Source organism: Pseudomonas syringae, assembly GCF_023278085.1.
In the GTDB taxonomy this organism is placed as follows: Bacteria; Pseudomonadota; Gammaproteobacteria; order Pseudomonadales; family Pseudomonadaceae; genus Aquipseudomonas; species Aquipseudomonas syringae_Q.
Genome location: NZ_CP066265.1, coordinates 1,344,370 through 1,459,712, shown reverse-complemented (window position 1 = coordinate 1,459,712; position 115,343 = coordinate 1,344,370). Strand labels below are relative to the sequence as shown.

Below are 115,343 nucleotides of genomic sequence, written 5' to 3'. Positions count from 1 at the left end.
GCGTGCACATATCTCATCTAGCAGACTCGACAGACTAACATCATCGCCCTTGGCCTTCAACTGCAAGTAACGACGGCGCGCACGCTCCTCGGCACTGGCGGTGAGGAATATCTTCAGCGGCGCGTCCGGAAACACGACCGTTCCCATGTCGCGACCATCCGCCACCAGGCCCGGTTCTTCCTGGAAGGCACGCTGGCGCAACAGCAGGGCATCACGCACCGCAGGCAGAGACGCCACTTGCGACGCACCGCTGCCGATCTGCTCATTGCGGATCGCCTGCGTTACATCTTCGCCCTCAAGAATAATGCGCTGGCCCTGCCCTTCTTTCGTCGCTTCGAACTGAACATCCAGATGAGCGGCAAGCAGTTTGAGCGCTTCTTCATTGGTCAGGTCGACACCATGATTGCGCGCAGCGAAGGCCAGCAGGCGATAAAGCGCGCCGGAATCAAGCAGGCACCAGCCAAGCCTCCTGGCCAGCAATCCTGCAACCGTGCCTTTTCCGGAACCGCTCGGTCCGTCGATGGTAATAACGGGGGGTTTGATTTTCACTTTTTGTCCTCTTGCGCTACACGCATACCGACTTGAGCGCACAGCGCCAGAAAATGGGGAAATACTGTGACGGCATCCGCGCAATCGTGAATACGGATGGGCGCCGAAGCCCGTAATGATGCAACGCGAAACGCCATGACAATACGCTGATCGCCGCGAGCATCGATCTCGCCACCACCCGGCATACCGCCTTCAATAATGATGCCATCCAGCACCGGCTCGACGTCGATGCCAAGGGCCAGCAGACCGTCGGCCATCAGTTTGACGCACTCGGCCTCAGCGGCCTGCAACGCTTGCGCGCCGCGCAGAATGGTACGCCCTTCTGCGAAGGCTGCGGCAACCAGCAGCACGGGAAATCTGTCCAGGGCGATCGGCACGAGCGCTTCGGGAATGTCAGCGCCTTTCAGGCGGGCCGAACGCACGTGTACATCGGCCAGTGATTCGCCCGCCAGTTCGCGAACATTCTGCAGCACGATATCCGCCCCCATGAGGCGCAGGATATCGATGGCGCCGGCACATGCCGGGCTGACATCGACCTCTTCGAGAAGCAGGTCACAGCCCTCGCTGATCGATACGGCAACCATGAAGAGCACTGCCGAAGCCACATCGACCTGCCCCTTGATGGCATGACTGACTCCATCACCGGAACGAACCCGGGCAACAGGGTCTTCAACGGCGGCGGTTTCGACACGGGCGCGGCTGGCGAGTATCCGGCCAAAATGTTCGCGGGCCGCCCTGGCACGGGTGAATACATCCAGCAACTGCGGACCATCACCTGCGTCCACAGCGTTGCGCAAGGCGTCCAGGTCGCTGCGGAACGTGTCCAGCGTACGTAACACTGCTTCGCGATTAGCCATGAAGATGTCGTGCCACATGGTCGGATCGCTGCCTGCGATCCGCGTAAAATCACGAAAACCGCCAGCGGCATACCTGAATATTTCCAGGTTTTCGTTACGCTTGGCCAGCGAGTCCACCAGACCGAAGGCCAGCAAATGAGGCAGATGGCTGGTGGCAGCCAGTACTTCATCATGGCGCTCGACCTGCATGTGCTCGACATCGGCCCCCAACGCAGCCCACAGCTGATGAACAAGGGCGACGGCGTGCGGATCGGTCTCGGGCAGCGGTGTCAAAATCACTTTATGGCGCCGGAACAACGCGGCATTGGACGCCTCCACTCCGCTCTGCTCGGAACCGGCAATCGGATGCCCCGGCACGAAACGCGGCGGTACTTCGCCGAACGCCTGACGCGCCGCCCGGACCACATTGCCTTTGGCACTGCCGACATCGGTCAGAATGGCATTGCCAAGCTTCATGGACGCGAGCAACGCGAGCAGTTTTTCCATCGCCAGTATCGGAACCGCAAGCTGAATGACGTCGGCACCGCAACACGCGGTAGCGAGATCCACCTCACAGCGATCCACAACGCCCAGCTCCACCGCCAGCGCGCGTGATTGCGGATCAAGATCGACGCCGACCACTTCACGGCACAGGCCACTCTCGCGAACGCCCTTGGCAAAAGACCCGCCAATCAGCCCGAGCCCTACCACCACCAGACGGCCGATAACAGGCCGGGCCGATCGCCCTGAAATCACGTCAACCACACGCACACACCTGATAAACCTGCAGCGCAGAAAACAAATCGCTCATGAACTGCCTCCTCAAAGGACTGCTTTGGGGTAGGAACCCAGCACCTTCAAGGCTACGGCTTCACTGCTGATTTTCTCCAGCACCGCCTTGACCAGCGGGTCCTGGTGATGCCCGACGAAGTCGATGAAGAAGACATAGGTCCATTTACCGCTACGCGACGGACGCGTCTCGATACGCGTCAGGTCCAGGCCACTCTCGTGGAACGGCACCAGCAATTCATGCAGAGCGCCCGGTTTGTTGCTCATCGAGACAATGATCGACGTCTTGTCGTCGCCGGTAGGCGGAACTTCCTGATTACCGATGATGAGAAAGCGCGTCGAGTTATCCGGGCGGTCTTCGATCTTTTCCGCCAGACGGGTCAGGCCGTAGAGACCGGCTGCCATGTCACCGGCGATGGCCGCCGAGTTCCACTCACCCTTGACCCGCTTGGCCGCCTCGGCATTGCTGGCAACGGCGACACGCTCGACATTCGGATAATGCGCGTCCAGCCACTTGCGGCACTGGGCCAGCGACTGAGCATGGGAGTAGATACGCGAGATGCTTTGCGTCTTGGTGCTTTCACCCACCAGCAAGTGGTGGTGAATACGCAGCTCGACTTCGCCGCAGATCACCATGTCGTGCTCAAGAAAACTGTCGAGCGTGTGATTGACCGCGCCTTCGGTGGAGTTCTCCACCGGGACCACGCCAAAATTCACCGCACCGGCAACCACTTCGCGAAACACTTCGTCGATGGCCGCCATCGGCAGGCTGATCACCGCATGCCCGAAATGCTTCATGGCAGCAGCCTGGGTAAACGTACCCTCAGGACCGAGATAGGCGACTTTGAGCGGCTGTTCAAGGGCGAGGCAGGAAGACATGATCTCGCGGAACAGCCGGGCCATCTCTTCATTGCTCAACGGACCACGGTTACGATCCATGACCCGCCGAAGCACGGCAGCTTCGCGCTCCGGACGATAGAACACCGGCACTTCACCCTCAGCCAGCGAGGACATTTTCACGCGAGCCACTTCCTGAGCGCAGCGGGCACGCTCGCTGATCAGCTCCAGAACCTTTTCATCGAGGCTGTCGATACGGACGCGAAGCGCCTTGAGTTCTTGCTCGGACATCAGCCGTGCTCCTTCTCGAAGTCTTTCATGTAGGTGACCAACGCGTTGACCGCATTGAGATCGACCGCATTATAGATGGACGCGCGCATGCCACCGACCGAGCGATGACCCTTGAGGTTGAGCAAGCCGTTGGCATCAGCACCTGCCAGAAACGGCTTGTCGAGGCGGTCGTCGGCCAGACGGAACGGGACGTTCATCCACGAGCGGTCGGGCTTGTTGATCGGGTTGCTGTACAACCCGCTGGCATCGATGAAGTCGTACAGCGTGCGCTGTTTGATGTCATTCAGCTTGCCAATCGCCTCGACACCGCCCTGCTCTTTCAGCCACTCGAAGACCAGCCCCGACAGATACCAGGCCAGCGTCGGCGGAGTGTTGTACATCGAGCCGTTGTCGGCAGCGACCTTGTAGTTGAGCATGGTCGGGCACAGTGAACGTGCGTGACCCAGCAAGTCTTCGCGAATGATCACCACCACGATACCGCTCGGGCCGATATTCTTCTGCGCACCGGCGTAGATCATACCGAAACGCGAGATATCCACCGGACGCGAGAGAATGTCAGAGGACATATCGGCAACCAGCGGCACGTCGCCGGTTTCCGGGATCCAGTTGAATTCAAGGCCGCCAATGGTCTCGTTCGGCGCGTAATGAACGTAGGCCGCATCTTGGGACAGTTTCCACTCGTTCTGACCGGGGATGGCAAAGTAATCGTAGGCCTTGGCGCTGGCTGCGACGTTGACCGTGCCGTAACGCGATGCTTCCTCGATTGCCTTTTGCGACCAGATGCCGGTGTCGATGTAATCGGCTTTACCGCCTTCGGGCAACAGGTTCAGCGCGATCTGCGCGAACTGCTGGCTGGCGCCGCCTTGCAGGAACAGTACTTTGTAATTTGAGGGAATGGACAGCAGGTCGCGAAAATCCTGCTCGGCTTTGGTCGCGATGGAGACGAACTCGTCGCTGCGGTGGCTCATTTCCATGACGGAAAGGCCCTTGCCGTGCCAGTCGAGGAGCTCCGCCTGGGCACGCAGCAGAACAGCTTCAGGAAGCGCAGCAGGACCTGCGCAGAAGTTAAAGGCTCGCTTGCTCATATCCACTCTCGTCAAATACGTTGGGTCTGTACGTGCTTGTTTCTGGATGCTGCATCACGAGCAGGCAGCCGCCAAAGCGGTCGGCAGCTCGTGACGGGAATGCTGATCCGGCTCAGGCGGGCCGAATGCCGCAAGGGCTGGACTTGCCTGTGATGCAGTTGCAATCACAGACGAGCCAGCCCTTACCTGATTTACGTTACAACTCAGTTCTGCGGTTCGTCTTCGTCCGCTGCCGCATCCGCCTGCAGGTCTTCACCTGCATCATCAGCGTCGCCGTCGACGACGTCGGCAATCACACCGTCAACAAGCTCTTCACCCTCAAGCTCTTCGCCTTCGACTTCCGACGGCTCCTGAACGCGCTCCAGACCGACCAGCTTCTCGTCGCTGGCCAGCTTGATCAGGGTCACACCCTGAGTGTTACGGCCCAGACTGGAAACCTCGCCGACACGCGTACGAACCAGGGTGCCCTGGTCAGAAATCAGCATGATTTCCTCGCCATCGAGCACCTGAACCGCACCCACCAGACGACCGTTACGCTCGTTGCTGACCATGGCGATCACACCCTGGCCGCCACGCTTGTACTCAGGGAACTCGGAAATGGCAGTGCGCTTGCCGAAACCACGTTCGGAGGCGGTAAGAATCTGGCTGCCTTCTTCCGGGATCAGCATCGAAATCAGCTTCTGGCCTTCCGGCAGACGCATACCGCGCACGCCGCGAGCGGTACGGCCCATGGCGCGTACGTCGGATTCCTTGAAGCGGGTTACCTTGCCGCCGTCGGAGAACAGCATGATTTCCTGTTCGCCGTCGGTGATGGCCGCAGAAATCAGGATGTCGCCTTCGTCCAGCTCAAGGGCGATCAGACCGACGCTACGCTGACGGCTGAAGGCCACCAGCGGGGTCTTCTTGACGGTGCCGTTGGCCGTGGACATGAAGATGAACGGAGCCTTCTTCTTGTCGGCAGCCTTGATGCGGGCCTTGCGCTCTTCTTCGGTCTCGCTGCTGTTTTCTGCGTCGTCCAGCTCGCCTTCGAGGGCTTCGCCTTCTTCGTCGGCACGCTTGCGCATGGCTTCGAGGTCGACTGGCAGCATGGTGGTGATGTATTCACCTTCGCTCAACGGCAACAGGTTGACCAACGGACGACCACGGGCAGCGCGGGACGCTTCCGGAATCTCGTAGGTCTTGAGCCAGTACACCTTGCCCTTGCTGGAGAACATCAGCAGCGTGGTATGGCTGTTGGCGACCAGCAGGTGAGCGATGTAATCCTCATCCTTGATGCCGGTGGCCGACTTGCCCTTGCCGCCGCGACGCTGCGCCTGATAGACCGCCAGTGGCTGAGTCTTGGCATAGCCGCCATGGGAAATGGTAACGACGCGCTCTTCTTCGGTGATCAGGTCGCCCAGGGTCAGGTCAAGGCGTGCATCGAGAATCTCGGTGCGGCGCGCATCGCCATATTCGGAGCGGATCAGTTCCAGCTCTTCGCGGATCACTTCCATCAGGCGCGTGGCGCTGTTCAGGATGCGGATCAGTTCGCCGATCTGGTTCAGGATTTCCTGATATTCGCCGAGCAGCTTTTCGTGCTCCAGGCCGGTCAGACGGTGCAGGCGCAATTCCAGAATGGCCTGAGCCTGCTCCGGCGACAGGAAATACTTGCCTTCACGCAGACCGTATTGCGGATCTAGGTTCTCGGGGCGGCACGAATCGGCACCGGCACGCTCGACCATCTCGACCACTGCGCTCGATTCCCAAGGCGTCTTGATCAGCGCTTCCTTGGCTTCGGCAGGTGTCGGCGAAGCCTTGATCAATGCGATGACCGGATCGATGTTGGACAGCGCAACGGCCTGACCTTCAAGGATGTGGCCACGTTCACGCGCCTTGCGCAGCTCGAATACGGTACGACGGGTCACCACTTCGCGACGGTGACGGACGAACGCTTCCAGCAGATCTTTGAGGTTCAGGATGCGTGGACGACCGTCGATCAGGGCAACGATGTTGATACCGAAAACGCTTTGCAGCTGGGTCTGGGCGTAGAGGTTGTTGAGCACAACCTCAGGCACTTCGCCACGACGCAGCTCGATGACCACGCGCATGCCGTCCTTGTCGGACTCGTCGCGCAGCTCGGTGATGCCTTCGAGTTTCTTTTCCTTGACCAGCTCGGCGATCTTCTCGATCAGACGCGCCTTGTTCAGCTGGTAAGGCAGCTCGGTAATGACGATCTGCTGGCGACCGCCCACCTTGTCGATGTCTTCAACGATGGAGCGGGCCCGCATGTAAATGCGTCCACGACCCGTGCGATAGGCTTCGATGATGCCCGCGCGACCGTTGATGATCGCCGCCGTCGGAAAGTCCGGGCCGGGGATGTACTGCATCAATTCGTCAATCGTCAACTCGGGGTTGTCGATCAGCGCCAGACAGCCGTCGATGACTTCACCGAGGTTGTGCGGCGGGATGTTGGTCGCCATGCCCACGGCGATACCGCTGGAGCCGTTGACCAGCAGGTTGGGAATACGGGTCGGCATGACCGCAGGGATCATTTCGGTGCCGTCGTAGTTCGGCACCCAGTCCACGGTTTCTTTATGCAGGTCGGCCAGCAGCTCGTGAGCCAGCTTGGTCATGCGCACTTCGGTGTATCGCATGGCCGCCGCGTTGTCGCCGTCGACCGAACCGAAGTTGCCCTGGCCGTCTACCAGCAGGTAGCGCAGCGAGAATGGCTGAGCCATACGAACGATGGTGTCGTACACGGCAGTGTCGCCGTGCGGGTGATACTTACCGATTACGTCACCAACCACACGGGCGGATTTCTTGTACGGCTTGTTCCAGTCGTTACCCAGCTCGCTCATTGCGAACAACACGCGCCGGTGCACGGGCTTCAAGCCGTCGCGCGCATCGGGCAGTGCTCGACCGACGATCACGCTCATTGCGTAGTCGAGGTAGGACTGCTTCAGCTCGTCTTCGATATTGACCGGGAGGATTTCTTTGGCCAGTTCGCCCATGAGAAGCCTGATTCCTTTTTCTGGTGAAACCTCATAAACCCATTCGGGATTTACGAAGCTCGCCGCTGCCAGCATTTGCAAGCAGCGACTTACGACAAATCAACGAGTTATGCCATGCATCTACGCAGTAGGGGCGACCACTGTCAGTACCCCCGGAAACCGCCGGATGTTACCACAATCGCGGAGGCGCTCACATCCTTTGCAGGCGCTGAAAACGAGCCACCCACGCACAAGTCGCCTGAGAGACGCTTACAGGCCCGCGCAGCCGCTTCACTCAAGCGGCAACGAACGGGCCATGCAGATCAATGCAGGTGTTTGCGGCTCATCAATTGGGCCATTCGCGCCGTGTCGGGACGCTCGACAATGCCTTTCTCGGTCACGATGGCATCGATCAGGTCTGCCGGCGTCACGTCGAACACCGGATTGAAGGCTTCGACATTCGCCCCGACCCGCTGCCCACCGACCTCAAGCAGCTCACGACCGTCGCGCTCTTCGATAACGATGTCATCGCCACTGGCCATGTCCATGTCAATGGTCGAGCTGGGCGCCACTACCATGAAGCGCACGCCGTGGTGCATCGCAGCGACTGCAAGTTGGTAAGTGCCGATCTTGTTCGCCACGTCACCATTGGCGGTGATGCGGTCCGCGCCCACGATCACCCAGGTGATGCCTTTGGTGCGCATCAGGTGCGCGGCGGCGGAATCTGCGTTGAGCGTGACCGGGATACCTTCGTTGGCCAGCTCCCAGGCGGTCAGCCTCGAGCCCTGCAGCCACGGCCGGGTTTCATCGGCGTAGACGCGCTCGATCATGCCTTCCAGGTGCGCCGCGCGAATCACGCCCAGCGCCGTGCCGAAACCGCCGGTGGCGAGCGCACCGGTATTGCAGTGGGTCAGAACGGTCTGCAGATTGCCCTGATGCCTGCGGATCAGGTCAGCACCCAACTGCGCCATGGTCAGATTGGCTTCGCGGTCACTCAAATGGATCGCCACCGCTTCAGCTTCCAGCGCGACCAGCGGGTCGTCTCCGTCCTTTACCCGCAGCAGACGGTCGCGCATGCGGTTCAACGCCCAGACCAGGTTGACTGCGGTAGGACGCGAATCGGTCAGCATCAGGAAATCCTCTTCCAGTGCTGCGTACCAGTCTCCACCTTCGGCAATCCGTGCACGGGCACTGAGAAACGCGCCATAGGCGGCACTGATGCCAATGGCCGGCGCACCACGCACCACCATTGTGCGAATGGCTTCGGCAACCCCCTGCGCAGTGGTATAGGGGTGCCAGATTTCCTCGAACGGCAATACCCGCTGATCCAGCAGGTAGAGAGTGTTGTCTCGCCAATCGATGGCCTTTACTTTCTCCGCAGCCAACAGTCGATCGCGCATCGCCAACTCCATCTTGAACATCCGAAACTCAGCATCAAAAGCGGCTGATTATAGCGAGCCGTCTGCGAAGACGCTCGGGTATACTTCGCCATCAACGTAATAAGCTCTGGAAACCTTCTCATGCCGAACGCCACGCCACCGCTCGACCTTTTGCTCCTGCCCTCCTGGCTGGTGCCGGTCGAGCCCGCAGGCGTGGTGCTCAAGGACCACGGCATCGGCGTTCGCGACGGTTGTATCGTGTATATCGGTCCGCGGGCCGAGGCCTTGCGGCAGAACGCCGCACAGGTCCGGGAGCTGCCCGGAATGCTGCTCAGCCCCGGCCTGATCAACGCCCACGGCCATGCGGCGATGACCCTGTTTCGCGGCCTGGCCGACGACCTGCCACTGATGACCTGGCTGCAAGACCATATCTGGCCCGCCGAGAGCAAATGGGTCGATGAAGATTTCGTGCGGGACGGCACCGATCTGGCCATTGCCGAACAGCTCAAGGGCGGTATCACCTGTTTCTCGGACATGTATTTCTACCCCAAAGTGGCTGCCGAACGGGTTCACGCCAGCGGCATGCGCGCGCAAATCACCGTGCCGGTGCTGGACTTCCCGATTCCGGGGGCCCGCACCACCGACGAAGCCCTGCACAACGGCATAGAGCTGTTCAACGACCTCGCCCATCACCCGCGTATCAAGATTGCCTTTGGCCCGCATGCGCCTTATACCGTCGGTGACGAAAATCTGGAAAAGGTCCGGGTCATTGCCGACGAACTCGACGCCATGATCCAGATGCACGTGCACGAGACCGCGTTCGAAGTCGAGCAGGCAGTCGAGCAGCGCCAGGAGCGCCCTCTCGCCCGCCTGCACCGCCTGGGCATGCTCGGTCCGCGTTTCCAGGCCGTACACATGACGCAGATCAGCGACGACGATCTGGAACTGTTGGTGGAAAGCAACTCCAGCGTGATCCATTGCCCCGAGTCCAACCTCAAGCTGGCCAGTGGTTTCTGTCCGGTGGAGCGACTATGGCAGGCCGGTGTGAACGTTGCAGTGGGCACCGACGGCGCAGCCAGCAACAACGATCTGGATCTGCTTGGCGAAACCCGCACTGCGGCCCTGCTCGCCAAGGCCGTCGCCGGTTCGGCCACTGCGCTGGATGCCCACCGGGCCTTGCGCATGGCCACCCTGAACGGCGCGCGTGCGCTGGGCCTGCAGGACGAAACCGGCTCGCTGGAACTCGGCAAGGCTGCGGACATGGTCGCTTTCGACCTGTCGAGGCTGGCCCAGCAACCGGTCTATGATCCGGTATCCCAGCTTATCTATGCCACCGGCCGCGATTGCGTGAGCCACGTCTGGGTAGCGGGAAAACAGCTGCTCGACGGCGGCCGCCTGACCCGAATGGACGAGCAGGCGCTGTGCGAGACGGCCATTGCCTGGGGCAGGCGCATTGCCGGCAAGTCCGAATAACACAGCCGGATCGAACACATGACGGTCAGGCTTATCTATAGCCTGACTGGTGAAAACGAATTTTGAGTTCAAGAGGGATACCCATGAGCAACGTCGACCGCGCAGAAATCGCCAAATTCGAGGCCCTGGCCCACCGCTGGTGGGACCGTGAAAGCGAATTCAAGCCGCTGCATGACATCAACCCGCTGCGCGTCAACTGGATCGACGAGCGCGTCAATCTGGCGGGCAAAAAGGTTCTGGACGTCGGCTGCGGCGGCGGCATTCTCAGCGAAGCAATGGCGCTGCGCGGCGCGACCGTGACCGGTATCGACATGGGCGAGGCCCCACTGGCCGTCGCGCAACTGCACCAGCTGGAGTCAGGCGTCAGCGTCGAGTACCGGCAGATCACCGCCGAGGACATGGCCGAAGAAATGCCCGAGCAGTTCGATGTGGTGACGTGCCTGGAAATGCTTGAGCACGTGCCTGACCCGTCCTCGGTGATCCGCGCCTGCTACCGCATGGTCAAGCCGGGCGGTCAGGTGTTCTTCTCGACCATCAACCGCAACCCCAAGGCTTATCTGTTTGCCGTGATCGGCGCGGAATACATTCTGGGTCTGCTGCCCCGTGGCACCCATGACTTCAAGAAATTCATCCGTCCGTCGGAACTGGGCGCCTGGAGCCGCGATGCGGGCCTTGAGGTCAAAGACATCATCGGCCTGACCTACAACCCGCTGACCAAGCATTACAAACTGGCTTCCGACGTTAGCGTCAACTACATGATCCAGACTCTGCGGGAGGCATAAGCCATGCGCTTGAGAGCTGTCTTATTCGACATGGACGGCACGTTGCTCGATACCGCGCCGGACTTCATCGCCATTGCGCAGGCGATGCTGGCTGACCGCGGCCTTCCGGCAGTACCGGACAAACTGATTCGCGACGAGGTATCGGGGGGCGCCAAGGCCATGGTCGCCGCGACCTTTGCGATGTCTCCCGATGCGCCAGCGTTCGAGGCGTTGCGCCTGGAGTTTCTGGAGCGCTACCAGCGCGATTGCGCCGTTCACAGCACGCTGTTCGACGGCATGCCCGAGCTGCTGGCCGACATCGAAAAGGCCGGGCTGATCTGGGGCGTCGTGACCAACAAGCCGGTGCGTTTCGCCCAGCCGATCATGGAGCGGCTAAACCTGTCCGAGCGTTCGGCCGTGTTGATCTGCCCGGATCACGTCACGCACAGCAAACCGCACCCTGAACCGATGATTCTGGCCTGCAAGATGCTCGACCTGGACCCGGCCAGCGTCCTGTTCGTGGGCGATGACCTGCGCGACATCGAATCCGGGCGAGATGCAGGCACCCGAACCGCTGCGGTGCGCTACGGCTACATCCACCCCGAGGACAACCCGGATCACTGGGGTGCCGACGTCGTCGTCGATCATCCGCTGGAACTGCGCAAGGTGCTGGACAACGCGCTGTGCAGTTGCTGAACAGCACACCAACACGTGAGGCCTTACATGTTTGACTATTCCGCCCGCCCCGGACTCCTGCAAGACCGGATCATTCTGGTGACCGGAGCCGGTCGTGGCATCGGTGCCGCCGCTGCCCGGCACTACGCAGCCCTTGGTGCAACCGTCTTGCTGCTGGGCAAGACTGAAGCCAATCTTGCCCAGGTCGGCGAGCAGATCAAAGCCGCCGGCCAGCCACAGCCAATGGTCATTACGTTCGATCTGGAAAGCGCCGGGCCGACCCGGTATCGCGATCTGGCGATGATGATCGAAAACGAATTCGGCCGCCTCGACGGCCTGCTGCACAACGCGTCAATCATTGGCCCGCGCACCCCGCTGGAGCAATACCCCGGCGACGACTTCATGCAGGTCATGCATATCAACGTCAATGCCACGTTCATGCTGACCCAGGCACTGCTGCCCTTGCTCAAACGCTCGGCCGATGCCTCGATAGCCTTCACTTCCAGCAGTGTCGGCCGCAAGGGACGCGCGCAATGGGGCGCCTATGGCGTATCGAAGTTCGCCACTGAAGGCCTGATGCAGACCCTGGCGGACGAACTGCACGGCGTCACCACGGTTCGTGCCAACAGCATCAACCCCGGCGCGACCCGCACTGACATGCGCGCATTGGCCTACCCGGACGAGAACCCGCTGAACAATCCGACACCCGACGAGATCATGCCGGTTTACCTGTACCTGATGGGGCCGGACAGCAAAGGCATCAACGGGCAGGCGCTGAACGCTCAGTAGCCTGAATGCAACACGCATGGCAGCCGTGCTCGATCGCAGATCGAACCGGGTCAGAAAACTGGCGCTGTCAGACAGTCAGAGTTTGCCAAGCCATTGATTTTTAATATCCCCGCATAACTGAACCGAACGGCCGGAGTGTCGCTCTAACCCAGCCAAGCACAGCGATATGTGCTGAGGAGCGATGAGATGAGTTGTCCTGACCAGACCCATGCGATCGATTTCGATACGGCTGAATTGCAGCGACTCGGCTTTCGAAATCGGCCCAATGCCGTACTGCCACCCCCGTCACTCCCCGAGCTGGTCCACCAGCTTGGGCGTCAATTGCAGACCAGCCTGGAAGCAGAGCGCATACTCACGCTGTTCTTTCAGGGCGTGCAGCGGCTTTTGCCCCTGAGCGGCCTGGTCTATCGTCACGTTGAAAGCGACTTGCACCTGCGCTTGGGCGAAAACTCGTCCCACAGGGCCAATTTCCGCCTGCGTCACGAAGGCGAGTGCATTGGCGAAGTGGAATTTCAAAGCGCACAGCCTTTTGAAAGCCGCCAGTTGAGTGATCTGGAATCACTGCTGGTCTGCCTGCTGTACCCGCTGCTCAACGCGCTTTTGTACCGCATTGCCACTCAGAGCGCACTTCGCGATCCGCTGACCAATGCGGGCAATCGTATTGCGATGGATCAGAGCCTGGCCCGGGAAATCGAAATATCGCGCCGTCACAAGCAGCCGTTGTCGTTACTGATGCTGGATATCGATCATTTCAAGCGCGTGAACGACGATTACGGTCATTACACGGGCGATGATGTATTGAAAACGGTCGCGCACAGCCTGAAAGCGCAGCTACGCAATATCGACCGGGTATTCCGCTATGGCGGGGAAGAGTTTGTGGTCATTCTGTCGAACACCAGCGCCGCCGCGGCGCAGATGGTGGGCGAACGCCTGCGCCGGGCTGTTCGCAGCCTTGAGTTTCGCGAGCTCGATCCGGCCCTGAACATGACGGTCAGCCTTGGCTGCTCGACACTGCTGCCGACGGAAGCCGCCGACAGCCTGTTACGGCGTGCCGACAATGCGCTGTACGTCGCCAAGCGTCAGGGTCGCAATCGTCTCGCCATGGCCAGCTAGCAACACCCCTCTGTCTTGCCTGCCCTTATACTTCCAGCGCGGCAACACGCCCGCGTGGGGACCTGGCCTTTTCCAGCTGCATGCAGCGCTCCAGAAACAGATACATGTAGTCATAGCTCTTGGTGGTCGCCTGACGCAGTTCGGCCTGCAACTGTGTACTTGGCTTGTTGCCCACCAGTGTGCAGATGATTTCCAGCGCTTCCCAAGGGTGCGCATCATCGTATTGGGCATGCATCTTGAGCCATTTCATGGCTTTCTTGCGGGTCTCCTCGGGAAACGCCTCCGCGTAGACGCCCGTTGAACACACCACCGCCGACCACTCGCCAGTTGCGCCTTCAATCGCGTAGTTGGTGGCTGCCATGGCAACCGCCAGCGAATCCGAAGAGCTGGTCTGCCAGCACCAGTGGCTCAGGGCGTGCAGTTCGGGAGCCACCCGCTGATCGTGCAGATCTTCAAGGGTTACACCATGGGCTGCGCACCAGTTTACCCAGTAGTCGGCATGATTGAGTTCGACGCGAATATTACGCATCAGCCAACGCCGCGCCATGTCTTCACCGGGGTGACGACCAAAGCGGGTCTTGGTGAGATTCTTGGCCATGTACACCGCAAACTGCTCGACCACTGGCCATCCACCAATCAGATACTGGCGCATGATCGCAGGACTGAGCGTTGCGTCACGCATCTGCTGATACAGCTCGTGCTCGACCACGCGCGCCTTGGCAGCGCTGCAATCCTTGATCAGTTGCTGCGCCCAGGCCGGATAACTACTGGCTTCCATGAGCGGACCGGTTCTCTCGAAAGTGTCGATCACTGTGTAGCTCCTTATAAAAGGTTGCGACTGATTTAACGTAGCGTTCCTGGCGCGCCGAATATCAAGGGGTCAGGGCGTACGGGCTCAATGTACAGACTTTCACACGTAAACAGCTCGGGGCGTCCGATCAGATAGCCTTGTGCAAAATCCACGCCCATTTCCTGCAATGCAGATTCGATCTGCGGCGTTTCAACAAATTCGGCAATCGTGAGCTTGCCCATGACGTGGCCGATGTTATTGATGACTTCAACCATGGCCCGATTGATCGGGTTGTCGAGCATATCCTTTACGAAACTGCCATCAATTTTCAAAAAGTCCACTGGAAGATGCTTCAGGTACGCAAAAGAAGACATGCCGGAGCAGAAATCATCCAAAGAAAACAGACAGCCCAGTGCTTTCAACTCGTTGATGAAGCGGATGGCACTTCCCAGGTCGGCAATGGCACTGGTCTCAGTGATTTCAAAGCAGATCATGTCAGGCGCAACGCCATATGTAACGAATTGCAGTTTCAGGTATTCGAGAAAGGTATCGTCGCCGATACTTGAACCGGACAGGTTGATGGCGCACAGCGCCTGCGGTGTCCGGTGCCGGTCATCACTCATGCATTCGGCGATGATCTTGAACACATTGCGCACCACCCAGCGATCCAGCGTGCTCATCAGGCCGTAACGCTCCGCCGCCGGAATAAAACTGTCCGGAGCGACCATTCTCCCCGACTCGTCACGCAGTCGCAGGAGGATTTCGATATGCCGGACTCCGTCGCCGGATTCCTTGATCGATGCAATTTCCTGCGCGTAAAGACAGAAGCGATTTTCATCGATCGCCACGCGTAAACGCTGTATCCAGGCCATCTCGCCAAAGCGCACCGACAGCGTCAGATCGTCGACACTGTAGATCTGGACACGGTTGCGGCCCTTCTCCTTGGCCATGTAGCAGGCCATGTCGGCAGCCGACAACGAGGCTTCCAGCGTGGCGGAATCTTCATCCAGGTGGACCAGACCGATACTGACAGTAGTCGTGAATGGCCGACCTTTCCACATAAACTGCAGACTTTGCACAATCTGGCGCAGAACTTCGGCGATTTCGTGAGCAGTGGCCGGAGGGCAATCGACCAGCAGCACGCCAAACTCATCACCGCCCAGACGTGCCAACGTATCACCCTCACGCAACCCTTGCGGGAGCGCCTTGCACAGCTTGCGCAGCAGTTCGTCGCCTGCCGCATGACCACCGGTATCGTTGACCAGCTTGAACTGATCGAGGTCGAGAAACATCAGGCAATGGCTGCCTGTGCCGATATCATCGAGGACGCGTTGCAGCCGGTTTTCGAACTCACTGCGGCTGACCAGGCCGGTCAGCGGGTCATGTGCAGCCTGCCAGGAAAGGTCAGCAATGTACTGATGCTCCTGCGTCATGTCATGCAACACCAGTACTGCGCCACTGACCAGGCCATCCGCGTAGATCGGCGTTCCGACCAGCGCGACCGAAACTGTGCTGCCATCGAGTCGCTGGATCAGCTTGCTGTTGGCACTGCCCCCCTTGAGTTTGCCGGACAGTATCTGGTCGATCAGCGTCGCACTGTCCCGCTGATCGTTCTCGTCCAGCAAGTTGAACAATGCAGCCAGCGGCAACCCGCACGCCTGGGCGCTTTGCCAATTGGTAAGCCCCTCTGCCGCCGGATTCATGTACACGATGACACCGGTCATATCGGTGCTGATTACACCGTCGCCAATTGACTCAAGCGTGATCTGTGCCCGTTCCTTTTCCAGCACCAGAGCGTCGGCAAACAATCTTCGCTGGGCAATGAGTCGACGCACCCGCAGCAACGCCAGCAGAATCAGCAGCACGGCGGTGATCAGATTGACCGCCACCAGCAATTTCAGAATAAATCGCGAGCCCTCGCCCAGCGCATCACTGAAGGCGCGGGCGGCAGGCGTCACACTTTCGTTGATGTCGTTGATCTCCGCGCGCCAGTTGGCGATCTCGGCAGGGCTGACATTGCCTTGACTGACACGGGCGTGAATCTGCCGGGCCAGGTCATCGAGCTGCAGGAGGTAGCCATCGCCCACTGCCCAGAAGTAGATAGCCCGTTTCATGAAGCTGAACTCGTGAAAATTCAGGTACATCCAGATAATGCCATTCACGTCATCCGGGTGATTGCCACCCTGAAGGATCCCCTCCCGCGCATCGGCCAGTGATGGCGTTGGCCGGTCCAGTGCCTCACGCAGGGCGTGGCCACCCTGCGGTACGGCAAATGCGCGCTGATACTTCAGATAATCACGCTCATCGTGCCAGTTGGCGTACAGGCTGAGGTAATGAATGGCGTCTTTCTGGCCCTTGGACCAAAGACTTTCTCCCACGACGTAACTGCGCACGGCTGACATCGTGTAAAGGCTGACACATCCCAGTAACGCCTGAAACAGGGCGACTGCAATGAAAGGCCATACGATGCCCAATAGACGGGGCTTGGAGAAGGTCCATGTTTGCTTCATGGGTTTCAAGTCAACATGCCTGGATAAACGTCTAGCCCAGAGACTAGGCTAAATTCGGCAATGATGGCAGTTGATTCTCCCGGAATTGAGGGCGAGCGCACGACTCTAAAGGCTTCAAGCATCAGATTTGTTGCAAATGCCCATACAGTTTTGCGTACAGACCTCCATCGGCAATCAGCTGTTGATGGTCACCGTCTTCGACGATCCGCCCGCCGTCGAAGACCAGCACGCGGTCAGCCTGCTTAACGGCGGACAGACGATGGGCAATGATCAGCGTCGTGCGGCTGCGCAAAAACCTCGCCAGCGCCTGATGCAGGTTGTATTCGGTCGCTGCGTCCAGCGCCGAGGTCGCCTCATCGAGAATCACCACCTTCGGATCGGCCAACACCATGCGTGCGATCGCCAGGCGCTGGCGCTGACCGCCCGAGAGGCGCACACCGGAACGCCCCAACACGCTGTCCAGGCCCTTGGGCATTTCGCGAATGGTTGATTCCAGTTGCGCGACGTCGAGCGCTCGCCAACATGCCTCGTCAGTGCAGTCACGGCCCATGGTCAGGTTGGCACGCACGGTATCGTTGAATAACGCCGGATGCTGCAGCACCACCGCAACGTTCTCCCGCACGGTTTCAAGGCCGATATCCTGCTGACTGACCCCGCCAAAGCGAATGACCCCGGTGCGGGCGGTGTACAGCCCCAGCAGCAATTGCACCAGCGTGCTTTTGCCGCCACCGCTGGCGCCGACGATCGCGACCTTTTCGCCCGGTGCGATGTTCAGGTGCAGCTGGTCAAGCACCAGGTCTTCGCCGTAGCCGAAGCTCAGACCGCGCACTTCAATACCCACCGTCGCCTGCCCTTCGAACGGGTCAGTACCGCCCGCATACTCCGGCTCATCGGCCCGGGCCAGCAGCTCGTTGATACGCGTCAGCGCCCCTCCCGCCGCGTAATAGGCGTACTGCAGGTTCAGCAACTGCTCAACCGGGGTCATCATGAACCACAGGTAACTGAACACCGCCAGCATCTGGCCGATGGACAGGTCCGAGAACAGCACGGTAAGCATCGCCGCCGCGCGAAAGATATCGATGCCGAACTGAAACAGCAGCCCGCTGGCGCGTCCGGACGCATCGCTTTTCCACTGTGAATTGATTGCGTAATCGCGTACTTCCTGAGCACGCAACCCCAGGCGACCGAGGAAAAAGCCCTGACGGTTGCCTGCCCGCACTTCCTGAATGGCATCCAGTGTTTCACTCAGTGCCTGGGTGAAACGCGAGGTGCTGTCGTTCTCCAGCTTTTTGAGGTGCTTGACCCGCTTGCCCAGCTTCACGGTGAGCAGAATCACCAGCGGGTTGAACAGCATGATCAGCAGCGCCAGCTTCCAGTGCATCCACATCAGAATGCCAGCCGTACCCGCCAGAGTGAGTGTGGCGACCAGCAGGCGGCTGAGGGTTTCGCCGACAAACTTGTCCAGCGTGTCGAGATCAGTGACCAGGTGCGTCGTCACCGTCCCGCTGCCCAGGCTTTCATATTCACGCAAGGAGATACGTTTGAGCCGTTCGATCAGGCGCAGGCGGATACGATAGACAATGTCCTTGGCCAGGCCCGCGAACAAACGGGCCTGCAACACATTGAACACCAGCGCCCCGGCGCGCAGCAGCAAGGTCAGCAGCAGCATCAGGCCGATGTAACCCACGGCTTTTTGCAGGCTGTCGGGCAGCAGATGATCCATGACTTTCAACGCCGCGTCGCCGCGTCCCAGCAGAACCTCGTCGACCAGCAACGGCAGCAGCAACGGGATAGGAACGCTACACAGCGTGGCCAGAACCGCCACACCATTGGCAAGCCACAGGGATTTTCTGTGGCGCAGTGCGAGGCGACGGATTTCGGCCCAGCTCAGTGAATCGATGCGACTGGCCGACGACGCCTCAGGCACATGCTCACTCACTGGCAGCACGCTCGAGCCAGCGCCCCAGCAGCGGTGAAAGGTCGCCGAGCGGTTGATAGCCGTTGGTCAGCAGTGCCAGTTGACCATTGCGCTCGGCAAGCAGGGTCGGAAACCCGGCGATGCCCAGGTCCTGCGCCCAGGTAAAATCAGCCGCCGTTGCCGACTGCTGCTCACGACTTTCGAACGCATCGGCAAACGCCTGGCGTGACAGACCGGTCTGCTCGGCCAGTTCAGCCAGCACCGAGGGAAGCGTCACGTCACGCCCTTCTGTGTAGAACGCCTGCTGGATCAGCCCGACCAGCGCCCAGGCCCGATCCGGGTTGAGAGAGCGTGCGGCGGTCACCGCCAGACAGGCCGGGGTCGTGTCGTAGATGAACCCTTCAGGCAAGGCGCCTTCGTGTTGAAAAGCCTGGCCGGTCGCTGCCTCGACAGCCCGCCAGTGCTCAAGAATGTAACGGCGCTTGGCCGGCTCCAGCGCCACAGTGCCGGAGCGCAACCCGCCCATCACCAGATGCAGCGGCACACCCGCCGCCCGAGCCTGCTGCACCAGCGCATCGGCAACCGGAGCGAAGCCCCAGCACCACGAGCACATAGGGTCCATCACATAGATCAGGCGGGCGGACATGGCTCAGGCCTCGGATGGCAGACGGTAGTTTCGACCGATTGGATGAGGCTGGTTACGCGCCTTGGCCAGTTCGATCTGCTTTTGGCGATCGATCGCGCTGCGGCGGGTCTTCTCGCTCAGCGAGTCCCAGCAGTACGGGCAACTGATGCCTGGCGAATAATGCTCGCTGGCGCGGTCTTCGGCGCTGATCGGTGTGCGGCACGCGTGACACTGATCGTAGTCGCCTTCGGTCAGGTCATGGCGCACGGTAACCCGATTGTCGAACACGAAACACTCGCCGCGCCACTGGCTTTCCTGCTCAGGCACCTCTTCGAGGTACTTGAGAATCCCGCCCTTGAGGTGATAGACCTCTTCGAAGCCCTCGCCCAGCATGTAGCTCGATGCTTTCTCGCAGCGAATGCCACCGGTGCAGAACATGGCGACTTTCTTGTGCACGGCTGGGTCGAAATGCGCCTTGATGTAGTCCGGAAACTCACGGAACGACGTGGTCTTGGGGTCGATAGCGCCTTCGAAGGTGCCGATGGATACCTCGTAATCGTTACGGGTATCGATCAGCAGCACTTCAGGGTCGGTGATCAGGTCATTCCAGTCTTTCGGCTCGACGTAGGTGCCCACGTTCTTGTTGGGGTCGACGCCTTCGACGCCCAGGGTCACGATCTCTTTCTTGAGCTTGACCTTGGTGCGGTAGAACGGCTGCTCGTCGCAGTACGACTCCTTGTGATCGATGTCAACCATGCGCGGGTCGTTCTTCAGCCAGGCCATCAGGCCATCGATGCCCTCGCGGCTGCCGGACACCGTACCGTTGATGCCTTCTTCGGCGATCAACAGCGTGCCTTTGATGCCATTGTCGACCATCGCCTGCAACAGCGGCTCGCGCAGGGCAACGTAATCACTGAGGGTGACGAACTTGTATAGCGCCGCTACGACGATCGGCTGAGTCATCGGCTCTTGAGTCATGTATCTCTCCAGTGGCGACCCTCGCAAAGGGCCTACCGGGCAAAATTCCGGACAAAAAAAACGCACCGGCCAGGCGGCGCGGTGCGGATTCTAGCAAAAACCGAAGGGATGCAGGCAGGTCAGTGCAGCGAATGCCCCGGCAAAGGGGCAGGACCACGCCATGCCCCGTCAGTGACCACCGGCACAGGTGGGTGAAGCTGGCGCTGCGCCAGTCTTCGCCCATTCTTCCGGCGTGTAAGTGTGCAGTGCCAGAGCATGAAATTCGCCCATCAGACCGCCCAGCGTGGCATAGACCTTCTGGTGTCGCTTGACCGAATTGAGGCCCTGAAACTGGTCACTGACCAGAATCGCCTTGTAGTGCGTCTGCTCGCCACGACTGTGCATGTGGCTCTCGTCGAGCACTTGCAGATGGTGCGGTTGCAGCAGCGCGAGCGCCGACTCGATTCGTTTTTGCATGGTCATGGTATAACTCGCCGATCAGGGCTTCTTGGCCGGAGCAGCAGCAGGTGCGGCAGCTTTGGCAGGTTCCAGCTCGGCAGTCATGTCGGCCAGCAACTTGTTGACCACCGGCACGGCGCTTTCCAGCTTGCTCTGGGTCAGCTGGGCAGATTGCTGAGCCAGCTCAGGCATCTTGGTCATCACTTTCTTGCCCAGTGGAGACTGGTAGAACGCAACCAGATCCTTCAGCTCGCTTTCGGTGAAGTTGGCGGTGTACAGCTTGACCATTTCAGGCTTGAGCTTGTTCCAGCCGATGGCTTGATCCAGAGCCGTGTTGGCTTTGGCCTGATAGGTTTCAAGCAACGCTTTTTTCGATGCAGGTGCCTTGGTTTCAGCAAAACGCTGAGCAAACATCTGCTGAACCTGTGCATAGACCGGAGCGCCCAGGCGATCGGCGTTGGCGAGCTTCAGGAACGTTTCGGCGCTCGCGTTGTGACTGGCGGTGTCGGCAAAGACCTGACCGCTGGCACAGACCAGGGCTACCGCGGTACAGATGGCACGAAGACGGGTCATCGAGTTTCCTTATCTAGCAAACGAGGCTTTACCCCAGGGCCGACCATTCTGCGCTTATCTGGGCTTTTGGCTCAACCCCCGGTTCGCCGAGCGGTTAAAAAGCACGGCTCGGGAACCCTGCCTGCATATAGCGACCTAACCCTGCAACGTACTTAAAGGAGTAAGACCAGTGAGCCGCACCGAAACCGACAGCATCGGCCCGATCGAAGTCCCCGAAGACGCTTACTGGGGCGCGCAGACCCAGCGCTCACTGATCAACTTTGCGATTGGCGACCAGCGTATGCCGCTGCCAGTCCTGCACGCGCTGACCCTGATCAAGAAGGCCGCCGCCCGGGTCAATAACCGCAACGGCGACCTGCCTGCCGACATCGCCCGCCTGATCGAACAGGCCGCCGACGAAGTGCTCGACGGCCAGCACGACGCGCAGTTCCCGCTGGTCGTCTGGCAGACCGGCAGCGGCACGCAGAGCAATATGAACGTCAACGAAGTGATTGCCGGTCGCGCCAACGAACTGGCCGGTCAGGGCCGTGGCGGCAAGTCGCCGGTCCACCCGAACGATCACGTCAATCGCTCGCAAAGCTCCAACGACTGCTTCCCGACTGCCATGCACATTGCCACGGCCCAGGCCGTCAAGAGCAGCCTGCTGCCTGCGATTGCCGAGCTGTCCAGCGGACTGGCCGAGCAAGCCGCCCGGCACATGAAACTGGTCAAGACCGGGCGCACGCACATGATGGACGCGACCCCGATCACCTTTGGTCAGGAGCTTTCCGGGTTCGTTGCCCAACTGGATTATGCAGAAAAGGCCATCCGTGCCGCCCTGCCCGCCGTTTATGAACTGGCACAAGGCGGCACTGCGGTCGGCACCGGGCTCAATTCACCAAAAGGCTTTGCCGAGGCCATCGCGGCAGAACTGGCCGCGCTGTCCGGGCTGCCCTTCATCACGGCACCCAATAAATTTGCCGCGCTGGCCGGACATGAACCGCTTGCTGCGCTCTCGGGCGCACTGAAAACCCTGGCCGGGACGCTGATGAAAATCGCCAACGACCTACGCCTGCTGGGCTCCGGTCCGCGTGCCGGTCTGGCAGAAGTGCGCTTGCCAGCCAACGAACCGGGCAGCTCGATCATGCCCGGCAAGGTCAACCCAACCCAGTGCGAAGCGCTGTCGATGCTCGCCTGCCAGGTCATGGGCAACGACGTGACCATCGGTTTCGCGGCCAGTCAGGGTCATTTGCAGTTGAACGTGTACAAGCCGGTGATCATTCACAACATCCTGCAATCGATCCGCCTGCTCGCCGACGGTTGCAGTAATTTCAACGAGCACTGCATTGCCGGCATGGAGCCGGACGCCGAGAAAATGGCCGAGCACCTTGAACGTGGCCTGATGCTGGTGACGGCACTCAATCCCCACATCGGTTATGACAAGTCCGCGCAGATTGCCAAAAAGGCCTACACCGAAGGCCTGACCCTGCGCGAAGCCTCGCTGGCGCTGGGCTACCTGACTGACGAAGAGTTCGACGCCTGGGTCCGTCCGGAAAAAATGCTTGAGGCTGGCAGCAATGGCTGACGCCAAAAGCGGCGCAACGCCACTGGAAGGCAATGGCAAACGAATCCTGATGGTTTACGGCACGCCGAAAGCCATCAGTTTTTGTCACGCCCTGGGTGACGCCTACGCGCAGGCTGCGCGGGGCGAAGGCCATGTGGTGCGGATTATCAGACTGGGTGAACTGGAGTTCGATCCGATTCTGCACCACGGCTACGACCAGACGCAGACGCTGGAAGCCGATCTGCTCGACGCTCAGCGCCAGATTCACTGGGCCGAGCATCTGGTGTTCGTCTACCCGGTCTGGTGGGGTGGGCTGCCCGCCCTGCTGACAGGCTTCTTCGACCGGGTGCTGATGCCCGGTTTTGCGTTCAAGTCCCACGGCCGCAAACACTCATCCAATGAACTGCTCAGGGGTCGTAGCGCTGAATTACTGGTCGCCATGGACACGCCGGCAGGCTACTTTCACTGGATTTACGGGGCGCCTGCGCACCGCCAGATGATCCGTACCATTCTCGGCTTCTGCGGGATCAAGACCAAACGCCTGACCGAGTTCGCCCCGGTGCACAGCGCTACCGAGCAACAGCGGCAGGAATGGATACTCAAAGCACAGGCACTGGGTAAACGCTGATCTGTATGCCACGACGGCAGAACGTCGTCAGGCCTGGGCCAGCCGCGCCTTGCGCGCCCGCAGCCCGGCCATCAGTGAAGGGCCGAGCGCGGTCAGTGCCGATCCCGCCACCACCAGCAGCGCCCCGCCATACCCCAGTAGATTCAACTCTTCGGCCTGCACATAATCCGGCCAGAACCAGGCAGCGCACGCCACCGCCGCCAGCGTGATCAGCGGGGTCAACGCGAGCGTGGCACTTACTCTTGACGCTTCCCAATGCGCCAACGCTTCGGCAAACGCTCCATACGCGATCAGTGTATTCAGGCAGCAGGCGAGCAGCAGCCAGCCCTGCAACGGGCTCAGCAACAGGGCTTCGGCGGGATGCGCCCAGGGCGTAAGCAGCAAGGCGCAGAACAGGTAGATCACCATCATGACCTGCAGCGAATTCCATACTGTCAGCAGCTGTTTCTGGCTCAATCCGTAAAACGTCCAGATGGTCGACGCCAGCAGCACGACCAGCACGCCGGTGGTGTAATCACCCAGCGAGGTGAACAGCTCGATCAGCCGTTGATTGAAAAACAGCCCGAAGCCGATCAACAGCACCAGCAAACCGACACCCTGCCCCACGCTGAAGCGCTCCTTGAACAGAACAACACTGCCAATCAACAGAAAAATCGGGCCGACCTGCACCAGCAATTGCGTGGTCCCAGGGCTCAGCAGGCGTAGACCGATCAAGTACAACACGTAGTTGCCAACCAGCCCGAACACCGCCAGCACCACCAGTATCTTGCCCTTGCGACCCAGCACCTTGAAGCTGGGCAAGCGCTTGACCGACGCCAGCCAGACAAACAGCAACGCGCCGGAGACAAACAGCCTGAACCAAGTGACGGTCACCGGATCCATCACTTGCAAAACCTGTTTGAGCTTGATGGGCAGAATGCCCCAGAGCAGCGCAGTCAGTAGCGACAGGCACAAGCCATAGACCCAGCGACCAGAAGAGATATGCATCGGAAATCCCGCAAGAGGTAAAACAACAGCGTCATTCTAGGCGCTGCCCGGCAAAGCGACAGGCACAGCTGGGCGCGGTTACGACGACAAATTGTTTTAGTGGTGTTCAAGTGCCGTGATTGCGCTGATACGTCTCGCTGCCCATCGCTTGAATCTGGCCCTCGATCAAGGCGTCGAACGGTTTCAGCAGCGCTTCGAAAGAGCTCGGCGCTTCCAGCGCCTGCAGGGCATGAACAATGGCCTCAAGCGTCGACAGTGCATCCGGCCCCGGTGCTTTGCGCAACCGGTAGCGCGATGCGGGTACTGCGCTCAGGCTGACCCGTGGCAATGCCGCCAGCAAAGGGTTGAGGTGCAGCATTTTGCGCACTTTGCGCCAGGTGCCATCCGGCACGACCAGCAGCATCGGTAGCGCATCACAGGCATAAGCCATCAATGTTTCGGCAGCTTCGCCGGGGAACAACAACCGCGCCTGATAGCCGGGCGCGTTCAACACCGCATGCAGATCATCGAAGACCTCGCCTACACGCAACTGCGCATTGACCAGCCCCAAGGCGGCCAGCCGCGCCGTATTCAAGGCATGGCTGACTTCGCTCGGATGCTGGAGGATCAACACCCTGGTACGGCTGTCCAGCTGCGGGATCAGCGTACACAGACAATGCGCGGTTGGACGCAGGCAACGTTCACAGCGGGCGCGGGACATTGATTCTCTCTCGGGCGGATCCTGCTGCAAAGGTCGCCAGCGAAGGCCCCTGTCAGCAGCGGGAACGGCGGTTCAGGTCGTGCAGCCACCGCCTGTCGAACAAGGGGGCAGTTTAACCAACTTCATACGCTCGCGCCGGGGCAATCGGCAGCTGTTCCATGTACTTGAGCTAATCTCACACGCTCAAGCTGGTGACATGGAGTACGCCTGCCCGATCCTGACACGATCAACATCAGGAGTACTCATGGATCGCGTGGCAGTCCGACAGAGCGTGTTTGACGAACTGGGCATTATCCTGGTGGACAAATCCGAAATTCGCGAAGGAGCCACGTTTGAGGACCTGGTTCTGGATGAGCACGACATCGAGAGACTGTTCAGCGCGCTGGGGAAGAAATTCAAGGTCGAATTTCCGGATTTCATGAAGGCAAAGCCCACGGCACTCGCGATGGTGGTCGACATGATTATGTTCAGGCGGGGGGAAACTGTGGGGGACAGCAAGGAAAGCGGATCGGAGGCGTAACCGAGGCATCGGCATCGAATGCATGCATCTTATGCCGGGACGCCCTTTACGTCCCGCTGCGATACCTGAATAAAGTAAGCATACGCTCTCAGCGCACTGGCCGGATGAAGCGAGAAGCTTAGCGGCGTGGACGGCGACGATTGTCGTCGGCACGAACCGGAATGGGTTGCAGCTTTGGTCGTTCGATCAGACCCAGTGCAACACCCAGATCATGCAGCCATTCTTGCAGTTTGGTATTCATGGAGCCCCCTTGAGGGAAAAACCCGGCAGTCAATCTGTACTCATTACTCACTAAAGATCATAGAAGCACATGAACCGTTAGCCGAGTGTCACAGGAAAAAATTTTCCCGATGCAGCCAATGTGACATTTGTGCAGGATCGCTTCTAGTCTTTGCGACGGACGGCCTGTTACTGAACATTACACAAGTGTGGAAGGGTTTCATTCAGGCTGACGAATCAGCCCCTCCCCATCGGTCATCGCTCTTTCGAGCAAGTCGGCAGGCAGGCTCTTGCTGGCACGCGCGCCCAGCAACTTGAGCTGCTCACTGCGACTGATCAGATTGCCGCGCCCTTCGGTCAGCTTGTTGCGCGCCGCCGAATAAGCCTTGTCGAGTTGCTGCAAGCGATTGCCCACTTCGTCCAGATCCTGAATGAACAATACGAACTTGTCATACAGCCAGCCTGCCCGCTCAGCGATCTCCCGGGCATTCTGACTCTGCCGCTCTTGCTTCCAGAGACTGTCGATAACCCGCAAGGTAGCCAGCAGCGTCGTCGGGCTGACAATCACGATGTTACGGTCAAAGGCCTCCTGAAACAGATTCGGCTCAGCCTGCAACGCGGCAGAAAACGCCGCTTCGATGGGCACGAACAACAAAACGAAATCCAGGCTGTGCAAACCCTCCAGCCGCTTGTAATCCTTGCCTGACAGACCTTTGACGTGATTGCGCAGGGACAGCACGTGCTGTTTCAGCGCAGCCTGGCCGATCACGTCATCATCAGCTGACACATACTGCTGATAGGCCGTCAGGCTGACCTTGGCATCTACTACGACCTGCTTGTCGCCCGGCAACATGATCAATACATCAGGCTGAAAGCGCTCGCCGTCCGGCCCCTTGAGGTTGACCTGAGTCTGATACTCGCGCCCCTTTTCCAGCCCGGCATGCTCAAGCACACGTTCCAGAATCAGCTCTCCCCAGTTGCCCTGGGTTTTCTGCCCCTTGAGTGCACGGGTCAGGTTGGTAGCCTCGTCGCTCAGGCGCAGGTTCAACTGCTGCAGACGCTCCAGCTCCTTGGCCAGCGAAAACCGCTCGCGGGCTTCGTTCTGATAGCTTTCTTCGACGCGCTTTTCAAACGACTGGATGCGCTCCTTGAGTGGCGTGAGCAACTGACCCAGTTGCTGCTGGCTGGTCTCGGCAAAGCGCTGTTCACGCTCGTCGAAAATCTTGCCTGCCAGTTCCGCAAACTGCGCACGCAATTCGTCCCGGGAACCCTGCAGATCGTTGAGGCGTTGCTGATGACTGTCCTGTTGCTCCCGCAGTTCGGCGTTCAGCGCTGCACACTGCGCATCGAGACGACGCAGCTCGGCTTCTCTGCCGGCACGCTCGGTACTCCAGCCTTGTGCCATTTCGCGGGCATTGTCGCTCTCCTCACGCAGCAATTCGACCTCGCGGCGCAATGCGGCAAGGTCAGCCTGCTTGGCGGAGTTGGCCTGGCCCAGATCGCTGACTTCGTCACGGCAGGCATCCAGTTGGGCATTGAGGCCTTCCTGGGCCATCTGCGCCATGCTCAGACGTTCGTCCAGCAAGGCGCTCTCGGCCTGACGCAAGGCCAGCCGACGCTGCATCTGCCAGAGCAGTGCCAGCAATGGCAATGCTGCTGCGGCAAGCCCCAGTAACAGGCTGTTGAGGTCCAGTGCCATTAAAGACTCCATGCAGGCTGAATCGTCGTCAGCGGCAGTGTGGTGAGAACATGGATAGTGCAGCAGAAACGGCCTTTCAGGCGAGGCGATATCACAGGCGGGGGTAAATCGGGGGATCGGATTCTACGCGTTTTCACTGGCACGCACAGCCCCCTTTTCCGGGACATTTCATTCGGGACAATCCACAGAAGCTGTGGATAACTCAGTGGACAACCCCCCTTTAACCTCCGCAAACGTAGACGGGATGGGGCCTGCACTCAAACTGACGATTTTTTCACCAGCTAAAAAAAACGATGTTTTTCATTGACTTAATAATTCACCATCATAAATCAAACCCTTAGCGACGCTTGTGACAGTGATGTGGCAGCTTGTGCAGCTAATGTGCACAATTCACCGCCAAGGCTTTTTTCAAGCATTTCACCGGTCTGAAAAAACACCCTCGGCTGCCTCGCTTTCTTAATGAATACGCGGCCCGCAGCGCTGTTTTTGCGCCAGGAATTTCCTTTTTGACCCGCGCCTTTCATACTTCACAGCGATCTTCGCACACCCGTCAGGCGACAAATTACGCGTGTCGCAGTCCAAGGCCTGCTTGAACGCATCCATTGCCCGTCACTATCGATTCAGTAAAGGGACCCATGAAGGAGATATCGAAGTTCTTCTTGCTACTGATGGCCGTCTGCATCATCGCACTGGCAACCAGCATCGTTCTGCCGCCACCGGACGGCGGAGTCTTTGCCTATACCGTACTGCTGTCTGCAATCGCGCTGATGCTGATCATCTGCGGTGGCCTGAGCAAAGGGCGCATCAACGAACCGGGCGACATCATGCGCGCCATCAAGCACCGGCGCCCCCTGCGACTCACCGTCGCCGCCTACCTGCTCGGCTGCTCGATGGTCGCATCGGCTACCGTGCTCATCTATCGACTGGCCGGGCACTGGTAAATTTATTCCAGCAGCCTCTTGCAATGATCGAACAACGCGCATAGTATTGCCGCCGTTAGTACCAAGCTGAAAAATCAATTCCGGTCGACAAGTCCCCCGACAGACCCTCCTCCATGCGACGAGAATGTTGGCAACAAGGGATCGACCACCTCGATGGTTTCCAGGCATGAACCTTTCACACTGATGCACCACCTTGGGTGACAGTGTAGTTATGGCGCTCATGGCCTGCTTCAACCAGCCTGCAATTGATCAGGATCTTCACCCGGAGCGTCGAACCTTTGCTCCTGTTGTGTTGCCTGCCCTCCTAAGTACCTACCGGTCAGCCAGAGCGCCATACGATAAAAGTGCGCTTAAACTGCCTGTCTTTCTTCCAGTCAGGTTCTCCGCCCAGCCAGGCTTTTGTCTCAAATGTCGGCCCGCGTTTACTGGAATCTTTATTTACGCACGGTATTGTTCCGTGTTGTTTCAGGAAACACCTTAATCATGAATACTCAAACTCAACACGCCATTCACACGCTTACTAATGCTTTTGCCCCAATGAACTGCCTGATCATGGCCGCTCGCAAAGGCTGCTTCAGCTTTACCATCGTCAATGAACACGGCATCGCTCGTCACAGCGAACGCCTGTACCCCGATCAGTATGCAAGCGCAGAGCCGCTGCAGGCCGTGATCGAGCGTACCCGTCAGGCACTCGTTGCCTGACAGCGATGATGTCTTGACCGCAAGCCCCCCGAAAACCCCGCCCCGCAAGGCGGGGTTTTTTATTGTTCGTCACTTTATGATCGGGCTGTATAGACCGCGACGACAACACAACTCCGGCAAAAGTTAAATTCCTGCAGAGTTATCAGGATTGTCCTACAAGAATAGCTCTAAATCGGGCTCCTCAGCCTATAGCGCGCCGTCGAAAATGTTGGTAATTTTCCAGCGGTGAACAACAAGGAGTTCTAATAATGAAAATAATGACAAAAACACTGAACCGGACAACGCTTGGGCTCGCTCTGGGTCTGGCATCCTCTCAACTTTTCGCTGCCGGCTTCGCCCTCAACGAACAAAGTATCAGCGGCATGGGCACCGGCTTCGCAGGTCGCTCCTCGTCAGCCGATGATGCCAGCACTGTGTTTGGCAACCCCGCCGGCATGTCCCGCCTCAAGCGCGAAGAAATCAGCGTAGGCGCGGCTGCAGTCATCGCCAAGACCGATATCAAGAACGGTCGCGGCACCTTCGGTGGCAGCAACGACGGAGACATGGTTCCCGTGGTCGGCGTGCCAATGGGCTACTACGTAAAACCTATCGATGATCACTGGGCATTTGGTCTGGGCGTGTACGTACCGTTCGGCCTGGTCACTGATTACGAAAAAGGCTTTGCGGGCCGCTACTGGGGTGACAAGAGTCACGTCCAGGTCGTGACCTTCCAGCCGACCGTCAGCTACGCCTTCAATGACAAGGTTTCCATCGGTTTCGGCCCAACCATCAACCGCATCAATGGTGAGCTGACCTCGGCCACCCTGAACGCCCGAAGCCCTGGCCGCAATGACGGCAAGGTGCAAATCGAAGGCGATGACACCGCAATCGGCTTCAACGCGGGCATTCTGGTTCAGGCCACCGACACCACTCGTCTGGGCCTGACTTACCATTCCAAAGTCGATTACAAGCTTGAGGGCAAGACCAAGATTCAGGGATCCGGCTTCGGCGGTTTTTCCGGTCAGAAATATGACGCCTCGCTGGACATCTCGACGCCTGAGTCGGTGGACTTCTCCGTCACTCAGAAGATCGATGAAAACTGGACCGTATACGCAGGCAGCACCTGGACTCGCTGGAGCCGTCTACAGGACATCACCGTCAATAACGACGGCGTCCCTGCGCTGCTCGGCGGTTCGAATGGCCCTATCGGCACCATCACCGAAGAACAGAACTGGCACGACACCTGGGCACACGCCATTGGTGCTTCGTACAAGGTCAACAAGGAGTGGACACTGCGTACCGGCTTCTCCGTCGATCAGTCGCCGACCAACAATGAAAACCGCTCTCCGCGCATCCCGACTGGCGATCGCAAGATCATCAGCTTCGGCGCTGGCTGGAGCCCGACTGATGACCTGACCATCGACGTGGCGTACTCGTACCTGCGTGAAGACGAAACCAAGATCCGCGACAGCAGCGCGACCAAGGGTTCGTACAGCGCTGACTATCGCAACACCGCCCACGGCCTCGGCACTTCGGTTACCTATCGTTTCTGATAGGCAACTGCCAGGCTGACAAAAGCCCGCAACCTTCACAGGTTGTGGGCTTTTTATTACGCCTCGCGCCCTAAGAATGGGCGCAGACCACGACGATTCTCGTTACCACGCGCTGCGTTATACACAAGCCTGAACAGCCCGAAAAATGGGGCTGACACCCCGATAATTCTCGTTATCACGCTCCGAGTGGTAATGCATTTCGTGACGCTCCGCGGTCACACAGCCCTGCGATGGCTCGACTTGAGCCCTCAAGGCTTCGACGCAATCGCCTTTTCGATAGCCGCAATCAATTCAGGATCATCCGGCTTGGTCATGCTGGAAAAGTTGGCGATGACATTGCCTTGGCGATCCACGACGTACTTATAGAAGTTCCAGCGCGGCGCGCTGCTTTGCTCGGCCAGCACTTTGAACAGGTGGGTCGCGTCGTCACCGCGTACGGCCTGTGGCTCGGTCATGGTGAAGGTCACGCCGTAATTGACGTAGCAGACCTTGGCGGTCTCCTCACCGTCCTTGGCCTCTTGCTTGAAGTCGTTGGAGGGCACGCCCAGCACTTCAAGCCCCTGCCCCTTGTAACGCTGACTCAGCTCTTCAAGACCTTTGAACTGCGGGGCGAAGCCACAGAAGCTGGCGGTATTGACCACCACCAGCGGCTTGCCGGCGAAGCGTTTGCACAGGTCGATGTTTTCCTTGGCGCGCAGCTTGGGCAGCTCGCCTTGCAGCAACGGCGGGCAATCGGCGGCCATTGCGGCGCCGCTCATGGCCAGCAGCAGAAGAGGGATCGAAACAAAGCGAGTTTTCATCATGGCGTCCCTGAAGAGTGTTGTCGTCTGCCGACACGCTACCCCAAGCAACGCCGTCTGCCTAGCAAGCGCCCAACCCCAGTTGCAGCGCCGCTAACCCGACGTGTTGCCAGGCCCACCAGACCAGCCCCAGCAACACCAAGCCCACCAGCAAGGCAGACAGCACTGCCAGGCGCGCGCTCACGCCAGACCGCCCTGCGCCTGCAACCTGGCCACCGGGCGCTCGCGCACCGGCCAGTTGAGCGCCGCCGCCAGCAGACTGAGCAACACCGAGACTTGCCAGATGAGGTCGTAGCTGCCGGTGCGGTCGTACACCAGGCCGCCCAGCCAGCCACCGAGAAATGCCCCCAGCTGATGAAACAGAAAAACGATACCGCCCAGCATCGACAGGTTGCGAACGCCAAACAGCGTCGCCACCGTACCGTTGGTCAGCGGCACGGTAGACAACCACAGCAAGCCCATTGCCACGCCGAACAGGTAAGCGGTGGTCTGACTGAGCGGGACCGAGATAAACAGCACAATCACTACCGCGCGCAGCAGATAGAGCGCTGTCAGCAATCTCGGCTTGGACATGCGCCCGCCCAGCCAGCCGGCGGTATAGGTGCCGAAAATATTGAACAGCCCGATCAGCGCCAATACCGTGGTGCCAACCTTGGCAGGCAAGTGCTGATCCACCAGATAAGCCGGCAAATGCACGCCAATGAACACCACTTGAAAGCCGCAGACAAAGAAACCCAGCGCCAGCAGCCAGAACCCTGAATGTGAGCAGGCTTCACGCAGTGCCTGGCCCAGGGTCAACTCGACACCGGTAGAGGCGCTCGGCGTGTCCTTGAGCATGCCCACCAGCGGCAGGATCAACGCGACCAGCACGCCCAGCACCAGCAATGCACCGGACCAGCCCAGCCAACTGATCAGCCCCAGCGTGCCGGGCAGCATGGCAAACTGGCCGAACGAGCCCGCTGCACTGGCGATCCCCATGCCCATGCTGCGCTTCTCGGCAGGCAGCGCACGCCCCACGACACCGAGAATGACCGAGAACGAAGTACCGGACAGGCCAATGCCGATCAATAACCCTGCGCTCAGCGAAAGACTGAGGGGCGAGTCGGCCATGCTCATGCACAACAGCCCCACGGCATACAGGATGCCGCCGACAAACACGACTTTTGCCGCGCCAAAGCGGTCTGCCAGTGCGCCGGCAAACGGCTGCGCCAGACCCCACATCAGGTTTTGCAGGGCGATGGCAAACGCGAAGACCTCGCGCCCCCAGCCGAAATCCGCGCTCATGGGCGACAGAAACAGCCCGAAACCGTGCCGTGTGCCCAGCGATAACGCCAGAATCAATGCACTGCCCAGCAGAATCCAGCCATTGGTACGCCAGATCGATGTCATTGTCAGCTCCCTGCAAAAGTGCGTGCGGATGTGTCCGCGAGTCGCGACGCTACGCCTTGCCGGACAAGACTGTCAATCAAGCATGGAATGCCCTGAGACCAGCGCTTAAAACAGCGCGAGGGCAAGCAGTACCACAAGCTCCAGCAGTTCCAGCAACGCGCCTGCCGTATCACCGGTCGTACCGCCCAGACGGCGCATCATCAATTGCCGCAAGCAAAAGAAGCTGACTGCGCAGGCCAGCAACGCAATCACACCCGGCCAGCCCGCCAGCAGCACGCAGACCGCCGCACTGATCAGCAATACCTTGCGACCCGGCCCACGTGGCAGATGATCGGCAAGCGCCTGCCCCAACCCGCCAGAACGCACGTAGGGCGTGCCGAGAAACAAGGCGAGCATCGCGCTGCGCCCGATCAGCGGCGCCAGCAGCAAACCCATGCTGCTGTGGCTGTCGATCAGTGCCAGAAGCGCGGCAAACTTGAGCAGCAGCACCAACACCAGCGTGACCACGGCAATGGGCCCGCTACGTGGGTCTTTCATGATACTGAGGGTGCGTTCGCGATCACCGAAACCACCCAGCCAGGCGTCGGCACTGTCGGCCAGGCCATCCAGATGCAAACCACCGCTGAGCAGCACCCAGACACTGAGCAACAGCGCTGCATGCAGCATCGGCGGCGCGCCGCTGAGCAGTGCGTTGCAGCCCAGCAACAGCGTGCCGAACACCACGCCCACCAGCGGATAGAACAACAGCGAACGGCCCAACTCTTCGGGACGTGGCATGCCCGGCAGGCGGATCGGCAGGCTACTGAGAAATTGCAGGGCGATCCAGAACGGCAACATGCAGGTCAGGCCTCAATGAGCAGGCCGCCAGCGGCGACCTGAATCGGTAGCAGTGCGCCGTGACCCACCACCACTTGCAGCAGTTGCTCACGCGGCAAACCACGCGCCTGCGCCAGCAACAAGCGCATGACGCCGCCATGACTGACCAGCAGCACGCGCTCACCGGCATAAGCCTGATGCAAACGCTGCACGGCGCTCAGCACCCGCGTTGCAAAATCAGTCACCGGCTCGCCATTGGGCGGCGTGAACGTATACGGGTTCGCCCAGAACAGCCCCAGACCTTCGGCATCGGTTTCCATCAGTTGCGCAGGGCTGTGACCTTCCCAATCGCCAAAGTGCAGCTCCTGCAAACCCGGCTCCAGGTGCAGAGGCAACGACAAGCGCTGCGCCAATTCCTCGGAGAACCGCGCGCAACGCTGCAGGGGCGAACTGATAATCCGCGCCCAGGGCCCGGCATCCACCACCGCCGAACGCATCTGCTGCCAGCCGAGTTCCGTCAGGGCATCGTCGAGACTGCCGCGCAGGCCGCCGCCCAGTTCGGTTTCACCGTGGCGCAGCAAATCCAGATGCAAGGTCATGCCGGACGATCCGCCACAGCCGCTTCGGCAAATGTCGCCATGCCGTTGTGCAACTCACAGGCCAGACGCACCAACGGTACAGCCAGTGCGGCACCACTGCCCTCCCCCAGACGCAGGCCGAGGTCCAGCAGTGGTTCGGCTTGCAGGGTTTCCAGCAAATGCCGGTGGCCCGGCTCGGCGCCACGGTGGCCAAACAGCAACCAGTTGCGGCAGGAAGGGTTAAGGCGCACCGCCACCAGCGCAGCCACGCTGCAGATAAAGCCGTCGACCAGCGCCACAATGCCTTCCTGCGCACAGGCCAGGTAAGCGCCGGTCAGCGCAGCGATCTCGAAGCCGCCCAGACAGAACAGGCTGTGCAGAGGATCGCCAGCATGCTCGGCGTGCAACGCCAGCGCACGCTCGATGACCAGAGTCTTGTGCGCGATACCTTCAGCGTTCAGGCCGGTGCCTGGGCCGACCAGCAGCGGCGCGGCGCATTCCAGTACCGAACAGGCCACCGCACTGGCCGCCGTGGTATTGCCGATACCCATCTCGCCACCAATGAACAGCTCAGTGCCAACGGCCTTGGCGCGCAACACGCTGTCACGCCCGGCCTGCAACGCAGCGAGGCCCTGCTCGACAGTCATGGCGGGGCCGTGGGCGAAATTGGCAGTGCCTGCGCCGAGGCGCAGATGGCGCACACCTGGCAACTCTATCGGCGACACGGTACCCAGATCCACCACATCCAGCTGCGCGGAAAGCTGGCGCGCCAGCACGCTGATCGCCGCGCCGCCCTTGACAAAGTTGTGCAGCATCTGGCCCGTGACTTCCTGCGGATACGCCGACACACCTTCTGCGACGACGCCATGGTCACCCGCGAAGATCGCGATCCACAGCTGGTCGGCAGCCGGACGCTCGCGTCCTTGCAGACCGGCTAGCTGCACCGCCAGTCGCTCCAGTTGCGCCAGCGATCCGGCAGGCTTGGTCAGCTGCTGCTGACGCGCCAACGCAGCTTCGCGCATCGGCACATCAATGGCCTGTGCGGGCTTGAGCCACCAGGAATTACTCATAGCGCGGTTCCTTTCAACGTAAGTGGCAGGCCAGCAACGGTTAACACGACACGCTGGCAACGCTCGGCCAGCGCCTGATGCAGCAGACCGGCTTCGTCGACGTAACGACGGGTCAGCTCCCCGAGCGGCACAACGCCAAGCCCGGTCTCATTGCTGACAAAAATGATTTCGCCCGGCAATTCAGCCAGGCAGTCGAGCAGCGCTTCACGCTCCCGAGCCAGACGCTCGGGGCTGTCGAGCATCAGCAGATTGGTCAGCCACAGGGTCAGGCAATCCACCAGCAGGCAGCGGTCAGGCGCAGCCTGCTCAAAAAGAACGCGCGCCAGTTCGACAGGCTCTTCGACCAGCCCCCAGTGATCAGGGCGACGAGCGCGATGGCTGGCAACACGCTGATTCATCTCGCCATCGAGCGGCTGGCTGGTGGCGATATAGATCACATCGAGCGAAGAGTCGGTAGCCAGTTTTTCAGCCAGCCGACTTTTGCCGGAGCGCGCACCACCGAGTATCAATTGCAGCATTCAGCTTGCCTCCAGGCCGCACAGTTCGCGGAGCAGCTTACCGTCCAGGTGCTTTTCCACCAGATCCGCCAGCCGCTCGATGTCGCGCTCGCGCAAGGCGTGATAATCCACCGACTGCACGTTTTCCAGCCCCGCCCAACGCAATAGCGCGCTGCACGCGGCAGGCGATTCGAACAGGCCATGCAGGTAAGTGCCGAGAATCTGTCCGTCGGCACTCTGCGCGCCGTCGCAGCGGCCATCGTCTAGGCGAACCGCAGCGTGCTCAAGCGCCGCACCGGTGGTGACGCCGGCATGGATCTCGTAACCACTGACCTCGGCGTCTTCCAGGGTCAGATGGCCGCGCACATTGCGCAGTTGCTTCTCGGTTTCCAGCACGGTGCTCATCGCCAACAGGCCAAGACCGGGGCTGGAACCCGCCGCGCCTTCGAGGCCCAGCGGATCGTGCAATTGCTCGCCGAGCATTTGCAGGCCGCCGCAGATCCCCATCAGCTTGCCGCCGTAGCGCAGATGCCGGTCGATGGCCGTGTCCCAGCCATTGGCGCGCAGATAAGTCAGGTCGCTGCGCACGCTTTTCGAGCCGGGCAGAATAATCAGATCAGCGGGGGGAATGGGCTGGCCAGGGCCGATAAATTGCAGATTGACCTGCGGATGCAGGCGCAGCGGGTCGAAATCAGTGTGATTGCTGATACGCGGCAGCACCGGCACGACCACGTTCAGCACTTGCTCGACCTTGTCGGTCTGGCGCTGATCAAGGCCGTCCTCGGCCTCCAGATGCAGGTCCATGACGTAAGGCAGCACGCCGACCACCGGCTTGCCGGTGCGCGCTTCCAGCCAGTCCAGCCCCGGCTGCAGCAAGGCAATGTCGCCGCGAAACCGGTTGATGATGAAGCCCTTGACCCGTGCCTGCTCGCTGGGCGACAGCAGCTCCAGCGTGCCGACCAGATGCGCAAAGACCCCGCCGCGATTGATGTCGGCAATCAGCAGCACCGGGCAGTCGACCGCTTCGGCGAAGCCCATGTTGGCGATGTCATTGGCGCGCAGGTTGATTTCGGCGGGCGAGCCGGCGCCTTCGACCATGATCACCGGGTAGCTTTCCCCCAGCCGCCGATGCGACTCCAGCACCGCCTGCATGGCGATCTCTTTATAGCTGTGATACGCCACGGCGTTCATGGTGGTCACGGCGCGACCGTGAATGATGACCTGCGCGCCAGTGTCGCTGTTGGGCTTGAGCAGCACCGGGTTCATGTCGGTATGCGGTTCAAGAAAGCAAGCCTGCGCCTGCACCGCCTGCGCACGGCCGATCTCGCCACCGTCCGCCGTCACCGCGCTGTTGAGCGCCATGTTCTGCGGTTTGAAAGGCACGACTTTCACGCCCTGCCGGGTCAGCCAGCGGCACAACGCCGTCACCAGCGTGCTTTTGCCGGCATCCGAGGTGGTGCCTTGTACCATCAGCGTGGCCATGGGTATTCCTTGCGGTATTCAAGCAGAACAGTGTGCAGACGCAGCCAGTCGGCCTCATCAGCGGGCAGGCCAAAGCGCAGGCTGCAGGACTCAGGCGTGTCCCCCACGAACAGGCGCAACAATACGCCACGTCGGGCACAGAACTCGTGGAGCAATTGCGCTTCGGCAGTCACCAGCCACTGAAACAGCGCGCAGCCGCCATCAGGGGCCAGATGGTACTGGTGGAGCAAGGCCACCAGCCGGTCACGCGCCTGATCACAGCGTTCGATCTGCCGGGCATGCCCTTGCAGATCGCTCAGGCAGGCCTGGCCGATGATGCGCGTCGGCCCGCTGACCGACCAGGGGCCTATTTCCTGCGCCAGTGATTTGAGCAGCGCCGGTTCGGCCAGCACAAAGCCCAGCCGGACCCCGGCCAGGCCGAAAAACTTGCCGAACGAGCGCAGCACGATCAACCCGATGCGCCAGGTGTCGGCGGCCAGGCTCAGGCCCGGTGTGTTATCCATGAATGCTTCGTCGACCACCAGCCAGCCGCCACGCTCGGCCAGCCGTGCGTGCCACTCCAGCAGGCGCTCGGTACTCAGCAGCAGGCCGGTCGGGTTGTTGGGGTTGACCACCACCAGCACATCGAGGGTATCGAGAAAATAGTCGACCTCTTGCTCACCCACCTCGCGAACCACGTAGCCGCTTTGGCGCCAGGCATGTGCGTGCTCGGCATAGCACGGTGAAAGAACACCGACCCGCCCTCCACTGCGCACCCGAGGCAGCGCTTGAATCGCTGCCTGCGAACCGGACACCGGTAATAACCGAGGCACACCGTAATAGGCACAGGCTGCGGCTTCCAGGCCGTCATCGGTCTCGGGCAGCCGCGCCCAGGCGCGCAGGGGAATCTCCGGAATCGGCCAGGGCCAGGGTGCGATGCCGGTGGACAGGTCCAGCCAGTCGGCCTGACGAATACCATAATGTTGCGCCGCAGCGCGCAGTCGCCCGCCGTGCTCAAGCATAGAATTCAGCCGCCGCGCAGATGATCAGCAGCCATAACCAGACGCCGCGCTGCACCAGTTGCCAGCCGCGATCGATCGAGTCCGCGTCGGCCGGGACACCTTCACCCAGTTTTGGACGCTGATGCAGTTCGCCGTGATAGATCGCCGCGCCGCCCAGCTCGACACCCAGTGCACCCGCGCCAGCCGCCATCACCGGGCCTGCATTCGGGCTGTCCCAGGTCGGGCCCTGGGTACGCCAGCAACGCAGTGCCAGTCGGGTCTTGCCCAATAATGCGTAGGTCAGTGCCACAAGGCGTGCAGGAATGTAGTTGAGCAAGTCGTCGATTTTTGCCGCCGCCCAGCCGAAACGCTCGAAACGCTCGTTGCGATAGCCCCACATGGCGTCCAGCGTGTTGCTCAGCCGGTACAGCACCACGCCGGGCGCACCGGCCACGACAAACCAGAACAGTGCAGCAAACACCGCGTCGCTGCCGTTTTCCAGCACTGACTCGGTAGCGGCGCGGGCGACCTCGGTGGCGTCCAGTTCGCTGGTCTGGCGACTGACCAGATAACCCACCCGCTGCCGCGCTTCGACCAGATCCTCACTGCGCAATGCCTGCGCCACCGGCTGAACGTGTTCACCGAGGCTGCGCATGCCCAGCGCGCAGTACAGCGCCAGAATGTCGAACAGCCAGCCGATATAAGGCAGCCAGCTCAATAAGGTGGCCAACAGCGTCAACGGCACCACCGTTATTACCCAGGCCGTCACGCCATGACTGCGCCAGCCACGGCCGCCGCTGTTGAAGCGCCGCTCGACCCGACTGGCAAAGCCGCCGAACCCGACCAGCGGATGCCAGCGTTTCGGCTCACCGAGCAACGCATCCAGCGCCACGCCGGCGACGCTCAACAGCGCCACACTCATTGACTCACTCCCCATTGATTCTCATACAGCAGTTCATGCAGCGGGCGCGCTTGCGCCCAGCCTTCCATGACCAGCATGGGCGCGGGATAAAATTCCTTCACCGGCCCCAGACAGATGATCGCCAGCGGCTTGGCGCCGTCTGGCATGCCCAGCAAACCGGCCAGCGCCTCGGGATCGAACAGCGATACCCAGCCCATGCCCAGCCCTTCGGCACGCGAGGCCAGCCACAGATTCTGGATTGCACAGGACAGCGAAGCCATGTCCATTTCCGGCAAGGTGCGCCGGCCGAAGATGTGCTGCTCACGCCCTTCCATCAGCGCGGCAACCAGCACTTCGGCGCAATCATTGATGCCTTCGACCTTGAGCTTCATGAACTCGTCGGTTCGCTCACCCAGCGCCTCGGCGGTACGAATACGCTCTTCTTCCACCTGCGCCTGCATCTGGCTGCGCAACGCCGGATCGCTGATACGAATGAAACGCCAAGGCTGCATCAACCCGACGCTGGGCGCCTGATGCGCGGCCTCCAGCACGCGTGCCAGCAGCTCGGGCGCGACAGAGCCGCCGATGAAGTGGCGCATATCGCGACGTTCGGCAATGGCGCGGTACACCGCAGCCCGCTCTTCAGGGCTGAACGCTTGCTCGCTCATGGCTTGAACAGCGCCGCTATCGCCTGCGGACAGGAAGGGAAATAGAAGTGCACATAAGAGGCGGTCAGGCGTCCCAGGCGATACACCGCCTCGGCACCACGACCGCCATTGGGGCTGACGCCTCGGGCAATCGGTTGCAGCTCGGTGCTGGTCAGCGAGTGGTGGTACGTGTGACCGTGCAGCGTGCCCTCGGGCAGTTCGACCGCTTGCAAGGCCAGCGCCGCAAGACGCTTCTGCATGACCGCCTCACCGGCCAGCAAACCGACCAGTTCGGCGCGCACGCCTTCCACGTCGGTCAGCGCATCAAGCAGATAGAGCATGCCGCCGCACTCGGCCAGGATCGGCTTGCCGGCAATATGGTGAGCCCTGATCGAGGCCTGCATCGCCAGGTTTGCCGCCAGCGCGACGTGATGCAGTTCGGGGTAGCCGCCCGGCAGGTACAGGCTGTCGGCTTCGGGAATTTCGCTGTCATGGATCGGCGAGAAAAAGCTCAGTTCGGCGCCCATGTTGCGCAGCAGGTCCAGGCTCGCGCCGTAGAGAAAGGCGAAGGCTTCGTCACGCGCCACGGCGATACGCACGCCGCTGAGCAGCGGTTCGACATGAACCGGATCGGGCGCGGTGAATGTCACGGCAGGTGGCAACGACACTTCGCAGGTGCTGGCCAGCGCAGCGGCGGCCATGTCCAGACGCAGGTCCAGGTCGTTAAGCTCACTGGCTTGCACCAATCCCAAATGGCGGCTGGGCAATTCGAAACCGACTTCCCGCGACAACGCGCCGTACCAGCGCAGCCCCTCGGTCAGGCTGTTTTCCAGCAATTGCGCGTGGCGTACGGTGCCCACGCGGTTGGCCAGTACCCCGGCGAACGGCAAATCCGGCTGATAGCGCGCCAACCCCAGTGCCAGTGCGCCAAACGTCTGTGCCATGGCAGTCCCGTCGATCACGCCGAGTACCGGCACGCCAAAGTGACGCGCCAGGTCGGCACTCGATGGCGTGCCGTCGAACAAGCCCATGACGCCTTCGATGAGGATCAGGTCCGCTTCGTCGGCCGCTTCCCAGAGCAGGCGTCGGCTTTCATCGGCACCGACCATCCACATGTCCAGCTGATAGACCGGCGCACCACTGGCCCGCTCAAGGATCATCGGATCAAGAAAATCCGGACCGCACTTGAACACCCGGACCTTGCGGCCCTGATTGCGATGCAGACGCGCCAGTGCGGCGGTCACCGTGGTTTTGCCTTGCCCGGAGGCAGGCGCAGCGATCAATACCGCCGGACAGTCGCGCGGGGCTCTCATTTAGTGGCTCTCATTGCAGTGCTCTCATGAGGAATGGCTCACAGCTCGATACCTTTTTGCGCACGAATACCGGACTGGAACGCATGCTTGACCACGCCGATCTCGGAAACAGTGTCGGCCAGGTCGATCAATTCAGGCTTGGCACCACGGCCGGTCACCAGTACGTGCTGCATGGGCGGACGGGCCTGCAAGTCCGTCAGTACCTGCTCAAGATCGAGGTAGCCATGTTTGAGGGCGATGTTCAATTCGTCGAGCACCACCAGGCCGATACTCGGGTCGCGAAGCATTTCCTGCGACACAGCCCATGCAGCCTCGGCGGCGGCGATGTCGCGCTGGCGGTCCTGGGTTTCCCAGGTGAAGCCCTCGCCCATCACGTGATAACGCACTTGCTCAGGAAAGCGCCGGAAGAACATTTCTTCGCCGGTGCTGTTGCGGCCCTTGATGAACTGCACCACACCGCACTGCATGTCGTGGCCCATGGCCCGGGCGAGCATGCCGAAGGCCGAGCTGCTCTTGCCTTTGCCGTTGCCGGTCAATACCAGCAGCAGGCCGCACTCATTGGGCGAACTGGCAATACGTTCGTCCATCACGGCTTTTTTGCGCTGCATGCGCGCCAGATGGCGTTCGTCGCGTTCGGGGGATTCGTTCATTTCGGCTCTCCGCTCGGGGCAGGCGAAAGCAGACGGAAGGACAGCACTGGACAGCACGGCAACGCCCTGCACAGAACATCACCCTCCGTGATGCCATTGAGTGATTCAGGCCGGTCTCCGGGCTCATGAGCGGGTCTCCCCGGCTGCGCGCCTTCCCGTGTCGAAACACAGTGGCACGATGCACAGCCTTGACTCATTTACCGTTGCGGGGGCAGCGCCGGGATCGGATCGGGTGATCCACACCGGCTTCCCTGTTTCACTCTGCCAATCGAAGATTGCAGAGCACCTGAAACAAGCGGCGAAGGGTAGAGGGTTGGGCCCAGAGCGTCAATCGACAGCGCAGCCTCAGGCTCCTTCATTTAACAGGATTGAACCTCGGCGGTTCAGGGTGTCTCTATCAGTTACAGGACCACGCCTTTGTTTATGGAGATCCAACATGTTCAAACACAGACCCCATTACGCAGTACTGCTTCTGGTTGCTGGCGGCCTTGCTGCCTGCGGCGAGTCGTCCAGGCTGCAAGTCTCGGACGGAACAGGCCCCTCGCCCAAGCTGCCGGAGCCGAACAAGACGCTGATCCCGACCGTCAATATCGCCCCCGCCATCGGCTGGGAGAAAGATGCAAAACCGGTTGCCGCGCCGGGCACTCAAGTGGCTGCCTTCGCCGAACACCTTGATCATCCGCGCTGGCTGTATGTGCTGCCCAACGGCGACGTGCTGGTCGCGGAAACCAACTCGCCGGCCAAGCCGGATGATTCCAAGGGCATTCGCGGCTGGGTCATGGAGAAAGTCATGGGCCGCGCGGGCGCTGGCGTACCGAGCGCCAACCGCATCACCTTGCTGCGCGATGTCGATAAAGACGGCGTTGCCGAGACTCGCACGGTTTTCCTGCAAAACCTCAATTCGCCGTTCGGCATGACCCTGGTGGGCAACAAGCTGTATGTCGCCGATACCGACCGCCTGATCAGCTTCCCTTACGAAGCCGGCCAGACCTCCATCAGTGCGCAAGCGACCAAAGTGGTCGACCTGCCGGGCGGCACGCTCAACCACCACTGGACCAAGAATGTCATCGCCAGCAAAGACGGCAGCAAGCTGTACGTGACGGTGGGCTCGAACAGCAACGTGGCCGAGAACGGCATGGACAAGGAAGAAGGTCGCGCAGCGATCTGGGAAGTGGACGCCGCCACCGGCAATCACCGCATCTTCGCCTCTGGCCTGCGTAACCCCAACGGGATGGATTGGGAGCCGAAAACCGGCAAATTGTGGACCGCCGTCAACGAACGCGACGAGATCGGCAGCGATCTGGTGCCTGATTACGTGACATCAGTGCAAGATGGCGCGTTCTATGGCTGGCCTTACAGCTATTACGGCCAGCACGTTGACGAGCGCGTCAAGCCGCAGAATCCGGCCCTGGTCGCCAAGGCGATTGCGCCGGATTACGCAGTCGGCCCCCACACCGCCTCGCTGGGCTTGGTGTTTGCAGACGGCAAAACGCTGGCTGCGCCATTCAACGAAGGCCTGTTCATTGGCCAGCACGGCTCCTGGAACCGCAAACCACACAGCGGCTATAAAGTGGTGTTCATCCCGTTCAGCGGCGGCAAACCCAATGGCGCCCCGGTCGACGTGCTGACCGGCTTCCTGAACAAGGACGAAAAAGCCATGGGCCGGCCGGTGGGCGTGGTCAACGATCAGCGCGGCGGGTTGCTGGTGGCGGACGACGTCGGCAACAAGATCTGGCGCGTGACCTCGGCCAAGGCTGCTCAGTAATACCGAGTGCAGAGGTGTGACGCAGAAATACACAAGTTCGCTTTTGATTCTGGCCGAAGGCCGTAGGAGCGAACTTGTTCGCGAAAGGGCCGGTATGATTGCCGAAAATGCATCGTCTGAAACACTGCCTTAGCGAACAAGCGAAGCGTCGCCCGGTTCGCTGCTACGCCCTATGGACAGAAGCCTGAAAGCCCTATTTTCCGGGCTCATCAGGACCTAGTGCTCCAGCGTGGGAATGCAGTTCACGACGCTCTGCGTCGCAAGAAGACGCAGAGCGTCCTGAACGGCATGGCGACGCGGAGCGTCGCACGATAGGTTTTGCTGGGGGTTCCCGGCAGACCGCAGGCGAGCGAAGCGCTTACGGCCGATTCTGCGCCAGGTTCGCTGGCTGGATTACGCGCTTGGCGTTGAGGTAGGCGCGTTGCCAGTAGGGCTTGTCGAGGCTGTCGAGTTTGACTGTGCCACCGGTGGCCGGTGCATGCACAAAGCGGCCTTCACCGACGTAGATCCCCGCATGCGACACCTGCGAGCCACCCGATGTGGCGAAGAACACCAGATCGCCCGACTGCAGCTGCTCGCGACGAATATTCGGCGCGCCCATCACGATCATTTCACGGGTCGAACGCGGCAAAGAAATGCCCGCCGCATCACGATAGACATAACCTATAAGACCACTGCAGTCAAAACCGGAGTCAGGCGTGTTGCCGCCCCAGCGATAAGGTGTGCCCACCAGCCCCAACGCACGGAAAAGCACGTCTTCGGCGGCCGGGGAAAGAATCTGAGGGGGAGCAGTCACCACCGGACGCTGAACGATCCGGGGGCTTTGGGGGGTGGCGGCGCGCTGGCACAAGCACCCAGTAACGCAGCAACAGAGATGACCATCAGGCGCAAAGCAATCGACATAACCACAACAACCTGATCTGGATGCGGCTTACGCTGCCGACAAGCTCAAAAACGCAGCAAGACCCGAAGGCCTTGTCAGCGAATTCTATTTATTCACGTTGCGCCGCTTGGACGCCGTCTTGACTGTAGTCGATGTCATCGCAGTTGTCTGCGTGGCAACCGGCGTTGATTTCACAGCCACTGTGCCCGGTGCCATCGCCAAAGGCCGTTTGGCCTCGATGAAGGTCTTGCTCCAGTACGCGTCATCGAGGCTGTCGATGCGCACACCGCCGCTGCGACGGCTGCTGGAGTGAATGAACTGCTGATTACCGGCGTAGATCGCTGCATGGCTGACGCGGCCACGGCCACGGGTGCTGAAGAACAGCAGATCGCCCGGTTTGAGGTTGCCGCGCGAAACCAGTGGAGCGTCAACGTTGATCATTTCGCGAGTGGAGCGCGGCAGGCTCATGCCAGCCTCTTCACGAAACAGGTAACCGATGAAACCGCTGCAATCGAAGCCTGACGACGTTGAAGTGCCGCCAAACTGATAACGCGTACCGATCAGAGACTTGCCACGTTCCAGGATGCTGTCGGCCAGAACCGGCAGTTTGTAGGATTTGTTATCAGCGAACTGAGCCAGTTCGTCTTCGGTAGCCATCTCGTCCTGCAGGGTCGCGGCGTCGTCGTGACGCGCTGCGGACTGGGCAGTGACAGTGTTCTGATAGCGAGGAACCGGCTGCGCCTGTTCGTGCTGTGCAACCGGCATATTGGCCGAGCAACCGAACAGGAAAGTGACGAGTGCGAGAGGCACGAGGGGTGCAAAGCGAACAACTTGCATGGGCACAACCGTGGCTGACTGTTAAGAAGCCGAGACTATGCCCGCAATGAAAGCGATTTGCAAATTCAATCGAACTAGATGTGACTTATGAGTTCCGCCATGACATGTGCCGCACGGCCTTGCAGAAATACATCCATTTGAGTGCTGTGATCGGTTGGCTGCGGATTGATTTCTGCGGTGAATCCCCCGGAAACACGGGTGCGAATGACCGGCTCATGAATGTAGGGGAAGCTGGCGGTGGTGCCGATACTCAGGACCGCGTCAAAGCCCGTAGCTAGTTGTTCATACAGTGTTTCCAGTGCCCTTTCCGGGAGCATTTCCTGAAAAAGAACGACGGGCGGTCGCAAAATGCCACTACATGCGGGGCATAAAGGGGGCAAAGGGCGCTGCAAGTGCTCGCTGAGCTGCGAATCCTCCCCGCCGCAGGACTGACAGAACAACGGCGAAAGTTGCCCGTGGATTTCGATCAGTCGCTCGGGCGGACTGCCAGCAGCACGATGATAGCCATCGACATTCTGGGTCAGCACCCAGCACTCGGGCTTGATGCGCTGCAACTGGGCAATTGCGTAGTGGGCCACGTTAGGCTCACCGCCCAGACAAGCCTTGCCCAGTTCGGCGATGTATTTCCAGCACAGCTCGGGGTCACGGCGCAGCATCGGCCCGGACAAGGCCACTTCTATCGGCAGCCCGTCATCGGTCTTGCCGTTATAGAGCCCGCCTACGCCGCGGTAGGTCGGCAAGCCAGAGTCTGCCGACAGGCCAGCCCCGGTAATCACCAGAATCCGCTTGGCATGGCGTAACGCGGCTGCGGTCTGCAAGACCAGCGCCTGATCTACCACCCAAGCGTCTCTTTAAGGAAGGGAATGGTCAGCTTGCGCTTTTCCTGGAGTGAGGCCTGATCGAGGCGCTCCAGCAATTCGAACAGGGCACTCATGCTACGCGTACCGCGCGTCAGGATGAAATGACCGACATCGTCGGTCAGGTGCAGGCCGCGCCGTGAAGCACGCAGTTGCAGGGCACGCAGCTTGTCTTCGTCGGACAGCCCGCGCATCTGGAACACCAGCGCCATGGTCAGGCGGGATTTGAGGTCGGGAAGCTTGACCGGCAGTTCGCGGGGCGATTTGGACGCTGCAATCAGCAGGCGACGGCCGCTGTCACGCAGACGGTTGAACAGGTGAAACAGGGCTTCTTCCCAGTCCGGCTTGCCGACCACGGCCTGGAGGTCGTCCAGACAGACCAGTTCGTACTGTTCCAGATGGTCGAACAGTTCAATGCCTTCATCTATGACTTCGGCCAACGGCAGGTACACCGCCGGTTCACCCATCTGCTCGAAACGCAGGCACGCGGCCTGCAGCAGGTGCGTGCGCCCTACTCCGTCCTTGCCCCACAGATAAATGAGGCTTTCCGTCCATCCGGCATCGGCTTCGCACAGCCGCTCGACATAGCCGAGTGCAGCGGCGTTGGCGCCTGGATAGTAATTGACGAAAGTGGCGTCATCACGCAGACGCACACTCAGGGGCAGCTGAATCGGTTTCATGCTGACTAACGGCTCATGCAAACCGTCAAGGGCCTCTGTGTAAAGTCCACGAAGTTTATACCCGTGAGGCGGGTCGCACAATGCGACAGACCTCAAGCAAAATCAAAGGTTTGCGTCAGGGCGAGGAAAGCGGGGATTGAGAAAGGTGGTTTGGCGCAGCGCATGCGCCATTCCGGTGGGCCTCTGCGCAGAGCTGCGTAGAGGCCTGTTTCAATCTTACAATTCGGGATCTTCTGCGCCTGCGTAGATTTCCGAGTCCTTGTAGACGTCGTGCATGTGGCGCACCAGCACCATGATCACCGCCGCCACGGGCAAGGCCAGCAGAATGCCGGTGAAACCGAACAGCTCGCCACCAGCCAGGATCGCGAAAATCACCGCCACCGGGTGCAGGCCGATACGATCACCCACCAGCAACGGTGTCAGGACCATGCCTTCAAGGGCCTGACCGATCATGAACACTGCAACAATCCCCATCATCGGGTACAGGTCACCGCCGAACTGGAACAGCCCGGCAACCAGCGCCGAGCCGATACCGATCACGAAGCCCATATAAGGCACGATGGCCGCCAGACCGGCGATCACCCCGATCAACAGCCCCAACTCCAGCCCGACCAGCATCAGCCCGGCCGCGTAGATCACCCCCAGACCGACCATGACCAGCAACTGGCCGCGAATAAACGCGCCCAGCACTTCATGGCATTCGCCCGCGAGTTTGACGATCTGGCTTTCACGCTGGCGCGGCAGCAGACCGCGGATCTTGCCGGTCATGATGTCCCAGTCACGCAACAGGTAGAAACACACCACCGGGATCAGCACCAGATTGGTCAGCCAGCCGATCAGCGCCAGGCTCGACGCCGTAGCCTGGGACAACACGATAGAAACGATATCTCCGGCTTGGCCCATGTGCTCGGAAATCGCCGCCTTGATCTTGTCGAACTTCCAGAACCCGTCGGCCAGACCGAACTTGGCCTGCACCCACGGCATAGCCGAATGCTGCAGCCAGTCGAGAATCTGCGGCGCCAGTTCGTAAAGGCGAAACAGCTGCTTGGCGAGCATCGGCACCAGCACCAGCAGCAAGGCCATCAGCACCAGGGTGAACAGGCCGAACACGGCCACCACACTCAAGGTTCTGGACAACCCGGCGCGCTCCAGACGATCCACCAGCGGATCACCCATGTACGCCAGCAGCAACGCCACCAGAAACGGAGTGAGGATCGTGTGCAGCAGCACCACGAAAGCGACCAGCAAGGCCAGCCCGCCAATCCAGAACCAACGCCGCGTATCAGTCATCAACATCCCTCAACCCAATGGAAAAGCGTTCTTGCCGGGTTACCAGCGGAAATACAGCTGTGGCGCGGACGCCGGAACAATCATCGGTGCCGGTGCAGGTGCCGTCGCAGGCACTGCCGCGTCGACAGGCGCAGCAGCCGGCGCCGTTGCAGCGGCCACCTCACTGGCGGGTACTTCCTGCAATCTGGCCAGCGACATCTGCGAGCGTAGCTGATCGGCGCTGCCGCTGACGTCGAAGACCACCCGATCCCCCTGCACAGAACTCAGACGCACGCCGAACGGTTCGAGTAACTGAAGCAATTGCGCATACCGCTCCAGCGTCATGCCCTGCACCTGCACCAGCATGCCGGTCGACGCGCCGGGCTTGGCGACAAAGCGCGGCGCCAGACGCTCGCTCACCGACAGCAGCACCGCATCGGCCAGCGCTTCGGAGGTTGCGCCCGTCGCAGTGCCCTGCTCGCGCTGGTCGCCCAGCCAAAGGCGCCACTTGCCTTGCCACTGACCGGCCTCTTCTCTGGCATGCACGGCGAGAATCGCGTCGGCACCATAACGTTCGGACGCCGTCTTGAGCGGTGCAGGGTCAGTGCCTTCCAGGGTTTTCGCGTCGCCGATGCTTTGTTCGCTCAGGTCAGCCAGCGGCAGGCGCAAGGGCAGACCACGATGCTGTGCGGCACGTCGCAACGGTTCGGCAGCAGCCTGACCATCGCCCACCAGATTGGCACCTTCAACCGAGTCATTCAGCCACCAGCCGAGGATCGAAGGACGGTTGCTGCCCCAGATCGACAGCCCGGCGTCGCGTAACGCACGCTCGGTGGTGGCCGGATCGAAGTCCACCAGCAGGGTTTCCGGCGGACCGGCCTCGTAACCGTACTGGCTGATGATTTGCTGCGGGTCTTTGCGCAACGCAGCAATCGCCGAGCCCTGCGCAGCCTTGGCGTCGCCGGTCAGGCGCAGTACCAGGGTTTCAACCGCCGCTTGGGTGGCGCGCGTACGCTCATCGGGCGACTGGCCACTGACCGGCTCGCGCACCTGATAAAGATTGCTCACCGTTTCGGCAAGGCTGGGAAGGCTGATCAGGGACAGACAGCCGACGAGAAGGATTCTGGAAAAACGCATGGACAGTTCCCGAACGGAAAAAAGTAAAAAGAAGCAACTTCAGGAGGTGCACAGCCTGGGACAGCCGTGAACCGCCAATCATTCAATTTCGGCATAAAGTACACCTTAAACGTCCGGGCTCGTACTGATCGCACACCCGAGGTCAGGTTTATTTAGCCCAACACCGCCCTGTTGTCGGCGCAAGGATGGCCCCTGGGGAGCAAGCCTGATAAAATCGCGCGCCTTCGCAGACCGGCAATCGCCAGGGCCCAACCTTAACACCGCATCACAGCGCGGTGCTGAACGGGTCCTAACGCAGCGGTCGACACCTCCGAATCCCCCCTAAAGGCCTGGATTTTCTATGAGCAAGCAACCTTCCCTGAGCTATAAAGACGCCGGTGTAGACATCGACGCCGGTGAAGCATTGGTCGAACGCATCAAGAGCGTCGCCAAGCGCACCAAGCGTCCGGAAGTCATGGGCGGCCTGGGAGGCTTCGGCGCCCTCTGCGAAATCCCGGCTGGCTACAAGCAACCGGTTCTCGTGTCCGGCACCGACGGCGTGGGCACCAAGCTGCGTCTGGCGCTGAACCTGAACAAGCACGACAGCATCGGCATCGATCTGGTCGCCATGTGCGTCAACGACCTGGTGGTGTGTGGCGCAGAGCCACTCTTCTTCCTCGATTACTACGCCACCGGCAAGCTCAACGTCGAAACCGCCACTCAGGTCGTGACCGGTATCGGCGCTGGCTGCGAACTGGCCGGCTGCTCGCTGGTAGGCGGCGAAACCGCTGAAATGCCAGGCATGTACGAAGGCGAAGACTACGACCTGGCAGGCTTCTGCGTCGGCGTCGTGGAAAAGGCCGAGATCATCGACGGTTCGAAAGTCGCTGCCGGTGATGCCCTGCTCGCCCTGCCATCGTCCGGTCCGCACTCCAATGGCTACTCGCTGATCCGCAAGATCATCGAAGTCGCCGGTGCCGATATCGAAAACATCCAGCTGGACGGCAAACCGCTGACCGAACTGCTGATGGCGCCGACCCGTATCTACGTCAAACCGCTGCTCAAGCTGATCAAGGAAACCGGCGCGGTCAAGGCCATGGCGCACATCACCGGTGGCGGCCTGCTGGACAACATCCCTCGCGTGCTGCCGGAAGGCGCTCAGGCCGTGGTCGATGTGGCGAGCTGGCAGCGTCCGGCCGTGTTCGACTGGTTGCAGCAGCAAGGCAACGTCGACGAAAACGAAATGCACCGCGTCCTCAACTGCGGCGTCGGCATGGTCATCTGTGTTGCTCAGGAACACGTTGAAACGGCCTTGAACGTTCTGCGTGAAGCCGGCGAGCAGCCATGGGTGATCGGCCAGATCGCGACCGCTGCCGCAGGCGCGGCGCAAGTAGAGCTGAAAAACCTCAAGGCGCATTGATGCCAGCCATCTGCGATGTCGTGGTGCTGTTGTCCGGCACCGGCGGCAACCTGCAAGCGATGATCGACAGCTTCAAGGACGGGGCCAGCCCCGTCCGCATCCGCGCGGTTATTTCCAACCGCGCAGATGCCTTCGGCCTGCAACGCGCCCGGGACGCAGGCATTGACGCCTGCGTGCTGGATCACACCGCCTACGAAGGCCGCGAGGCGTTCGATGCGGCGCTGATCGAACTGATCGACACCTTCCAGCCACAGTTGGTGGTACTTGCCGGGTTCATGCGCATCCTCAGCGCAGGATTCGTCCGCCACTATCATGGCCGCCTGCTCAATATTCACCCTTCCCTGCTGCCGCGTTACAAAGGTTTACACACCCACAAGCGGGTGCTGGAGGCCGGCGACGCTGAACACGGCTGCAGTGTGCATTTCGTCACCGAGGAACTCGATGGCGGCCCACTGGTCGTACAGGCAGTTATTTCGGTACAGTTGCACGACACGCCCGCAGCGCTCGCGCAACGGGTCCATGTCCAGGAGCATCATATTTACCCGCTGGCAGTTCGCTGGTTCGCAGAAGGCCGATTGAGGCTCAGTGAACACGGCGCTTTACTGGATGGCCAGCCACTCCCGGCCAGTGGCCACTTGATTCGAATCTAGGAGATATTATGCGTCGCGCCCTGCTCTTCGCTTTCGCTCTGCTCGCACTGCCTGCTGTACAGGCTGCAGACCTTCAACCTTTCTCCGCCAGCTACACCGCCGACTGGAAGCAACTGCCCATGAGCGGCACGGCTGAACGCAGCCTGGAAGCCGGGGCCAATGGCACCTGGACGCTTAATTTCAAGGCCTCGATGATGATCGCCAGCCTGACTGAAGTCAGCACGCTGAAAGTCGACAAGGACGCGCTGCTGCCGCAGACCTACAGCTTCGAGCGCAGTGGTCTGGGCAAGTCCAAGAAAGTCGATCTGGTATTCGACTGGAACACCAAGTTTGTCACCGGCACCGACCGTGGTGACGCGATCAAGCTGCCACTCAACCGTGGCATTCTCGACAAGTCCACGTACCAGCTGGCGTTGCAGCATGACGTTGCCATGGGCAAGAAGAGCATGAGCTATCAGGTCGTCGATGGTGACGAAGTGGATACTTATGACTTCCGCGTGCTGGGCTCTGAAAAAGTAGAGACCAAGACCGGCCAGGTCGACGCGATCAAGGTCGAGCGCGTGCGCGACCCGACGCAAAGCAAGCGCACCACTGTGCTGTGGTTCGCCAAGGACTGGGATTACCTACTGGTCCGCCTGCAACAGGTCGAAACCGACGGCAAGGAATACAACATCGTGCTGCTCGACGGCACTGTCAACGGCAAGGCTGTCAAAGGCAGCTGATTGTCCTGACAGGCCGGTGACACAGAGCCTCGCTTTTCAGCGGGGCTTTTTATTGGCTGCGATACAGCACACCCCAACTGCGAAGAGGACGCAGAGCGTCCGGAACGGCATGCCGACGCGGAGCGTCGCACGATAGTGGTGTCTCGGAACGGCATACCTACGCAGAGCGTCGCACGATAGTGGTTTCTCGGAACGGCACACCTACGCAGCGTCGCACGATAGTGGTTCTCGGAACGGCACACCTACGCAGCGTCGCACGATAGTTGCGATTATCGTTCCCTACGCTCCAGCGTGGGAATGCAGTTCTCGACGCTCTGCGTCATCTTCCTGCGCCGTACGCTCAAAGCACATGAAAAATCCTTCACTTTGCCACTACCCCTCTACAGGCCACGCCATGCAAGGCCTGTAGGCGTCCGGTCATTTTCTGATCAGGCGGGAACCTGAACGGGCTATTTACGTAGGTAGCTAACAAATTCTATAAAAGAGGCCTGCGACACATCGCCGCAGTATCCAGAGGCCTAACCATTCAGGCCATCAAAGTCAGGAGCTTACTACTATGACTGTCAGAGTTACTGAACGCGACGACGCCCACCTCTCCCACGAAGCTGTAGCCGACGGCATTCAGATCTGGGACGTGCATCAACAGGATCAACTGGTAGGCATGTTCCACGTCAAGTCCGATGCGCTTCGCTACAAGGAAGAGCTCGAAGCGAAGGAAAGCCAGGGCAATCACTGAACCCTTTCGGGAACAATACTTTCTCAGAACAAGAAACGACAAAACCCGCTGAATGCGGGTTTTGTCTTGATGGGTCAGCGGGTTACCACATCAAATCGTCAGGCACCTGATAAGCCGCATACGGATCATCAGCATCCGGCGCTTCGGTCGGGGTGTTGAGCAATACAATGCGGCGCGGGTCGCGTTCCTGGATTTTCAATGCCGCCTCACGCGGGATGATCTCGTAGCCGCCACCGTGATGCACGATGGCCAGCGAGCCGCTGCTGAGCTTGTTGCGGACCATGCCGTTGACCGAGATCCGCTTGACCTTCTTGTCGTCAACGAAGTTGTAGTAATCCTCGGTGATCAGCTTGGGCAAGCGTGACACTTCGATCAATTGCTTGACCTGCGCGGTGCGGGCTTTCTGCTCGACCTTTTCCTGCTGCTGACGGTTGAGTTCCTGGTCACGCCTGGCTTTTTCAGCCTGAGCTTCCTGCGCCGCCCGTTTTTGCGAGTCGTCGGCCTGGGCCTGCCCCTTGTGTACCAGACGCTGCTCTTTCTGCTTTTCTTTACCGACCTGCTTGGCCTGCTTTTGGTTGACCAGACCTGCCTTGAGCAACTGGTCGCGAAGGGAAAGGCTCATTGTCTACTCACTTATGCCGTTACCGCACCCTCAGCCGCAGCCGGGCGTGCTCTTTTCCTGACGTTTGGCTTCGCCCCACAACGCGTCCATGTCTTCGAGCGAGCACTCTTCGATGGGACGCTGGAGGTGACGCAATGCCTGTTCAATGAATCGAAAGCGTCTGTCGAACTTGTTATTGGCCGAGCGTAACGCAGTTTCCGGATCAACTTTAAGGTGCCGGGCCAGATTGACGACACTGAACAGCAAGTCGCCGACTTCTTCAGCGATGCCCTCGGCGTCATTGTCGACCATGGCTTCAAGAATTTCATCGAGTTCTTCGCGTACCTTGTCGACGACCGGCAATGCCGCAGGCCAGTCGAAACCGACCTGCGAGGCGCGTTTCTGCAGTTTGGCTGCCCGACTCAGCGCAGGCAAGGCGGCGGGCACGTCATCGAGCAGCGACAACTGCTCGGGCACAGCGGATTTCCCGGCGCGCTCCTCAGCCTTGATCTCGTCCCAGCGCTGATTCACCTGATCATCCGTCAGGCGCGGCGTTTCCGGCGGCGCATACAACTCGCCGGTCGGGAAAACGTGCGGATGTCGACGCAGCAATTTGCGGGTAATGCCGTCTACCACGCCCTCAAACTCGAAGCGCCCTTCCTCCTTGGCCAACTGGGCATAAAAGACCACCTGAAACAGCAGGTCGCCCAACTCACCTTGCAGGTGATCGAGATCGCCCTGCTCGATGGCATCGGCCACTTCGTAGGCTTCTTCCAGCGTATGCGGCACGATGCTGGCGTAGGTCTGCTTCAAATCCCACGGGCAACCGAACTGCGGATCACGCAGCCGGGTCATGAGATGAAGCAGGTCTTGAACTGTATACATGGGCTTCCTTCGGTCGCAGCGGTTTAGCTTCAAGCTTCAAGCTTCAAGCTTCAAGCTAGAAGCCACCGCAATCCGCTTTAGCTTGCAGCTTGAAACTTGCAGCTTATAGCTGCCCCTAGGGCGTCCTGTTCCTGCGTGTTTCGATGATGTTCGGCAGTTGGGATATCCGCCCCAGCAGCCGTCCCAGCGCGTCCAGACCCGGAATTTCGATGGTCAGGGACATGAGCGCGGTGTTGTCTTCCTTGTTCGAGCGGGTATTGACCGCCAGCACGTTGATGCGCTCGTTGAGCAGCACCTGGGTGACGTCGCGCAACAGGCCGGAGCGGTCGTAGGCGCGGATGATGATGTCCACCGGATAGGTGAGCACCGGCACCGGGCCCCAGCTGACCTGAATGATCCGCTCGGGCTCGCGACCACCCAGTTGCAGCACCGAGGCGCAATCCTGGCGGTGGATGCTGACGCCGCGGCCCTGAGTGATGTAACCGACAATCGCGTCGCCCGGCAGCGGCTGGCAGCAGCCGGCCATCTGCGTCATCAGGTTGCCGACGCCCTGAATCTGGATATCACCGCGCTTGCCTGGCTTGTAGCCGGTAGCCTTGCGCGGGATCAGTTCCAGTTGCTCGTTGACGCGATCCGGCTCGACCTGCTGCTGAGCCAGGTTGACCAGTTGCGCCAGACGCAGATCGCCCGCGCCCAAGGCGGCGAACATGTCGTCAGCGGTCTTGTGATTGGCCTTGTCCGCCAGCTTGTCGAAATCGACCTGCGGCAGCGCAAGACGCGCCAGCTCACGCTCGATCAGGGTTTTACCGGCGGCAACGTTCTGGTCGCGAGCCTGCAACTTGAACCAATGAACGATCTTGGCCCGCGCCCGGGACGTGGTGATGTAACCCAGGTTCGAGTTCAGCCAGTCGCGACTCGGCGTGCCGTGCTTGCTGGTGATGATCTCGACCTGTTCACCGGTCTGCAGGCTGTAGTTGAGCGGCACGATGCGGCCGTTGATCTTCGCGCCACGGCAGTTGTGACCGATTTCGGTGTGTACCCGATACGCGAAGTCCAGCGGCGTCGAGCCCTTGGGCAAATCGATAGCGTGGCCGTCAGGGGTGAATACATACACCCGGTCCGGTTCGATATCGACGCGCAACTGCTCGGCCAGACCGCCGATGTCGCCCAGCTCCTCATGCCATTCGAGCACCTGACGCAGCCAGGAAATCTTCTCCTCGTAATGATTGGAACCGGATTTGACGTCGGTGCCCTTGTAACGCCAGTGCGCGCAGACGCCCAGTTCGGCTTCTTCGTGCATGGCATGCGTGCGGATCTGCACTTCCAGCACCTTGCCTTCCGGCCCGATGACGGCGGTGTGCAGCGAGCGATAGCCGTTTTCCTTGGGGTTGGCGATGTAGTCGTCGAACTCCTTGGGAATATGCCGCCACAAGGTGTGCACAATGCCCAGCGCGGTGTAGCAATCGCGCATTTCCGGGACCAGCACGCGCAACGCACGCACGTCGTAGATCTGGCTGAACGCCAGGCCCTTGCGCTGCATTTTGCGCCAGATGGAATAGATGTGTTTGGCTCGGCCGCTGATGTCAGCAGTCACGCCGGTGGCCTGCAACTCGTCGTCGAGCTGGGACATCACTTCGCTGATGAAGCGCTCACGGTCCAGCCGGCGCTCGTGCAGCAACTTGGCAATCTGCTTGTACTGCTCAGGCTCCAGGTAGCGGAAAGACAGGTCTTCCAGCTCCCACTTGATATGGCCGATGCCCAAGCGGTGAGCCAACGGCGCGTAGATGTCGAAGACTTCCCGTGCCACACGGTTGCGTTTCTCGTCGTCGGCGTTCTTTACCGCACGAATGGCGCAGGTCCGCTCGGCCAGCTTGATCAACGCAACACGCACGTCATCAACCATCGCCACCAGCATCTTGCGCAGGTTTTCGACCTGTGCCTGACTGCCCAGCACCAACGATTGACGCGGGCTGAGACTGGCGCTGATCGCGGCCATGCGCAACACGCCGTCGATCAGTTTGGCAACGGTCGAGCCAAAACGCTGCTCGACTTCCGGCAGCGGGATCACGCCTTCACGCACGCCACGGTAAATCACCGCAGCCACCAGCGAATCCTGATCCAGCTTGAGGTCAGCCAGGATCTCCGCAATTTCCAGACCGGTCTGGAAACTGGAGGTGCCGTCTGCCCAATGATTCTTGTGGGCCTTGTCGTTCTGCTCGGCTTGCCGGGCAAATTCACAGGCCTGTTTCATGACTTCCCGGTCCAGGACCAGGTCGACGCTGACAATATGATCGAGCCATGCGTCGAGATTGATACTGCCGTCTGTGTTTATCGGCTGGTTCGCTCTCACCTGTACCATGCTGCTTACCTTCCCTACGGCGCGATGAATAGCGCCATCAGTCGCCAGCCTTCTGAGCGAATGCCACTTGCCGGGCAAGCAAGGACCAGCATTCGCGGGCCAGTCGGATTAAATGAGATTCCCTGTCAGCAGCCAGACTCTATCCAATGAAGGCGGCTCACTTACTCATTTCAAATAAAGCCATCGCCTCGACATGCGCCGTCTGCGGGAACATATCGAGGATTCCGGCACGTTTTAATCGGTAGCCCTGATTAACCAGTTCGACCGTGTCACGAGCCAAAGTTGCCGGGTTGCATGAAACATAAAGCAAGCGCCGGGCGCCTGTTTTTCTGATCTGGCGCACCACTTCGAAGGCCCCGTCACGCGGCGGGTCCAAGAGTACCGCAGAAAACCCCTCCGCCGCCCAGTCGGCCTGGGTCAGCGGCTGGGCAAGATCCGCCTGAAAAAACTGCACATTGTGCAGATCATTACTCATTGCGTTGACGGCTGCACGTTCGACCATGGTCGCAACGCCTTCGACCGCCACCACTTCTTTCGCCAGACGTGCCAGCGGCAAGGCGAAGTTGCCCAGCCCGCAAAACAGGTCCATCACACGCTCATCAGCGGCAGGTGCCAGCCATTGCAACGCCTGCTCGATCATCGCGGTATTGACCGCCGCGTTGACCTGAATGAAATCTCCCGGACGCCAGGCCAGTTGCAGGTTCCACGGTTCCAGCCGGTAACCCAGGGTGTCGCCAGTGTTGACCGGTTGGGGGTCGCCTTCGCCGTGCAGCCAGAGCTGTGCGCCGTGCGTCGAACAGAACGCCTGCAGGGTTGCCAGGTCCGCATCGGCCAATGGCGCGGTGTGGCGCAGCAACACCGCCGTCGACGATCCACTGAACAATTCGACATGCCCCAGCACCTGCGGCTTGCTGAAACTCTTCAGCATCGCAGGTAACTGACTCATGATCGGTTGCAAGGCCTGTACCAGCACCGGACACGCTTCGATGCTCACGATATCCTGACTGGCAGCGGCGCGGAATCCGACATCCAGCCTTTTGGCCTTGGCGTCCCAGCGAACCGCGACCCGCGCACGTCGGCGATAGGCCAGTTCAGACCCGCTCAAAGGCGCTGCCCACTCATCCGGGGTGACGTTCGCCACCCGCAACAATTGCTCGGCGAGCATGCGCTGTTTCAGGGCAAGCTGTTCTTCATGGGGCACATGCTGAACGCTGCACCCGCCACAACGGCCGAAATAATCGCAGGCCGGGGCGCGGCGCATGGCACTGGCGGTGAACACACGCTCAGTACGCGCCTCGACCACCTTGCCGCGCGCGTTGAGCACCCGCGCCTCGACCTCCTCACCGGCCAGACTGCCAGCGACAAACCAGGTCTTGCCGTCCAGAAAGGCAATACCGCGCCCGTCATCGGACAGCCGCTCGATGCTCAGCCGCTGCTTTTTACCGACAGGGATCTGCACGCTCTTGACGCCGCCGGTTGGCTGGAAGCGCAGACCTCTTTCATGCTTGGCCATCAGTTGGGCATATCGTAGACGCCGGTCGACAGGTAGCGGTCGCCTCGGTCACAGATGATCGCCACAATCACGGCGTTTTCGACTTCCTGGGAAATACGCAGCGCACCGGCCACCGAACCACCGGAAGACACACCGCAGAAGATACCTTCTTCGCGGGCCAGGCGGCGCATGGTCTCTTCGGCTTCGGTCTGGCCCATGTCCATCAGCCGGTCGACGCGATCAGACTGATAGATCTTCGGCAGGTATTCGGTCGGCCAGCGGCGGATGCCAGGAATCGACGCGCCTTCCATCGGTTGCAGACCGACGATCTGCACGTCGGGGTTCTGCTCCTTAAGGTAGCGCGAAGTGCCCATGATGGTGCCGGTGGTGCCCATTGAACTGACAAAATGAGTGATGGTGCCAGCCGTCTGCTGCCAGATTTCCGGACCGGTGGACGTGTAATGCGCCTCGGGATTGTCGCCATTGGCGAACTGGTCGAGCACTTTTCCGCGTCCTTGGGCCTGCATGCGCTCGGCCAGATCACGAGCGCCTTCCATACTGTCTTCCTTGCTGACCAGAATCAGCTCGGCGCCGTACGCCGTCATCGCCGCCTTGCGCTCGGCACTGGAGTTGTCCGGCATGATCAGAATCATGCGGTAACCCTTGATCGCAGCAGCCATGGCCAACGCGATGCCGGTGTTGCCCGAGGTGGCCTCGATCAGCGTGTCACCCGGCTGAATCTGGCCGCGCAGCTCGGCGCGCACGATCATCGACAGCGCCGGGCGGTCTTTTACCGAACCCGCCGGGTTGTTACCTTCCAGTTTCAACAGGAGGGTATTGCTGGTATTGCCCGCCATGCGTTGCAGACGCACAAGCGGGGTGTTGCCGACGCAATCGGCGATGGTTTGATACTGCAGGGTCATGGCGTATTCGCGGTCCAGTCTGCGGGGGCGCCTATCATAACGGCAAACGCCCAAAGCCCATATCACGCAAAGTGCGGTGCTTATTGCCAAAAGGCATAACGAACTGTTTTGCAGCCGTTTCCTTTATAGCGTCTATTGACGCTCTAATCGCGTCGCCTAAGCCGATAAAAGAGTTATATGCCCATCACGGCGCTAAATAGCTAAACTCATCTCCTCGTGCCGATACAGCCAGGCAGCCGATGCCTGTTATCGACGGATTGATACCTGTTGCTGGAGAGAAAGCGTGCTGACCAAGCTGGGTATAAAAGGCCGTGTGCTGCTACTGACGATTCTGCCTGCCAGCCTGATGGCCGCGATGCTGGGTGGCTATTTCACCTGGATGCAGTTGAGCGAACTGCAAAGCCAGCTGCTGCAGCGCGGCGAGATGATCGCGCAGGACCTGGCACCGCTGTCGGCCAATGCCCTGGGGCGCAAGGACAGCGTGCTGTTGAGCCGGATCGCCTCGCAGACACTGGAACAGACCGACGTGCGCGCCGTGTCGTTTCTGGATGTCGACCGCACGCCATTGGCCCACGCCGGGCCCACCATGATCAGCCCGGTGCCCCTCGGCAACAGCTCGCAACTGCTCAGTTCGACCGGCGTCGACGCCACCCGCTACCTGCTGCCGGTGTTTGGCCATCAGCGCCACCTGACCAGTCCGATCATCCCCGCCGAAGCCGACACCCTGCTGGGCTGGGTGGAACTGGAGATTTCCCATAACGGCACCTTGCTGCGCGGCTATCGAAGCCTGTTTGCCAGCCTGCTGCTGATTTTTACCGGCCTGGCCTTTACCGCGATTGTTGCCGTGCGCCTGAGCCGCACCATCAACGGGCCGATGAGCCTGATCAAGCAGGCAGTGTCGCAACTCAAGGACGGCAACCTCGAAACCCGTCTGCCCCCCTTGGGCAGCCGCGAGCTGGACGAACTGGCCTCGGGCATCAACCGCATGGCCGCGACCTTGCAGAACGCGCAGGAAGAACTGCAGCTGAGCATCGATCAGGCCACCGAGGATGTCAGGCAGAATCTGGAGACCATCGAAATCCAGAACATCGAGCTGGACCTGGCGCGCAAGGAAGCGCTGGAAGCCAGCCGCATCAAGTCCGAATTCCTCGCCAACATGAGCCATGAAATTCGCACCCCGCTCAACGGCATTCTGGGTTTCACTCATCTGCTGCAGAAAAGCGAACTGACGCCGCGCCAGTTCGATTATCTGGGAACCATCGAGAAGTCCGCCGACAACCTGCTGAGCATCATTAACGAAATTCTCGACTTTTCGAAGATCGAGGCCGGCAAGCTGGTGCTCGACAATATTCCGTTCAACCTGCGCGATTTGTTGCAGGACACGCTGACCATCCTGGCCCCGGCGGCCCACGCCAAGCAGTTGGAACTGGTCAGCCTGGTGTACCGCGACACGCCACTGGCACTGTCCGGCGACCCGCTGCGCCTGCGGCAGATCCTGACCAATCTGGTCAGCAACGCGATCAAGTTCACCCGTGAAGGCACCATCGTCGCGCGGGCCATGCTTGAAGACGAAACCGAAGAGCACGCACAACTGCGCATCAGCGTGCAGGACACCGGAATTGGCCTGTCCAGCCAGGATGTGCGAGCGCTGTTCCAGGCCTTCAGCCAGGCCGACAATTCGCTGTCGCGCCAGCCGGGCGGCACGGGGTTGGGGCTGGTGATTTCCAAGCGTCTGATCGAGCAGATGGGCGGCGAAATCGGGGTCGACAGCACACCGGGCGTGGGCTCGGAATTCTGGATCAGCCTGAAACTGCCCAAGGCCCGCGAAGACAAGGAAGAATCGCTCAATATTCCCCTGCAAGGGCTGCGCGCTGCGGTACTTGAGCATCACGACCTGGCGCGTCAGGCGCTGGAGCACCAACTGGAAGACTGCGGCCTGCACACCGTGGTGTTCAATAATCTGGAAAACCTGCTCAACGGCGTCACGGCGGTTCATGAAACGCCGTCGGCGATTGATCTGGCGGTGCTGGGCGTGACCGCGCTGGAAATCTCGCCAGAGCGGCTGCGTCAGCATATCTGGGACCTGGAAAACCTCAACTGCAAGGTGATGGTGCTGTGCCCGACCACTGAACATGCGTTGTTTCAATTGGCGGTCCACGATGTTTACACCCAGTTGCAGGCCAAGCCCGCCTGCACCCGCAAGTTGCAAAAGGCTTTGTCGGAACTGATCGCCCCAAGGGCGGTTCGGGCCGACATCAGCCTGCCGCTGTCCAGCCGGGCGCCGCGCGTGCTGTGCGTGGACGACAATCCGGCGAACCTGCTGTTGGTGCAGACGCTGCTGGAAGACATGGGTGCTGAGGTCATGGCGGTCGAAGGGGGTTATGCCGCGGTCAATGCGGTGCGCCATGAGGCATTCGATCTGGTGTTGATGGATGTGCAGATGCCCGGCATGGACGGACGTCAGGCCACCGAAGCGATTCGCGCCTGGGAAGCCGAGCGTAATCAGACTTCGCTGCCTATCGTTGCGCTGACGGCGCACGCCATGGCCAATGAAAAACGCTCGCTGCTGCAAAGCGGCATGGACGATTATCTGACCAAGCCGATCAGCGAAAGGCAACTGGGGCAAGTCGTGCTCAAATGGACAGGGCTGGCGTTGCGCGCGCCTGCACCGGAGCGTCAGCATGAGGCGACGCTGGTTCACGTCGGGCCGCTGGTGCTCGATCACGAGGAAGGCCTGCGTCTGGCCGCGGGCAAGCCTGACCTGGCGGCCGACATGCTGGCCATGCTCCTGGCGTCGCTGGAAGCCGACCGCGAAGCCATCAGCACGGCGCGCGCCAATAACGACGTGCAGGCCCTGATCGAACGCGTTCATCGCCTGCACGGCGCGACGCGTTACTGCGGCGTGCCACAACTGCGCACGGCCTGCCAGCGCGCCGAAACACTCCTGAAACAGGACGCCCCGCACAGGGAAGATGCGCTGGACGATCTGGACAAGGCGATAGTCCGTCTTGAAGCAGAGGCTCGGGTGTCCGCTTGACCTGCCTGGGCACCTATCGTTCCTCACGCTCCAGCGTGGGAATGCTTTTCACGACGCTCTGCGTCGCAAAGAAGACGCGGAGCGTAAGTAAAAGCGTGCCGCCTCAGGGCATTGGCACGAGAGTCAGGAGGAACTGTTTATCGCGCGGAGCATGGTAGGATGCGCGCAATTTTGGAGGACCCATGGTCGAACACGATTTCCGCTACAGCATGCTCAACCCGCAACACACGCTGACTGAATGCCGCACCCTGGCGCCCGGTCGTTATCAGGTCACCGGCAACGGCGGCTCGATCCACGACCACGACCAGTTGCTGGTGACCATCAAGGGCAGCAAAAGCCTGCACATGCGCCTGACAGTCGAAAAGGTCCGGCACCTGATCAACCCGCCCGGCCAATGGATTGCCGTTGCCAAAGGCCCGGTGTTTGACGAATTGGCAATCCACCAGTGGCAAGTGCATTGCGACAGCTGCAACGCCGAACTGAATTTCGAGTTCATGGTTGAAAGCAAGCTGGGCGTGAAGGCCCAAAAACCTGCCGCTAACGCGCGTATCGCGGAGCTGGGCTGGAAAACCGAAGGCGAAAAGCACCTCTGCAAGAAGTGCCAGGAGAAAGCGGCATGAGACAGCTAGCGCTCCTGAGCCTGATCGGTGGCGCGCTGCTGGTCGGTTGCGCCGCAGACCCGCTGCCTATTCGGCAGGACAAGAGTTACGTGATGGAATGGATCGGCGAACGCCCGCTGATCGACAACAGCCACCTGACCATGACCCTCGGTGCCGATGGCCGCGCTTACGGTAATGCGGGCTGTAATCACTGGTTCGCGCCTTACACCCTGAACGACCACACCATCAGCTTCGGCGCAGTGGGCAAGACCCGCAAAATGTGCGCGCCAGCACTGATGGAGCAGGAACAGCGCTTCATCAAAGCCATCAGCACTGTACAACGCTGGGACATCTCACCCATCGAGCAACTGCGCCTGTGGCCAGCCGAAGGCAAACCGCTGCGCTTCTGGCTGGAAGATAGCTGAACAGCCTGCGGCTAACTATCGTGCGACGCTCCGCGTCGGCATGCCGTTCCAGACACCCCCGCGTCCTCTTGCGACGCAGAGCGTCGCGACCTGCATTCCCACGCTGGAGCGTAGGGAACGATGATCTCAACTATCGTGCGACCTGCATTCCCGCGCTGGAGCGTAGGGAACGATGATATCAACTATCGTGCGACGCTCCGCGTCGCATGCCGTTCTGGACGCTCCGCGTCCTCGTTGCTATGCAGAGCGTCGAGAACTGATCTGATCACCCCTCGCCGCGCAGCGCCTTGAGTTTCTGAATCACAGTCGCAGCCGATTGCTCGCCGAGCAGTTGCTCGCGCATCTTGCCTTTGTCGTCGATGATGTAGGTCACCGGTAACGCCTCGGAAGGCGGCAGGCTGTATTGCTCGGCCGGGTCCTGGGCCAGCACTGTGAACTTGATACCCAGTGCGTTGGCGGCATTTTTCAGTTCGTCACCTTGCAGGTTGTCAAAATTGACGCCCAGCACCGTGACCTTCTTGTCCTTGAGCTGCTCGGACAAGGCATTGAATTCCGGAACCTCGGTACGGCAGGGGCCACACCACTCAGCCCAATAGTTCACCACCAGCCAGTGGCCCTTTATACGTTCGCTGGCGACCTTCTGGCCGTTCTGGTCAGTGCCCAGATCCACACCGCAGCCGCTGAGCAGCAAACTGCCGAGAAGTATCACCGCTGCTGTCAATCGCATTGCCATTTATATCCTTCCTCGCCCGTTCAACCTGCGTTACCGATGACCAGGCTTTCTTATACCCACGTTACGACTATTGACCATCCGATATGTCGAACAGTGTCATCGCTGGGTAGAATACGCCCCACCCCATACAAGATGCGACCTGCAAATGACCGATCTGACGCTGTATCACAACCCGCGCTGCACCAAGTCCCGCGGCGCGCTGGAACTGCTTCAGGCGCGTGGCCTGAGCCCGGACGTCGTTCTGTATCTGGAAACCCCGCCCGACGCAGCCACTTTGCGCGACCTGCTCGGCAAGCTGGGCATTGGCGCACGGCAACTGCTGCGCAGCGGCGAAGACGATTACAAGCAACTCAATCTGGCTGACGCGAGCCTCAGCGACGAGCAACTGATTGCCGCCATGGCTGCCCATCCCAAACTGATCGAACGACCGATTCTGGTCGTCGGCGACAAGGCCGTGATTGGCCGTCCACCCGAGAACATTCTGGAGCTGCTGCCGTGAGCACACCTTATATTCTGGTCCTGTATTACACCCGCAACGGTTCGACCGGCGAAATGGCCCGGCAGATCGCGCGCGGTGTGGAACTGGGCGGCATGGAAGCACGCCTGCGCACCGTACCCGCGATTTCTGCCGATTGCGAAGCGACGGCGCCGCAGATTCCGGAAAACGGCGCGCTGTACGCAAGCCTTGACGACCTGAAAAACTGCTCAGGCCTGGCGCTGGGCAGCCCGACCCGCTTCGGCAACATGGCCGCGCCGCTGAAGTACTTTATCGACGGCACCAGCAACCTGTGGCTGACCGGCGCACTGGTCGGCAAACCGGCGGGCGTGTTCACCTCCACCGCCAGCCTGCATGGTGGCCAGGAAACCACGCTGATGTCGATGCTGCTGCCATTGCTGCACCACGGCATGCTGATCATGGGCCTGCCCTACAGCGAATCGGCACTGCTGGAAACCACCGGCGGTGGCACTCCGTATGGCGCCAGTCACCACGCCGGTGCGGATGGCAAGCGCGCGCTGGACCGCCATGAAACCGAGTTATGCCGCGCACTGGGCCAGCGTCTGGCGAAAACTGCGCTGCAACTGGATACGTCTCGCGGCTGACCGACTCGTCGGAAAGAGTCACCACACGTTTCTGGCAAAATCGCAAACTTGCAGGTCAAGGGTCGGTCTGAACCCTTGACCTGCCTGTTGAATCCTCTGGAGAACCGATGCACGACTACAAATGGCTGAACGAGTATTGCCTGAATCGATTCGGCTCTGCCAAGGCTCTGGAAGCTCATCTGCCCTCCCCCAAAACACCGAAACAACTGCAAGCCATCAGCGCCGACCGTTACCTGTCCACAATGGCCCTGCGGGTTTTTCGAGCGGGCCTGAAACACAGCCTGGTGGACTCCAAATGGCCAGCGTTCGAAGAAGTGTTTTTCCGCTTCGACCCGGAGAAGGTCGTGCTGATGGGCGCCGATCACCTGGAACGGCTGATGCAGGACGCGCGCATCATCCGTCACCTGGGCAAGCTCAAGAGTGTGCCGCGCAATGCGCAACTGATTCTGGACATCGAACAGGAGCATGGCAGTTTCGGTAAATTCATCGCCGAATGGCCGGTCGATAACATTACCGGTCTGTGGCAGTACCTCGCCAAGCACGGCAACCAGATGGGCGGGCTGTCATCGCCGCGCTTCCTGCGCATGGTCGGGAAGGACACCTTCATACCGACCTGGGATGTGGTTGCCGCCCTCAATGCACAAGACATCGTCGACAAAGTGCCGACCAGCAAACGTGATCAGGCCCTTGTGCAGGACGTATTCAACCAGTGGCATGCCGAAAGCGGCAGACCCATGTGCCAGCTGTCAGCCATGCTGTCGTTCACGGTCAACCACTGATCAGGCTCAGACATTCACCACGTTGACGAACCGTGAAGCGGCGGTTTCGTCGATGCGCAGGTGGGTGAAGTCGAACAGGTTGCGGTCGGCCAGTTGCGACGGCTGCACGTTCTGCAAGGCGCGGAAGATGCTTTCGGTACGGCCCGGCGTCTTGCGTTCCCAGTCCTGCAGCATGTCCTTGACCACCTGACGCTGCAGGTTTTCCTGCGAACCGCAGAGGTTGCACGGGATGATCGGAAACTGCTTGAGGTCCGAATAGGCCTGAATGTCCTTCTCGTGGCAGTACGCCAGCGGACGAATCACCACGTTGCGGCCGTCATCGGCACGCAGCTTGGGCGGCATGGCCTTGAGCGAGCCGTTGAAGAACATATTGAGAAAGAACGTCTCGACAATGTCGTCACGATGATGCCCCAGCGCCATCTTGGTGGCCCCGATCTCATCGGCAAAGGTATACAGCGTGCCGCGACGCAGCCGCGAGCACAGCGAGCAGGTGGTCTTGCCTTCCGGGATCAGTTGCTTGACCACCGAATAAGTGTCCTTCTCGACAATGTGGTACTCGACACCCAGTTCCTTCAGGTACGCAGGCAGCACGTGCTCGGGAAAGCCCGGCTGCTTCTGGTCCATGTTGACCGCCACGATGTCGAACCTGATCGGCGCGACTTTCTGAAAGTGCATCAATACATCGAGCAGGGTGTAGCTGTCTTTGCCGCCGGACAGGCAGACCATTACCTTGTCGCCGTCTTCGATCATGTTGAAGTCGGCCACCGCTTCGCCGGCCAGTCGACGCAGACGTTTCTGCAGTTTGTTCTGATTGACTGAAAGGCTGCCCATTTGCTTGAGGTGTCCGCCGGTGGGTTGAGAAAAGGCGGTTATTTTACGCATAACCGCTACGGGGTTAAACAGGCTGCGCGCATGCCGTCCAGACTGGCAACACCACTGATGCAAAAACGACCACCGGGCGGCTGGCATTTTCAGCGCCGCCTCTCCTTGCGGCATACTTGGCGTACTGGAGACCCAAAAAGCATGCCCGAACAACTCAATTCCCGCGTCGAAACCTGTTATCAACAAGCCGAAGCCTTCTTCAAACGCAGCTTCAAACGGCCAGTGGTCAGTTTCCAGTTGCGCGGCCAGAAGGCCGGCGTTGCGCATTTGCACGAGAACCTGCTGCGCTTCAACCCGCAGCTCTATAAAGAAAACGCCGAAGACTTTCTGCGCCAGACGGTGCCACACGAAGTCGCGCACCTGATTGCCCATCAGCTATTCGGTGGCAGCATTCAGCCGCATGGCGAAGAGTGGCAACTGATCATGCGCGGCGTCTACGAGCTGCCGCCCAATCGCTGCCATACCTACGCGGTTCAGCGCCGCAGCGTGACCCGTTACATCTATCGTTGCCCCTGCCCCGACAGCGACTTTCCGTTCTCGGCGCAGCGCCACGGCATGGTCCGCAAAGGTCGGCGCTACCTGTGTCGGCGATGCCGCGAGCCGCTGGTATTCAGTGGCGAGGTCCGTAAGGAATAATCTTCGGCAAACCGCAGGCGTAAAAAAACCCATCCGAAGATGGGTTTATTCATGGCCTGAAGGTTATCAGACGGTCTTGGTGGTGTTCACAGCAGCGGCTGGAGTCGGGCCTTCGGCAACGCCGAGGTCGTCTTCAGGACGGGTTTCCAGGATGGCACTGCCACCGGAAGCCAGTTCGGACTGCAGCTTGTCGGTGTCCAGCTCGCCGACCCACTTGGCAACCACAACCGTTGCAACAGCGTTACCGACCAGGTTGGTCAGGGCGCGTGCTTCGGACATGAAGCGGTCGATACCCAGAATAAGCGCCAGACCGGCAACCGGCAGGTGACCCACCGCCGACAAGGTCGCGGCCAGTACGATGAAGCCACTACCGGTGACGCCAGCAGCACCTTTGGACGACAACAGCAGCACCAGCAACAGGGTGATCTGGTGGGTGATGTCCATGTGGGTGTTGGTCGCCTGGGCGATGAACACGGCAGCCATGGTCAGGTAGATCGACGTACCGTCCAGGTTGAACGAGTAGCCCGTCGGGATAACCAGACCTACAACAGACTTCTTGGCGCCCAGACGCTCCATCTTGATCAGCATGCGTGGCAGGGCCGATTCCGACGAGGAAGTACCCAGTACGATCAACAGCTCTTCACGAATGTAGCGCACCAGCTTGAAGATGCTGAAGCCATGAGCGCGGGCGATTGCGCCCAGTACAAACACGACGAACAGCACGCAGGTGATGTAGAAGCAGATCATCAACTGACCCAGCTGCACCAGCGAGCTGACGCCGTAGGCGCCGATGGTGAAGGCCATGGCACCGAACGCACCGATAGGCGCCAGCTTCATGATCATGTTAATGATGTTGAACATCACGTGGGCGAAGCGATCGATGAAGTCCAGCACCGGCTTGCCGTAAGCACCCAGACGATGCAGGGCGAAACCGAAGATCACCGAGAACATCAGCACTTGCAGGATGTCGCCGTTGGCAAACGCGCCGACGATGGTGTTCGGAATCACGTTAAGGATAAAGCCGACGATGCTCTGATCCTGACCCGCAGTCACGTAGGCAGCGATCTTCGAAGCGTCGAGTGTGCTGACGTCGATGTTCATGCCGGCACCCGGCTGAACCACGTTGACCACGATCAGACCGATCAGCAGAGCAATGGTCGAAACGATCTCGAAATACAGCAGCGCGTAGCCGCCAGTCTTGCCGACCGACTTCATGCTCTGCATGCCAGCGATACCACTGACGACGGTGCAGAAGATGATCGGCGCGATAACCATCTTGATCAGTTTGATGAACCCGTCACCCAGCGGCTTTAGAGCCTTGCCGGTGTCTGGATAGAAGTGACCGATCAGGATACCGATGACAATCGCTACGATTACCTGGAAATAGAGGGATTTGTAGATGGGCTGACGAGTCGTCATTGCAGTTTTCCTCAAGGGCGCCGTCGGCATCATTACCTGATGCACGCGAGCCTATAAAGCGCTAACCCTCCTGCACTGGAGGGATTTGTTTTGTCGAGCTGCACGAGGCAGACATCTACCCTCTGAATAGCAATACGCGTGCCATGAAGTCAATTTGATATCAAATCCGCGCCAAGCAACGCGTACAGGGGTAACAGTAGCCGGGATTCGAAGGAAGAGGTGGCGGTTTTCCGCCGTATGATGGGAAAAACAGGCACACAGTGGCGGGTATCCGCCTTCTTCAGGCGGTGAAGGGAGTGCTCGCTGACGCGCAGAAGTGTGACGCAGAGCGTCACGAACGGCACTCCCACGCTGGAGCGCGAGGAACGACAGGTGTCTGGGAGAACACCTCTCGTCACTGCGCCAGAAAGTGAATCCTGAACGCTGCGCCACCCAGCGGGGAATCGCCCAGCGTCAGTTGTGCGCCGTAGCTTTCAATGATGTCCTTGACCACCGCCAGGCCGATCCCCTGACCAGGGTTCTGCCGATCCAGCCGCTCGCCACGCTCCAGAATGCGCGCACGCTGGCTTTGTGGAACGCCGGGGCCGTCGTCTTCGATACAGAGTTCATCGCCGGTCGCGGACTGACTGAAGCTGACACGCACCTCGCTCAGGCACAGCCGGTAGGCGTTTTCCAGCAGGTTGCCGAGCATTTCCAGCAGCGCGCCCTCCTCCATATGCACCTGGCACTGTTCCGGCAAGTCCAGCGTGACGTTGACCTGCTTGTCGCGATACACCTTGTCCAGTGTGTTGCACAGGCTTTCGACCACCGGGCGCAGCATCACGTGATGGCGCACCAAGCCACTTTTACGCAGGCTGGCGCGTTGCAGTTGATAGCCGATCTGCTGGCTCATGCGCTCGATCTGCGATTGCAGCACCCAGGCCTGTTCCATGTCCTCGGGACGCTTGGCGATGTTTTCGCTGACACCCTGCAACACCGCCAGCGGCGTTTTCAGACTGTGGGCCAGGTCGTCCAGCGAGTCGCGGTAACGAATTCGCTGTTCACGCTCGCTGCGCAACAGCCGGTTGAGCGAGTCGGTCAGGCGCAACAGTTCGCTTGGGTGCTCTTCGCTCAGGCTGTCACGCACGCCCGATTCCACCTGATCCAGTTCCTGACTCAAGCCGCGCAACGCACGCAACCCCCAGGTCAGGCCCATCCACAGCAGGCCGAGCAGCACCAATAATGCTGCGCCGAAGCCCAGATAGAGCTTGCGCCGCAAACCGTCGATGGTCTCCTGATAACCACGCAACGGCTGCACAGCAACGATACTGAACGCAGCGTTGCGGCCGCCCAGCAGACGAATTTCAACGTCGTAGACGAAGTACTCGTCGCCGTTGATTTCCTTGATCTTGGTGAATTCGCTGCCTTGCCCGTCATAGTGCGGGTGGTAGTCGATGTTTTCGCCTTCGGTCGACAGCGAACGCCAGACCATCTGCCCCTGGCGGTTATAGATGTAGCCCAGCAAGCGGCTGCCGGGCAGGTTGAACTGTTCGCCCGGCAACACTGACGGCATCAACAGATGGCCGTCCTCGACACGGGCGGCGGAAATCATGGTGGTGACATCGGACGCCAGCCGTTGCTCGATCGCTCCGCGTAACGCCAGGCTGAAGGCCCCCTGCAAGGCAGGCAGCATCAGCAACATGAAGATCACCGCCAAGGTGGCGGCGCCCAGCATCAAGCGCAGGCGAAGCGAACGAATCACGTACAGCGCTCATTGAACAGATAGCCCATGCCACGCACGGTTTCGATGGGTTTGAAGGCCACGCTGCTGTCCAGCTTGCGACGCAGCCGGCCGACCAGCACTTCAATCACGTTCGGATCGCGCTCGTCGTCATCGGGGTACAGTTGTTCCATCAAGCGCTCTTTGGGCACCACTTGCTGATGATGGAGCATCAGGTATTCAAGAATGCGGTATTCGTAGGCCGTCAGCGCTAATGGCTGCTCCGCCAGGGCGGCGTGTTTGCGATTGAGGTCGAGCAACAGCGGGCCAGCGGTGATGGTCGATTGAATAAAGCCACTGGAGCGCCGCAACAAGGCATTGAGCCGTGCGTCGAGCTCTTCGAACTGAAAGGGTTTGACCACGTAGTCGTCAGCCCCGGCAGCCAGCCCTTCGACCTTGTCCTGCCAGTTGCCGCGTGCGGTCAGGATCAGGATCGGAAACGCCTTGCCGAGCGTGCGCAACTGACGAATCAGGTCCAGCCCGCCGATGCCCGGCAAGCCCAGGTCGATCACCGCCAGATCGTGATTGAATTGCGCGACCTGATACAACGCTTCTTCCGCATTGGCCACCGCTTCCACCACATGCCCCGCTTCGGTCAGGCGGGTTCGCAGGTGATGGCGCAACAGCGCTTCATCCTCAACTACCAACAACTTCATGCAGCTCTCCCAGGCACAATCACAGCCTCAAGACAAAGAATGAAACGACATCGTCGCATCAGTACTCAACAGGTGGGCGCTGACGGGCACATGCTGTGTCACATCATAGCTGCCCTGCAGAATTTCGCGGCTGACCGGCAGCCCATTGTGGGTCCCCGTCAGGCTGCCGTAAACCGGCGGAGCGTAAAGCGTCCCCACCGAGACATTGGATTGCCCCTGCTCGCCGAGCGCGTTCCCCCAGCTGTGCGTATCGTCGAGCCTGTCGCTGGTCTTCGCGAACTCGATACGCGCCACGTCAAGCTTGCTGTCGCCAGCCTGCGCTGCCGCACTGCCGCCCAGAAAAGCCAGGGCCAGGAAAAACTTGTTGATATTCAACATATCGACTCCTTTTGCGCTCGGGGACGCTGTCAAGGTACGGCTCAACAGTAATCGTGCCGGGCTGAACCCCGACTGAACACTGCATGAACCGGCGCTGAACGGTCGGGCGCGCCACAGGCGGCAGAATCGGCTATCGTTTGACATCCGTGCTGCACCCCACTCAAAAAGGAGCTGAACATGCGTTTGTGGATGGCAATGATCATGATGAGCCTGACCGGGCTCGCCCAGGCGGCGATCAAGACCGAGCAGATCGATTACAAGAGTGCCGACGGCACCAGACTGGTGGGTTATTACGCCTACGACGACGCCGTAAAAGGCCCGCGTCCCGGTGTGCTGGTGGTTCACGAGTGGTGGGGGCTGAACGATTACGCCAAGCGCCGCGCCCGTGATCTGGCGGCATTGGGTTACAGCGCCATGGCCATCGACATGTACGGCGAAGGCAAGAACACCGAGCACCCGAAAGACGCGATGGCCTTCATGCAGGCCGCACTCAAGGACAGCGATGCAGCCGACAAGCGCTTTGATGCCGGGCTTGAACAACTGAAGAAACAGCCGCAGACCGACCCGAAAAAGATTGCAGCGGTAGGCTACTGCTTCGGCGGCAAGATCGTGCTGGACGCCGCTCGTCGTGGCGAGCCGCTGTTGGGCGTGGTGAGCTTCCACGGTGCTCTGGTCACCAACACCCCGGCCAGACCGGGCATCAAGGTGCCGATGCTGGTCGAGCATGGTGCCAAGGACAGCATGGTCACCCCGGAAAACGTCGCCGCGTTCAAGAAGGAAATGGACGACGCCAAGGCTGACTACAAATTCGTCAGCATCGACGGCGCCAAACACGGCTTCACCAACCCCGACGCCGACCGCCTGAGCCACGGCGAACACGGTGGCCCGGACATCGGCTACGACAAGGCCGCCGACCAGAGTTCATGGTCGGATATGCAGGTGTTTTTCAAGAAGATATTTGGTTGAACGAGGACGCAGAGCATCCTGAACGGCATGACGACGCGGAGCGTCGCACGATAGTCGGGATTATCGTTCCTCACGCTCCAGCGTGGGAACGCAGTTCTCGACGCTCTGCGTCGCAAAGAGGACGCGGAGCGTCTTGAACGGCATGACGACGCGGAGCGTCTGCACGATAGTCGGATTATCGTTCCGCACGCTCCAGCGTGGGAACGCAGTTCTCGACGCTCTGCGTCGTAACGAGGACGCAGAGCGTCCTGAACAGCATGACGACGCGGAGCGTCGCACGATAGTCGGATTATCGTTCCCTACGCTCCAGCGTGGGAACTCAGGTCTCGACGCTCTGCGTCGCAGCAGGGTCAGTACCAGCGCTGAATATCGATCAAGCCACGCTGTCCTTCATAGTCACGAGCGCTGGAGTATCTCCAATGCTCGCCGACATCCACATAGCCCCTCTTTACCGGGTTATGGTGAATGTAATCCAGCTTCTGTCGCATCACGCTTTCATTCCAGATCAACTCGGCATGAGTGCCCTCCTGCCAGACCTGATAAACCCTGTCGGTCTTGTGAATGCGCTTGACGAAACGCAGGCGCTGCAACGTGCTTTCAGCTTTTGACTTTTCGAGGGTCTCGACTATTTGCCTCGCCGTGAAGGATTTGAAACTACTCACACACTTGTCCAAGGCGGGCGCCTGGGCCACAAAGTGCAAATGGTTTTCCATAACGACGTACCCAAAAAGCTGTAATCCTTGATGCGCCTGTTGGTAGCGCCATGCGTTCAACAGAATCTCCACCAAAGCAGGCCGGGTAAAAAGCGGCAACCACTCCACCACCGTGCACGTCAGAAAGTGGGGTTTTTCAGGTTCGGTGATGGTGTATCTACTCCGGCCCATGTGTTCATCCTTGAATCATCAGAGGCACGAAAGGTACATCCCTGCGTACAGGTGAGGAATGAGGAAAGTGTGACCAGCTTTTTGCTCTGCGTCGCGAGAGGACGCGGAGCGTCCGGAACAGCATGACGACGCAGAGCGTCGCACGATAGTTGAGATCGACGCGGAGCATGGGGACGACGGTTATAGCCAGCGCCCTTCCCTCCAGCCCAATCCCCCGGCAAAATGCCGACCATGACTCAATTACCCCTCCTCCCCCTCTGCTGCCCCGAACTTGTCCGGCATTGGCCTTTGCCGCATGCCTTGCCGGGTGCGGTGCTGGTCAGTGGGTATTTTGATCCGCTCAAGCTGGCCGCAGGCGACTTTGCGCGTTGTGCGGTCGACTCCCCGGCGAGCATTCAGCGCTCGGTCGCCAAGCGGCAGACCGAATTCCTCGCGGGCCGGCTGTGCGCCCGCGAGGCCATGCGTCAGCTGGATGGTCGCCTGTGTATTCCCACGCTGGGCGAAGATCGGGCGCCGGTCTGGCCCGGTGATGTCTGCGGCTCCATCACGCACAGCACCGGCTGGGCGGCCGCCGTGGTGGCGCACAAGCAGCAATGGCGTGGGCTGGGGCTGGACACCGAGAACCTGCTGAGCCACGACCGGGCTTCTCGTCTGGCCGGGGAAATTCTGACCGCTGCCGAGCTGGCGGACATGGCCGCTGGCCCGGAAGACCAGATAGCGTTGCGCGTAACCCTGACCTTTTCGATCAAGGAGGCGCTGTTCAAGGCGCTCTATCCCATCGTGCAGAAGCGCTTCTATTTCGAAGACGCACAACTGCTGGAATGGTCCGCCGACGGCCGTGCGCGCCTGCGACTGTTGATCGATCTGTCCAGCGAGTGGCACTCAGGCAAGGAGCTGGACGGCCAGTTCAGCGTGCTGGGCGATCACCTTCTGAGTCTGATTGCCATCAACGCCTGATCACTCGGGCAGCGGGCAGTGCTCGCAGCGTCCGACCCACTCGATCCGATGACTCAAACAACACGCACGCCGTTGCCGACGCGGCTCAGTGCCCTCGGCCTGCGGCACATAACGCACCGCCTGAAACAACGGATTGGCCCGCCCATCCGGCCGCCGCTTTTCACTCAATAATGCAAGCCCCGCCTCCAGCGACACCTCACTGCATAAGGCCAGTTGAGCCAGACAGCCTTCCAGATAATCCCCCGCGCTGCTCCACAACACCGCACCGGGCAGTCCGCCATAAGCACTCAATGCCGCAATAAAGGGCTGCAGATTATCGTCAAGCAACCCGGCAAAGCGCTGAAACGGATCTGCCGGAACCTCCCGGTAAACCCCACCCTTTCCCGTCAGCCTGACACCGCACGGCACCCCGCGCTCATCCAGCGCCAGCGCCACGTCCGCAAGCGCCAACGGCCAGTGCCAGCCATGCACCAGACTGGCAACCAGCACCGGCGGAATCATCTGCATGAAGTAAAACTTGGCCCACTGCGAGACCAGCACCGGCAATTGACCGGGCATCAACTGCGGCCCGTAAACACTCAGCAGCAACTGATCCAGACGCTCAGGCCGCAGCACATCAGGCACGCCCACGACAGCCCGTGAATCCTCCGCCGTCAGCAGCGTCTGCCCAAAGCGCGCAAGCGGCCCGCTGAACAATGGCGAACTCAACGCGGCACCTGCGTGCGTGGCCAGGACAGGCTGAAACACGCGCCACCCAAACTGACACTGCGGCCGACCGATGCGCGGCCCTCGTGCCAGTGGATGATCCGCCGCACAATCGACAGGCCCAGCCCATGCCCGCCCGACGCCCGCGTGCGGCTGTCATCGATGCGCATGAATGGCGTGAAAATCTGCTCCCAAGCCTGCTCCGGAACACCGGGCCCGTCGTCGTCCACGTCGATACGGCATTGCTGCGCGCGCAACTGATAGCTGACACGCACTTCGGTTTCAGCGTGACGCAACGCATTACTGACCAGATTCTGTAGCGCCCGATGCAAGTAACGCGGCTCGGCCTCGACCCAGGCGGTTTCGTCTGGCGTAAAACACTCACCCCGCGAAATTCTCACGTCTGCGCGCAAGGGCGCCAGCTCGGCGATGACCTGATCGAGTAGCGCATCCAGGTCGACACGCTGGAAATTCAGGGTCGGCGCGCCTTGCTCCAGGCGCGCATAGGTGAGCATTTCATCCACCAGTTTGTCGAGGTCCTGAATATCGCTGTCCATGCCGCGCAGGTACTTGAGCCGCGCTTCCTCAGTAGCGGCGTCGCTGACCATTTCCAGACCGAAACGCAGCCGCGCCACCGGCGTGCGCAGCTCATGAGACACCGCCCGCACCAGTTCGCGCTGGATCATCAGCGAGCGCTGCAGGTGCTCGGCCATGCTGTTGAACGCCGCGGCCAATCGCCCTACCGAATCGGAACCCTCGGTGGGCACGCGGGTTTGCAGGCTGCCCTGGGCGATCTGCGTGGCAGCGGCTTCCAGTTCCAGCACGCGCCGCTCCAGACGCCGCACCAGCAGATAAACCACCAGCCCGATAAAACACAGCCCCAGCAAGGCGATCAGCAGCAGCCAATGCAGCGGATAAGGGTTCATCTGATACAGCGGGCCGATTTCCAGCACCCAGTGAGTGTCGACGATGCCGGCCAGCACGCGGATCGAATCGCCACCCTTGCCCAGCGCCATCACCGTATCGCCTTCATAGATGCGGCGGCGTTGATCGTCATCCAGATCGGCCTGATCCAGCGCCAGCAAGTGCAGATCAAAACCGAAGCCCTTGTCGATGCGCAGGGCTTGCAGGCGCGCCGGCTGCTCGTCGACCGGAAAGCGCACCAACTCGTCGATCAACAGATAGAGCGTCGCCCGTGCCAGTTGCTCGGTGATCTGCTGCACTTCGCCGCTCAACAGCAGCGGCTCTTTGTCGCTCAACTGGCGATAGACCTTCGCGGCGTGCGGGCCGATCTGCTCGACCACCACCTGCCCGCGCGCCAACTGGCCCAGTGCGCGGCTGTCGAGTTGGACCTGTTCGAAGCTTTGCAGGCTCAGCGGAATACCCAGCAGCCGCTCCCAGGTCGCCAGGGCGCGACGGCGCTCGATATCGTCGAGCGAAATCAGGTTGTCGGCCATCACCGTGAACGTGCCGTGGGCCAGGCGCTCGCGATACTGCTCGCCGCGCGCCTGATTGAGCACCTGCAGCGCCAGCACGCCCAGCAGCGCGACCAGCACCAGTACGCCCAGCACGCCGCCGTAGATGCGCAGAAAGATCGAATTCATCAGGTCAGCCGCTGAACACGTGGCCGCTCATGTCCTGCGCCGCCTCGGGCACAAACAGATAGCCCTTGCTGCGCACGGTCTTGATCAGACGCGGATGAATGGGATCGTCGCCGATCCTGGGGCGGATGCGCGAGATACGCACATCGATGGAGCGATCCTGCCCGTCGTAACCGACGCCGCGCAGCGCTGTGAAGATCTCCTCGCGGGACAAGGTGCGCCCGGCATTGGCGACCAGCAACCACAGCAGGTCGAACTCGGCACCGGTCAACTCGATGCTCTGCTCGCGCAGCCAGGCCTCGCGCAGGGCGTTGTCCACCACCAATGGCCCGAACACCAGCCGCCGCAGTTCGGCGGCGGGCACCTGCGGCGCTTCGCTGCGGCGCAGCAAGGCCTTGATGCGCGCCAGCAACACGCGGGGATGCACCGGTTTACAGACGAAATCATCCGCGCCGGTATCAAGTCCTTCTATATGGTCGGTGTCGTCGGTGCGCGCGGTGAGCATCAGAATCGGACCGTCATACCGGTCACGCACGCTGCGGCAGATACTGAAGCCGTCTTCGCCCGGCAGCATCAGGTCGAGAATCACCAGGTCAGGCTGTTCGTCGATGATTCGCGCTGCGGCCAGTGCGCCGTTTCCTTCTATCGTCACGCTCAGGCCGTTGTTCTGCAGGTAATCGCTGGTCAATTCAGCCAGACGTTGATCGTCTTCGACGATGAGCACATGCCAGATGTGTGGCTGCAAAAGAATCTCCCGGTATTGACCCATTGTTGTTTTAGAAAAGCGGGTTGCGGCGCTTCGTCGCAGACCAGTGTAGCAAGCGCTACACGTATCACGCGGCATAGCACAGGGCATGCCAGATCGGCCTTGCAGCGCGGTTTTTTTGTGATAGGGTTCGCGCCCTTAAAAAACAGCGCTATGCCGCCAGCGCCTGCAAAATTCGGTGACAAACGGTCCAACGCAGTAGTTATGCGGGCTCCACGCGCGACAGGCGTTTCATACACAAACTACACACACGTTTATCCACAGGCAGTGCGTTGCAATTCATGTCGAAAACGCATTATCTTGTAGCCCGACGTCGAGCGACACCCTACATGTAGGGTTTTGCGCAAAAACTCCAGCACAACTCAATCGAGAATTTCAAGCACTTTTCTTGCGTTTGCGGGGTTGAATTCCAAGCCGTTTTCGGTAAGCAGGCCGCTCGCGCACAAGCAGAGCGCGCCGGTACCCGATTTGCAATATCGAACACGCATGCTGCAACAGTTTTTCAAAGGATCGGGCATTGACCCGGTCCTTTTTGGCTTCAAAACCAGGGAGCGGTGACATACCCGCTTCCTCCTCCGGTTTGGAGCCCTTGAGTCGCCCTCTTGCGACTTGCTGCTCGAAACGGAACGGTGGGCAGTAATGCCCGAACAAACTTAAAGAACGTGGAGTCACACATGCAAACAGACACAACTCGCGAGAACTCGCCGACCGGCGCGCCGCAGGCAAGCCAGGCCCAACAGGACCTGTCCGCCACCGCACCTGGTCAATTGCGCGTGATCAAGCGTAACGGCACTGTCGTCCCTTACACGGATGACAAGATCACCGTTGCCATCACCAAGGCGTTTCTTGCAGTTGAGGGCGGCAATGCTGCTGCCTCGTCGCGCATCCACGACACCGTTGCGCGCCTGACCGAACAGGTCAGCGCCACGTTCAAGCGTCGCATGCCTTCGGGCGGCACCATCCACATCGAAGAAATCCAGGATCAGGTCGAACTGGCCCTGATGCGCGCCGGCGAGCAGAAAGTGGCGCGCGACTACGTCATCTACCGTGATTCGCGCGCCAAGGAGCGCGCCGGTCGTGCCACCGACGAGCACGTCCAGGCTCACCCTTCGATCCGCATCACCCTGGCCGACGGCAGCTTTGCGCCGCTGGACATGGGTCGTCTGAACACCATCGTCACCGAAGCGTGTGAAGGCCTGGCTGAAGTCGATGCTGACCTGATCCAGACCGAAACCCTGAAGAACCTGTACGACGGCGTGGCGCTGAAAGACGTCAACACCGCACTGGTCATGACCGCCCGTACGCTGGTCGAGCGCGAGCCGAACTACTCGTTCGTCACCGCCCGCCTGTTGATGGACACCCTGCGTGCCGAAGGCCTGGGTTTCCTCGGTGTCGCCGAAAGCGCCACCCACCACGAAATGGCCGACCTGTACGCCAAGGCGCTGCCTGCCTACGTCGCTACCGGTATCAAGTTCGAACTGCTCAACCCGGTGCTGGCTGAATTCGACCTCGAAAAACTCGGCAAGGCGATCAACCACGAGCGCGACCAGCAGTTCACCTACCTGGGCCTGCAAACCCTGTACGACCGTTACTTCATCCACAAGGATGGCGTACGTTTCGAACTGCCGCAGATCTTCTTCATGCGCGTGGCCATGGGCCTGGCGATCGAAGAGAAAGCCCGTGAAGACCGCGCCATCGAGTTCTACAACCTGCTGTCGTCGTTCGACTACATGTCGTCGACCCCGACGCTGTTCAACGCCGGCACCCTGCGTCCACAGCTGTCCAGCTGCTACCTGACCACCGTGCCGGATGACCTGTCGGGCATCTACCACGCGATCCACGACAACGCCATGCTGTCCAAATTCGCAGGCGGTCTGGGCAACGACTGGACGCCGGTTCGTGCGCTGGGCTCGTACATCAAGGGCACCAACGGCAAATCGCAAGGCGTCGTGCCGTTCCTGAAAGTGGTCAACGACACCGCCGTTGCGGTCAACCAGGGCGGCAAGCGCAAGGGCGCTGTCTGTGCCTACCTGGAAACCTGGCACATGGACATTGAAGAGTTCATCGAGCTGCGCAAGAACACCGGCGATGACCGTCGTCGTACCCACGACATGAACACGGCCAACTGGATCCCTGACCTGTTCATGAAGCGCGTCTTCGATGACGGCCCGTGGACCCTGTTCTCGCCATCCGAAGTGCCGGACCTGCATGACCTGACCGGCAAGGCGTTCCAGGAGCGTTACGAGTACTACGAAGCGCTGACCGAATACCCGGGCAAGGTCAAACTGTTCAAGACTATCCAGGCCAAGGATCTGTGGCGCAAGATGCTCTCGATGCTGTTCGAAACCGGCCACCCGTGGCTGACCTTCAAGGACCCGTGCAACCTGCGCAGCCCGCAGCAGCACGTGGGCGTGGTTCACAGCTCGAACCTGTGCACCGAGATCACCCTGAACACCAACAAGGACGAGATCGCGGTCTGCAACCTGGGCTCGATCAACCTGCCGAACCACATCGTCGACGGCAAGCTGGACACCGACAAGCTCAAGCGCACCGTCGATGTAGCCGTGCGCATGCTCGATAACGTGATCGACATCAACTACTACTCGGTGCCGCAAGCCAAGAACTCCAACCTGCGCCACCGTCCGGTCGGCCTGGGCATCATGGGCTTCCAGGACGCGCTGTACCTGCAACACATCCCGTACGGTTCCGATGCTGCCGTGCAGTTCGCCGACACGTCCATGGAAGCGGTCAGCTACTACGCGATCCAGGCGTCCTGCGACCTGGCCGACGAGCGCGGTGCCTACGAGACGTTCCAGGGTTCGCTGTGGTCCAAGGGCATCCTGCCGCTGGATTCACAACAGATCCTGATCGAGCAGCGTGGCGAGAAATACATCAGCGTCGACCTGAAAGAAACCCTGGACTGGGCGCCGGTACGTGCCCGTGTGCAGAAAGGTATCCGTAACTCGAACATCATGGCCATCGCACCGACCGCCACCATCGCCAACATCACTGGCGTATCGCAGTCGATCGAACCGACCTACCAGAACCTGTACGTGAAATCGAACCTGTCCGGCGAATTCACCGTGATCAACCCGTACCTGGTTCGCGACCTCAAGGCCCGCGACCTGTGGGACTCGGTCATGATCAACGACCTGAAGTACTACGACGGTTCGGTGCAACAGATCGAACGCATCCCGCAGGAGCTCAAAGAGCTTTACGCGACTGCTTTCGAAGTGGACACCAAGTGGATCGTCGACGCGGCAAGCCGTCGTCAGAAGTGGATCGACCAGGCTCAGTCGCTGAACCTGTACATCGCTGGCGCTTCGGGCAAGAAGCTGGACGTGACCTACCGCATGGCCTGGTACCGTGGTCTGAAAACCACTTACTACCTCCGTGCCCTGGCCGCGACCAGCACCGAGAAATCCACCGTCAACACCGGCAAGCTCAACGCCGTATCGAGCGGCGGCCACGGCCCGGACGACTCGGCGATCACCGCCCCGCGCCCGACCGAAGCCGCACCAGCCGGTCCAGCACCGGTGCCAAAGGCATGCGCGATTGACGAGCCAGATTGTGAGGCTTGCCAGTAAAACAGTTATTGCGGTGCCCCTGAGAACGGGGCACTTGCTTAAAACTTAAAGTTGTCCTCAAGCCCGAAAAAATCATCACACAACAGAGTAGATAGACCCCAAAAGACAATCACGAAATGAAATGATTGAAAGATGAATAGGGAAAGCCATGGCCTAACCCAAATGGCTAAAACCAAAAATCTCTCGATATGGATTAAGCACGCTGGAAAATGGTGCTTTTCTGAAGAGTCCGAAGCGGACAAGGTGATGGAGAAGCTAGCGAGCGATTGCGCAAAAGTTGTGGAGACCCAACGCAATCACCCGCTCCGTCCAGAGCCATGCAATACGAATGACCCCAAAGGAAGTGCATTGAGCCAAATACAGACCCTCGCGTCAATGGCTCCCTGCTCGGCGGTCTCCTTTGGTTATGAAATCTTATTTAATCCAAAGGAGCTCCCCCATGGGAACCAACACCAAAACGACATCCGCATCTGTAGCGCATTTAGCCTCTGAGACCCTCCGCTCATCTGGTACCTCGGCCATAGCTAAGAGTCTGGCAGCATCAGTTCTAGCTCAAGCGAGCTCAGGCAAGCAGACGGGCGAGAGAATGGAGCATATCGCAGGCAATGTTCTGCAAAGCGATAAATACAGCCAAACAAGCAAAGCCCTCGCGGCATCGCTTGTTTCACAATCCCCAAAACGCTGAGGACACCATGATGAAAATCAACATGGCACACGTCAAAGAGCGCTCTACCACTGGTACATGGATTAATTTTGCGGTGTTCGACGCGAAAGCTACCAACGGGGACAACGATAGCCTGCTGGCACAGTTGACAGCCGCCGCTCGCCACGCTGGACTACGTGTTGATCAGTCCGCCCTTGCGTACAAGGTAGGTGCTGGTATCCGATTTTTTGGATCTCCCCACCTCGTGAACTATCTATCCGCAGCTGGGCTTCCCCGCTGGACACACAAGCTCGACGCTTAAATTGATTCTCCTCGGCGCACATCGCCGAGGAGGATTTTCCGTCAAGTTGAAGGCAAGAGCTGATAGCGTTCTGACTCATCTTGCGACATCAACAATCAGTCCCCCTCTCCAACAGTCTTCATTTTTTAGCTACACTGACGCCTTCACGAAATCAGAGTCTCAATCATGCCGACGCTCTCAATTCAAGCCAAAAAAGCTCATTTTGCCAAAGTACGGCGATCCAATTACGCAGCCAGCCTGCGCCTGGAAGGTTATGACTGCACGCCGCTTGATGCCGAGCGCCCTCTTCCGACTCGCGAAGAGCTGTTGAAAATCTACCGTAACAAACAGGCCTGATGCTCGATAAATACGGTTCTGACCAAGACCCATACTGCTATCCCGGCACATCGATTTTGAAAAATCGCTTGAACTTGATAAGTGATGGCCTACTGGCAGAGGCGGAGCGCGCACTGTCTGAGGTCGCTTTGAGTCTGATCGAGTTTGCACCACCCCCATACGATCTCCCCTACCTAAAATATCTCCATCGCCTACTGTTCGCCGACCTTTATGACTGGGCGGGAGAGCTACGCACTGTAGACATATCCAAAGGGAACACCCGTTTCTGCACCACAACCCGCATCGAGCCTGAAGCGAAAAAGATATTTGCGCCTCTCGCTGATGCAAACTGGCTTCAAGACCTGGAACGAGAACAGCTTGTAAACGCCAGCGCCGTAGCTTTCGGTGACCTGAATGTCATTCATCCTTTCAGAGAGGGCAATGGCAGAGCCCAGCGAGTCTTGTTCGAACATCTCATCACGAACGCCGGATACGAAATAAGCTGGTGGGCAGTAGGAGCCGAGGAATGGACGCAAGCGAATATCCATGCAGTGGATTGCGAATATGGACCGCTTATAAACGTTTTTGAGCGCTGTATCGGAAAACTTATCTTGTCAGAAATCTGAACCGTTCATCGATTTATGCGTTAAATCCGCAGCCAAACTCAGCGTTGAAGCCGACCGTCAATCCTCTCTCCCATGGCCTGATCACGCCGAGAAGCCCGGCGGCCTTGGCGCTCAAAAATCCTACCGATTACGAGTCGGTGAAAACGCAGCCTCCGTGCGACAAAGTACCCTGTTGCCCAAAACCAGCAGGCACTATATCCTGCGTTTCTAAATGTAAAAAACACTAGATAAGGGATTCAACTGAATTTCTGTGGTGTTTTGGCCCGTTCCAATCCGATGCTGAAACGGGCAAGAAAAAGCGTGAATCTCTCGCCAAAAATTACTTATGGATAACCCCGCGCCGGACAAAATCTGTATAATTCCGCGCTCGCTTCAGGGTACTCAAATGACCATTTGCATATGCAAACCTGGCTCTCCTAAAAGCAATTCAGATTATTCGCTTTGCTCGCCTGTCGGGCGTTGCCACGGCAGCAAACCGAGCGAACGACCGACAACCCTATAGTCGGTCAATCGCAGCATAAGTAATCACGCAATTCCCAAATTCCCGTACCTTCGTCCTCCAGTGACGTCGACACACCACATCTTGAAATCTAATCACGGGCGCCAAGGCGACCCCTAAGCAGGAGCCTCATCACCATGCTGAGCTGGGACGAATTCGATAAGGAAGACGGCGAAGTAGTCGCCAAAGCGACCAACGCCGGTCATGCCAACGAAGCCAACATGGACCGCCTCGACAGCGCCGGTGGCCTGGCTGCGCAGGAAGCCCGCGCCGTTACCGCCAACGACTCCGCTGCCCTGATCCGCGCCAAGAAAGCGCTGGACGCACTGGACGTCGCCGAAGGCCTGGCCGAACTCGAAGGCGCCGCCGCCCGCGTTGCCGTTGATGAAAAAATGATGATCAACTGCCGCGCCGACCTCAACCAGCTCGTGCCTTTCAAGTACGACTGGGCCTGGCAGAAATACCTGGACGGTTGCGCAAACCACTGGATGCCGCAAGAAGTCAACATGACCGCCGACATCGCCCTCTGGAAAGACCCGGAAGGCCTGACCGACGACGAGCGCCGCATCGTCATGCGCAACCTCGGCTTCTTCTCCACTGCCGACTCACTGGTTGCCAACAACCTGGTACTGGCCGTGTACCGCCTGATCACCAACCCGGAGTGCCGCCAGTACATCCTGCGCCAGGCCTTCGAAGAAGCGATCCACACCCACGCCTATCAGTACTGCATCGAATCGCTGGCCATGGATGAAGGCGAGATCTTCAACATGTACCACGAGATCCCGTCGGTCGCCAAAAAGGCAGCCTGGGGCCTGAAATACACCCGCTCGATCTCCGATCCGAAGTTCGAAACCGGCACCGTCGACACCGACAAAGAGTTGCTGCGCAACCTGATCGCCTACTACTGCGTACTGGAAGGCATCTTCTTCTACTGCGGCTTCACCCAGATCCTCTCCATGGGCCGCCGCAACAAAATGACCGGCGTCGCAGAGCAGTTCCAGTACATCCTGCGCGACGAGTCCATGCACCTGAACTTCGGCATCGATGTGATCAACCAGATCAAAATCGAAAACCCGCACCTGTGGGATGCCGAGATGAAAGAAGAAGCCACGCAGATGATCCTGCAAGGCACCCAGCTGGAAATCGAATACGCCCGCGACACCATGCCCCGCGGCGTACTCGGCATGAACGCTGCGATGATGGAGGACTACCTGAAATTCATCGCTAACCGTCGTCTGAGCCAGATTGGGTTGAAGGAAGAGTATCCAGGGACGACCAATCCGTTTCCTTGGATGAGCGAGATCATGGACTTGAAGAAAGAGAAGAATTTCTTTGAGACGCGGGTTATTGAGTATCAGACGGGGGGGGCGTTGAGCTGGGATTGAAATTAAAATAGTGGAGTCGCAATAAAAGCTTAATACATCTTATCAAAATGAAACCACTTCTACGAAAAGGGCTGCCAACTGGCAGCTCTTTTTTTGTTTCTGCGGAAACATGAGACTTCACTTGCTTGATTCCGGAGGCATCTAGTGTCTGACCTTACCTGATTTGTAGGTCAGTGGTGCCTTCCGGTGAGTTTATCGAGCAGAATGCAGCCCCAATAGCAATTTAGGAATCTGCCGGCGGTGTCGATGGGCATATTAAGTGTCGTAAGTGGACGTGTTATTGTCGCCTTTTAAAGAATAAACTCTCGGAACCGGCCGGGAGTTATTCTTTAGGGAAGTGGGCCCTGAAATGAAAGCGAGATGCGAGCACAAACGAGCCATGCTGATTTAGGCTAGGCTAAATGGCTCTTCATCTGAATATACATTTCCTCGATTACATCATCTAGCTCACCGAGAGGTCCCATTTGCCTTCCAACAAAGCCCATCGCTTCCTCAAGCTCTTTTGGGTTGGTAGGCATGAATGAGGCAAATAGTTTGAACGCCATACTAGGGTCCAATTCAAGTACACCTGTGCCTTGCTTATATCTCGGGTAGTTGCGCTCAACGCGACAGCCAAAACCACGATTCGCATCTGCATGGACTGGCGCCATTAATACCCAAGCATCAGAAAGGTCTTTAAGCGAAGACTTATTTACGACATGATCACCATCCAGAGTATAGTCGAATGGTGCAAAAAGTTCTTCACCAGATATATTACTTGCGTCGAAATTGAGATTTTTTTCATGAAGAAGAATTTGCGCCGCAATAAGATTTATTATTTTTTTAACCTCTTGAGGTGTACGTTTTTTGAAGATGACGCCTGCCTTGATTAGGTTAATGGCCGATTTATAGGTTTCTATTGCGCAGTCGTGCAGGTACTCTAGTGAATCTCCTGAACGATTTTGATCGAGCCAAATCTCAAAGGCTTTTCGGTAGCCCTTCCAATTGGCTTTAACCCAGAGAAAGAAAGTTCCTCTATACCAGTTAATGGCGTCGTCATCGCCTAATAATATATAAGCATTTGGCTTCTTTTTATTTGTAAAGCAGATGGGGGTTAGGCTGTGATTATTCTGACACGCCCATTTTTCCAGATTGGAGCGCGTTTCGAACATTACTGGCATTGGTTGGCCTCGACCATTTCCAATACCCTCCCAGATGCTGGAGAGCCAAGTTCTATAACTGATAATAGCGGTCGTGTGGTGGGTCCATACGGCACCATGTTCCGTTAGGGCGACGTGGCGAAAGTACTCCACTAATAAATTATTGATCCCGTATCCTGACATTCGATCGTCCTTTAATTGAGTTCAAATCAGACTTGCGGATATCATTGTGACATCCTCACAGAAACGAGAGAAGGCGTAGGAGTTTCTTCTGGGTGAACTCAGCTTTTCATCACCTTGCATTGGAACCTTCTGATGCAAGCCCTTTAAAAAGACGCTATTACCGTTTGCTTAAGCATCTCAGCTAATTTCGTCTCAAATTTCAGGCGAATCACCTTTTAATAGAGCTGCAAATTATTGAGCAAAAGGCGCGGCCCGAGAGCTTGGCGCGGGCTGTCACCAGTCAGTGAAGTCGAGGACGTTAGCTTCCCGCACCAAATCGAAATGTTCAGTCCGCAGGATTTGCTCCCAAAACGTCTCACGCTGCAATCTAGTACCAGCTCCACTCCATTCGACTACCCGAATTGCTGCCGTTCGGGCATAAGCAGCGAGCACATCGTTGAGGTGAACATCGCCACCTGAATATCCGAATACAATTATTTCCTCTGCCTCATGGCAGCAATCGTGGAGGTAATCCCAGTAGGTTGAAAGGACTTCGGAGGCGCCAATAACCGAACGTTTATGGATGACGTGCGTCAAGACGATATGGTTTGAGATCTCCGCAGAATTCATGGTTAACATGTCCCGCGTCATCTTCCGAGCAGCGCCGCGTCTGTCGTCATAAAAGAGAGGAGACCCATGCAGATGCAGATAATAGCCGAAGTTGTTTCCATATCGACGCTCAAGCGTCTCCGCCCCGAATCCCCCGTCGATCATGCCATCGACCAGATAGCCCCTGTAGCCGCCGTTCATGAAACCGGCATCGATAAGGGCTCCATACAGCAGCCGGTCGTAATTCAAAGTCGCGATATTCGATTTAGTTTCGCGAATGAAATCGAAAAGCGGATCAAGAAAAGTATTGGGTAGTGCTCCGTCGTACAAATGCAGATTGGATGCGACGCGATGTATGTACTTCGCGACAGCTGTAGGAAATTCCTGACCTTCGGCGGACAACCAATGAACGTCTTCGTCGCCAATTTTATTGAGCATGTTGCACGCCGCGACGACGACGTGGAGCGTGTCGAGCTGAGCTTCGCCCTGTGGCGCCTCGCCGCTGTTATCGACACAGCGACCGACCAACGTTTTTTGATCGTCAAGTATATGGCGCGGATGATTCCATACGTCTTCCAGCGCACGTTCCAAAGAGAAGTGCTGTTGGTCCAGGGCCATTCCAAGACCGTTGCCAAACACTAGCGTCTTCCTTGCCATAATTATTCCTTAAGCGAGACATCCCATTCGCCATGATCGTACATCAAAACGCCACCACTAAAAAGCTTAATTGGTAACTGCTGCATTACCAACGAAATCTACTGGGATTAGTGAGTGCCTGCTAGCACGCTACTAGTCGTTAAATCCAGCGGAATAAGAACGTATGGCGAGAAACTATCCTTAGTCGACTTAGGTCTAGAAAGGTCTGCTCCACCGGCATTGCTGTCCTGATAGCAACGTGCATTTTTACACATTGCTACCCTTCCACACGGAGTTGCAAGCTATTGCTTATCTTCCTCAGACGCTGGAAAGCAGACGCCACCTTTCAAGCCCAACGGAGGCGCTAGCTGAGAAGGATCAAGGAAAGCTGAGGAGATGGAGAGAGGGTAATAATCACAGGTCAGGCTACCTAATCGTACAAGCCCGACAATCAATCAAATATGCGCTCAACGTCCGAAGTGATATCGGAATAGATGACAAATTCGCCATTCCGATTGATTGTCTATCGTGCAGCAGTGACCACACATGGAACGCGACACTACCTCTGTCTAGCAGTCTGATAAATATTATCTGAAAATCATCACTTTGAAAAAGCACCGGATTAGAGTCCTTGCATTCATTGATCTCAGCTTTGTATGAACAAAATCTTTAAACGTCTTCTACAGACGTATTTTAAAATTTAAAGCCTGTAATCTACCCACTTGCAAATCAAACGGCACCACCCACAACCTCAACCCCTCCGAAAACTCAAAAACCGGCAACGCTTCCTGAAACGAAGCTCGCTTCGGATAAATCAGCACCAAATCCCCCTCCCCGCCCAAATACTTCTGCCCATACGCAAACAGCTGATAAAAATCAGCCTGACTCAAACCATAATTTTTGCTGCCAAGCCCGCTATCCAGACGCTTCCACTTGGTGTCCAGAACCCAGCTTTTCTCTCCCTGCGTAATCATCAGATCAGGCCGCAGCTGAAAGACCTTTTTGCCATGATGAGTACACAGATACTCACTGCTGCGCTGGGTATGCAGCGTCGCATCTGACGGCAGTGAGTCTTTCAGGCACGCAGCCACGTAGCGTTCAAACAGTTTCTCCATCGGAAACAGCAGGCTCATGCCCTGCCATTCGCCTGCAATCGCCAGTGGCGTTTGCTGTTGGATGATGAGTTCGCACCACGGCTTTACGGGCTGGTAGTGAGCCATGAGACGGTCGTGACGCCACTGTTTAAAATCTTGAGTGGCGTCTCGGCTGCTTGGGATTTCTAGTAGCAACGAGCGCAGTTCGTGGGATAGGCGCCAGTTGCTGGGGTCTTCGGTGGTTTTGCAGACGATATCTAGCGCTGTTTTGAGTAGGCGGTTCTCGGGGCGGTCGGGGAGGAATATGTCGTGGCGGATTTGGAAGTGGTGTTGTCGGCCAGGCGGTTGGCGCATTTGGCGGGCGGTGTTGAGTTGACCGCGCAGATACCGCTGTTCCTCTTCGACTCGTTGGTAGTCGAAGCGAAGGCCGCGTTTGATGAGGTGGTCGAGCGCTTCCAGAAAGCTGCTCATCACCCATTCGGTTAACGGCACATCGAAGCGCTGTAATGCGGTTGTGCCTACCTTACGGGTTGGCAGGTCTAGTGACTTCTGAATCATTCGCTTTAGCAAGGCGCGGCTTTGCTGGATGCAGTCACCTTGTTCGAAATGCTTGGGCAGGATTTCGATACGCGTGCCGCAGGGTGTTTCCAGCGCGCCAACGTAGTTATCGAGTTTAAGCCAACGGCGGCCTTCAACTTGGACCAATGCCGCGCCAGCTTTGCTAAAGCGAGAGCTGAGCTCACAAAGCCAGTCGAAAGCCGAGGGCGACACCTGGGCGACGTCGAGCGTCGGGTTAGCAACGTTCCCGGTTGTCAGTCGAGCGTATTCTCGGACCGTTACAGTGGTTTTCACCCCTGCTGCTCGCTGAGGAATTTAACGATTTTACGTCCGAGGCTTCGTGTGTTCAGTTTGACGCCCGACGCTGAGGTAATAGACAGGCCATGTTTGCTGGCTATCTCTCGTAAATGCGGCTTTGCAGGCTTTACCTGCTGACCTCCGCGATAGACCTCAATACGGCCATCGGTGGCTTGCCGTATGTCTACGCCATCCGTTCTGACGGTCTTTGCTTCTAGCGGAGCACCGACCGTAAGGTTGTGATCAATCACCTCCAGATAAGATTCGATATTCTTGAACGCAGCCGGATTTAGCTCCCACCGCTCATTGTTTTGGCCCACAGTGACAGCATCCCCAAACAACGCACTGAGGTCTTGACTCGGCTGGATCAGAAAACTGTTTTCCGGAGCTTTACGTTGGTCGTTGAGAACCCACTGAATACGCTGCCAATCTTCAAAGAAATACTCTTGAAGCAGCGGCAGGATTTGCTGGCGAAAGATACCTTCCAACCGTTCCAACGTAGGCTCGGCTTTGAGCGGCATGAAATACGCGTGACCCAGGCAATGCTCTCGATCAAGCAGGACCGCTATGCGCTGGTTCATAACGCTGAGCAATTCGTCGATAGCGACGCCATCAACTTCTATTTCGTCAAGCAGCTCTGGATTGGGCGGGACCTCAATGAAGGTGAAGCGACGACGCAGGGCAATGTCCAACGCGGCCAATGATCGGTCAGCGGTGTTCATGGTGCCGATCAGATGGATGTTGCCGGGAATGCTGAAACGCTCTTTCGAGTAAGGCAGCGTGACTTCCAGAGCCTCGTCGGCGCCCGCTCGCTTGGAGGGTTCGATGAGGGTGATGAGTTCACCAAAGATGCGCGAGACGTTGCCTCGGTTGATCTCATCAATGATAAGCACTTTGGCATCGCTGTGCTGAAAGGGGGCAGGCTCAAATAAGCCCTCCTCGTTCTTACCCAGCATGTGTTCAACCATCGACGGCAGGAAGTTCTTGTAGCCGTTCACCAAGAAGGGATCGAGGATAGAACCCGGTACTTTCTTGTCCCAGCGGCCATTGCCCAATTCTTCAATTGTGAAGGTGCCGGCGTCGACATAGGCTGCCAGCGTGTTCAGCAGGCTCATGCCGATTGGAAGGTGTTTACCTTGGGGTTTCTCTATTTCAACCACGTCAGGTGTAGCACGGGTCACTTTGTAGCCTGTGCCATAGCGATCACCCACTTTGAATGCACGATACTTTCCGCTCAGTTCACTTACGACCGACTCACAGAGGCTTTTGAAAACGCCAGAAACCACTTCATAACGGATCTGGCCCTGCTCATCGGTTGTAGCACGAAGCCCTTCGACAAAGTCTTCATAGCTGAAGCTTTGGTGAAAGGTCACAAAGCGCACATCGCCTGCGGCGAGCAGTTCATCGAAACGAGCTTTTAACGCTGATCGGTTACCAGCGTTTTTAGCGAGAAAAGACTGATCAAGGACCTGCAACGTCGCTTCGACTGTGGCGTAGATTTTCCCCGTACCGGGCGGACCGAAGAAAATCTGATTGAGCGAAGGCATTGCCGAACATCCTTGTAGGAAAAGTCCGACAACAGTATCTAGATTGCCAGCATGGGTAAAGAAAAGCGTCAGTCATGGCGGAAACGCCAGGCTCCGGCCAATGTGCTTTTGCCGGATCAGTCTTTCAGGCGCCGTCGGTAGTCGTTGATCATTTCTTTGGTAACGTCTTCCTTGTAGCAAGTCGGTTCCTCACCACCTTCACGGCTATACGCGCTGCGCTTGCCGCATCGGCTGCCGTTGCGCGCAGAGTTGTAAGGGCAAGGACAGTTGCCGGAGTAGCTGTCGATGGATTCCTGGATGATGGCTTTGACGATTGATGCGTCTGATGCCGGGGTTTCTCTGGCATGTGCGGAGAAGGCGCAGAGCAATGCGAGTATGGCGAAGAGGCCTGTCCCTGTCTTTTTCATGGCTATTCCTTAGCGAGTGCAGACGAGTGTCTGTTGCAAGGTTTTACCATGATGCTAATAGGCCATCAAATCTTGTTTGGTGGGTTCAGGAATTGCCAAGGAATTCAACTTGCTGGAAGTGGGTCGCCAAGCTATACGTCGTAGCAGTCGAGGCCTCATGAGGCTCCGACTGCTCACTCTGCGTTAATGGCGCCTACGCGTTTTCGGCGGCAATCAGACCTGGTTCTTTTTGTGGTCTATCGCCAGTTCTGTCAGTGCGACCATACGGTCGTATCGCGCCATCATGATTTGTGAGTAGGCACACATGAAGTAGAAGATGATGTTTGCGCCCGCCAAGGCGAACACCCAATCCAGGCGGGTGGTCAATATCCCCGCGCTGGACAACGTTTTACTCAGGGCGGTTAGCCCTACAGTCAAAGCAAGCAGGCCAGGGAATATGCCAATCTTTTCTATCGCACCGGTAACGAGGTGGGTGCGCTTTTCGAGTGCGCTTCGCTCGTTTTTCAGTTCAAGCGCGCAGAGTTTCAGTGTGTCGCAAGACAAACCCGCCAGTTTCGGCACGTAGTGGGCGTCAATCTGCAGGGTGGTCTTGACGTTGGCCTGCATCAGGCTGGCAAAGGGTGCGTTCAGAAGCTTTCTTACCGAGTCGCGATACAGCCATAAGCCAAGCAGTGGATAGATAAGCAGGACCAGGTAAGAAACGCCGATTAGACCCCAACTCACATAGGCGGTCCAATCAAGGGAAGGGATCAGACTAACAGGGGCTAACAGGATCGCCACTATCGAAGGCGCGACCATGCCAAACCAGAATACTTTAGTATCGATCTTGTAAGCTTTGCTTGATCGGTGCTGCGCACGATTCTCTTTGGCGGCAGTTTTGTGGGCCTGTTCGATGTCGGCGACGATTTGCAGGTACTGATCGGTCTCGTGGGTCATGAGAATCCTTGGATAGTTGGACACAATAGGTAATCAGATGAGATTGAACGGTGCAGCGAACGAATGCAGCCGTTGAATTGGCGACTCTTACGAACAGGATCGTCCGATAGTTTTGAAGGAGAGTTCCCACAGGTAGCGCTATCACTGAGCTTATGAACTGATTGGCGATACGACTCAAAGAGCTTGATGCGGTTCAAGCAGACGTCATAACCCTATTGCTTTTCAGAAGCGTCCTACATCCGACGTAAGAAGTCGTCACTAGACTGATCGTTTATTCAGCAGGACGATCATTGTATGGCTAACCACAGCTACATGACCATTACTGGCAAGGCTCAAGGCCTGATTTCCAAGGACTGTTCGAGCCAAGGCTCAGTTGGCGGCAAGTGCCAGCCTGGACATCTGGATGAAATCATGGTGCTGTCGTTGACGCACAACATGGCTAACATTGGCAATCTTCAACATGCGACCCACCGGCCGATAGTTATTACAAAGAACGTCGACAAGTCCTCTCCCCTACTGAATCAGGCACTGGCCAACCGAGAATCGGTAGATTGCAAGATCGACTTCTATCGTACTTCGCCTGGAGGTAGTCAAGAGAAGTTCTACACCATCGAAATCAAGGAAGGCCTTATCGTGGACCTGACCCTCGATATGCCCCACGCCATCTTACAAAACGATGCTGAACCACAAGAGCATTTGGCGATTCTCTACCGCGACATAATCTGGACTCACCACACAGGGGGCACCACTGGATGGGCGTCCTGGACCAACGAACAGTGAGCAATATCGGTCGACGAGACACAGTCGGCGCTCATGACTTATGGCGAGTGAGTCAGGCCGCGACGTTTCTGACAGGACAGGCCTGCACGCTATCGGCAAGGCATATCAACGACGGCGCGCTCAGGCTGCAATTCAATCGGGAAGTGGCTTACTACGCTCGGGGGATTGTTAGGGATGTTGAAAGCGGTGGGAAGAGTGTTGATGAAGGGTTGAAGGCGATCAAGCACGAGCAAAATAGCTTGGTTAGCCAGTCAACGGAGATAACTCAGAAAGGCATAGGCGTTGCCGCTGGTGCACTTCAGATAACGAGTGGCTTGGGAATATGCTACGCATCTGCCGGGACGCTTTGCGTCGTATTTGGACTGCCATTGATTGCGCATGGTGCGAACAATGTTTATGAGAATGGGCGAAATATTATTGAAGGCAAATCTGACACAGAAGGCCCAACAAGAAAAGTTTACCAAGCCGCTTCTAAATTCGTCGGCGGAAGTAAGTTTGAAGGCAATATGACTTATGGGGCTGCAGACCTGCTTCTGTCTGGATATGGCATGGCCAGAATGATTCTAAAGCCCGACGCATGGAGACTTTTTCACTATACAAATACTGACTACATAAGAGCCTACAAGATAGCACCTATCGGAATCCTGACATTAGAAGGAACATCCAACTCAATAACTTTAAAAGGAATGCACGACGAATGGAAGTTAAAAAATGAATGAAATTCTATGCTTATTTGCACTATTCCTAATAAGCGTTATTTTCTATTTGCCAGCACTATATGCAAGATTTTTGCTTTCTGGTAAAAAACTGTCTTCCATTGTATTTTGGTCGCTACTGACCTACAACTTCTCATTTACTTATATTCATTTAGACTTTGCAAGAAATGGAAAACTGCCATTCTTGGGGCATATGGACAACTCAATTATAGGCTGGGTGTCGTATTTCTTCATTTTCGCTCATGCATTTTCTTTCCCATCTCCCGTTAGCCAAAAAAAATGGGTACCCAAGAAAAAATATCGAATGAAATTTAATATCAAGAAGTAGAAATCAGGATGAGATATCAGCTTGGAAGCTGGTTTGCACACCGCGCCCGTGAAGATGGTGTCAAAGCGTGCAAGACCACTCCACTTGTAGTTTTTGGAATTGATCGCACATCGGATATGGTCACGGCGCAAACGGTGAAACGCCAGTGGGAATGCCTGTATGAATAATGCGAGCTTTTATGCGATTTTTATAATTTCCACTGTTGTATTTTACCTGCCGACACTGTGGGCCAAGTACAATTTTTCAGGAACAGCGTTTGCACCACTAAAGCTATGGAGTGTAATGGCTTACAACATAGGTTGCGGGTATTACCATCTTAAATTTGTTGCTTATGGGACTCTACCCTTTATAGGAGAGGCTGATAACTCTGCGCTTGGCTGGATATCTTTGTGCATGCCCGTCATTTATGCGCTGTCACTGCCATCACAAAAAAATACGGCACAGAGAAATAGAAAAGGTAACAACAGGACAATATGATCCTGCTGACGAGCCTGGATAAAGGGTTTTCTGCCCACAGGGCGTAGGAGCTTCAGGAGGTAACGACGGCTGCGAAGCGGCTCCGAAGCATGTTACTTCGGTTGTTCCTGATGCATCGCGCGCGCAGGCCTTACTGCCGGTTCCCGGCAGATCGCGAACAAGTTCGCTCCTACGCCCTGCGGGCAGAAGCGTTGCCCGGTGTACCCCACGCCCTCCGGGCAGAAGCGTTGACCGGTGCGCACCACGGCCTGCGGGCAGAAGTCTGGATTTGTGAGTGATCCGGTATTTGCGTGATGGCTTGGATGTGACGCGGAGCGTCATGAAATGCATGCCCACGCGGAGCGATGGGCACGATAGGGGCAAGAGCCTGCGGGGCTACCGTGCCCCGCAGGCGTCATGCATCAGAACTGCCAATCCAGCGACAGCCCTACGCCATGGGTTTTATCCCGCGCACCCAACAGGCCGTTGTAGTCGAGGTTGATGCGTGCGTCCTTGCCCAAGGCCAGGCTGGCGCGAGCGCCGACTACGGCGGCGTCGCGGTCCATGGAGACGCTTTGCACGTTGAAGCTGTTGCCGGCGCTGGCGAAGGCCAGGTGTTGCTCGGACGAGGTGTCGCTCAGGTTGTGCTGCCAGCCGAGGGTGGCGGATACGTCCAGTTTTTGCGTGTCGTTGAGGTTGAAGCGGTTGCCAGCGCGCATGCCCAGGGTCGAGAGCACGGTGTCGCGGGTGTCGTCGCTGCCTTTTAGGGCGGTGGCGCCGCCTTTTTCGGTGAAGCTGTCGCTGTCGAAGTGGACGTAAGCCAGGTTGGCGAATGGTTCGAGTGTCAGCGGTTGCAGGTTCAGGCGGTAGGCGGCTTCGGTGAAGACCTGGCTGGACTGGGCATCACGCTTGACCTTCTGGCGATCGGAGAACTCGCCGAATTGCAGGTCGCGTTTGACGTCGATGCGGTGCCAGCTGTGGGACGCGCCTGCGGTCAAACGCAAGGCGCCCTGTTCGTGGCCGATGTACGCGCCCAGGTGGTAGCTGTCTGCGGATGCACGCGAATGGGTGTCGTCGCCCAGGCTGAGCGAGGTGTCGCTGTAGCCAGCCATCGCACCCAGGCGGGTGTGGTCGCTGATCAGGCCGTCGACGCCTGCGAGCAGGCCGCCCAGCGATGAGGTCGAGCTGGCGCCGTCGCTGCTGCCGGCGTTTTTGCCCCATGCGCCGAGCGCTTTGACCCACACCGCATTGTCTTCGCTACCCGGTGCTGGCTGGTCGTACAGGCCTTCGACGCGCAGACGATCCCCCACGGCGTCGCGCAGTTGGCGGCTGTCGTTGATCAGTTGCGTGGCGATGGCCGGGTGCACTTCGCCTGACAGCTGGGTAAAGGCACGGCGTGCGGTGGCGGTGTCCGGGCTGAGGATGACGCTCTCATAGACGGAATTGCCCGCCCCCAGTTGCTCGGCGGCCTGGGCCACGCTGCGCTGGTTGGCGGTTTGTGCCGCGCTGGCGAAGCTGTCGCCGTTACGCGCCAGAGCGAGGGTTACGCCGGTGCCGGTGTAGGCCAGATTGCCGCCGAGGAACGCGTAGTCGTCGGTGACCGAACCGAACTGGCCTTGAATGCCGCCGGCCGCTTGCAGCACGTTGTACTGGCGACCGATGACGCTGCTGGTCTGGTTGCGGCTCAACAACGAGGCGTTGTCGTTTTCCAGCGTCAGGGCCATGTTCGCGCCGCTCACGGTGGCGGTGCCGCCGACTACGATGCGGTCGCTGGCGGTGGGTGACAATTCCACCGCGTACGTCGAGCCCGGTGCCAGGTTGAGGTCGCCTGCCACTTGCAGGGTACCGATGGAGTTGCCCGGCGCGACGGTGCCGCCTTGATTGGCGGTCAGCGACGCGACGCTGCCGTTACCACCCAGGACGCCGCCGTTGTTGACGGTGACGGCCGACGCCAGCGAGCCGTTGATGGCCAGGCGTCCTTGATTGACGAGGGTCGGGCCGCTGTAGCTGTTGGCTCCGCTCAGTACCAGGGTGCCGATGCCTTGTTTGGTCAGGCCGCCGTGCCCGGAAATGTTGTTGCTCCACACATCCAGCCCGCATTGCGGCCCGGTGCAGGTGCGCTGGGTGGGTTTGCCCGCATCGACAATCGCGCCAACACCGGGCAGGTCGGCCACGAACTGGCTGTCGCCATAGGCGCCATCGATGCGAAATTCGGCAGGTATGTCGGCCTCGGTGACGAACATGCTCGGGCCGTTGACGGCCTTGCCGAGGTTGATCATGCCCCAGCCGTACAGCGCGTCGACGCCCGGTGCGCCGAGGTCGGTGGCGGTGGTTTTCAACACGTCGGCGACCTGTGCGCCGGTCATGTACGGGAAGCGTTCCATCAGCACGGCCATGCTGCCCGCAACGTGGGGCGCGGCCATCGAGGTACCGTTCTTGTTGGCCCAACCGACGGTGAGGTCTTCGAGGCTGGTGCCGTTGAGCACGGAGCTGTAGATGCGCGTGCCCGGTGCCGAGACGCAGAAGCTGGCGGTATAGCCGCAGCGCGACGAGAAGGTGCTCAGCGTGTAAGGCGTGGTCGCGGCGGCTGCGGCGTCAGGGTTTTGTTGCAGGGCGGCGACGGTCAGCCAGTTGGGGGCGATTTCCGGTACGAAATAGCCGAGCCCCGCCATGGCGTCGGGGTTGTTGAGGTTGTAGTCGTTGCCGGCGGCGAAGATGGTCACCACGCCGCTGCGCGCTGCGTCGATCGCGCCCTGATACGCGCCGCCAGGACGCGTGCCGAGGATCTGGCGGATCTGGTCGAACTGCACTTGCGCGTCCTGCACGGTGAAGTGCGGGAAGGCCGGATCGCGACCGCCCTTGGTGAAGCGGTCGGTGATGCCGATGCCCCAGCTGTTGTTGATGACCCGTGCGCCGCTGTTGACCAGCGCGTTCCAGCCCGCCTGATAGACCGCGCCGTCATTGCCCAGCACGATGCCATCTTCCGGGCCTGGGTCGCCATTGTCGGCGCTGATGATTTGCGCGTTGTAGGCCACGCCATGCATCGGTCCGCCGTCACGATTGCCGCCAGCGATACCGCCGACATGAGTGCCGTGGTTGCCGAGTTTGCCACCGGAATCCAGGCTCGGCGCGCCGTCGTAACGGAATGCGTCGCCGGCCTTCACCGGGATGTACGGGTCGGTGTATTCACGGATGCCGCTGGTGACCAGATTGACCACCTTGTTGGGGCTGGCGAATTCCGGGTGTGGGGCGTAGACCGGCTGATCGAAGATGCCCAGCTTGATGTCTTTGCCGGTGTAGCCAGCGGCGTAGGCCTGATCAGCGTTGATCGCGCCCAGGCCCCAGTCGGCATTGAATTCGGCACTGCGCCAGCTGGCAGCATTGCCCGCCTGCCCTGCTTCTACATAGGGAGCGGCTTGCGCCATTGCAGAGGTCGCAAGGTAGCAGGCCAATGCGCCGCAGGAGGCGCGATTGATGGCTCGAATGGCCTGCCGAAGGGGTGTGACAGCGGTGTGTCGGGTGTTGGATACATCTTTCATTGCAACTACCGTCCTTAGTTAACGCGCACGAATCTCCGCGCGCATGCTGGTGCATGCGCGTCGTTCTCTTGGGGTTTTGGGGTTGGGTTAAAGGCTGCTTAGAACTGCCAGTTAAGGCTCAGGCCGACACCGTGGCTTTTTTCACGGCTGGCCAGTTCGCCGCTGTAATCCAGACTGACTCGGGCGTCTTTGCTCAGCGCGATGCTGGCGTGAGCGCCCACCAGCGCGGCGTCGCGGACCAGCGGGGAGCTTTCGATGCCGAAGCTGCTGCCGCCAGACGCGAATGCCAGATGCTGTTCGGAATCGGTGTTGCTCAGGTTGTGCTGCCAGCCGAGGCTGCCGGACAAGTCGACTTTCTGCCGCTCGCTGATCGCGATGGTTTTTAACGCCCGCACGCCGAGGGTACTCAGCACAGCGTCACGGTTATCGCTCCCGGCAGACAGCGCCGCTGCATCGCCCTTCTCGGTGAAGCCATCGGTGTTCAGGTGAACGTAGGCCAGGTTGGCGAACGGCTCAAGGGTCGCGGGCTGCAAGCGGATGCGATAGGCCGCTTCGGTGAACACCTGGGTGCTCTGGGCATCGTGTTTGGTTTTTTCCTTGCCGCTGGCGCCGCCGACCTGCACGTCACGCTGGGCGTCGATGCGATGCCAGCTGTGTGCGCCGCCGAGGGTCAGGCGCAGCGCACCAATTTCGTGGCCGACATAAGCGCCCAGGTGGTAGCTGTCCACCGACGCTCGCGAATGCGTGCCGGAGCCCATGTTCAGCGAGCTGTCGCTGTAGCCAGCGACGACACCCAAGCGCGTGTCGTCGGCAAGGTTGCCATCGACACCCGCCAGCAGGCCGCCTATCGAGGTGGTGTATCCGGCGGTGTCGTCCCCCGAATCGGTCTTGCCCCAGGCACCCAAGGCTTTGAGCCAGACGTTGTCTTGTGCGGCGGTGTTGGCATCGCTGCCAAACACGCTGGTGCCAAGACGTTCACTGACCGCATCACGTACCTGACGACTGTCGTTGATCAGCACACTGCCGATGGCCGGGTAAATCTCGCCAGAGAGTTGCTGAAAATTGGCGCGGGCAACTGCTGCGCTCTGCGTGAGCAACAGGTTTTCGTAGACTGCGTTGCCTGCGCCGAGCTGTTCGGCGGCAGTCGCCACGGCGGCCTGGTTAGGGGTTTGCGCCACGCTGCTGAAGGCCGTTGTTTGCTCGATATTCAGTGCGACGCCGGTGGCTGCGTAATCGAGTCGACCACCCAGAAAGGCGTAGTTCGACGTCACGCTGCCGAACTGGCCGTTAACGCCATTAGCGGCCTGCAACACGTTGTACTGGCGCCCTACTACGCTTTGAATCGGCGCTGAGTTCAAGGCAACCGGCGTGTTGTCCAGCGCCAGTGCCATGTTTGCGCCCGACACAGTGGCGCTGCCGGTGGCGATGATGCGGTCGCTGGCGGTCGGCGAAAGCTCGACAGCATAGGTCGAACCCGGCTCAAGGGTGACGTCGCCGTTGACCTGCAAGGTGCCGATGGAGTTACCCGGCGCAACAACACCGCCGCTGCGCGCAGTCAGCCCGCCAATCTGGCCGTTGCCACCCAACGTGCCGCCAGCGTTGACTTGCACGGCCGAGACCAGCGAGCCGTTGACTGACAGCAGCCCGCCATTGACCAGCGTGTCACCGCGATAGGTGTTGGCACCGTCCAGAATCAGCCGGCCGGCTCCGGATTTGATCAGGCTGCCTTGGTATTGGCGCTGTGCAGCGGCGGCAGCGCGGGCTGTACCTGTCGCGTAGTCGGCCTGATCCTGCTGACTGGCGCTACTGGCGACGCCGTTCTGCCAGCCTTTGCTGATCAGCGTTTGCTGCCAGGTTGCCTGCTCGGCGGCGTCTTCGGCCTGACGCTGGATCAGCGCCTGATCAGCAATGTTATTGCTCCATGTATCGGTCAGGCCTGCGCCGAGGTTGGCGTCGAAGGTGCCAAGCAATTGTCCCGGCCCACGCATCGCTCGCTCCAGATTGGCCACGCCCCAGCCGACGCTGTTGGTCGGTGCCTGAGTGACCGAGCCGTCGAGCTGAGTGGCAGTGGTCAGCAGCACTTGCAGCGCCTGCTCGTTGTTCATGTACGGGAAGCGTTCCATCACCAGCGCCAGTGCGCCAGTGGCGTGCGGTGCCGACATCGAGGTGCCGGACTTGATCGAATAACCGCCGCCGGGCGCCGTGCTGTTGATCAGCCGACCGGGCATGGTGATGCACCAGTACTTGGAAAGGCCGCACTGGTTGTAGCGTTGACCGTTGCTGCTGTCGAGGCCCGACACGGCCAGCCAGTGGCCTTCGAGATCCGGCTCGAAAAAAGGCAGCGAAGCCCGCACGCTGGCGTTGGCGTAGCCGGTATTACCCGCACTGAACACGTTGATCACGCCCTTGCGGGATACGTTGGCTGCTTCGTCCAGCCAGGTGCCACGGTTGTAATGCTGGGCATAGGCGGCCCGCACGCCCGCTTCGGTGGCGTAGGTCACGTCGGAAGGCTGGCTGCCCCAGCTGTTGTTGATGGCACGCACGCCGGCATCGGCCAGTGCGCCGTACACCGCTTTGAAATACTGTGGATCGGGGTTAGGGCCGAACAGAAAGCTGTCGTTCTGGTTGGTGTTGCCGACGTAGATTTGTGCGTTGTACGCCACACCGTGCATGCCAACGCCATCCCGCGCCGCGCCCAGGGTGCCGGTGACGTGAGTGCCGTGAGTGTCGTTGTTCGGGTTGATCGCGCCAGTGATGCTGAACGGCGAGCCATCGACGTAAGTGCCGTTGGCGGTGACGGCGTGATAGCGGGATGGAGTGGCTTCCGGGTGAGACGGATCGAAACCCGAGTCCAGTGCGCCGATCTTGACGCCGGCACCGGTGATGCCTGCGGCGTAGGCCTGATCAGCCTGAATACGGCCCAGGCCCCAGTCACTCTGGAATTCCGCAGAGCGCCAACTGGCGGCATCCCCCAACCTGCCCTGCTCGACATAATCGGCATAGGCCGGGCAACCAAATGAAAAAGACAGGGCGCACAGGGCGCCAGTTGCTACAGGCTTGAACGAATAACGAACAGCACCAACGCACTTCGACTTTTGCATCCCTGCACACCTGTTAATGGTCGGCTCATGATTGAGCGAGACCAGAACATAATCCGCAGTTACATACTTGGCAACAGATTTATTTCACTTTTGATACAGAGCTTCAAATATACAGATAACGCATTGCTGACTATATTTTTCAGTGATATCCGATTGAATCCATTGGGTTTATTGACTAAATAGCGAATGTTATATTGCTTTTGATAGTGGCTATTTAATTGCACGTAATAACATTTTCGCCGTTACACATGGCGTATTTCCAGTAACAGCCTATTGAGCGGTTTACTTGTAGGAACAGGCGAAAGTTGTCCGACAATAATTGGCTGACACGGATAAGAACACGCCATATATGCGGGTGAAGAGGTGACGCAGAGCGTCACGAACTGCATGCCAACGCGGAGCATTGGCACGAGAGTCAGTTGAATTTCAACTGATCCGTGCCAACAGCTCACGCGCCATGCGGCGATGCTCTTCGTCGGACTCGTCGATGACCTGTTGCAGAAGTTCGCGAGCCGACTCGATTTGCCCGTCTTCGATCAGCACCTGAGCCTGATTGATCTGACTCAGAGGCGGTTCTTCAAGGTCGAGCAGATCGAAATCCGAATCGTCGTTCATGAAGCTGTCGAGGAACTCATCGCTCAGGTCATCGGCCGCCGAAGGTGCGACAACTTCAACAGGCTCAACGACATCGGGCTCGGAGAAGTCACTGAGGAACTGCTCTTCAGACAGCTCGAAAACTTCCGGCAGTCGGGTCAGGTCCGAAGAGAAACCGGGGTCCACTTCGGCAGGCGGGGTCTCGACGACGGGTTTGCTGCGCGGCGGCGGGCTGTCGAACGGATCGACCAGGTCCCAGTCGGCATCCATCGACAGGTCATCAAGGTTCAGCTGGAACTCATCGGCGTGCTGGGGATTAAGGGCTGCAGCGGCAGACTCATCAAGCTGCGCGGCAGGCTCGGGCTGAAGATCGGCCTGCAAAACAGTCTCATCTTTATCGATAGACAGCGCACTGGCCGCCGCGACCGCTGCCACCGGAATACTCGCGGCAGCAGGGGCAGGGGCAACGTCGGCAGCCTTGAGTTGCGGGAAGCGATCACGGATGTCCTGAATGGTCTGCGGGTCGACGCCGTGCTCCAGCGCCGCGCGTTCTTCCCGGACAAAACCAACGCCATCGCCCTGCTCCGCCAGCAGTTCCAGCAGCCTGATACGAATGTCATCGCGCTCCGGCTGTTTCTCCAAAGCGCTGCGCAAAATGCCCATGGCCTCGCTGAAACGCCCGTAGGCGATGTAGATGCTGACGCCGTCCAGCGCATCCGGTGCAGCCCCGGCCGGACGTTGCGGCGTAGGGCTCTTGATCGCTGCAGGCGAAGATGACGGCTGCGGCGGCGCAACGGCAGGCACTTCGAAGACCGGGTGCATGGCGGCCTGCGCAGGCTTGATCAACGGTTCGTCCGGTACGGCCGCAGGTGCAACAGCCAGTTTGCGCTGACGACGCTTCGAATAGACCAGCGCCAACAGCAACGCCACGATCAGTAATACAGCGAGCAGAATCGGCACACTGATAAACGGCTCGCTCGTTGCAGTAGCGACCGGCGTCTGTACGGGGGCCAGCGGCGCTGCTGGCGGATTAGCGGGTGCTGCAACAGGCCGTGCGGCGGATTGCGCCAGGGCAAGGTCACTGCGCAAGGCGATGATCTGCTTGTCCTTGCCACTCATCTGCTCCTGCATCTCTTGAGCCTGAGCTTTGAGCGCTTCCAGCGACTGGGTCAGTTGCTGGTTTTCAATCGCCGCCGTTGAGAGCTGATCAGCCGTGCGCTGCAACTCGGCAGGCGGCGTTGGCGTTGATGCAGGCGCGGCAGCAGATGCAGCAGCGTTGGTCGCGACAGGCACTACTGCCGAGTCCGGCAGCAGCAGGTCCTGGCCAACTTTGAGCCCGCTGCTGGCGCCGCCCGCGAATACCTGGGGATTGAGCAAGCGGATGCCATCCGCCAGCTGGCTCGCCGACACCTTGTTGCCCGGCCCCTGCAGACGGCTGGCGATGCCATTCAGTGTGTCGCCACTGACGACCGTGTAATGCTTGCCTTGCACCGCTGCCGGTGGCGCAACCGGCATACGGCTTTCTGACGCCGAAGTTGCCGAGCGCGGCTGATTGCGGCTGCGAGTCGCGGCCAGGCCCTGAGGTGAAGTGGCAGGATCGAGCAGCACGGTGTACTCATGCAGCAGGTCGCCGTTCGGACGCGCCAGCTGGACGAGGAAGCTCAGATAGGGTTCTGTGACCGGCTTGCTGGACACCACCCGAATCACGCCACGATCACCACGCAGCACTGGCGTGAAGCGCAGGTCATTGAGGAAGAACACGCGTTCGATGCCGGCTTTGGCGAATGCCTCGGGCGACGCGAGCCTGGCGACGATGTCTTCGCCGCTCAGGCCGCCGGTCTCCAGCAATTCGATCTCGGCGTTCAGCGGCTGGTTGAGCGCCGAATGCAGGCTGATTTCGCCCAGCCCCAGCGCAGAGGCGAAGGTGGAACAGGTCAGCAGCGAGATCGCCATGGCGCTTTTGCAAAACACGTTGCGCGCCGTGCGGCCTGCACCTTCTAAGGCAGCCATGGAATTCTTGAGCATGCAAACCCTTATGGAAACCACCGCAGGCTTCTCACGTAATCAGATGGACGTCAGTATCCGTCGCCAGAGTATGGTTGAGAACTCGCTGCTTCGTCTCAGGATCTTTCCAGATTGGCCAGAAGCTGTGAATGCACACGCATGCTGACGAGCAGGTCTTCCTCGCTCACTCCCTCAAATAGCTCTTTGCGCAAGACGTTGGCGATGGTTTCGATCTTTTCGATCAGGGGCAGCGCCGTATCGCAGAGCAGGATTTTCTTGGCGCGCCGATCTTCGGCGACCGCTATGCGCTGCACCAGCCCCTGAGCTTCAAGGCTGTCGAGCAGCCGGGCCAGCGTCGGCCCTTCTACCCCGACACTTTGCGCAAGCTCGCGCTGGGTAGGCGGTTCGTTGAAGAAGCGCGCAAGGTGCAACAGCACCAGCCAGCGAGCCTGCGAAAGACCGAGGCCTGCCAGTCGGCGGTCCAGCTCGGCGCGCCAGCCGCGGGTCAAATGTCCGAGTTGCATCCCGAAACGGTGGTCTTCAGTCAGTGGCATAAGGAAACTCGTGATAAAAACTAATTAATAGCGAGCTAAGCAAGGTCCTTATGTTCAGGCAAGCAAGGAACGGTGACGTTTCGTCGCCGGTCGTTATACCTCAAATTCGGATTGCAGTGCAGCACGCACGCAATACAGCACGCCTTCCGGAACCCGCCCGGCAAATTGCTCGGCAATAGCCGCTACCGGCGGCAGTTCGCCTTCGCCGTCGAGAAAGGCATCCTGCACCTCGCCCAACAGGTCTTCCGGCAGATCGAGCGCCTGCTCGATCGACAACTGCTGCTTGCCGATCGCCTCGGCCAGCAGGGTATAAACGTTCTTCTCCGAACACTGTAATTGCCCTGCGATCTGCGCCGGGGTCATGCCTGCACGCGCCAGGCTGATCAACTCGTGACGAATGTCGGCCACCACGCGCGGCGCTTCGGCCTTGCCGCTGAGCACTTCGAGGAAGGCTTCGCCATAACGCTCCAGCTTGCGCGCGCCGACGCCACCCACTTTGGCCATCTCGGCCATCGAACCCGGTTTGCTGCGCAGCATCTCCAGCAGGGTCGAGTCCGGGAAAATGACATAGGGCGGTACCGCATGCTCTTCGGCCAGTTTGCGCCGCAGGGTTCGCAGCGCTTCCCATTGCTCGCGCTCTTCGCCACGCACCAGCTGGCTGGCCGGGCTGCCGGAGCTGCTTCTTGAAGTGGTTTGTGGTTTGAGATCACGGCGCAGTTCCAGCGTAACCTCGCCACGCAGCAGCGGCCGGCAGGTGTCGCTCAGGCGCAGGCCGCCGTAGCCTTCAAGGTCGATGTCCGCCAGGCCGCGTGCCACCAATTGGCGGAACAGCGAGCGCCATTCGGATTCGGCACGCGCCTTGCCCACCCCGAACACTGAAAGGTGCTGGTGACCGAAGCTTTCCACTTTGTCGTTGGACTTGCCGAGCAGCACATCCACCAGATGACCGACGCCGTAACGCTGACCGGTACGGTAGATGGCTGACAGCGCCTGACGCGCGGGTTCGGTGGCGTCCCAGGTCTGCACGCCATCGACGCAGTTGTCGCAATGGCCGCACGGGTTGGGCATGTCTTCGTCGAAATAGGCCAGCAGGGTCTGACGGCGGCAGCGGGTTTCTTCACACAGCGCCAGCATGGCATCGAGCTTGTGCTGTTCCAGGCGCTTGTGTCGCTCGTCACCTTCGGAGTTCTGCAACATCTGTTTGAGCATCAGCACGTCTTGCAGACCGTAGGCCATCCAGGCATCGGCCGGCAGACCGTCGCGCCCTGCCCGGCCGGTTTCCTGATAGTAGGCCTCAAGCGATTTGGGCAGGTCCATGTGCGCAACAAAGCGCACGTTGGGTTTGTCGATGCCCATGCCGAAGGCGATGGTCGCCACCATGATCAGGCCTTCTTCATTAAGAAAGCGCTTCTGGTTGGCGGCGCGGGTTTCCGAGGGTAAGCCTGCGTGGTAAGGCAACGCGGGGTAACCGTTTTCGCTGAGAAACACCGCCACTTCATCGACTTTCTTGCGCGACAGGCAGTAGACGATTCCGGCGTCGCTACGCCGCTCCGAGAGGAACGCCAGCAGTTGTTTGCGCGGCTGTTCCTTGGGCACGATGCGATAGAAGATATTCGGCCGGTCGAAACTGGACAGAAAGCGCTCGGCGTTCTGCAAATGCAGACGCGTGACAATTTCTTCCCGGGTGCGCTTGTCGGCGGTGGCGGTCAGCGCGATGCGCGGCACATCCGGAAACAGTTCGGCCAGTTGCCCCAGTTGCAGGTATTCCGGGCGGAAGTCATGGCCCCATTGCGATACGCAGTGCGCTTCGTCGATGGCAAACAGGGCGATTTTCAGGTTCTGCAGAAAGGACAGCATGCGCGGCTGGACCAGCCGCTCCGGAGCGAGGTAAAGCATTTTCACTTCGCCCAGACGAATCCGGTTGGCCAGCTCGCGCTGCTGCTCGGCGTTGAGCGTCGAGTTGAGGGCCGCAGCAGAAACGCCCAGTTCGTCGAGGGTGGCGACCTGATCGTCCATCAGTGCGATAAGCGGCGAAACGACTACGCACAGGCCGTCACGCAACAGGCCGGGCACCTGAAAACACAGGGATTTGCCACCGCCGGTAGGCATCAGCACCAGCGCGTCGCCGCCGTTGGCTACACGCTCAATAATGGCACCCTGGCGACCACGAAAGCTGTCATAGCCGAAGATGTCTTTAAGTACGCGTTGTGCCTGCTCAAGCATAAAAACCCCGGAATATCCTGCTGCACTGCAAAACGCAGGAGTATACCCGAGCGCTCGGGAGCAATGGATGGCTGGGACATGAGTGGTCGAAATTAACTGCAATTGGCCTGCGTGCTGGCGCCTTGGCCGCGCAGGGCCTAGAATTCAGCATCGTTTATTTCCAAGGTAGTGCCTCCATGTCCTTCGCTGAGCAATTAACCCGCCTGCAAGTCTTCCTCGATGCAGATGAACTGCACGACGAAGCACTGGACTACGTGGCCGCGCATGGCTACCTGACCGCCCTGTCCATTTGCGCTGAAGAAGTACCGGAGCGCGAGTGGATCGACGCCCTGTTCTCCGAGCCGCCGCATTACTCCAGCGAAGAGCAGCAGACAGAAGTCGAAGCGACTCTGGTTGCACTCAAGGCGCACATTGCCCGCCAGCTGGCGTCGGACGAAGAGTTTGACCTGCCCTGCGACCTGGACCTGGGCGACGACCCGGATGATTCGGACCTGCGCGGCTGGTGCATCGGCTTCATGGAAGGCGTGTTCCTGCGTGAAAACGCCTGGTTCGAAAGTGCCGAGGAAGAAGTCAGCGAGATGCTGTTGCCGATCATGGTCGGTTCGGGCCTGTTCGACGAGCAACCGGAATTTTCTGACATCGCTCAGGACGCCAACCTGATGGACGACATGATCGTGCAGATCCCTGAAGCGCTGACCGCGCTGTATCTGCTGTGCCAGGCACCGGACGAAAAACCGGCGATCCTCAAGCCTCGCCACCACTGAGTCGGCGCCTATGGCGCAAGACTCAGCGCGCACCAGCCGCCATTGGTGGGTGCGCTACCTGCTTATGGCCGTCGGCTGGGTGAGCGTGGTGCTGGGAGTTATCGGTATTTTCCTGCCGGTGCTGCCCACCACGCCCTTTCTCCTGCTGGCAGCAGCCTGCTTCGCCCGCAGTTCTCCGCGCTTTTACCAATGGCTGATCAATCATCGGCAGCTTGGCCCGTGGATTCGTGATTATCTTGAAGGCAACGGCATTCCGCTCAAGGGCAAGGTCTACGCCATTGGCCTGATGTGGGTCAGCATCGGCTTTTCATGCTATCTGGTGCCCTCGAACTGGGCGCGTGCGTTCATGCTGACCAGCGCAGTGCTGGTGACGGTCTACATCCTCAGGCAGAAAACGAGGGGCTCGTCAGGCGAGTAAAACCGGGCTGCGCCGACCTGGGCCGACGCAACCACGACGTTCACATCATCACTTCTTCTTGTCCCTGGCGAACGCGGCTTCCAGCGCTTCGTTTAGGGTGCGCAGTACTTTGACCCGAGCCCAGCGCTTGTCATTGGCCTCGATCAGCGTCCAGGGTGCGATCTCGGTGCTGGTGCGATCCACCATGTCGCCCACCGCCTGACGATAATCAGGCCATTTCTTGCGGTTGCGCCAATCGTCTTCGGTGATCTTGTAGCGTTTGAACGGGATTTTTTCGCGCTCCTGGAAACGCTCCAGCTGGGTCTGCTGATCAATCGCCAGCCAGAACTTGACGACCACCACGCCCGCGTCGGTGAGCTGTTCTTCAAAGTCATTGATTTCAGCGTAGGCGCGTTTCCAGTCGGACTCACTGCAAAACCCCTCGACCCGCTCCACCAACACCCGGCCATACCAGGAACGGTCGAAGACGGTGAATTTGCCACGCGCCGGTATCTGTCGCCAGAAACGCCACAGATAAGGTTGCGCGCGCTCATCCTGAGTCGGCGCAGCGATCGGCACGATTGAGTACTGGCGTGGGTCCAGCGCCGCCGCAACGCGTCGGATCGCCCCGCCTTTGCCGGCGGCGTCATTGCCTTCGAATACCGCCACCAGTGCGTGGCTTTTCATGCGTTTGTCGCGCATGTGGCCAGCCAGCCGCGCCTGTTCGGTGATCAGTTGTTGCTGATAGTCGTCCTTATCCAGGTTCAGGCTCAGATCGAGACTGTCCAGCAAGGTGCGTTCATCACTATGGATCGCCAGCGGCCCGACCGTCAGCGCGCTGGGCACGGGCTCGGGTTTGTTGAGCGCGGCCTGCATGCCTTCCAGCAGCAGGCGACCGACCGTCAGGCTGCGATAGTTGGCGTCCACCCCTTCGATCACATGCCAGGGCGCGTACTCGCGACTGGTGCGGCGCAACACCCGCTCACCGAAGCGTACGAACTTGTCGTAGGTCCTGGACTGCTGCCAGTCCAGCGGGCTGATACGCCAGCTGTGCAGCGGGTCGTCCTTGAGGGTCTTGAGGCGCCGCTTCATCTGCTTCTTGGACAGGTGAAACCAGAACTTGAAGATCAGCGCGCCCTCATCACAGAGCATCTTTTCCAGGCGCTCGGCGCCGCTGATGGCCTGATCCAGCACGGCGTCCTTGTAACGACCATGCACGCGATCCTGCAGCATCTGGCTATACCAGTTACCGAAGAAAATCCCCATGCGACCCTTGGCGGGCAATTGTCGCCAGTAACGCCAGGCAGGCGGATGTGCGAGCTCTTCGTCGGTTTGCTGATCGAAGGTGCGCACTTCGATCAAGCGCGGGTCCATCCATTCGCTGAGCAGTTTGACGGTCTCGCCCTTGCCCGCGCCTTCTATGCCGTTGATCAGCACGATGATCTGCCGACCTGCCTGCTCGTGCAGGTCTATCTGTGCTTCCAGCAACGCTTCACGCAGTTCGGGCAAGGCTGCCTCATAGGTATCGTCGTCAATGGCATGACCGATTTCAGCAGATTCAAACATGCACAGCTCCTGGTTGATGTGGGCTCGGAGAACGCCTGATGGAAAGTGTGACCGTTGATTAGCGGTATCGGTCAATCCACACATCCTTGATAGCACTTTTATCGGCGCAGACGGCTAAAATGCTGCCACTGCCTCCGCTGAGCCCGACATGACCATTACCCGCCACGCCCAGATCGACTGGGACGAACACGGCAATCCGCGTTCCCGCGACTTTTCCGATGTGTACTTTTCCACCGAGTCCGGCCTGGACGAGACACGCCACGTGTTTCTGGTGCAAAACGACTTGCACCGTCGTTTCACCGAGTTGCCGGTTGGCGGGCGGCTGATCATTGGCGAGACAGGCTTCGGCACCGGGCTGAATTTTCTGTGTGCTTGGCAGTTGTTTGAAGCGTGCGCGCCTGCTGGTGCGCGCCTGCATTTCGTCAGCGTCGAAAAATACCCGCTGAGCCGCGCTGATCTGCAACGTGCCCTTGCGCTGTGGCCAGAGCTGTCGACATTCGCGCAGCCACTGCTCGACCAGTACGTTGCGGTGCATGAAGGCTTTCAGCGTCTGGTGTTCGACGACGGCCGGGTCACCCTCACGCTGCTGGTTGGCGACGCCTTGCAGATGTTGCCGCAACTGGACGGGCAAATTGATGCGTGGTTTCTCGACGGCTTCGCGCCGGCGAAAAACCCGGAGATGTGGACCCCGGAGCTGTTTGCCGAACTGGCGCGGCTGTCTACATCGGCCACCACCATTGGCACGTTCACCAGCACGGGTTGGGTGCGGCGCTCGCTGAACGCGGCCGGTTTCAAGATGAAGCGGGTGCCGGGTATCGGCCATAAATGGGAGGTGCTACGCGGCGCTTTCATCGCCTGGCCCGAAGGCGTGACAACGGCGTCTGCCGCCAAGCCCTGGTTCGCCCGCCCCGCGCCGCACACAGGCGAACGCAAGGCGCTGGTGATCGGTGCCGGACTGGCCGGGTGCGCCACCGCAGAGAGCCTGGCGCAACGTGGCTGGCACGTCAGCCTGCTGGAGCGCCATGCGGCACCGGCACAGGAAGCGTCGGGCAATCCGCAAGGCGTGCTGTACCTGAAACTGTCGGCACATGGCACCACGTTGTCACAGCTGATCCTCAGTGGTTTTGGTTACACGCGCAGGCTGCTTGAGCGCTTGCAGAGAGGCGTCGACTGGGACGCTTGCGGCGTGCTGCAATTGACCTTCGACGACAAGGAAGCGCTGCGCCAGAAGCAATTGGCCGAAGCCTTCCCGGACACCCTGCTGCACCTGCTGGATCAGCCCCAGGCTGAAGCGCGCAGCGGCATCGCGCTCAACAGTGGCGGGCTGTTTTACCCTGAAGGCGGCTGGGTTCATCCGCCTGCGCTGTGTCACGCACAGGCGGCGCACCCGAATATCCGCCTGATCACTCATCGTCAGGCGCTGGAGCTGAGACGTGTCGATGATCAATGGCAGGTTTGGGGTGGCGAGCAACTGATCGACAGCGCATCTGTCGTGGTGCTGGCCGGGGCGGCTGATATCAAGCAGTTTTCGCAGAGCGCGGAGTTGCCGCTCAAACGTATTCGTGGGCAAATCACCCGCCTGCCGCAGACTCAGGCCAGTACGGCATTGCGTAGCGTGGTGTGTGCCGAGGGTTATGTGGCACCTGCGCGGCTGGGCGAACACACGCTGGGGGCCAGTTTCGATTTCAACAGCACGGATTTGACACCGAACCTGGCGGATCACCTGGACAATCTGGGCTTGTTGCGGGAGATATCGGCAGACCTGACTGCGCGCCTTGACGCCACCGACCTGCCGCACGAGCAGTTGCAAGGTCGCGCGGCGTTTCGCTGCACCAGCCCGGATTACCTGCCTATCGTCGGCCCTCTGGCTGATCGCGATAGGTTCGTGCAGACGTATGCGGCACTGAGCAAGGATGCGCGTCAGGTGCCGGATATTGCCTGCCCATGGCTGGACGGACTGTACGTCAACAGCGGCCACGGCTCACGCGGCCTGATAACCGCCCCGCTGTGCGCAGAACTGATCGCCGCCTGGCTGGACAACGAACCCTTGCCCTTGCCACGCAGCGTCGCCGAGGCGTGCCACCCCAACCGGTTTGCATTGCGCAGTCTGATTCGCGGCGGCGGGAAGTAGCCTTAGGGTTCTCGGGTCAAGTCGACGCAGAGCATCGCACGATCGTTGAGATCATCGTTCCCTACGCTCCAGTGGGAATGCGGTGCTCGACGCTCTGCGTCGCAAGAGGACGCAGAGCGTCCTGAGCGGCATGGCGACGCAGAGCGTCGCACGATCGTTGAGATTATCGTTCCCTACGCTCCAGCGTGGGAATGCAGTTCCCGACGCTCTGCGTCGCACGATAGCCAGGGCTTTTGATTCCCGTTGTCAGGCTCTGCGCGACAACAATCACCATCCAGCCGCGACGCGCTCGTGCTCAGGCGCTACTCTTGAGCCTCAGTCAGGACAGTTGGGCCACTCATGTTGCAAGTGCGAAACGTATTCAAGAGCTACACCACGGCACAGGGCCCTCTGGCTGTGTTGCGCGGCGTGGATCTGCAATTGGCGCAGGGTGAGAGCCTGGCGCTGATGGGTGAATCGGGCAGTGGCAAGAGTACCTTGCTGCACCTGGCCGCAGGGCTGGACCAGGTCGATGGCGGCACTGTCGAGGTCGCGGGCCAGCGTCTGGACCTCATGAACGAGAGCCAGCTGGCCAATTGGCGGCGTACCGAAATCGGCCTGGTGTTTCAGCAGTTCAACCTGATCGGCAGTCTGAAGATCGCCGACAATCTGGCCTTTCAGGCACGGCTGGCCGGGCGTTATGACGCGGCCTGGCAGGCGCAATTGATCGAGCGACTGGGCCTCGGCAATCTGCTGGATCGCTACCCCGAACAACTGTCCGGCGGCCAGCAACAGCGTGTCGCCATCGGTCGCGCCCTGGCATCACGCCCCGGTCTGCTGCTGGCCGACGAACCCACTGGCAACCTCGACGAAGCCACTAGCGACGAAGTGCTGCAACTGTTGCTGGACCTGCTCGGAGACAGCACCACCAGCCTGTTGATGGTCACCCACAGTCCGCGGGTTGCTGAACGCCTGGCGCGCCAGGTAGTGCTGCATCATGGGCGGCTGGCAACCGAAGGCGAACGCTGAGATGCGGGTTTTCTACTGGACCCTGCGCGCGCTGCTGAGCCACTGGCGGCGCCATCCGGTGCAGTTTTTCAGCGTGTTGACCGGCTTATGGCTGGCCACCGCATTACTGACCGGCGTACAGGCGCTTAACAGTCAGGCGCGAGAGAGTTATCAGCGGGCCAGCCAGTTGATCGGCGGCGAACCGCAAACCAGCATTTCCGCCACCAGCGGCGGGCTGTTTTCTCAGGACCTGTTCATCGAGCTGCGCCGCAACGGCTGGCCCGTCTCGCCCATGCTGCAAGGGCGCATCGTGCTCAAAGGGCTGGAAGATCGCCGCTTGCAACTGATGGGCATCGAGCCGGTGACGTTGCCGACGGGCTCGGCACTGGCCGGGCAAACCCTGGGCCCGGATCAGATCGTCGACTTCCTCACGCCGCCAGGCATGACCTGGATTGCGCCGCAAACGCTGCAAACACTGGGGCTGAAGGAAGGCCAGCAACCGCTCACCGAAAACGGTATGGCACTGCCACCGCTGCGCGTCAAAGCCGACATGGCACCCGGTGTGCTGCTGACCGACATAGGCTTCGCGCAACCGCTGCTCAGCCAGCCAGGGCAGTTGTCCAGAATGCTGCTGAGCAAAGATTTTGCGCAGCAGAGCCCAGCGTTGCCGCCCGCAATGAACAACCTGCTGGTCATCAAGAAAAGCGGCGAAGAGAACAACCTTGAGCGCCTGACCGAAAGCTTTCACCTGAATCTGAACGCACTCGGGGTGCTGTCATTTATCGTCGGTCTGTTCATCGTCCATGCGGCCATTGGTCTGGCACTGGAGCAGCGCCGCGGCCTGCTGCGCAACCTGCGCGCCTGCGGGGTCAGCGCCCGCTTGCTGATTACCACGCTGGGCGTTGAGCTGGGCGCACTGGCCCTGCTGGGCGGCATTTTCGGCGTGGTCAGCGGCTACCTGCTGGCCAGTCTGCTGCTGCCGGATGTCGCGGCCAGCCTGCGCGGGCTTTACGGGGCCGAGGTCGCCGGCCAGTTGAACCTGAGCCTGTGGTGGTGGCTGAGCGGTATCGGCTTGAGCCTGCTTGGCGCGTTGCTGGCCGGTGCGAACAGCCTGCTGCGTGCGGCACGCTTGCCATTGCTGGCGCTGGCCGATGCGCAGGCGTGGCAACAGGCTCATGCGCGCTGGCTGCGACGGCAAGCCTGGGTGGCCGCCAGCGGCGCGCTGGTTGCTCTTGCAGCCTCGCTGTTCGGCACCACGCTGATGCTGGGTTTTGTAATGATGTCGGCCCTGTTGCTCAGCGCTGCGCTGGGTCTTCCAGTCTTGCTGGATGCCATGCTCGGCGGCCTGTTGAAGCGCAGCCGCTCGGTGCTGGGGCAGTGGTTTGTCGCTGACTGCCGCCAACAGTTGCCAGCCTTGAGCCTGGCGCTGATGGCGCTGCTGCTGGCGATGGCTGCGAATATCGGCGCAGGCAGCATGACCTCGGGCTTTCGGGGGACCTTCAACAGCTGGCTGGAACAACGCCTGACTGCCGAGCTGTACGTCAGCCCGCAAGACCCGACGCAGGCCGAACCGCTGAAAACCTGGCTGAGCCAGCAAGCAGATGTCCGCGCAGTGCTGCCCAACTGGCAAGTGCCGGTGCAAATCCAGGGCTGGCCTGCCGACCTGTTTGGCGTGATCGATCACAGCACCTATCGCCAGCACTGGGAGTTACTTGAATCTGTCTCAGGCGATCCGTGGAATCTGTTGCGCGATGAAGACACGGTGATGCTCAGCGAACAGATGGCGCGTCGTCTTGATCTGGGGCTGAACGATACGCTGAACATCCCGGTGCCCAGCGGCCAGTGGGCGGTGCGTATCGTCGGAATTTACGCCGACTATGGCAATCCCAAGGGCCATTTGCTGGTCAACTCGAACCACCTGCTCGCCCACTGGCCGCAATTGACGCCGGTCCGTTTCAATCTGAGGATTGATCAGGCGGCAATCACGCCCTTGGTGACCCACCTGCAAGACCGCTTCAAGCTGGACGACAACCACATCATCGATCAGAGCCAGCTCAAGGGCTGGTCGAGCCAGGTCTTCGAGCGCACCTTCGCCGCCACTGCCGCCCTCAACAGCCTGACACTGGGCGTGGCTGGCGTAGCGTTGTTCATCAGCCTGCTGACTCAGAGTCAAAGCCGTCTCGGGCAGCTCGCGCCGCTGTGGGCATTGGGTGTGACGCGGCGGCAACTGATGCTGCTCAACCTGGGGCAGACCTGGCTGCTGGCAGTGCTGACGCTGGTACTCGCGCTGCCGTTGGGCCTGATGCTGGCGTGGTGTCTGGATGCGGTGATCAATGTTCGGGCCTTTGGCTGGCGCCTGCCGTTGCAGGTGTTCCCGCGGCAATTGCTGCAACTCATGGCGCTGGCGATGCTGGCAACTTTACTGGCCTCGGCCTGGCCGCTGCTGAAGCTGTACCGCAGTCGCCCGGCGGATTTACTGAGGACCTTCGCCAATGAACATTAACTGGCTGATGCCGCTGGCCGTCGCCTTGCTGCTCGCGGGCTGCGATGACAAACCACAGCCTGAAAGCGGTTTCGCCGGGCTGGGCAATTCAGCCGATGCTTACACACAGGTCACGCCGGGCAAGGTCTTTTCATTCCCCGAAGACCACGGCCAGCACCCTGGCTTTCGCATCGAGTGGTGGTACATCACCGCCACCCTGAAAGATGACGCGGGCCAGCCATTCGGTGTGCAGTGGACCATGTTCCGCAGCGCCCTGCGCCCTGGCAAACAGCCCGGCAGCGGCTGGAATGACGGCACGATCTGGCTGGGCCATGCGGCGGCCACTTCAGGCAGCGGCCATTACGTGGCAGAGCGCTACGCTCGCGGCGGAATCGGGCAGGCCAACGTGACACAGGCGCCCTTCTCGGCCTGGATCGACGACTGGGCATTCAACAGCAACGCCCAGACCGGCGACCCGCTGGCCACGATGCAGCTGAAAGCCAGCGGCC

At 59.5% G+C, this 115,343-nt stretch carries 101 protein-coding genes, 1 pseudogene and 1 riboswitch (2 of these 103 only partly in view); of the genes and pseudogenes, 39 read left to right on the top strand and 63 right to left on the bottom strand.

Annotation, left to right across the window (positions count from 1 at the left end; all coding sequences use genetic code 11):
• From cmk to mtnA, 6 genes are all read right to left on the bottom strand, one after another.
• A protein-coding gene (gene cmk, locus I9H07_RS06610; protein WP_024675847.1) for a (d)CMP kinase crosses the window boundary here: on the bottom strand, nt 1-549 show its 5' portion. Its footprint begins 141 nt before the window's first position; 549 of the gene's 690 nt are visible here — the first part of the coding sequence; the start codon lies at nt 547-549; its stop codon lies off the left edge, out of view.
• Entirely contained in the window at nt 546-2,096 is a 1,551-nt protein-coding gene (locus tag I9H07_RS06605; protein ID WP_432760451.1) for a prephenate dehydrogenase/arogenate dehydrogenase family protein, read from the bottom strand. The genes cmk and I9H07_RS06605 overlap by 4 nt, the downstream gene beginning before the upstream one ends.
• 111 nt (nt 2,097-2,207) lie before the next feature.
• The gene (gene pheA, locus I9H07_RS06600; RefSeq protein WP_004665960.1) at nt 2,208-3,302 is read right to left on the bottom strand and encodes a prephenate dehydratase; all 1,095 of its coding nucleotides are present in this window, start codon (nt 3,300-3,302) and stop codon (nt 2,208-2,210) included.
• Nucleotides 3,302-4,387 (bottom strand): 3-phosphoserine/phosphohydroxythreonine transaminase, encoded by a 1,086-nt coding sequence (gene serC, locus I9H07_RS06595; RefSeq protein ID WP_058391642.1) that lies wholly within the window; start codon nt 4,385-4,387, stop codon nt 3,302-3,304. Before serC ends, pheA begins: the two co-directional genes overlap by 1 nt.
• A 203-nt stretch (nt 4,388-4,590) precedes the next feature.
• Nucleotides 4,591-7,377 carry a DNA gyrase subunit A gene (gyrA, locus tag I9H07_RS06590; RefSeq protein ID WP_024644583.1) on the bottom strand — a complete coding sequence of 929 codons (2,787 nt, stop codon included), beginning with the start codon at nt 7,375-7,377 and terminating at the stop codon, nt 4,591-4,593.
• Nucleotides 7,378-7,679: 302 nt separating this feature from the next.
• Nucleotides 7,680-8,756, bottom strand: coding sequence for an S-methyl-5-thioribose-1-phosphate isomerase (mtnA, locus tag I9H07_RS06585; protein ID WP_024675844.1), 1,077 nt, complete (start codon nt 8,754-8,756; stop codon nt 7,680-7,682).
• A gap of 120 nt (nt 8,757-8,876) precedes the next feature.
• Here mtnA and I9H07_RS06580 point away from each other — a divergent pair, with 120 nt between their 5' ends.
• The 5 genes from I9H07_RS06580 to I9H07_RS06560 all read left to right on the top strand — a co-directional run bounded on the left by I9H07_RS06580 (nt 8,877) and on the right by I9H07_RS06560 (nt 13,546).
• The gene (locus I9H07_RS06580) at nt 8,877-10,208 is read left to right on the top strand and encodes a TRZ/ATZ family hydrolase (protein ID WP_236423370.1); all 1,332 of its coding nucleotides are present in this window, start codon (nt 8,877-8,879) and stop codon (nt 10,206-10,208) included.
• Between the two features lie 83 nt (nt 10,209-10,291).
• Nucleotides 10,292-10,990, top strand: a complete 699-nt coding sequence (gene ubiG / locus I9H07_RS06575; protein WP_024675842.1) for a bifunctional 2-polyprenyl-6-hydroxyphenol methylase/3-demethylubiquinol 3-O-methyltransferase UbiG — start codon at nt 10,292-10,294, stop codon at nt 10,988-10,990.
• Between the two features lie 3 nt (nt 10,991-10,993).
• A complete protein-coding gene (mupP, locus tag I9H07_RS06570) occupies nt 10,994-11,665 on the top strand; it encodes an N-acetylmuramic acid 6-phosphate phosphatase MupP (RefSeq protein WP_058823968.1) in 672 nt (223 codons plus the stop codon).
• A gap of 27 nt (nt 11,666-11,692) precedes the next feature.
• Nucleotides 11,693-12,433, top strand: a complete 741-nt coding sequence (locus I9H07_RS06565; protein WP_058823969.1) for a YciK family oxidoreductase — start codon at nt 11,693-11,695, stop codon at nt 12,431-12,433.
• Between the two features lie 186 nt (nt 12,434-12,619).
• Entirely contained in the window at nt 12,620-13,546 is a 927-nt protein-coding gene (locus I9H07_RS06560; RefSeq protein WP_058823970.1) for a GGDEF domain-containing protein, read from the top strand.
• A gap of 25 nt (nt 13,547-13,571) precedes the next feature.
• On the opposite strand, the gene I9H07_RS06555 is transcribed toward I9H07_RS06560, so the two are convergent.
• The 7 genes from I9H07_RS06555 to I9H07_RS06525 form a co-directional block, all read right to left on the bottom strand.
• Nucleotides 13,572-14,324 carry a TenA family transcriptional regulator gene (locus tag I9H07_RS06555; protein WP_268946382.1) on the bottom strand — a complete coding sequence of 251 codons (753 nt, stop codon included), beginning with the start codon at nt 14,322-14,324 and terminating at the stop codon, nt 13,572-13,574.
• Between the two features lie 65 nt (nt 14,325-14,389).
• A complete protein-coding gene (locus I9H07_RS06550; protein WP_236423371.1) occupies nt 14,390-16,846 on the bottom strand; it encodes an EAL domain-containing protein in 2,457 nt (818 codons plus the stop codon).
• A gap of 121 nt (nt 16,847-16,967) precedes the next feature.
• Nucleotides 16,968-18,773, bottom strand: a complete 1,806-nt coding sequence (locus I9H07_RS06545) for an ABC transporter ATP-binding protein (RefSeq protein ID WP_419149713.1) — start codon at nt 18,771-18,773, stop codon at nt 16,968-16,970.
• A 4-nt stretch (nt 18,774-18,777) separates the two neighbouring features.
• On the bottom strand, nt 18,778-19,410 hold the full coding sequence (locus tag I9H07_RS06540; RefSeq protein ID WP_024675835.1) for a DsbA family protein: 633 nt from the start codon (nt 19,408-19,410) through the stop codon (nt 18,778-18,780).
• A 3-nt stretch (nt 19,411-19,413) separates the two neighbouring features.
• On the bottom strand, nt 19,414-20,352 hold the full coding sequence (locus I9H07_RS06535) for a rhodanese-related sulfurtransferase (protein WP_236423401.1): 939 nt from the start codon (nt 20,350-20,352) through the stop codon (nt 19,414-19,416).
• Nucleotides 20,353-20,535: 183 nt separating this feature from the next.
• The gene (locus I9H07_RS06530) at nt 20,536-20,829 is read right to left on the bottom strand and encodes a BolA family protein (protein ID WP_007251460.1); all 294 of its coding nucleotides are present in this window, start codon (nt 20,827-20,829) and stop codon (nt 20,536-20,538) included.
• A 15-nt stretch (nt 20,830-20,844) separates the two neighbouring features.
• Nucleotides 20,845-21,378 (bottom strand): DUF2059 domain-containing protein, encoded by a 534-nt coding sequence (locus tag I9H07_RS06525; RefSeq protein ID WP_007251461.1) that lies wholly within the window; start codon nt 21,376-21,378, stop codon nt 20,845-20,847.
• 169 nt (nt 21,379-21,547) lie between these two features.
• On the opposite strand from I9H07_RS06525, the gene I9H07_RS06520 reads away from it, so the two are divergent.
• Nucleotides 21,548-22,942: a class II fumarate hydratase gene (locus I9H07_RS06520; RefSeq protein WP_236423373.1), complete on the top strand. Its 1,395-nt coding sequence runs from the start codon at nt 21,548-21,550 to the stop codon at nt 22,940-22,942.
• On the top strand, nt 22,935-23,549 hold the full coding sequence (locus I9H07_RS06515) for an NAD(P)H-dependent oxidoreductase (protein WP_058391632.1): 615 nt from the start codon (nt 22,935-22,937) through the stop codon (nt 23,547-23,549). Before I9H07_RS06520 ends, I9H07_RS06515 begins: the two co-directional genes overlap by 8 nt.
• Nucleotides 23,550-23,576: 27 nt before the next feature.
• Here I9H07_RS06515 and I9H07_RS06510 read toward each other — a convergent pair whose 3' ends face one another.
• Nucleotides 23,577-24,536: a DMT family transporter gene (locus I9H07_RS06510; RefSeq protein ID WP_024675831.1), complete on the bottom strand. Its 960-nt coding sequence runs from the start codon at nt 24,534-24,536 to the stop codon at nt 23,577-23,579.
• Between the two features lie 106 nt (nt 24,537-24,642).
• The gene (locus I9H07_RS06505; RefSeq protein WP_058823973.1) at nt 24,643-25,236 is read right to left on the bottom strand and encodes a tRNA-uridine aminocarboxypropyltransferase; all 594 of its coding nucleotides are present in this window, start codon (nt 25,234-25,236) and stop codon (nt 24,643-24,645) included.
• Between the two features lie 244 nt (nt 25,237-25,480).
• Here I9H07_RS06505 and I9H07_RS06500 point away from each other — a divergent pair, with 244 nt between their 5' ends.
• Nucleotides 25,481-25,756 carry a hypothetical protein gene (locus I9H07_RS06500; RefSeq protein ID WP_024675829.1) on the top strand — a complete coding sequence of 92 codons (276 nt, stop codon included), beginning with the start codon at nt 25,481-25,483 and terminating at the stop codon, nt 25,754-25,756.
• 118 nt (nt 25,757-25,874) lie between these two features.
• Here the strand turns inward: I9H07_RS06500 and I9H07_RS24880 are convergent, their stop codons facing one another.
• A complete protein-coding gene (locus I9H07_RS24880; protein WP_151201569.1) occupies nt 25,875-25,997 on the bottom strand; it encodes a PA1414 family protein in 123 nt (40 codons plus the stop codon).
• A gap of 198 nt (nt 25,998-26,195) precedes the next feature.
• Nucleotides 26,196-27,560: a DNA recombination protein RmuC gene (gene rmuC, locus I9H07_RS06495; RefSeq protein ID WP_162839733.1), complete on the bottom strand. Its 1,365-nt coding sequence runs from the start codon at nt 27,558-27,560 to the stop codon at nt 26,196-26,198.
• Nucleotides 27,561-28,309: 749 nt separating this feature from the next.
• Here rmuC and I9H07_RS06490 point away from each other — a divergent pair.
• From I9H07_RS06490 to I9H07_RS06480, 3 genes are all read left to right on the top strand, one after another.
• Entirely contained in the window at nt 28,310-28,615 is a 306-nt protein-coding gene (locus I9H07_RS06490; RefSeq protein WP_024675827.1) for a hypothetical protein, read from the top strand.
• A 483-nt stretch (nt 28,616-29,098) separates the two neighbouring features.
• A complete protein-coding gene (locus tag I9H07_RS06485; protein ID WP_024675826.1) occupies nt 29,099-29,317 on the top strand; it encodes a hypothetical protein in 219 nt (72 codons plus the stop codon).
• 248 nt (nt 29,318-29,565) lie between these two features.
• Entirely contained in the window at nt 29,566-30,849 is a 1,284-nt protein-coding gene (locus tag I9H07_RS06480; RefSeq protein ID WP_419204260.1) for an OmpP1/FadL family transporter, read from the top strand.
• A 248-nt stretch (nt 30,850-31,097) separates the two neighbouring features.
• Here the strand turns inward: I9H07_RS06480 and I9H07_RS06475 are convergent, their stop codons facing one another.
• The 13 genes from I9H07_RS06475 to cobO form a co-directional block, all read right to left on the bottom strand.
• A complete protein-coding gene (locus I9H07_RS06475; RefSeq protein ID WP_024675824.1) occupies nt 31,098-31,649 on the bottom strand; it encodes a glutathione peroxidase in 552 nt (183 codons plus the stop codon).
• 61 nt (nt 31,650-31,710) lie between these two features.
• Nucleotides 31,711-31,833 (bottom strand): hypothetical protein, encoded by a 123-nt coding sequence (locus tag I9H07_RS24875; protein ID WP_268946390.1) that lies wholly within the window; start codon nt 31,831-31,833, stop codon nt 31,711-31,713.
• Entirely contained in the window at nt 31,830-33,038 is a 1,209-nt protein-coding gene (locus tag I9H07_RS06470) for an MFS transporter (protein WP_236423374.1), read from the bottom strand. Before I9H07_RS06470 ends, I9H07_RS24875 begins: the two co-directional genes overlap by 4 nt.
• Before the next feature lie 105 nt (nt 33,039-33,143).
• Entirely contained in the window at nt 33,144-33,875 is a 732-nt protein-coding gene (locus I9H07_RS06465) for an adenosylcobinamide-GDP ribazoletransferase (protein ID WP_236423376.1), read from the bottom strand.
• A gap of 5 nt (nt 33,876-33,880) precedes the next feature.
• Nucleotides 33,881-34,453 carry an alpha-ribazole phosphatase family protein gene (gene cobC / locus I9H07_RS06460; protein ID WP_236423377.1) on the bottom strand — a complete coding sequence of 191 codons (573 nt, stop codon included), beginning with the start codon at nt 34,451-34,453 and terminating at the stop codon, nt 33,881-33,883.
• Nucleotides 34,450-35,502 (bottom strand): nicotinate-nucleotide--dimethylbenzimidazole phosphoribosyltransferase, encoded by a 1,053-nt coding sequence (gene cobT, locus I9H07_RS06455; RefSeq protein ID WP_058391625.1) that lies wholly within the window; start codon nt 35,500-35,502, stop codon nt 34,450-34,452. The genes cobC and cobT overlap by 4 nt, the downstream gene beginning before the upstream one ends.
• On the bottom strand, nt 35,499-36,020 hold the full coding sequence (gene cobU / locus I9H07_RS06450) for a bifunctional adenosylcobinamide kinase/adenosylcobinamide-phosphate guanylyltransferase (RefSeq protein WP_236423379.1): 522 nt from the start codon (nt 36,018-36,020) through the stop codon (nt 35,499-35,501). The genes cobT and cobU overlap by 4 nt, the downstream gene beginning before the upstream one ends.
• Nucleotides 36,021-37,481 (bottom strand): cobyric acid synthase, encoded by a 1,461-nt coding sequence (locus tag I9H07_RS06445; protein ID WP_236423381.1) that lies wholly within the window; start codon nt 37,479-37,481, stop codon nt 36,021-36,023.
• Nucleotides 37,469-38,482: a threonine-phosphate decarboxylase CobD gene (gene cobD, locus I9H07_RS06440; RefSeq protein ID WP_236423382.1), complete on the bottom strand. Its 1,014-nt coding sequence runs from the start codon at nt 38,480-38,482 to the stop codon at nt 37,469-37,471. Before cobD ends, I9H07_RS06445 begins: the two co-directional genes overlap by 13 nt.
• Nucleotides 38,475-39,383 (bottom strand): adenosylcobinamide-phosphate synthase CbiB, encoded by a 909-nt coding sequence (gene cbiB, locus I9H07_RS06435; RefSeq protein WP_058823980.1) that lies wholly within the window; start codon nt 39,381-39,383, stop codon nt 38,475-38,477. Before cbiB ends, cobD begins: the two co-directional genes overlap by 8 nt.
• Nucleotides 39,380-40,030 (bottom strand): 5,6-dimethylbenzimidazole synthase, encoded by a 651-nt coding sequence (bluB, locus tag I9H07_RS06430; protein WP_236423384.1) that lies wholly within the window; start codon nt 40,028-40,030, stop codon nt 39,380-39,382. Before bluB ends, cbiB begins: the two co-directional genes overlap by 4 nt.
• The gene (locus tag I9H07_RS06425; RefSeq protein ID WP_058391621.1) at nt 40,027-41,322 is read right to left on the bottom strand and encodes a cobyrinate a,c-diamide synthase; all 1,296 of its coding nucleotides are present in this window, start codon (nt 41,320-41,322) and stop codon (nt 40,027-40,029) included. The genes bluB and I9H07_RS06425 overlap by 4 nt, the downstream gene beginning before the upstream one ends.
• Nucleotides 41,323-41,360: 38 nt before the next feature.
• On the bottom strand, nt 41,361-41,972 hold the full coding sequence (gene cobO / locus I9H07_RS06420) for a cob(I)yrinic acid a,c-diamide adenosyltransferase (protein WP_005766671.1): 612 nt from the start codon (nt 41,970-41,972) through the stop codon (nt 41,361-41,363).
• A 91-nt stretch (nt 41,973-42,063) separates the two neighbouring features.
• A riboswitch (cobalamin riboswitch) is annotated at nt 42,064-42,277 on the bottom strand.
• Nucleotides 42,278-42,408: 131 nt separating this feature from the next.
• Between cobO and I9H07_RS06415 the strand changes: the two genes are divergently transcribed.
• Nucleotides 42,409-43,737: a PQQ-dependent sugar dehydrogenase gene (locus tag I9H07_RS06415; protein ID WP_024675813.1), complete on the top strand. Its 1,329-nt coding sequence runs from the start codon at nt 42,409-42,411 to the stop codon at nt 43,735-43,737.
• A gap of 358 nt (nt 43,738-44,095) precedes the next feature.
• On the opposite strand, the pseudogene I9H07_RS06410 reads toward I9H07_RS06415, so the two are convergent.
• From I9H07_RS06410 to I9H07_RS06385, 6 genes and pseudogenes are all read right to left on the bottom strand, one after another.
• A pseudogene (locus I9H07_RS06410) lies at nt 44,096-44,640 on the bottom strand (C40 family peptidase).
• 85 nt (nt 44,641-44,725) lie between these two features.
• Nucleotides 44,726-45,457 (bottom strand): C40 family peptidase, encoded by a 732-nt coding sequence (locus I9H07_RS06405; RefSeq protein WP_024672703.1) that lies wholly within the window; start codon nt 45,455-45,457, stop codon nt 44,726-44,728.
• A 74-nt stretch (nt 45,458-45,531) separates the two neighbouring features.
• Nucleotides 45,532-46,296 (bottom strand): NAD-dependent deacylase, encoded by a 765-nt coding sequence (locus I9H07_RS06400; RefSeq protein ID WP_024672702.1) that lies wholly within the window; start codon nt 46,294-46,296, stop codon nt 45,532-45,534.
• Nucleotides 46,290-46,994: a DnaA regulatory inactivator Hda gene (hda, locus tag I9H07_RS06395; RefSeq protein ID WP_007251488.1), complete on the bottom strand. Its 705-nt coding sequence runs from the start codon at nt 46,992-46,994 to the stop codon at nt 46,290-46,292. The genes I9H07_RS06400 and hda overlap by 7 nt, the downstream gene beginning before the upstream one ends.
• A 216-nt stretch (nt 46,995-47,210) precedes the next feature.
• The gene (locus I9H07_RS06390; RefSeq protein ID WP_236423385.1) at nt 47,211-48,284 is read right to left on the bottom strand and encodes an AI-2E family transporter; all 1,074 of its coding nucleotides are present in this window, start codon (nt 48,282-48,284) and stop codon (nt 47,211-47,213) included.
• Between the two features lie 39 nt (nt 48,285-48,323).
• Nucleotides 48,324-49,400, bottom strand: coding sequence for a DUF2066 domain-containing protein (locus I9H07_RS06385; RefSeq protein WP_024672700.1), 1,077 nt, complete (start codon nt 49,398-49,400; stop codon nt 48,324-48,326).
• Nucleotides 49,401-49,740: 340 nt separating this feature from the next.
• On the opposite strand from I9H07_RS06385, the gene purM reads away from it, so the two are divergent.
• The 4 genes from purM (at nt 49,741) to I9H07_RS06365 (ending at nt 52,907) form a co-directional block, all read left to right on the top strand.
• Nucleotides 49,741-50,799 (top strand): phosphoribosylformylglycinamidine cyclo-ligase, encoded by a 1,059-nt coding sequence (purM, locus tag I9H07_RS06380; RefSeq protein WP_058391617.1) that lies wholly within the window; start codon nt 49,741-49,743, stop codon nt 50,797-50,799.
• Complete coding sequence (gene purN, locus I9H07_RS06375) at nt 50,799-51,449, top strand: phosphoribosylglycinamide formyltransferase (RefSeq protein ID WP_236423389.1); 651 nt, start codon at nt 50,799-50,801, stop codon at nt 51,447-51,449. The genes purM and purN overlap by 1 nt, the downstream gene beginning before the upstream one ends.
• A gap of 8 nt (nt 51,450-51,457) precedes the next feature.
• The gene (locus tag I9H07_RS06370) at nt 51,458-52,171 is read left to right on the top strand and encodes a DUF3108 domain-containing protein (protein ID WP_024672697.1); all 714 of its coding nucleotides are present in this window, start codon (nt 51,458-51,460) and stop codon (nt 52,169-52,171) included.
• 556 nt (nt 52,172-52,727) lie between these two features.
• Nucleotides 52,728-52,907, top strand: a complete 180-nt coding sequence (locus I9H07_RS06365; protein ID WP_024646803.1) for a hypothetical protein — start codon at nt 52,728-52,730, stop codon at nt 52,905-52,907.
• Nucleotides 52,908-52,989: 82 nt separating this feature from the next.
• On the opposite strand, the gene I9H07_RS06360 is transcribed toward I9H07_RS06365, so the two are convergent.
• The 5 genes from I9H07_RS06360 to cysM form a co-directional block, all read right to left on the bottom strand.
• The gene (locus tag I9H07_RS06360; RefSeq protein ID WP_024672450.1) at nt 52,990-53,529 is read right to left on the bottom strand and encodes a DUF2058 domain-containing protein; all 540 of its coding nucleotides are present in this window, start codon (nt 53,527-53,529) and stop codon (nt 52,990-52,992) included.
• A gap of 30 nt (nt 53,530-53,559) precedes the next feature.
• A complete protein-coding gene (mazG, locus tag I9H07_RS06355) occupies nt 53,560-54,393 on the bottom strand; it encodes a nucleoside triphosphate pyrophosphohydrolase (RefSeq protein ID WP_024672451.1) in 834 nt (277 codons plus the stop codon).
• A 115-nt stretch (nt 54,394-54,508) separates the two neighbouring features.
• Nucleotides 54,509-56,752, bottom strand: coding sequence for a GTP diphosphokinase (gene relA, locus I9H07_RS06350; protein ID WP_024672452.1), 2,244 nt, complete (start codon nt 56,750-56,752; stop codon nt 54,509-54,511).
• 157 nt (nt 56,753-56,909) lie between these two features.
• Nucleotides 56,910-58,265: a 23S rRNA (uracil(1939)-C(5))-methyltransferase RlmD gene (gene rlmD / locus I9H07_RS06345; RefSeq protein ID WP_236423391.1), complete on the bottom strand. Its 1,356-nt coding sequence runs from the start codon at nt 58,263-58,265 to the stop codon at nt 56,910-56,912.
• On the bottom strand, nt 58,265-59,167 hold the full coding sequence (gene cysM / locus I9H07_RS06340; RefSeq protein WP_024672454.1) for a cysteine synthase CysM: 903 nt from the start codon (nt 59,165-59,167) through the stop codon (nt 58,265-58,267). Before cysM ends, rlmD begins: the two co-directional genes overlap by 1 nt.
• Before the next feature lie 283 nt (nt 59,168-59,450).
• Here cysM and I9H07_RS06335 point away from each other — a divergent pair, with 283 nt between their 5' ends.
• The 3 genes from I9H07_RS06335 to I9H07_RS06325 all read left to right on the top strand — a co-directional run bounded on the left by I9H07_RS06335 (nt 59,451) and on the right by I9H07_RS06325 (nt 63,228).
• Nucleotides 59,451-62,204, top strand: coding sequence for a response regulator (locus I9H07_RS06335; RefSeq protein WP_024672455.1), 2,754 nt, complete (start codon nt 59,451-59,453; stop codon nt 62,202-62,204).
• Between the two features lie 182 nt (nt 62,205-62,386).
• On the top strand, nt 62,387-62,824 hold the full coding sequence (locus I9H07_RS06330) for a hypothetical protein (RefSeq protein ID WP_024646810.1): 438 nt from the start codon (nt 62,387-62,389) through the stop codon (nt 62,822-62,824).
• Nucleotides 62,821-63,228, top strand: coding sequence for an META domain-containing protein (locus tag I9H07_RS06325; RefSeq protein WP_058391612.1), 408 nt, complete (start codon nt 62,821-62,823; stop codon nt 63,226-63,228). Before I9H07_RS06330 ends, I9H07_RS06325 begins: the two co-directional genes overlap by 4 nt.
• A 265-nt stretch (nt 63,229-63,493) precedes the next feature.
• Here the strand turns inward: I9H07_RS06325 and I9H07_RS06320 are convergent, their stop codons facing one another.
• Entirely contained in the window at nt 63,494-63,961 is a 468-nt protein-coding gene (locus I9H07_RS06320; protein ID WP_024647159.1) for a TlpA disulfide reductase family protein, read from the bottom strand.
• A gap of 145 nt (nt 63,962-64,106) precedes the next feature.
• On the opposite strand from I9H07_RS06320, the gene arsC reads away from it, so the two are divergent.
• The 3 genes from arsC (at nt 64,107) to I9H07_RS06305 (ending at nt 65,841) form a co-directional block, all read left to right on the top strand.
• Complete coding sequence (gene arsC / locus I9H07_RS06315; RefSeq protein ID WP_058823985.1) at nt 64,107-64,460, top strand: arsenate reductase (glutaredoxin); 354 nt, start codon at nt 64,107-64,109, stop codon at nt 64,458-64,460.
• Entirely contained in the window at nt 64,457-65,062 is a 606-nt protein-coding gene (wrbA, locus tag I9H07_RS06310; RefSeq protein WP_058823986.1) for an NAD(P)H:quinone oxidoreductase, read from the top strand. Before arsC ends, wrbA begins: the two co-directional genes overlap by 4 nt.
• 107 nt (nt 65,063-65,169) lie before the next feature.
• A complete protein-coding gene (locus I9H07_RS06305; protein WP_024673384.1) occupies nt 65,170-65,841 on the top strand; it encodes a DNA-3-methyladenine glycosylase I in 672 nt (223 codons plus the stop codon).
• A gap of 6 nt (nt 65,842-65,847) precedes the next feature.
• Here the strand turns inward: I9H07_RS06305 and ttcA are convergent, their stop codons facing one another.
• Nucleotides 65,848-66,672, bottom strand: coding sequence for a tRNA 2-thiocytidine(32) synthetase TtcA (gene ttcA / locus I9H07_RS06300; protein WP_024673385.1), 825 nt, complete (start codon nt 66,670-66,672; stop codon nt 65,848-65,850).
• A gap of 192 nt (nt 66,673-66,864) precedes the next feature.
• On the opposite strand from ttcA, the gene I9H07_RS06295 reads away from it, so the two are divergent.
• Nucleotides 66,865-67,359, top strand: coding sequence for a SprT family zinc-dependent metalloprotease (locus tag I9H07_RS06295; protein WP_058392895.1), 495 nt, complete (start codon nt 66,865-66,867; stop codon nt 67,357-67,359).
• A 66-nt stretch (nt 67,360-67,425) separates the two neighbouring features.
• Here I9H07_RS06295 and I9H07_RS06290 read toward each other — a convergent pair whose 3' ends face one another.
• From I9H07_RS06290 to I9H07_RS06275, 4 genes are all read right to left on the bottom strand, one after another.
• Entirely contained in the window at nt 67,426-68,778 is a 1,353-nt protein-coding gene (locus I9H07_RS06290) for a dicarboxylate/amino acid:cation symporter (protein ID WP_024673387.1), read from the bottom strand.
• A gap of 394 nt (nt 68,779-69,172) precedes the next feature.
• On the bottom strand, nt 69,173-70,519 hold the full coding sequence (locus tag I9H07_RS06285; protein ID WP_024673650.1) for an ATP-binding protein: 1,347 nt from the start codon (nt 70,517-70,519) through the stop codon (nt 69,173-69,175).
• A complete protein-coding gene (locus I9H07_RS06280) occupies nt 70,516-71,193 on the bottom strand; it encodes a response regulator (RefSeq protein ID WP_236423393.1) in 678 nt (225 codons plus the stop codon). The genes I9H07_RS06285 and I9H07_RS06280 overlap by 4 nt, the downstream gene beginning before the upstream one ends.
• Nucleotides 71,194-71,220: 27 nt before the next feature.
• Entirely contained in the window at nt 71,221-71,571 is a 351-nt protein-coding gene (locus tag I9H07_RS06275) for a hypothetical protein (RefSeq protein ID WP_024673649.1), read from the bottom strand.
• Between the two features lie 177 nt (nt 71,572-71,748).
• Between I9H07_RS06275 and I9H07_RS06270 the strand changes: the two genes are divergently transcribed.
• Nucleotides 71,749-72,537, top strand: a complete 789-nt coding sequence (locus I9H07_RS06270; RefSeq protein ID WP_236423394.1) for a dienelactone hydrolase family protein — start codon at nt 71,749-71,751, stop codon at nt 72,535-72,537.
• 350 nt (nt 72,538-72,887) lie between these two features.
• Here I9H07_RS06270 and I9H07_RS06265 read toward each other — a convergent pair whose 3' ends face one another.
• Complete coding sequence (locus tag I9H07_RS06265; RefSeq protein ID WP_236423396.1) at nt 72,888-73,421, bottom strand: REP-associated tyrosine transposase; 534 nt, start codon at nt 73,419-73,421, stop codon at nt 72,888-72,890.
• 231 nt (nt 73,422-73,652) lie between these two features.
• Here I9H07_RS06265 and I9H07_RS06260 point away from each other — a divergent pair, with 231 nt between their 5' ends.
• Nucleotides 73,653-74,378: a 4'-phosphopantetheinyl transferase family protein gene (locus I9H07_RS06260; protein WP_236423397.1), complete on the top strand. Its 726-nt coding sequence runs from the start codon at nt 73,653-73,655 to the stop codon at nt 74,376-74,378.
• On the opposite strand, the gene fhuF is transcribed toward I9H07_RS06260, so the two are convergent.
• The 3 genes from fhuF to I9H07_RS06245 are packed head-to-tail and all read right to left on the bottom strand — an operon-like array spanning nt 74,379 to nt 77,453.
• Nucleotides 74,379-75,125 (bottom strand): siderophore-iron reductase FhuF, encoded by a 747-nt coding sequence (gene fhuF, locus I9H07_RS06255; RefSeq protein WP_236423399.1) that lies wholly within the window; start codon nt 75,123-75,125, stop codon nt 74,379-74,381.
• Nucleotides 75,083-76,687 carry an ATP-binding protein gene (locus I9H07_RS06250; protein WP_236426674.1) on the bottom strand — a complete coding sequence of 535 codons (1,605 nt, stop codon included), beginning with the start codon at nt 76,685-76,687 and terminating at the stop codon, nt 75,083-75,085. Before I9H07_RS06250 ends, fhuF begins: the two co-directional genes overlap by 43 nt.
• 4 nt (nt 76,688-76,691) lie before the next feature.
• Nucleotides 76,692-77,453 (bottom strand): response regulator, encoded by a 762-nt coding sequence (locus tag I9H07_RS06245; RefSeq protein WP_419149696.1) that lies wholly within the window; start codon nt 77,451-77,453, stop codon nt 76,692-76,694.
• 671 nt (nt 77,454-78,124) lie between these two features.
• Between I9H07_RS06245 and I9H07_RS06240 the strand changes: the two genes are divergently transcribed.
• The 5 genes from I9H07_RS06240 (at nt 78,125) to I9H07_RS06220 (ending at nt 84,827) form a co-directional block, all read left to right on the top strand.
• The gene (locus tag I9H07_RS06240) at nt 78,125-81,037 is read left to right on the top strand and encodes a ribonucleoside-diphosphate reductase subunit alpha (protein ID WP_024674621.1); all 2,913 of its coding nucleotides are present in this window, start codon (nt 78,125-78,127) and stop codon (nt 81,035-81,037) included.
• A gap of 439 nt (nt 81,038-81,476) precedes the next feature.
• A complete protein-coding gene (locus I9H07_RS06235) occupies nt 81,477-81,722 on the top strand; it encodes a hypothetical protein (RefSeq protein ID WP_236425625.1) in 246 nt (81 codons plus the stop codon).
• A gap of 445 nt (nt 81,723-82,167) precedes the next feature.
• A complete protein-coding gene (locus I9H07_RS06230) occupies nt 82,168-82,338 on the top strand; it encodes a YhfG family protein (RefSeq protein ID WP_236425624.1) in 171 nt (56 codons plus the stop codon).
• The gene (locus I9H07_RS06225) at nt 82,338-82,943 is read left to right on the top strand and encodes a putative adenosine monophosphate-protein transferase Fic (protein ID WP_236425623.1); all 606 of its coding nucleotides are present in this window, start codon (nt 82,338-82,340) and stop codon (nt 82,941-82,943) included. The genes I9H07_RS06230 and I9H07_RS06225 overlap by 1 nt, the downstream gene beginning before the upstream one ends.
• A gap of 636 nt (nt 82,944-83,579) precedes the next feature.
• Nucleotides 83,580-84,827: a ribonucleotide-diphosphate reductase subunit beta gene (locus I9H07_RS06220; protein WP_058390938.1), complete on the top strand. Its 1,248-nt coding sequence runs from the start codon at nt 83,580-83,582 to the stop codon at nt 84,825-84,827.
• Between the two features lie 392 nt (nt 84,828-85,219).
• On the opposite strand, the gene I9H07_RS06215 is transcribed toward I9H07_RS06220, so the two are convergent.
• The 6 genes from I9H07_RS06215 to I9H07_RS06190 all read right to left on the bottom strand — a co-directional run bounded on the left by I9H07_RS06215 (nt 85,220) and on the right by I9H07_RS06190 (nt 92,212).
• Nucleotides 85,220-86,149, bottom strand: coding sequence for a hypothetical protein (locus I9H07_RS06215; protein WP_236427077.1), 930 nt, complete (start codon nt 86,147-86,149; stop codon nt 85,220-85,222).
• A gap of 273 nt (nt 86,150-86,422) precedes the next feature.
• Nucleotides 86,423-87,394, bottom strand: coding sequence for a hypothetical protein (locus tag I9H07_RS06210; protein ID WP_236425668.1), 972 nt, complete (start codon nt 87,392-87,394; stop codon nt 86,423-86,425).
• Between the two features lie 659 nt (nt 87,395-88,053).
• Nucleotides 88,054-89,319 (bottom strand): McrC family protein, encoded by a 1,266-nt coding sequence (locus I9H07_RS06205; protein ID WP_236425667.1) that lies wholly within the window; start codon nt 89,317-89,319, stop codon nt 88,054-88,056.
• Nucleotides 89,316-90,869, bottom strand: a complete 1,554-nt coding sequence (locus tag I9H07_RS06200; RefSeq protein WP_236425666.1) for an McrB family protein — start codon at nt 90,867-90,869, stop codon at nt 89,316-89,318. Before I9H07_RS06200 ends, I9H07_RS06205 begins: the two co-directional genes overlap by 4 nt.
• Nucleotides 90,870-90,985: 116 nt before the next feature.
• A complete protein-coding gene (locus I9H07_RS06195) occupies nt 90,986-91,276 on the bottom strand; it encodes a hypothetical protein (RefSeq protein WP_024674633.1) in 291 nt (96 codons plus the stop codon).
• Nucleotides 91,277-91,489: 213 nt separating this feature from the next.
• Nucleotides 91,490-92,212, bottom strand: coding sequence for a hypothetical protein (locus I9H07_RS06190; protein WP_236425665.1), 723 nt, complete (start codon nt 92,210-92,212; stop codon nt 91,490-91,492).
• A 294-nt stretch (nt 92,213-92,506) separates the two neighbouring features.
• Between I9H07_RS06190 and I9H07_RS06185 the strand changes: the two genes are divergently transcribed.
• From I9H07_RS06185 to I9H07_RS06175, 3 genes are all read left to right on the top strand, one after another.
• Complete coding sequence (locus I9H07_RS06185) at nt 92,507-92,992, top strand: Hcp family type VI secretion system effector (RefSeq protein WP_236425664.1); 486 nt, start codon at nt 92,507-92,509, stop codon at nt 92,990-92,992.
• Nucleotides 92,989-93,711, top strand: coding sequence for a DUF4225 domain-containing protein (locus I9H07_RS06180; RefSeq protein ID WP_236425663.1), 723 nt, complete (start codon nt 92,989-92,991; stop codon nt 93,709-93,711). The genes I9H07_RS06185 and I9H07_RS06180 overlap by 4 nt, the downstream gene beginning before the upstream one ends.
• Before the next feature lie 484 nt (nt 93,712-94,195).
• Entirely contained in the window at nt 94,196-94,513 is a 318-nt protein-coding gene (locus tag I9H07_RS06175; RefSeq protein WP_236425662.1) for a hypothetical protein, read from the top strand.
• 401 nt (nt 94,514-94,914) lie between these two features.
• Here the strand turns inward: I9H07_RS06175 and I9H07_RS06170 are convergent, their stop codons facing one another.
• The 5 genes from I9H07_RS06170 to recQ all read right to left on the bottom strand — a co-directional run bounded on the left by I9H07_RS06170 (nt 94,915) and on the right by recQ (nt 106,507).
• Nucleotides 94,915-98,031 carry an autotransporter serine protease gene (locus I9H07_RS06170; RefSeq protein ID WP_236423609.1) on the bottom strand — a complete coding sequence of 1,039 codons (3,117 nt, stop codon included), beginning with the start codon at nt 98,029-98,031 and terminating at the stop codon, nt 94,915-94,917.
• Between the two features lie 98 nt (nt 98,032-98,129).
• Nucleotides 98,130-101,132: an autotransporter serine protease gene (locus I9H07_RS06165; protein ID WP_236423611.1), complete on the bottom strand. Its 3,003-nt coding sequence runs from the start codon at nt 101,130-101,132 to the stop codon at nt 98,130-98,132.
• A 426-nt stretch (nt 101,133-101,558) separates the two neighbouring features.
• Nucleotides 101,559-103,751 (bottom strand): FimV/HubP family polar landmark protein, encoded by a 2,193-nt coding sequence (locus I9H07_RS06160; RefSeq protein ID WP_236423630.1) that lies wholly within the window; start codon nt 103,749-103,751, stop codon nt 101,559-101,561.
• A gap of 95 nt (nt 103,752-103,846) precedes the next feature.
• Entirely contained in the window at nt 103,847-104,284 is a 438-nt protein-coding gene (locus tag I9H07_RS06155; RefSeq protein WP_024672362.1) for a MarR family transcriptional regulator, read from the bottom strand.
• A 93-nt stretch (nt 104,285-104,377) separates the two neighbouring features.
• Nucleotides 104,378-106,507 carry a DNA helicase RecQ gene (recQ, locus tag I9H07_RS06150; RefSeq protein WP_024672361.1) on the bottom strand — a complete coding sequence of 710 codons (2,130 nt, stop codon included), beginning with the start codon at nt 106,505-106,507 and terminating at the stop codon, nt 104,378-104,380.
• A 176-nt stretch (nt 106,508-106,683) separates the two neighbouring features.
• Here recQ and I9H07_RS06145 point away from each other — a divergent pair, with 176 nt between their 5' ends.
• Together I9H07_RS06145 and I9H07_RS06140 are read left to right on the top strand one after the other, a co-directional pair.
• On the top strand, nt 106,684-107,271 hold the full coding sequence (locus I9H07_RS06145; RefSeq protein WP_024672360.1) for a YecA family protein: 588 nt from the start codon (nt 106,684-106,686) through the stop codon (nt 107,269-107,271).
• A 10-nt stretch (nt 107,272-107,281) separates the two neighbouring features.
• Nucleotides 107,282-107,689: a YbaN family protein gene (locus tag I9H07_RS06140; protein ID WP_236423632.1), complete on the top strand. Its 408-nt coding sequence runs from the start codon at nt 107,282-107,284 to the stop codon at nt 107,687-107,689.
• 48 nt (nt 107,690-107,737) lie between these two features.
• On the opposite strand, the gene pap is transcribed toward I9H07_RS06140, so the two are convergent.
• Nucleotides 107,738-109,234: a polyphosphate:AMP phosphotransferase gene (gene pap / locus I9H07_RS06135; RefSeq protein ID WP_024672358.1), complete on the bottom strand. Its 1,497-nt coding sequence runs from the start codon at nt 109,232-109,234 to the stop codon at nt 107,738-107,740.
• 148 nt (nt 109,235-109,382) lie between these two features.
• On the opposite strand from pap, the gene mnmC reads away from it, so the two are divergent.
• From mnmC to I9H07_RS06115, 4 genes are all read left to right on the top strand, one after another.
• Nucleotides 109,383-111,365, top strand: a complete 1,983-nt coding sequence (gene mnmC, locus I9H07_RS06130) for a bifunctional tRNA (5-methylaminomethyl-2-thiouridine)(34)-methyltransferase MnmD/FAD-dependent 5-carboxymethylaminomethyl-2-thiouridine(34) oxidoreductase MnmC (protein ID WP_236423634.1) — start codon at nt 109,383-109,385, stop codon at nt 111,363-111,365.
• Between the two features lie 339 nt (nt 111,366-111,704).
• Complete coding sequence (locus I9H07_RS06125) at nt 111,705-112,373, top strand: ABC transporter ATP-binding protein (protein ID WP_024672257.1); 669 nt, start codon at nt 111,705-111,707, stop codon at nt 112,371-112,373.
• Between the two features lies 1 nt (nt 112,374).
• Nucleotides 112,375-114,855, top strand: a complete 2,481-nt coding sequence (locus I9H07_RS06120; RefSeq protein ID WP_058823921.1) for an ABC transporter permease — start codon at nt 112,375-112,377, stop codon at nt 114,853-114,855.
• Nucleotides 114,845-115,343, top strand: partial view of a lipocalin-like domain-containing protein gene (locus I9H07_RS06115; RefSeq protein WP_024672259.1) — the 5' end (the start) only. The gene runs 581 nt beyond the window's last position; 499 of the gene's 1,080 nt are visible here — the first part of the coding sequence; the start codon lies at nt 114,845-114,847; its stop codon lies beyond the right edge, outside the window. The genes I9H07_RS06120 and I9H07_RS06115 overlap by 11 nt, the downstream gene beginning before the upstream one ends.

What these genes read in the sequence shown, in the direction of transcription:
- I9H07_RS06540 (WP_024675835.1), bottom strand. Translation starts at nt 19,410, where the DNA reads ATGTCCGCCCGCCTGATCTATGTGATGGACCCTATGTGCTCGTGGTGC.
- I9H07_RS06475 (WP_024675824.1), bottom strand. Translation starts at nt 31,649, where the DNA reads ATGAAAACTCGCTTTGTTTCGATCCCTCTTCTGCTGCTGGCCATGAGC.
- I9H07_RS06480 (WP_419204260.1), top strand. Translation starts at nt 29,566, where the DNA reads ATGAAAATAATGACAAAAACACTGAACCGGACAACGCTTGGGCTCGCT.
- I9H07_RS06365 (WP_024646803.1), top strand. Translation starts at nt 52,728, where the DNA reads ATGACTGTCAGAGTTACTGAACGCGACGACGCCCACCTCTCCCACGAA.
- I9H07_RS06360 (WP_024672450.1), bottom strand. Translation starts at nt 53,529, where the DNA reads ATGAGCCTTTCCCTTCGCGACCAGTTGCTCAAGGCAGGTCTGGTCAAC.
- I9H07_RS06555 (WP_268946382.1), bottom strand. Translation starts at nt 14,324, where the DNA reads ATGGAAGCCAGTAGTTATCCGGCCTGGGCGCAGCAACTGATCAAGGAT.
- I9H07_RS06485 (WP_024675826.1), top strand. Translation starts at nt 29,099, where the DNA reads ATGAATACTCAAACTCAACACGCCATTCACACGCTTACTAATGCTTTT.
- cobD (WP_236423382.1), bottom strand. Translation starts at nt 38,482, where the DNA reads ATGCTTGAGCACGGCGGGCGACTGCGCGCTGCGGCGCAACATTATGGT.
- relA (WP_024672452.1), bottom strand. Translation starts at nt 56,752, where the DNA reads ATGGTACAGGTGAGAGCGAACCAGCCGATAAACACAGACGGCAGTATC.
- I9H07_RS06175 (WP_236425662.1), top strand. Translation starts at nt 94,196, where the DNA reads ATGAATAATGCGAGCTTTTATGCGATTTTTATAATTTCCACTGTTGTA.
- I9H07_RS06390 (WP_236423385.1), bottom strand. Translation starts at nt 48,284, where the DNA reads ATGACTGATACGCGGCGTTGGTTCTGGATTGGCGGGCTGGCCTTGCTG.
- I9H07_RS06170 (WP_236423609.1), bottom strand. Translation starts at nt 98,031, where the DNA reads ATGAAAGATGTATCCAACACCCGACACACCGCTGTCACACCCCTTCGG.
- I9H07_RS06260 (WP_236423397.1), top strand. Translation starts at nt 73,653, where the DNA reads ATGACTCAATTACCCCTCCTCCCCCTCTGCTGCCCCGAACTTGTCCGG.
- I9H07_RS06425 (WP_058391621.1), bottom strand. Translation starts at nt 41,322, where the DNA reads ATGAGAGCCCCGCGCGACTGTCCGGCGGTATTGATCGCTGCGCCTGCC.
- I9H07_RS24880 (WP_151201569.1), bottom strand. Translation starts at nt 25,997, where the DNA reads ATGAATACCAAACTGCAAGAATGGCTGCATGATCTGGGTGTTGCACTG.
- I9H07_RS06120 (WP_058823921.1), top strand. Translation starts at nt 112,375, where the DNA reads ATGCGGGTTTTCTACTGGACCCTGCGCGCGCTGCTGAGCCACTGGCGG.
- I9H07_RS06245 (WP_419149696.1), bottom strand. Translation starts at nt 77,453, where the DNA reads ATGGGTCAATACCGGGAGATTCTTTTGCAGCCACACATCTGGCATGTG.
- mupP (WP_058823968.1), top strand. Translation starts at nt 10,994, where the DNA reads ATGCGCTTGAGAGCTGTCTTATTCGACATGGACGGCACGTTGCTCGAT.
- I9H07_RS06140 (WP_236423632.1), top strand. Translation starts at nt 107,282, where the DNA reads ATGGCGCAAGACTCAGCGCGCACCAGCCGCCATTGGTGGGTGCGCTAC.
- purM (WP_058391617.1), top strand. Translation starts at nt 49,741, where the DNA reads ATGAGCAAGCAACCTTCCCTGAGCTATAAAGACGCCGGTGTAGACATC.
- I9H07_RS06385 (WP_024672700.1), bottom strand. Translation starts at nt 49,400, where the DNA reads ATGCGTTTTTCCAGAATCCTTCTCGTCGGCTGTCTGTCCCTGATCAGC.
- I9H07_RS06295 (WP_058392895.1), top strand. Translation starts at nt 66,865, where the DNA reads ATGCCCGAACAACTCAATTCCCGCGTCGAAACCTGTTATCAACAAGCC.
- bluB (WP_236423384.1), bottom strand. Translation starts at nt 40,030, where the DNA reads ATGAGCGAGCAAGCGTTCAGCCCTGAAGAGCGGGCTGCGGTGTACCGC.
- I9H07_RS06330 (WP_024646810.1), top strand. Translation starts at nt 62,387, where the DNA reads ATGGTCGAACACGATTTCCGCTACAGCATGCTCAACCCGCAACACACG.
- I9H07_RS06445 (WP_236423381.1), bottom strand. Translation starts at nt 37,481, where the DNA reads ATGGCCACGCTGATGGTACAAGGCACCACCTCGGATGCCGGCAAAAGC.
- I9H07_RS06210 (WP_236425668.1), bottom strand. Translation starts at nt 87,394, where the DNA reads ATGGCAAGGAAGACGCTAGTGTTTGGCAACGGTCTTGGAATGGCCCTG.
- I9H07_RS06510 (WP_024675831.1), bottom strand. Translation starts at nt 24,536, where the DNA reads ATGCATATCTCTTCTGGTCGCTGGGTCTATGGCTTGTGCCTGTCGCTA.
- I9H07_RS06325 (WP_058391612.1), top strand. Translation starts at nt 62,821, where the DNA reads ATGAGACAGCTAGCGCTCCTGAGCCTGATCGGTGGCGCGCTGCTGGTC.
- mtnA (WP_024675844.1), bottom strand. Translation starts at nt 8,756, where the DNA reads ATGCGCGATCGACTGTTGGCTGCGGAGAAAGTAAAGGCCATCGATTGG.
- I9H07_RS06155 (WP_024672362.1), bottom strand. Translation starts at nt 104,284, where the DNA reads ATGCCACTGACTGAAGACCACCGTTTCGGGATGCAACTCGGACATTTG.
- I9H07_RS06225 (WP_236425623.1), top strand. Translation starts at nt 82,338, where the DNA reads ATGCTCGATAAATACGGTTCTGACCAAGACCCATACTGCTATCCCGGC.
- I9H07_RS06145 (WP_024672360.1), top strand. Translation starts at nt 106,684, where the DNA reads ATGTCCTTCGCTGAGCAATTAACCCGCCTGCAAGTCTTCCTCGATGCA.
- I9H07_RS06530 (WP_007251460.1), bottom strand. Translation starts at nt 20,829, where the DNA reads ATGACCATGCAAAAACGAATCGAGTCGGCGCTCGCGCTGCTGCAACCG.
- I9H07_RS06265 (WP_236423396.1), bottom strand. Translation starts at nt 73,421, where the DNA reads ATGGGCCGGAGTAGATACACCATCACCGAACCTGAAAAACCCCACTTT.
- I9H07_RS06275 (WP_024673649.1), bottom strand. Translation starts at nt 71,571, where the DNA reads ATGTTGAATATCAACAAGTTTTTCCTGGCCCTGGCTTTTCTGGGCGGC.
- gyrA (WP_024644583.1), bottom strand. Translation starts at nt 7,377, where the DNA reads ATGGGCGAACTGGCCAAAGAAATCCTCCCGGTCAATATCGAAGACGAG.
- mazG (WP_024672451.1), bottom strand. Translation starts at nt 54,393, where the DNA reads ATGTATACAGTTCAAGACCTGCTTCATCTCATGACCCGGCTGCGTGAT.
- I9H07_RS06490 (WP_024675827.1), top strand. Translation starts at nt 28,310, where the DNA reads ATGAAGGAGATATCGAAGTTCTTCTTGCTACTGATGGCCGTCTGCATC.
- I9H07_RS06125 (WP_024672257.1), top strand. Translation starts at nt 111,705, where the DNA reads ATGTTGCAAGTGCGAAACGTATTCAAGAGCTACACCACGGCACAGGGC.
- I9H07_RS06535 (WP_236423401.1), bottom strand. Translation starts at nt 20,352, where the DNA reads ATGACTCAGCCGATCGTCGTAGCGGCGCTATACAAGTTCGTCACCCTC.
- I9H07_RS06515 (WP_058391632.1), top strand. Translation starts at nt 22,935, where the DNA reads ATGGCTGACGCCAAAAGCGGCGCAACGCCACTGGAAGGCAATGGCAAA.
- cbiB (WP_058823980.1), bottom strand. Translation starts at nt 39,383, where the DNA reads ATGAGTGTGGCGCTGTTGAGCGTCGCCGGCGTGGCGCTGGATGCGTTG.
- I9H07_RS06580 (WP_236423370.1), top strand. Translation starts at nt 8,877, where the DNA reads ATGCCGAACGCCACGCCACCGCTCGACCTTTTGCTCCTGCCCTCCTGG.
- I9H07_RS06250 (WP_236426674.1), bottom strand. Translation starts at nt 76,687, where the DNA reads ATGAATTCGATCTTTCTGCGCATCTACGGCGGCGTGCTGGGCGTACTG.
- I9H07_RS06500 (WP_024675829.1), top strand. Translation starts at nt 25,481, where the DNA reads ATGGATCGCGTGGCAGTCCGACAGAGCGTGTTTGACGAACTGGGCATT.
- I9H07_RS06185 (WP_236425664.1), top strand. Translation starts at nt 92,507, where the DNA reads ATGGCTAACCACAGCTACATGACCATTACTGGCAAGGCTCAAGGCCTG.
- I9H07_RS06320 (WP_024647159.1), bottom strand. Translation starts at nt 63,961, where the DNA reads ATGGCAATGCGATTGACAGCAGCGGTGATACTTCTCGGCAGTTTGCTG.
- I9H07_RS06165 (WP_236423611.1), bottom strand. Translation starts at nt 101,132, where the DNA reads ATGCAAAAGTCGAAGTGCGTTGGTGCTGTTCGTTATTCGTTCAAGCCT.
- cobO (WP_005766671.1), bottom strand. Translation starts at nt 41,972, where the DNA reads ATGAACGAATCCCCCGAACGCGACGAACGCCATCTGGCGCGCATGCAG.
- purN (WP_236423389.1), top strand. Translation starts at nt 50,799, where the DNA reads ATGCCAGCCATCTGCGATGTCGTGGTGCTGTTGTCCGGCACCGGCGGC.
- I9H07_RS06290 (WP_024673387.1), bottom strand. Translation starts at nt 68,778, where the DNA reads ATGACGACTCGTCAGCCCATCTACAAATCCCTCTATTTCCAGGTAATC.
- ubiG (WP_024675842.1), top strand. Translation starts at nt 10,292, where the DNA reads ATGAGCAACGTCGACCGCGCAGAAATCGCCAAATTCGAGGCCCTGGCC.
- I9H07_RS06235 (WP_236425625.1), top strand. Translation starts at nt 81,477, where the DNA reads ATGGGAACCAACACCAAAACGACATCCGCATCTGTAGCGCATTTAGCC.
- I9H07_RS06240 (WP_024674621.1), top strand. Translation starts at nt 78,125, where the DNA reads ATGCAAACAGACACAACTCGCGAGAACTCGCCGACCGGCGCGCCGCAG.
- ttcA (WP_024673385.1), bottom strand. Translation starts at nt 66,672, where the DNA reads ATGGGCAGCCTTTCAGTCAATCAGAACAAACTGCAGAAACGTCTGCGT.
- cobC (WP_236423377.1), bottom strand. Translation starts at nt 34,453, where the DNA reads ATGACCTTGCATCTGGATTTGCTGCGCCACGGTGAAACCGAACTGGGC.
- I9H07_RS06305 (WP_024673384.1), top strand. Translation starts at nt 65,170, where the DNA reads ATGCACGACTACAAATGGCTGAACGAGTATTGCCTGAATCGATTCGGC.
- I9H07_RS06470 (WP_236423374.1), bottom strand. Translation starts at nt 33,038, where the DNA reads ATGACATCGATCTGGCGTACCAATGGCTGGATTCTGCTGGGCAGTGCA.
- pap (WP_024672358.1), bottom strand. Translation starts at nt 109,234, where the DNA reads ATGTTTGAATCTGCTGAAATCGGTCATGCCATTGACGACGATACCTAT.
- I9H07_RS06415 (WP_024675813.1), top strand. Translation starts at nt 42,409, where the DNA reads ATGTTCAAACACAGACCCCATTACGCAGTACTGCTTCTGGTTGCTGGC.
- mnmC (WP_236423634.1), top strand. Translation starts at nt 109,383, where the DNA reads ATGACCATTACCCGCCACGCCCAGATCGACTGGGACGAACACGGCAAT.
- I9H07_RS06195 (WP_024674633.1), bottom strand. Translation starts at nt 91,276, where the DNA reads ATGAAAAAGACAGGGACAGGCCTCTTCGCCATACTCGCATTGCTCTGC.
- arsC (WP_058823985.1), top strand. Translation starts at nt 64,107, where the DNA reads ATGACCGATCTGACGCTGTATCACAACCCGCGCTGCACCAAGTCCCGC.
- pheA (WP_004665960.1), bottom strand. Translation starts at nt 3,302, where the DNA reads ATGTCCGAGCAAGAACTCAAGGCGCTTCGCGTCCGTATCGACAGCCTC.
- I9H07_RS06280 (WP_236423393.1), bottom strand. Translation starts at nt 71,193, where the DNA reads ATGAAGTTGTTGGTAGTTGAGGATGAAGCGCTGTTGCGCCATCACCTG.
- cobU (WP_236423379.1), bottom strand. Translation starts at nt 36,020, where the DNA reads ATGCTGCAATTGATACTCGGTGGTGCGCGCTCCGGCAAAAGTCGGCTG.
- I9H07_RS06270 (WP_236423394.1), top strand. Translation starts at nt 71,749, where the DNA reads ATGCGTTTGTGGATGGCAATGATCATGATGAGCCTGACCGGGCTCGCC.
- I9H07_RS06190 (WP_236425665.1), bottom strand. Translation starts at nt 92,212, where the DNA reads ATGACCCACGAGACCGATCAGTACCTGCAAATCGTCGCCGACATCGAA.
- I9H07_RS06405 (WP_024672703.1), bottom strand. Translation starts at nt 45,457, where the DNA reads ATGCAAGTTGTTCGCTTTGCACCCCTCGTGCCTCTCGCACTCGTCACT.
- I9H07_RS06525 (WP_007251461.1), bottom strand. Translation starts at nt 21,378, where the DNA reads ATGACCCGTCTTCGTGCCATCTGTACCGCGGTAGCCCTGGTCTGTGCC.
- cobT (WP_058391625.1), bottom strand. Translation starts at nt 35,502, where the DNA reads ATGAGTAATTCCTGGTGGCTCAAGCCCGCACAGGCCATTGATGTGCCG.
- rlmD (WP_236423391.1), bottom strand. Translation starts at nt 58,265, where the DNA reads ATGGCCAAGCATGAAAGAGGTCTGCGCTTCCAGCCAACCGGCGGCGTC.
- I9H07_RS06200 (WP_236425666.1), bottom strand. Translation starts at nt 90,869, where the DNA reads ATGCCTTCGCTCAATCAGATTTTCTTCGGTCCGCCCGGTACGGGGAAA.
- I9H07_RS06550 (WP_236423371.1), bottom strand. Translation starts at nt 16,846, where the DNA reads ATGAAGCAAACATGGACCTTCTCCAAGCCCCGTCTATTGGGCATCGTA.
- I9H07_RS06560 (WP_058823970.1), top strand. Translation starts at nt 12,620, where the DNA reads ATGAGTTGTCCTGACCAGACCCATGCGATCGATTTCGATACGGCTGAA.
- I9H07_RS06160 (WP_236423630.1), bottom strand. Translation starts at nt 103,751, where the DNA reads ATGCTCAAGAATTCCATGGCTGCCTTAGAAGGTGCAGGCCGCACGGCG.
- I9H07_RS06220 (WP_058390938.1), top strand. Translation starts at nt 83,580, where the DNA reads ATGCTGAGCTGGGACGAATTCGATAAGGAAGACGGCGAAGTAGTCGCC.
- I9H07_RS06370 (WP_024672697.1), top strand. Translation starts at nt 51,458, where the DNA reads ATGCGTCGCGCCCTGCTCTTCGCTTTCGCTCTGCTCGCACTGCCTGCT.
- I9H07_RS06215 (WP_236427077.1), bottom strand. Translation starts at nt 86,149, where the DNA reads ATGTCAGGATACGGGATCAATAATTTATTAGTGGAGTACTTTCGCCAC.
- I9H07_RS06465 (WP_236423376.1), bottom strand. Translation starts at nt 33,875, where the DNA reads ATGTTGCCGTTCTGGATCGCCCTGCAATTTCTCAGTAGCCTGCCGATC.
- I9H07_RS06565 (WP_058823969.1), top strand. Translation starts at nt 11,693, where the DNA reads ATGTTTGACTATTCCGCCCGCCCCGGACTCCTGCAAGACCGGATCATT.
- recQ (WP_024672361.1), bottom strand. Translation starts at nt 106,507, where the DNA reads ATGCTTGAGCAGGCACAACGCGTACTTAAAGACATCTTCGGCTATGAC.
- serC (WP_058391642.1), bottom strand. Translation starts at nt 4,387, where the DNA reads ATGAGCAAGCGAGCCTTTAACTTCTGCGCAGGTCCTGCTGCGCTTCCT.
- I9H07_RS06505 (WP_058823973.1), bottom strand. Translation starts at nt 25,236, where the DNA reads ATGTCCCGCGCCCGCTGTGAACGTTGCCTGCGTCCAACCGCGCATTGT.
- I9H07_RS06230 (WP_236425624.1), top strand. Translation starts at nt 82,168, where the DNA reads ATGCCGACGCTCTCAATTCAAGCCAAAAAAGCTCATTTTGCCAAAGTA.
- cysM (WP_024672454.1), bottom strand. Translation starts at nt 59,167, where the DNA reads ATGACCCTGCAGTATCAAACCATCGCCGATTGCGTCGGCAACACCCCG.
- hda (WP_007251488.1), bottom strand. Translation starts at nt 46,994, where the DNA reads ATGAAACCGATTCAGCTGCCCCTGAGTGTGCGTCTGCGTGATGACGCC.